The organism is Variovorax sp. VRV01, from assembly GCF_014852545.1.
Classification (GTDB): domain Bacteria; phylum Pseudomonadota; class Gammaproteobacteria; order Burkholderiales; family Burkholderiaceae_C; genus Variovorax; species Variovorax beijingensis_A.
Genome location: NZ_JACVBS010000001.1, coordinates 503,086 through 613,633 on the forward strand (window position 1 = coordinate 503,086; position 110,548 = coordinate 613,633).

At 68.1% G+C, this 110,548-nt stretch carries 109 protein-coding genes and 1 tRNA gene (2 of these 110 running past the window's edge); 67 read left to right on the top strand and 43 right to left on the bottom strand.

Annotation, left to right across the window (positions count from 1 at the left end; all coding sequences use genetic code 11):
* The 3 genes from IB278_RS02455 to gpmA form a co-directional block, all read right to left on the bottom strand.
* Positions 1 to 727 carry the 5' portion of a HesA/MoeB/ThiF family protein gene (locus IB278_RS02455; RefSeq protein WP_145745661.1) on the bottom strand. Its footprint begins 32 nt before the window's first position, so only the first 727 of its 759 coding nucleotides appear in the window; its start codon is at positions 725 to 727; the stop codon falls past the left edge of the window.
* 37 nt (positions 728 to 764) lie between these two features.
* A complete protein-coding gene (locus IB278_RS02460) occupies positions 765 to 2,207 on the bottom strand; it encodes a S41 family peptidase (RefSeq protein ID WP_145745729.1) in 1,443 nt (480 codons plus the stop codon).
* Between the two features lie 104 nt (positions 2,208 to 2,311).
* Positions 2,312 to 3,055, bottom strand: coding sequence for a 2,3-diphosphoglycerate-dependent phosphoglycerate mutase (gpmA, locus tag IB278_RS02465; protein ID WP_145745660.1), 744 nt, complete (start codon positions 3,053 to 3,055; stop codon positions 2,312 to 2,314).
* Positions 3,056 to 3,160: 105 nt separating this feature from the next.
* Here gpmA and IB278_RS02470 point away from each other — a divergent pair, with 105 nt between their 5' ends.
* The 6 genes from IB278_RS02470 (at position 3,161) to nadA (ending at position 7,770) form a co-directional block, all read left to right on the top strand.
* Complete coding sequence (locus tag IB278_RS02470; protein WP_225612694.1) at positions 3,161 to 3,544, top strand: rhodanese-like domain-containing protein; 384 nt, start codon at positions 3,161 to 3,163, stop codon at positions 3,542 to 3,544.
* Positions 3,545 to 3,710: 166 nt separating this feature from the next.
* The gene (grxC, locus tag IB278_RS02475; RefSeq protein ID WP_145745658.1) at positions 3,711 to 3,971 is read left to right on the top strand and encodes a glutaredoxin 3; all 261 of its coding nucleotides are present in this window, start codon (positions 3,711 to 3,713) and stop codon (positions 3,969 to 3,971) included.
* A 206-nt stretch (positions 3,972 to 4,177) separates the two neighbouring features.
* Positions 4,178 to 4,642 carry a protein-export chaperone SecB gene (gene secB / locus IB278_RS02480; protein WP_015866874.1) on the top strand — a complete coding sequence of 155 codons (465 nt, stop codon included), beginning with the start codon at positions 4,178 to 4,180 and terminating at the stop codon, positions 4,640 to 4,642.
* Positions 4,643 to 4,666: 24 nt separating this feature from the next.
* Complete coding sequence (locus IB278_RS02485) at positions 4,667 to 5,680, top strand: NAD(P)H-dependent glycerol-3-phosphate dehydrogenase (protein WP_192322525.1); 1,014 nt, start codon at positions 4,667 to 4,669, stop codon at positions 5,678 to 5,680.
* Positions 5,681 to 5,759: 79 nt separating this feature from the next.
* Complete coding sequence (gene nadC, locus IB278_RS02490) at positions 5,760 to 6,638, top strand: carboxylating nicotinate-nucleotide diphosphorylase (protein ID WP_192322526.1); 879 nt, start codon at positions 5,760 to 5,762, stop codon at positions 6,636 to 6,638.
* A gap of 7 nt (positions 6,639 to 6,645) precedes the next feature.
* Complete coding sequence (nadA, locus tag IB278_RS02495) at positions 6,646 to 7,770, top strand: quinolinate synthase NadA (RefSeq protein WP_145745655.1); 1,125 nt, start codon at positions 6,646 to 6,648, stop codon at positions 7,768 to 7,770.
* An 87-nt stretch (positions 7,771 to 7,857) separates the two neighbouring features.
* Here the strand turns inward: nadA and IB278_RS02500 are convergent, their stop codons facing one another.
* The 7 genes from IB278_RS02500 to IB278_RS02530 all read right to left on the bottom strand — a co-directional run bounded on the left by IB278_RS02500 (position 7,858) and on the right by IB278_RS02530 (position 13,391).
* On the bottom strand, positions 7,858 to 8,220 hold the full coding sequence (locus IB278_RS02500; protein WP_145745654.1) for a 6-carboxytetrahydropterin synthase: 363 nt from the start codon (positions 8,218 to 8,220) through the stop codon (positions 7,858 to 7,860).
* Between the two features lie 17 nt (positions 8,221 to 8,237).
* On the bottom strand, positions 8,238 to 8,876 hold the full coding sequence (queE, locus tag IB278_RS02505) for a 7-carboxy-7-deazaguanine synthase (RefSeq protein ID WP_192322527.1): 639 nt from the start codon (positions 8,874 to 8,876) through the stop codon (positions 8,238 to 8,240).
* A complete protein-coding gene (gene panC / locus IB278_RS02510) occupies positions 8,873 to 9,712 on the bottom strand; it encodes a pantoate--beta-alanine ligase (RefSeq protein WP_192322528.1) in 840 nt (279 codons plus the stop codon). Before panC ends, queE begins: the two co-directional genes overlap by 4 nt.
* A 16-nt stretch (positions 9,713 to 9,728) precedes the next feature.
* Positions 9,729 to 10,622, bottom strand: coding sequence for a 3-methyl-2-oxobutanoate hydroxymethyltransferase (gene panB, locus IB278_RS02515; protein WP_145745651.1), 894 nt, complete (start codon positions 10,620 to 10,622; stop codon positions 9,729 to 9,731).
* A gap of 70 nt (positions 10,623 to 10,692) precedes the next feature.
* Positions 10,693 to 12,264, bottom strand: a complete 1,572-nt coding sequence (gene nadB, locus IB278_RS02520) for an L-aspartate oxidase (protein ID WP_192322529.1) — start codon at positions 12,262 to 12,264, stop codon at positions 10,693 to 10,695.
* Positions 12,265 to 12,292: 28 nt separating this feature from the next.
* Positions 12,293 to 13,129 carry a segregation and condensation protein A gene (locus IB278_RS02525; RefSeq protein ID WP_015866865.1) on the bottom strand — a complete coding sequence of 279 codons (837 nt, stop codon included), beginning with the start codon at positions 13,127 to 13,129 and terminating at the stop codon, positions 12,293 to 12,295.
* A gap of 55 nt (positions 13,130 to 13,184) precedes the next feature.
* On the bottom strand, positions 13,185 to 13,391 hold the full coding sequence (locus tag IB278_RS02530) for a DUF3460 family protein (RefSeq protein WP_015866864.1): 207 nt from the start codon (positions 13,389 to 13,391) through the stop codon (positions 13,185 to 13,187).
* A gap of 69 nt (positions 13,392 to 13,460) precedes the next feature.
* Between IB278_RS02530 and IB278_RS02535 the strand changes: the two genes are divergently transcribed.
* A complete protein-coding gene (locus IB278_RS02535; protein WP_192322645.1) occupies positions 13,461 to 13,934 on the top strand; it encodes an outer membrane protein assembly factor BamE in 474 nt (157 codons plus the stop codon).
* Here IB278_RS02535 and IB278_RS02540 read toward each other — a convergent pair.
* The 4 genes from IB278_RS02540 to metG all read right to left on the bottom strand — a co-directional run bounded on the left by IB278_RS02540 (position 13,931) and on the right by metG (position 18,828).
* Entirely contained in the window at positions 13,931 to 15,607 is a 1,677-nt protein-coding gene (locus IB278_RS02540; protein ID WP_192322530.1) for a SulP family inorganic anion transporter, read from the bottom strand. The genes IB278_RS02535 and IB278_RS02540 overlap by 4 nt on opposite strands.
* Before the next feature lie 72 nt (positions 15,608 to 15,679).
* Positions 15,680 to 15,904 carry a hypothetical protein gene (locus tag IB278_RS02545; protein ID WP_145745648.1) on the bottom strand — a complete coding sequence of 75 codons (225 nt, stop codon included), beginning with the start codon at positions 15,902 to 15,904 and terminating at the stop codon, positions 15,680 to 15,682.
* Between the two features lie 34 nt (positions 15,905 to 15,938).
* On the bottom strand, positions 15,939 to 16,694 hold the full coding sequence (locus IB278_RS02550) for an enoyl-CoA hydratase/isomerase family protein (RefSeq protein WP_145745647.1): 756 nt from the start codon (positions 16,692 to 16,694) through the stop codon (positions 15,939 to 15,941).
* A gap of 43 nt (positions 16,695 to 16,737) precedes the next feature.
* Positions 16,738 to 18,828, bottom strand: coding sequence for a methionine--tRNA ligase (gene metG / locus IB278_RS02555; RefSeq protein WP_145745645.1), 2,091 nt, complete (start codon positions 18,826 to 18,828; stop codon positions 16,738 to 16,740).
* Positions 18,829 to 19,087: 259 nt separating this feature from the next.
* Between metG and IB278_RS02560 the strand changes: the two genes are divergently transcribed.
* The 3 genes from IB278_RS02560 to IB278_RS02570 are packed head-to-tail and all read left to right on the top strand — an operon-like array spanning position 19,088 to position 21,595.
* Entirely contained in the window at positions 19,088 to 20,119 is a 1,032-nt protein-coding gene (locus IB278_RS02560; RefSeq protein WP_192322531.1) for an isocitrate/isopropylmalate dehydrogenase family protein, read from the top strand.
* Between the two features lie 28 nt (positions 20,120 to 20,147).
* Entirely contained in the window at positions 20,148 to 20,864 is a 717-nt protein-coding gene (locus tag IB278_RS02565) for a phosphodiester glycosidase family protein (protein WP_145745641.1), read from the top strand.
* A 47-nt stretch (positions 20,865 to 20,911) separates the two neighbouring features.
* Positions 20,912 to 21,595 carry a YceH family protein gene (locus IB278_RS02570; protein ID WP_145745639.1) on the top strand — a complete coding sequence of 228 codons (684 nt, stop codon included), beginning with the start codon at positions 20,912 to 20,914 and terminating at the stop codon, positions 21,593 to 21,595.
* 49 nt (positions 21,596 to 21,644) lie between these two features.
* On the opposite strand, the gene IB278_RS02575 is transcribed toward IB278_RS02570, so the two are convergent.
* A complete protein-coding gene (locus IB278_RS02575; RefSeq protein ID WP_145745637.1) occupies positions 21,645 to 22,838 on the bottom strand; it encodes a patatin-like phospholipase family protein in 1,194 nt (397 codons plus the stop codon).
* Between the two features lie 102 nt (positions 22,839 to 22,940).
* Here IB278_RS02575 and apbC point away from each other — a divergent pair, with 102 nt between their 5' ends.
* The 21 genes from apbC (at position 22,941) to IB278_RS02680 (ending at position 47,449) form a co-directional block, all read left to right on the top strand.
* Positions 22,941 to 24,032 (top strand): iron-sulfur cluster carrier protein ApbC, encoded by a 1,092-nt coding sequence (gene apbC, locus IB278_RS02580; protein WP_145745635.1) that lies wholly within the window; start codon positions 22,941 to 22,943, stop codon positions 24,030 to 24,032.
* 14 nt (positions 24,033 to 24,046) lie between these two features.
* Positions 24,047 to 24,991: a LysR substrate-binding domain-containing protein gene (locus tag IB278_RS02585; RefSeq protein ID WP_145745633.1), complete on the top strand. Its 945-nt coding sequence runs from the start codon at positions 24,047 to 24,049 to the stop codon at positions 24,989 to 24,991.
* Between the two features lie 238 nt (positions 24,992 to 25,229).
* Positions 25,230 to 26,975, top strand: coding sequence for an NAD(P)H-dependent oxidoreductase subunit E (locus IB278_RS02590; protein ID WP_192322646.1), 1,746 nt, complete (start codon positions 25,230 to 25,232; stop codon positions 26,973 to 26,975).
* Positions 26,972 to 29,845 carry a formate dehydrogenase subunit alpha gene (gene fdhF / locus IB278_RS02595; protein WP_192322532.1) on the top strand — a complete coding sequence of 958 codons (2,874 nt, stop codon included), beginning with the start codon at positions 26,972 to 26,974 and terminating at the stop codon, positions 29,843 to 29,845. The genes IB278_RS02590 and fdhF overlap by 4 nt, the downstream gene beginning before the upstream one ends.
* 85 nt (positions 29,846 to 29,930) lie before the next feature.
* Complete coding sequence (locus tag IB278_RS02600) at positions 29,931 to 30,278, top strand: winged helix-turn-helix domain-containing protein (RefSeq protein WP_015866846.1); 348 nt, start codon at positions 29,931 to 29,933, stop codon at positions 30,276 to 30,278.
* A 111-nt stretch (positions 30,279 to 30,389) separates the two neighbouring features.
* The gene (gene modB / locus IB278_RS02605; RefSeq protein ID WP_145745628.1) at positions 30,390 to 31,073 is read left to right on the top strand and encodes a molybdate ABC transporter permease subunit; all 684 of its coding nucleotides are present in this window, start codon (positions 30,390 to 30,392) and stop codon (positions 31,071 to 31,073) included.
* Positions 31,074 to 31,113: 40 nt separating this feature from the next.
* Complete coding sequence (gene modA, locus IB278_RS02610) at positions 31,114 to 31,866, top strand: molybdate ABC transporter substrate-binding protein (RefSeq protein ID WP_192322533.1); 753 nt, start codon at positions 31,114 to 31,116, stop codon at positions 31,864 to 31,866.
* Positions 31,863 to 32,660: an ABC transporter ATP-binding protein gene (locus tag IB278_RS02615; protein ID WP_192322534.1), complete on the top strand. Its 798-nt coding sequence runs from the start codon at positions 31,863 to 31,865 to the stop codon at positions 32,658 to 32,660. The genes modA and IB278_RS02615 overlap by 4 nt, the downstream gene beginning before the upstream one ends.
* A 7-nt stretch (positions 32,661 to 32,667) precedes the next feature.
* On the top strand, positions 32,668 to 33,237 hold the full coding sequence (locus IB278_RS02620) for a DUF3305 domain-containing protein (RefSeq protein WP_062365734.1): 570 nt from the start codon (positions 32,668 to 32,670) through the stop codon (positions 33,235 to 33,237).
* Positions 33,230 to 33,886: a DUF3306 domain-containing protein gene (locus IB278_RS02625; RefSeq protein ID WP_192322535.1), complete on the top strand. Its 657-nt coding sequence runs from the start codon at positions 33,230 to 33,232 to the stop codon at positions 33,884 to 33,886. The genes IB278_RS02620 and IB278_RS02625 overlap by 8 nt, the downstream gene beginning before the upstream one ends.
* Complete coding sequence (locus IB278_RS02630; protein ID WP_225612657.1) at positions 33,810 to 35,948, top strand: 4Fe-4S dicluster domain-containing protein; 2,139 nt, start codon at positions 33,810 to 33,812, stop codon at positions 35,946 to 35,948. The genes IB278_RS02625 and IB278_RS02630 overlap by 77 nt, the downstream gene beginning before the upstream one ends.
* Complete coding sequence (locus tag IB278_RS02635) at positions 35,945 to 36,562, top strand: molecular chaperone (RefSeq protein WP_145745620.1); 618 nt, start codon at positions 35,945 to 35,947, stop codon at positions 36,560 to 36,562. Before IB278_RS02630 ends, IB278_RS02635 begins: the two co-directional genes overlap by 4 nt.
* 109 nt (positions 36,563 to 36,671) lie before the next feature.
* A complete protein-coding gene (locus IB278_RS02640) occupies positions 36,672 to 36,905 on the top strand; it encodes a formate dehydrogenase (RefSeq protein ID WP_145745618.1) in 234 nt (77 codons plus the stop codon).
* A 15-nt stretch (positions 36,906 to 36,920) separates the two neighbouring features.
* Positions 36,921 to 39,911 carry a formate dehydrogenase subunit alpha gene (locus IB278_RS02645; RefSeq protein WP_145745616.1) on the top strand — a complete coding sequence of 997 codons (2,991 nt, stop codon included), beginning with the start codon at positions 36,921 to 36,923 and terminating at the stop codon, positions 39,909 to 39,911.
* A gap of 9 nt (positions 39,912 to 39,920) precedes the next feature.
* A complete protein-coding gene (gene fdh3B, locus IB278_RS02650; RefSeq protein WP_015866837.1) occupies positions 39,921 to 40,544 on the top strand; it encodes a formate dehydrogenase FDH3 subunit beta in 624 nt (207 codons plus the stop codon).
* The gene (locus IB278_RS02655; RefSeq protein ID WP_192322536.1) at positions 40,541 to 40,795 is read left to right on the top strand and encodes a hypothetical protein; all 255 of its coding nucleotides are present in this window, start codon (positions 40,541 to 40,543) and stop codon (positions 40,793 to 40,795) included. Before fdh3B ends, IB278_RS02655 begins: the two co-directional genes overlap by 4 nt.
* Before the next feature lie 11 nt (positions 40,796 to 40,806).
* On the top strand, positions 40,807 to 42,012 hold the full coding sequence (locus IB278_RS02660; RefSeq protein WP_192322537.1) for a formate dehydrogenase subunit gamma: 1,206 nt from the start codon (positions 40,807 to 40,809) through the stop codon (positions 42,010 to 42,012).
* On the top strand, positions 42,009 to 42,422 hold the full coding sequence (locus tag IB278_RS02665) for a hypothetical protein (protein WP_192322538.1): 414 nt from the start codon (positions 42,009 to 42,011) through the stop codon (positions 42,420 to 42,422). The genes IB278_RS02660 and IB278_RS02665 overlap by 4 nt, the downstream gene beginning before the upstream one ends.
* Positions 42,419 to 43,291, top strand: coding sequence for a formate dehydrogenase accessory sulfurtransferase FdhD (locus IB278_RS02670; protein ID WP_192322539.1), 873 nt, complete (start codon positions 42,419 to 42,421; stop codon positions 43,289 to 43,291). The genes IB278_RS02665 and IB278_RS02670 overlap by 4 nt, the downstream gene beginning before the upstream one ends.
* 70 nt (positions 43,292 to 43,361) lie before the next feature.
* A complete protein-coding gene (locus tag IB278_RS02675; RefSeq protein ID WP_192322540.1) occupies positions 43,362 to 45,878 on the top strand; it encodes an ABC transporter permease in 2,517 nt (838 codons plus the stop codon).
* A gap of 89 nt (positions 45,879 to 45,967) precedes the next feature.
* Positions 45,968 to 47,449: an AAA family ATPase gene (locus IB278_RS02680; RefSeq protein ID WP_192322541.1), complete on the top strand. Its 1,482-nt coding sequence runs from the start codon at positions 45,968 to 45,970 to the stop codon at positions 47,447 to 47,449.
* On the opposite strand, the gene IB278_RS02685 is transcribed toward IB278_RS02680, so the two are convergent.
* A complete protein-coding gene (locus IB278_RS02685; RefSeq protein ID WP_192322542.1) occupies positions 47,421 to 48,317 on the bottom strand; it encodes a LysR family transcriptional regulator in 897 nt (298 codons plus the stop codon). The two genes, IB278_RS02680 and IB278_RS02685, sit on opposite strands and share 29 nt — an antisense overlap.
* 109 nt (positions 48,318 to 48,426) lie before the next feature.
* Between IB278_RS02685 and IB278_RS02690 the strand changes: the two genes are divergently transcribed.
* Together IB278_RS02690 and IB278_RS02695 are read left to right on the top strand one after the other, a co-directional pair.
* Positions 48,427 to 49,947, top strand: coding sequence for an MFS transporter (locus IB278_RS02690; RefSeq protein ID WP_192322543.1), 1,521 nt, complete (start codon positions 48,427 to 48,429; stop codon positions 49,945 to 49,947).
* Between the two features lie 66 nt (positions 49,948 to 50,013).
* Positions 50,014 to 50,238 (top strand): SlyX family protein, encoded by a 225-nt coding sequence (locus IB278_RS02695; RefSeq protein ID WP_145745598.1) that lies wholly within the window; start codon positions 50,014 to 50,016, stop codon positions 50,236 to 50,238.
* Between the two features lie 315 nt (positions 50,239 to 50,553).
* Here the strand turns inward: IB278_RS02695 and trhA are convergent, their stop codons facing one another.
* From trhA to cyoA, 8 genes are read right to left on the bottom strand one after another with little or no spacing between them, the layout of a single operon-like run.
* The gene (gene trhA / locus IB278_RS02700) at positions 50,554 to 51,216 is read right to left on the bottom strand and encodes a PAQR family membrane homeostasis protein TrhA (RefSeq protein WP_145745596.1); all 663 of its coding nucleotides are present in this window, start codon (positions 51,214 to 51,216) and stop codon (positions 50,554 to 50,556) included.
* 1 nt (position 51,217) lies between these two features.
* Entirely contained in the window at positions 51,218 to 51,766 is a 549-nt protein-coding gene (locus IB278_RS02705; protein ID WP_145745595.1) for a response regulator transcription factor, read from the bottom strand.
* Positions 51,763 to 53,169 carry an ATP-binding protein gene (locus IB278_RS02710; RefSeq protein WP_192322544.1) on the bottom strand — a complete coding sequence of 469 codons (1,407 nt, stop codon included), beginning with the start codon at positions 53,167 to 53,169 and terminating at the stop codon, positions 51,763 to 51,765. Before IB278_RS02710 ends, IB278_RS02705 begins: the two co-directional genes overlap by 4 nt.
* Complete coding sequence (locus tag IB278_RS02715) at positions 53,153 to 54,010, bottom strand: SURF1 family protein (protein ID WP_192322545.1); 858 nt, start codon at positions 54,008 to 54,010, stop codon at positions 53,153 to 53,155. The genes IB278_RS02710 and IB278_RS02715 overlap by 17 nt, the downstream gene beginning before the upstream one ends.
* Positions 54,007 to 54,420, bottom strand: coding sequence for a cytochrome o ubiquinol oxidase subunit IV (cyoD, locus tag IB278_RS02720; protein ID WP_145745590.1), 414 nt, complete (start codon positions 54,418 to 54,420; stop codon positions 54,007 to 54,009). Before cyoD ends, IB278_RS02715 begins: the two co-directional genes overlap by 4 nt.
* Positions 54,417 to 55,082: a cytochrome o ubiquinol oxidase subunit III gene (cyoC, locus tag IB278_RS02725; RefSeq protein ID WP_145745588.1), complete on the bottom strand. Its 666-nt coding sequence runs from the start codon at positions 55,080 to 55,082 to the stop codon at positions 54,417 to 54,419. The genes cyoD and cyoC overlap by 4 nt, the downstream gene beginning before the upstream one ends.
* Positions 55,075 to 57,087, bottom strand: a complete 2,013-nt coding sequence (gene cyoB / locus IB278_RS02730; protein WP_145745586.1) for a cytochrome o ubiquinol oxidase subunit I — start codon at positions 57,085 to 57,087, stop codon at positions 55,075 to 55,077. The genes cyoC and cyoB overlap by 8 nt, the downstream gene beginning before the upstream one ends.
* Positions 57,084 to 58,112, bottom strand: coding sequence for a ubiquinol oxidase subunit II (gene cyoA / locus IB278_RS02735; protein ID WP_145745584.1), 1,029 nt, complete (start codon positions 58,110 to 58,112; stop codon positions 57,084 to 57,086). Before cyoA ends, cyoB begins: the two co-directional genes overlap by 4 nt.
* Positions 58,113 to 58,287: 175 nt before the next feature.
* Between cyoA and IB278_RS02740 the strand changes: the two genes are divergently transcribed.
* Positions 58,288 to 59,628, top strand: a complete 1,341-nt coding sequence (locus IB278_RS02740) for an MFS transporter (protein ID WP_145745582.1) — start codon at positions 58,288 to 58,290, stop codon at positions 59,626 to 59,628.
* Between the two features lie 83 nt (positions 59,629 to 59,711).
* Positions 59,712 to 60,401: an HAD family hydrolase gene (locus tag IB278_RS02745; protein WP_145745580.1), complete on the top strand. Its 690-nt coding sequence runs from the start codon at positions 59,712 to 59,714 to the stop codon at positions 60,399 to 60,401.
* A gap of 6 nt (positions 60,402 to 60,407) precedes the next feature.
* On the opposite strand, the gene IB278_RS02750 is transcribed toward IB278_RS02745, so the two are convergent.
* From IB278_RS02750 to IB278_RS02770, 5 genes are all read right to left on the bottom strand, one after another.
* Complete coding sequence (locus IB278_RS02750) at positions 60,408 to 61,412, bottom strand: isopenicillin N synthase family dioxygenase (RefSeq protein ID WP_225612658.1); 1,005 nt, start codon at positions 61,410 to 61,412, stop codon at positions 60,408 to 60,410.
* 16 nt (positions 61,413 to 61,428) lie between these two features.
* On the bottom strand, positions 61,429 to 62,172 hold the full coding sequence (locus IB278_RS02755; protein WP_145745576.1) for an amino acid ABC transporter ATP-binding protein: 744 nt from the start codon (positions 62,170 to 62,172) through the stop codon (positions 61,429 to 61,431).
* A complete protein-coding gene (locus IB278_RS02760; protein WP_145745574.1) occupies positions 62,169 to 62,891 on the bottom strand; it encodes an amino acid ABC transporter permease in 723 nt (240 codons plus the stop codon). Before IB278_RS02760 ends, IB278_RS02755 begins: the two co-directional genes overlap by 4 nt.
* A gap of 13 nt (positions 62,892 to 62,904) precedes the next feature.
* Positions 62,905 to 63,600, bottom strand: coding sequence for an amino acid ABC transporter permease (locus IB278_RS02765; RefSeq protein WP_145745572.1), 696 nt, complete (start codon positions 63,598 to 63,600; stop codon positions 62,905 to 62,907).
* 90 nt (positions 63,601 to 63,690) lie between these two features.
* A complete protein-coding gene (locus IB278_RS02770; RefSeq protein ID WP_145745570.1) occupies positions 63,691 to 64,518 on the bottom strand; it encodes an ABC transporter substrate-binding protein in 828 nt (275 codons plus the stop codon).
* 186 nt (positions 64,519 to 64,704) lie between these two features.
* On the opposite strand from IB278_RS02770, the gene fabV reads away from it, so the two are divergent.
* From fabV to IB278_RS02785, 3 genes are read left to right on the top strand one after another with little or no spacing between them, the layout of a single operon-like run.
* Positions 64,705 to 65,901 (top strand): enoyl-ACP reductase FabV, encoded by a 1,197-nt coding sequence (gene fabV / locus IB278_RS02775; RefSeq protein WP_145745568.1) that lies wholly within the window; start codon positions 64,705 to 64,707, stop codon positions 65,899 to 65,901.
* Positions 65,902 to 65,927: 26 nt separating this feature from the next.
* Complete coding sequence (locus IB278_RS02780; protein ID WP_192322547.1) at positions 65,928 to 66,350, top strand: group II truncated hemoglobin; 423 nt, start codon at positions 65,928 to 65,930, stop codon at positions 66,348 to 66,350.
* Between the two features lie 33 nt (positions 66,351 to 66,383).
* Positions 66,384 to 67,607, top strand: a complete 1,224-nt coding sequence (locus IB278_RS02785; RefSeq protein ID WP_192322548.1) for an NAD(P)/FAD-dependent oxidoreductase — start codon at positions 66,384 to 66,386, stop codon at positions 67,605 to 67,607.
* 145 nt (positions 67,608 to 67,752) lie between these two features.
* Here the strand turns inward: IB278_RS02785 and IB278_RS02790 are convergent, their stop codons facing one another.
* A complete protein-coding gene (locus IB278_RS02790; RefSeq protein ID WP_145745561.1) occupies positions 67,753 to 68,409 on the bottom strand; it encodes a Smr/MutS family protein in 657 nt (218 codons plus the stop codon).
* On the bottom strand, positions 68,409 to 69,086 hold the full coding sequence (gene radC / locus IB278_RS02795; protein WP_145745559.1) for a RadC family protein: 678 nt from the start codon (positions 69,084 to 69,086) through the stop codon (positions 68,409 to 68,411). The genes IB278_RS02790 and radC overlap by 1 nt, the downstream gene beginning before the upstream one ends.
* 109 nt (positions 69,087 to 69,195) lie before the next feature.
* Between radC and IB278_RS02800 the strand changes: the two genes are divergently transcribed.
* Genes IB278_RS02800 through IB278_RS02810 form a run of 3 tightly spaced genes read left to right on the top strand, consistent with a single transcriptional unit; the run spans position 69,196 to position 71,598 of the window.
* The gene (locus IB278_RS02800) at positions 69,196 to 69,639 is read left to right on the top strand and encodes an FKBP-type peptidyl-prolyl cis-trans isomerase (RefSeq protein WP_145745557.1); all 444 of its coding nucleotides are present in this window, start codon (positions 69,196 to 69,198) and stop codon (positions 69,637 to 69,639) included.
* A 31-nt stretch (positions 69,640 to 69,670) separates the two neighbouring features.
* Positions 69,671 to 70,639: a 4-hydroxy-3-methylbut-2-enyl diphosphate reductase gene (gene ispH / locus IB278_RS02805; RefSeq protein WP_145745555.1), complete on the top strand. Its 969-nt coding sequence runs from the start codon at positions 69,671 to 69,673 to the stop codon at positions 70,637 to 70,639.
* Entirely contained in the window at positions 70,636 to 71,598 is a 963-nt protein-coding gene (locus IB278_RS02810; RefSeq protein WP_145745553.1) for a threonine/serine dehydratase, read from the top strand. The genes ispH and IB278_RS02810 overlap by 4 nt, the downstream gene beginning before the upstream one ends.
* Before the next feature lie 106 nt (positions 71,599 to 71,704).
* On the opposite strand, the gene IB278_RS02815 is transcribed toward IB278_RS02810, so the two are convergent.
* Positions 71,705 to 72,106, bottom strand: coding sequence for a VOC family protein (locus tag IB278_RS02815; protein ID WP_145745552.1), 402 nt, complete (start codon positions 72,104 to 72,106; stop codon positions 71,705 to 71,707).
* A gap of 61 nt (positions 72,107 to 72,167) precedes the next feature.
* Between IB278_RS02815 and serS the strand changes: the two genes are divergently transcribed.
* The 3 genes from serS to shkS all read left to right on the top strand — a co-directional run bounded on the left by serS (position 72,168) and on the right by shkS (position 75,297).
* Positions 72,168 to 73,499, top strand: coding sequence for a serine--tRNA ligase (gene serS, locus IB278_RS02820; protein ID WP_145745549.1), 1,332 nt, complete (start codon positions 72,168 to 72,170; stop codon positions 73,497 to 73,499).
* A gap of 58 nt (positions 73,500 to 73,557) precedes the next feature.
* A tRNA-Ser gene (locus tag IB278_RS02825) sits at positions 73,558 to 73,647 on the top strand.
* Positions 73,648 to 73,881: 234 nt separating this feature from the next.
* The gene (gene shkS, locus IB278_RS02830) at positions 73,882 to 75,297 is read left to right on the top strand and encodes a surface-behavior sensor histidine kinase ShkS (protein WP_145745547.1); all 1,416 of its coding nucleotides are present in this window, start codon (positions 73,882 to 73,884) and stop codon (positions 75,295 to 75,297) included.
* A 173-nt stretch (positions 75,298 to 75,470) separates the two neighbouring features.
* Here the strand turns inward: shkS and IB278_RS02835 are convergent, their stop codons facing one another.
* The 7 genes from IB278_RS02835 to IB278_RS02865 all read right to left on the bottom strand — a co-directional run bounded on the left by IB278_RS02835 (position 75,471) and on the right by IB278_RS02865 (position 81,823).
* Positions 75,471 to 76,073, bottom strand: a complete 603-nt coding sequence (locus tag IB278_RS02835; protein WP_145745545.1) for a LuxR C-terminal-related transcriptional regulator — start codon at positions 76,071 to 76,073, stop codon at positions 75,471 to 75,473.
* Between the two features lie 73 nt (positions 76,074 to 76,146).
* Entirely contained in the window at positions 76,147 to 77,478 is a 1,332-nt protein-coding gene (locus IB278_RS02840) for a tryptophan--tRNA ligase (RefSeq protein WP_192322549.1), read from the bottom strand.
* A 12-nt stretch (positions 77,479 to 77,490) separates the two neighbouring features.
* The gene (locus IB278_RS02845; RefSeq protein WP_192322550.1) at positions 77,491 to 78,162 is read right to left on the bottom strand and encodes a site-2 protease family protein; all 672 of its coding nucleotides are present in this window, start codon (positions 78,160 to 78,162) and stop codon (positions 77,491 to 77,493) included.
* A 43-nt stretch (positions 78,163 to 78,205) separates the two neighbouring features.
* Positions 78,206 to 78,841 (bottom strand): L-threonylcarbamoyladenylate synthase, encoded by a 636-nt coding sequence (locus IB278_RS02850; protein WP_192322551.1) that lies wholly within the window; start codon positions 78,839 to 78,841, stop codon positions 78,206 to 78,208.
* 15 nt (positions 78,842 to 78,856) lie between these two features.
* Complete coding sequence (locus tag IB278_RS02855) at positions 78,857 to 79,834, bottom strand: DMT family transporter (protein ID WP_192322552.1); 978 nt, start codon at positions 79,832 to 79,834, stop codon at positions 78,857 to 78,859.
* Positions 79,831 to 80,688 carry a 3',5'-nucleoside bisphosphate phosphatase gene (locus tag IB278_RS02860; protein ID WP_145745535.1) on the bottom strand — a complete coding sequence of 286 codons (858 nt, stop codon included), beginning with the start codon at positions 80,686 to 80,688 and terminating at the stop codon, positions 79,831 to 79,833. Before IB278_RS02860 ends, IB278_RS02855 begins: the two co-directional genes overlap by 4 nt.
* A 97-nt stretch (positions 80,689 to 80,785) precedes the next feature.
* Positions 80,786 to 81,823: a transporter gene (locus tag IB278_RS02865; RefSeq protein ID WP_192322553.1), complete on the bottom strand. Its 1,038-nt coding sequence runs from the start codon at positions 81,821 to 81,823 to the stop codon at positions 80,786 to 80,788.
* A gap of 152 nt (positions 81,824 to 81,975) precedes the next feature.
* Here IB278_RS02865 and ppk2 point away from each other — a divergent pair, with 152 nt between their 5' ends.
* Both ppk2 and IB278_RS02875 read left to right on the top strand, forming a co-directional pair.
* Positions 81,976 to 82,893, top strand: coding sequence for a polyphosphate kinase 2 (gene ppk2 / locus IB278_RS02870; RefSeq protein ID WP_370878890.1), 918 nt, complete (start codon positions 81,976 to 81,978; stop codon positions 82,891 to 82,893).
* A gap of 45 nt (positions 82,894 to 82,938) precedes the next feature.
* A complete protein-coding gene (locus IB278_RS02875; RefSeq protein WP_192322554.1) occupies positions 82,939 to 84,006 on the top strand; it encodes an alpha/beta hydrolase family esterase in 1,068 nt (355 codons plus the stop codon).
* Here the strand turns inward: IB278_RS02875 and IB278_RS02880 are convergent.
* Positions 84,003 to 84,929 (bottom strand): AraC family transcriptional regulator, encoded by a 927-nt coding sequence (locus tag IB278_RS02880; protein WP_192322555.1) that lies wholly within the window; start codon positions 84,927 to 84,929, stop codon positions 84,003 to 84,005. The two genes, IB278_RS02875 and IB278_RS02880, sit on opposite strands and share 4 nt — an antisense overlap.
* Positions 84,930 to 85,055: 126 nt before the next feature.
* Here IB278_RS02880 and IB278_RS02885 point away from each other — a divergent pair, with 126 nt between their 5' ends.
* The 8 genes from IB278_RS02885 to IB278_RS02920 all read left to right on the top strand — a co-directional run bounded on the left by IB278_RS02885 (position 85,056) and on the right by IB278_RS02920 (position 94,672).
* Positions 85,056 to 85,442: a hypothetical protein gene (locus tag IB278_RS02885; protein WP_192322556.1), complete on the top strand. Its 387-nt coding sequence runs from the start codon at positions 85,056 to 85,058 to the stop codon at positions 85,440 to 85,442.
* Positions 85,443 to 85,506: 64 nt separating this feature from the next.
* Entirely contained in the window at positions 85,507 to 86,967 is a 1,461-nt protein-coding gene (locus IB278_RS02890) for an MFS transporter (protein WP_145745522.1), read from the top strand.
* A gap of 147 nt (positions 86,968 to 87,114) precedes the next feature.
* Positions 87,115 to 88,383, top strand: coding sequence for an urea ABC transporter substrate-binding protein (gene urtA, locus IB278_RS02895; protein WP_145745520.1), 1,269 nt, complete (start codon positions 87,115 to 87,117; stop codon positions 88,381 to 88,383).
* A 183-nt stretch (positions 88,384 to 88,566) separates the two neighbouring features.
* Positions 88,567 to 90,114 (top strand): urea ABC transporter permease subunit UrtB, encoded by a 1,548-nt coding sequence (gene urtB, locus IB278_RS02900; protein WP_192322648.1) that lies wholly within the window; start codon positions 88,567 to 88,569, stop codon positions 90,112 to 90,114.
* Positions 90,111 to 91,334, top strand: coding sequence for an urea ABC transporter permease subunit UrtC (gene urtC, locus IB278_RS02905; protein WP_145745516.1), 1,224 nt, complete (start codon positions 90,111 to 90,113; stop codon positions 91,332 to 91,334). The genes urtB and urtC overlap by 4 nt, the downstream gene beginning before the upstream one ends.
* A gap of 118 nt (positions 91,335 to 91,452) precedes the next feature.
* A complete protein-coding gene (gene urtD / locus IB278_RS02910; protein WP_145745513.1) occupies positions 91,453 to 92,331 on the top strand; it encodes an urea ABC transporter ATP-binding protein UrtD in 879 nt (292 codons plus the stop codon).
* A 264-nt stretch (positions 92,332 to 92,595) separates the two neighbouring features.
* Complete coding sequence (gene urtE, locus IB278_RS02915; RefSeq protein ID WP_021008684.1) at positions 92,596 to 93,288, top strand: urea ABC transporter ATP-binding subunit UrtE; 693 nt, start codon at positions 92,596 to 92,598, stop codon at positions 93,286 to 93,288.
* Positions 93,289 to 93,397: 109 nt separating this feature from the next.
* Positions 93,398 to 94,672 carry an MFS transporter gene (locus tag IB278_RS02920; RefSeq protein WP_192322557.1) on the top strand — a complete coding sequence of 425 codons (1,275 nt, stop codon included), beginning with the start codon at positions 93,398 to 93,400 and terminating at the stop codon, positions 94,670 to 94,672.
* Between the two features lie 14 nt (positions 94,673 to 94,686).
* Here IB278_RS02920 and IB278_RS02925 read toward each other — a convergent pair whose 3' ends face one another.
* The gene (locus IB278_RS02925; protein ID WP_145745507.1) at positions 94,687 to 95,649 is read right to left on the bottom strand and encodes a sugar-binding transcriptional regulator; all 963 of its coding nucleotides are present in this window, start codon (positions 95,647 to 95,649) and stop codon (positions 94,687 to 94,689) included.
* A 151-nt stretch (positions 95,650 to 95,800) separates the two neighbouring features.
* Here IB278_RS02925 and IB278_RS02930 point away from each other — a divergent pair, with 151 nt between their 5' ends.
* The 8 genes from IB278_RS02930 (at position 95,801) to IB278_RS34040 (ending at position 104,793) form a co-directional block, all read left to right on the top strand.
* Positions 95,801 to 97,153: an iron-containing alcohol dehydrogenase gene (locus IB278_RS02930; protein WP_192322558.1), complete on the top strand. Its 1,353-nt coding sequence runs from the start codon at positions 95,801 to 95,803 to the stop codon at positions 97,151 to 97,153.
* A 47-nt stretch (positions 97,154 to 97,200) separates the two neighbouring features.
* Complete coding sequence (locus tag IB278_RS02935; protein WP_192322559.1) at positions 97,201 to 98,529, top strand: extracellular solute-binding protein; 1,329 nt, start codon at positions 97,201 to 97,203, stop codon at positions 98,527 to 98,529.
* Between the two features lie 22 nt (positions 98,530 to 98,551).
* Positions 98,552 to 99,463 (top strand): ABC transporter permease subunit, encoded by a 912-nt coding sequence (locus tag IB278_RS02940; protein ID WP_145745501.1) that lies wholly within the window; start codon positions 98,552 to 98,554, stop codon positions 99,461 to 99,463.
* Between the two features lie 24 nt (positions 99,464 to 99,487).
* Positions 99,488 to 100,408: an ABC transporter permease subunit gene (locus IB278_RS02945; RefSeq protein ID WP_145745499.1), complete on the top strand. Its 921-nt coding sequence runs from the start codon at positions 99,488 to 99,490 to the stop codon at positions 100,406 to 100,408.
* A gap of 18 nt (positions 100,409 to 100,426) precedes the next feature.
* Positions 100,427 to 101,197, top strand: coding sequence for a glycerophosphodiester phosphodiesterase family protein (locus tag IB278_RS02950; RefSeq protein WP_192322560.1), 771 nt, complete (start codon positions 100,427 to 100,429; stop codon positions 101,195 to 101,197).
* Positions 101,194 to 102,735, top strand: coding sequence for an alkaline phosphatase D family protein (locus IB278_RS02955; protein ID WP_145745495.1), 1,542 nt, complete (start codon positions 101,194 to 101,196; stop codon positions 102,733 to 102,735). The genes IB278_RS02950 and IB278_RS02955 overlap by 4 nt, the downstream gene beginning before the upstream one ends.
* A 68-nt stretch (positions 102,736 to 102,803) precedes the next feature.
* Positions 102,804 to 103,814, top strand: coding sequence for an aldo/keto reductase (locus IB278_RS02960; RefSeq protein WP_145745493.1), 1,011 nt, complete (start codon positions 102,804 to 102,806; stop codon positions 103,812 to 103,814).
* A 40-nt stretch (positions 103,815 to 103,854) separates the two neighbouring features.
* On the top strand, positions 103,855 to 104,793 hold the full coding sequence (locus IB278_RS34040; protein ID WP_145745491.1) for a VTT domain-containing protein: 939 nt from the start codon (positions 103,855 to 103,857) through the stop codon (positions 104,791 to 104,793).
* A 31-nt stretch (positions 104,794 to 104,824) separates the two neighbouring features.
* Here IB278_RS34040 and IB278_RS02970 read toward each other — a convergent pair whose 3' ends face one another.
* A complete protein-coding gene (locus IB278_RS02970) occupies positions 104,825 to 105,247 on the bottom strand; it encodes a hypothetical protein (RefSeq protein WP_145745490.1) in 423 nt (140 codons plus the stop codon).
* Between the two features lie 84 nt (positions 105,248 to 105,331).
* Between IB278_RS02970 and IB278_RS02975 the strand changes: the two genes are divergently transcribed.
* The 3 genes from IB278_RS02975 to IB278_RS02985 are packed head-to-tail and all read left to right on the top strand — an operon-like array spanning position 105,332 to position 108,030.
* On the top strand, positions 105,332 to 106,702 hold the full coding sequence (locus tag IB278_RS02975) for a cache domain-containing protein (protein ID WP_192322561.1): 1,371 nt from the start codon (positions 105,332 to 105,334) through the stop codon (positions 106,700 to 106,702).
* Positions 106,699 to 107,343 carry a response regulator transcription factor gene (locus tag IB278_RS02980; protein WP_145745486.1) on the top strand — a complete coding sequence of 215 codons (645 nt, stop codon included), beginning with the start codon at positions 106,699 to 106,701 and terminating at the stop codon, positions 107,341 to 107,343. Before IB278_RS02975 ends, IB278_RS02980 begins: the two co-directional genes overlap by 4 nt.
* A gap of 60 nt (positions 107,344 to 107,403) precedes the next feature.
* Entirely contained in the window at positions 107,404 to 108,030 is a 627-nt protein-coding gene (locus tag IB278_RS02985) for a DUF938 domain-containing protein (protein WP_192322562.1), read from the top strand.
* A gap of 2 nt (positions 108,031 to 108,032) precedes the next feature.
* Here IB278_RS02985 and IB278_RS02990 read toward each other — a convergent pair whose 3' ends face one another.
* A complete protein-coding gene (locus tag IB278_RS02990; protein ID WP_192322563.1) occupies positions 108,033 to 109,598 on the bottom strand; it encodes a serine hydrolase domain-containing protein in 1,566 nt (521 codons plus the stop codon).
* A 333-nt stretch (positions 109,599 to 109,931) separates the two neighbouring features.
* On the opposite strand from IB278_RS02990, the gene IB278_RS02995 reads away from it, so the two are divergent.
* Together IB278_RS02995 and IB278_RS03000 are read left to right on the top strand one after the other, a co-directional pair.
* Positions 109,932 to 110,483, top strand: coding sequence for a type VI secretion system amidase effector protein Tae4 (locus IB278_RS02995; protein WP_145745481.1), 552 nt, complete (start codon positions 109,932 to 109,934; stop codon positions 110,481 to 110,483).
* On the top strand, positions 110,483 to 110,548 hold the beginning of the coding sequence (locus IB278_RS03000) for a hypothetical protein (protein WP_145745479.1). It continues 330 nt past the right edge of the window; only the first 66 of its 396 coding nucleotides appear in the window; it begins with the start codon at positions 110,483 to 110,485; its stop codon lies off the right edge, out of view. Before IB278_RS02995 ends, IB278_RS03000 begins: the two co-directional genes overlap by 1 nt.

Sequence of the window (110,548 nt, forward strand, 5' to 3'; positions counted from 1 at the left end):
AGTGCGGATCGCGCGCGATCTTCAGCGTATCGAAGGCGGTGCGCCGCCCGTCGAACATCAGGAGCTTGCCCGCGAGCGACGGCCCGATGCCTGCGAGCAGCTTGAGCGCTTCGCTGGCCTGCAGCGTGCCGATGGTGCCGACCACCGGGCCGAACACCCCGAGCACCGCGCAGCGCGTTTCCTCGAAGGCCGCATCGGGCGGGAAGATGCAGGCGTAGCAGGGCGAGGCGTCGTCGCGCGTGTCATACACGCTCAACTGGCCGTCGAAGCGGATCGCGGCGCCCGCCACCAGCGGCTTGCCGTGTGCCACGCAGGCCCGGTTGACCGCATGGCGGGTGGCAAAGTTGTCGCAGCAATCGACCACCACGTCCGCTGCCGCGACGAGGCGCGAAAGCAGGGCCTCGTCGGCACGCAGCGCGTGCGTCTCGATCGCGATGTCCGGGTTGATGTCGCGCATGGCCTGGGCCGCCGATTCGACCTTGGGCCGGCCGACGCGCGCATTCGTATGGGCGACCTGGCGCTGCAGGTTGGTGAGGTCGACCTCGTCGTCGTCGACCAGCGTGATCTGGCCGACGCCCGCGGCCGCGAGATAAAGCGCAACCGGCGAGCCCAGCCCGCCGGCACCGATGACAAGAACGCGGCCGGCGCTCACGCGCGCCTGCCCGTCGATGCCGAATTCCTCGAGGAGGATGTGCCGCGAGTAGCGCAGCAGGTCGTGGTCGTCCATGCGCGCGTCGGGCCGCTGCCTCTGGGGCTGCGCGGCTTCAGTTTTCCTTCTTCTCTTCCTTGTTTTCGACAATGACCTGGGTCTTGCTGACCAGCACCGGCTGGCCCTTGAGGCGGTTGAGCGCCTGCACCAGCGGGAAGTCCTTGTCGGTGCCGAACTCGGGCACCTTGCGGTCCTGCGGCGGCTTCTTGGCTTCTTCCTCGAGGCGCTTGCGGGCTTCGTCGCGGGCCTTTTCGCGTTCCGGGTCCTTGGTTTCAGGGCCCTGGCCGCTGGCCAGGTGCTTTTCGAGGTCGGCCTCGCGCATGCGCAGGGCGGCGAAGGGGCTGCCCTCGGCGCTTTCGTCGATCAGCACGTTGGGCACGATGCCCTTGGCCTGGATCGAGGTGCCGCTGGGCGTGTAGTAGCGCGCCGTGGTGATCTTGAGGCCCGTGTCCGGACCGAGCGGGCGCACCGTCTGCACCGAGCCCTTGCCGAAGGTCTGGCTCCCCATGATGGTGGCGCGCTTGTGGTCCTGCAGCGCGCCGGCCACGATCTCGCTCGCGGAGGCCGAGCCTTCGTTCACCAGCACCACAAGCGGCACGGTCTTGAGCGCCGCGGGCAGGTTGCGCAGCGGGTCGCTGCCGGAGCGGCGCTGGTAGAACTCGGGCGCCGCCTTGTAGACGGACTTGCTCTCGGCCAGCTGGCCGTCGGTCGACACCACGGTGACGTTCTCGGGCAGGAAGGCGGCCGAGATGGCGACGGCCGCGTCGAGCAGGCCGCCCGGGTCGTTGCGCAGGTCGAGCACCAGGCCCTTGAGGTTGGGCTCTTCCTTGTAGATGTCCTCGACCTTCTTCACGAAGTCGTCGACCGTGCGTTCCTGGAACTGCGACAGCCGGATCCAGCCGTAGCCGGGCTCCATGACCTTGCCGCGCACTGACTGGGTACGGATTTCCTCGCGCGTGATCGTGACCGGGAAGGTGCGGCTCTCGTCCTTGCGGAAGATGGTCAGCAGCACCTTGGTGTTGGCCTCGCCGCGCATGCGCTTGACGGCTTCGTTGAGCGACAGGCCGCGCACGGCCGTGTCGTCGATCTTGGTGATCAGGTCGTTGGGCTTCAGGCCCGCGCGGAAGGCCGGCGAGCCCTCGATCGGCGACACCACCTTGATGAGTCCGTCTTCCTGGGAAATTTCGATGCCCACGCCGACGAAGCGGCCGGTGGTGCCTTCCCGGAATTCCTTGAAGGACTTCTTGTCGAAGTACTGGGAATGCGGATCGAGTCCGGCCACCATCCCCGAGATGGCGTCGGAAATGAGCTTTTTCTCGTCGACCGGCTCGACATAGTCGCTCTTGACCATGCCGAACACCGCGGCGAGTTGCTGCAATTCTTCGAGCGGGAGCGGCGCAAGCGAACCGCGTGCAACCGTCTGCAACGAGACGGTGGTCAAGACGCCGGCAACGGCGCCGGCGGCAACCCAGCCGGTAATCTTCAGTTTCTGACCCATCATGAGTGATTGTCCTTGTCGGCTGTCGAACCAATATACACAGCTTGGAAGCAAATTGCCTGCCGGGGTTCCACGGGGGAGCGCCGCCGAGGGGCTTTCTTTTTTCAGCCCTTGCCCTGCGAGGCCACCGCTGCGGCGGCCTTTTCGGCGGCTGCGGCGTCGCCGAGGTAGTAGTGCCGCAGCGGCTTGAGCTCGTCGTCGAGTTCGTAGACCAGCGGGATGCCGTTCGGGATGTTCAGGCCGACGATGGCGTCGTCCGAAATGCCGTCGAGGTACTTGACCAGCGCCCGGATCGAATTGCCGTGCGCAGCCACCACCAGGCGGCGCCCGGCGCGGATGGCCGGTGCCATCGATTCGTTCCAGAACGGCAGCACGCGCGCCACCGTGTCCTTCAGGCACTCGGTCAGCGGGATCTGCTCGGGCGCGAGCTTGGCGTAGCGCACGTCGGAGCGTTCGCTGCGCGGGTCGTCGGCTTCCAGGGGCGGCGGCGGGGTGCCGTAGCTGCGGCGCCAGACCAGCACCTGCTCGTCGCCGTACTTCTTGGCGGTTTCAGCCTTGTTGAGGCCCTGCAGGGCGCCGTAGTGGCGCTCGTTCAGGCGCCACGAATGCACCACGGGCAGCCAGGTGCGGTCGAGCTCGTCCAGGGTGTGCCAGAGCGTGCGGGTGGCGCGCTTGAGCACGCTGGTGTAGGCCACGTCGAAGTCGTAGCCCTCGGCCTTGAGCAGCCGGCCGGCCTGCTTGGCCTGTTCGATGCCGGTTTCGGTCAGGTCGACGTCGGTCCAGCCGGTGAAACGGTTTTCGAGATTCCAGGTCGATTCGCCATGGCGGATCAGTACCAGTTTGTGCATGTGGGAAGCCTTTGGCAGCGCTTGGGAAAACCAGCATTCTAAAATCCCGGGTTTGCCATCCAAGGAACCCCCGTGAAATTGATCGAATTCGTCACCGCGAACTGGATGCTGATCCTGATCGCACTCAGCTCGGGTGGCATGCTGGCCTGGCCGCTCGTGCGCGGCGCCGGCGGCGGCACGCTCACGGCCCAGGGGGCGGTGCATCTCATCAACCGCGAACGCGCGGTGCTGGTCGACGTGCGCGAACCCGAAGAGTTCGCCACCGGCCACATGATCGGCGCCAAGAACGTGCCCCTGAACCAGCTCGAGGAAAAACTGACCGGCGCGGTCAAGAACAAGAACGTGCCGCTGCTGCTGGTGTGCGCCACGGGCGCCCGCGCCCAGCGCGCCGTGGCCATGGCCAAGAAACTCGGCTACGAGCAGGCCCAAGCGGTTTCCGGCGGCCTCAAGGCCTGGAAAGAGGCTAACCTGCCGGTTGAAAAAGCCTAGTCATCGGCTCGCCCCCAGTCTTCGCGCACTTCGTGTCGCTTCGCCAACCCCCTACCGGGGGCAACGCCAGCGGCCCGGCGAAGCCGGTTCCGCGGCGTTTCCCCTGAAGGGAGTGCGGCATGGCCGAAGCTGTTGAAATTCTCAAAGTCTTCCCAAGGTACAGCGTATGCAAGCCGTCAAGATGTACACCACCGCCTTCTGCCCGTACTGCGTCCGCGCCAAGCAGATCCTCAAGTCCAAGGGTGTCGAGGAGATCGAAGAGATCCGCATCGACAGCGATCCCGCGGCCCGCAGCACCATGATGGAGATCACCCAGCGCCGCACGGTGCCGCAGATCTTCATCGGCGACACCCATGTGGGCGGCTGCGACGACCTGGTGGCGCTGGACGGCCGCGGTGGCCTGATGCCCCTGCTGCAAGGCGCTTGATGAGGCGCTCCCCCAGTCTTCGCGCACTTCGTGTCGCTTCGCCCACCCCCTCGCCGGGGGCAGCACCTGCGGCCCGGCAAAGCCGGTTCCGCGGTGTTTCACGAATGGGTCCGGGCGCCGGGCGATAATCGTTTACCCATTCATCTGCAGCCCGCTGCGGGAAGCTCTCCCCGGCGGGCATTGTTTTGATCCTCGAAAGTTCAGCCATGGCCGACCAGCAAGCCCAAGATCCCGTTTTCCAGATCCAGCGCGTCTACCTCAAGGACCTGTCGCTCGAACAGCCCAATTCGCCCGCCATCCTGCTCGAGCAGGAGCAGCCCACGGTCGACATCCAGCTCGGCGTGGACGCTCAGCCGGTGGCCGAAGGCATCTTCGAGATCACCGTCTCGGCCACGGTGCAGACCAAGATCCAGGACAAGACCGTGTTCCTGGTCGAAGCCAAGCAGGCCGGCATCTTCGAGATCCGCAACCTGCCCGAAGACCAGATGGGCCCGATCCTCGGCATCGCCTGCCCGCAGATCGTCTATCCGTACCTGCGCGGCAACGTGGCCGACGTGATCCAGCGCGGCGGCTTCCCGCCCGTGCACCTGGCGGAAATCAACTTCCAGGCGATGTACGAGCAGCAGCAGGCGCAGGCCGCCGGCCAGCCCTCGCCGATCGTCACGCAGTAAAGCCGGCGCAGCGCCGCAACGCCGATGAAGATCTGCGTTCATGGCGCCGGTGCCTGGGGCACGGCGCTGGCTGTCAACGCGGCGGGCCGCCACGAGGTCACGCTCTGGGCGCGCGACGCAGCCCAGGCGGCGGCCATCTCCAAGGCGCGCGAAAACGTCCGCTACCTGCCCGGCCTGGCGCTGCCGCCCGCACTCACGGTGCGCGCCGGCGACCTGCACCAGGCCCAGGCGGGCGCCGAGCTCGTCGTCGTGGCCACGCCCATGGCCGCCCTGCGCCAGCAGCTCATCGCCTTGCGCGGCACGACCGCGCCGGTGGCATGGCTGTGCAAGGGCGTCGAGCCGGCGCTCGATGCCTCTTCTCCCGCCTCCTACGGCCTGCTGGCCCACGAAATCTGGGGACAGGTCGCGCCTGAACTGATGGCCGGCGTGCTCAGCGGTCCGAGCTTTGCGCAGGAAGTCGCCGAAGGCCGCCCGACGGCGCTGGTGGCCGCAAGCCCCCATGCCGCGGTGCGCGACGCGCTGGTCGACGCCTTCCACGGACCGGCCCTGCGCGTCTACGCCAACGACGACATCGTGGGCGTCGAGGTCGGCGGCGCCGTCAAGAACGTGCTGGCGATTGCCACCGGCCTCTGCGACGGCCTGGCGCTGGGGCTCAATGCGCGCGCGGCGCTCATCACGCGGGGCCTGGCCGAAATGACGCGCTTCGGACTGGCGCTCGGCGCCCGCGCCGAGACCTTCATGGGCCTTTCGGGCCTTGGCGACCTGGTGCTGACGGCCACCGGCGACCTCTCGCGCAACCGCAAGGTGGGCTTGCTGCTGGCGCAGGGCCAAACGCTCGCGCAGGCCGTGGCTTCGCTGGGCCATGTGGCCGAAGGCGTCTATTGCGCGCGCACCGTGGTGCAGCGCGCGCGTGGCCTGGGCGTGGAAATGCCCATCGCCGAAGGCGTGGTCGCGCTGCTCGACGGCCGGCTGAGCCCGCAGCAGGCGGTGGCTTCGCTGACCGGCCGCGATCCGGTCCCTGAATCCGTCAGGGGCTAAGGGACGCACACCTCGAATCGCATGCCAAGGCCCTGCCGCATGCCATGAATCACCACAAGACTGAAGAGACAAGACAGCCATGAGCCCTCGCTTTGATTTTTCGGCGCCGGCCGTGGCCGCGCTGGCCCAGGCCGACGCCGCCCGGGCCCTGCAGGAAGACGTGGCCGACGGCGACCTGACCGCCTCGCTGGTCGACCCCGGCCGCCGCGCCCATGCCCGCGTGCTGGCGCGCGAGGCGGCCGTGCTCTGCGGCGCGCCCTGGGTCGAAGCCACCGTGCGGCAGCTCGATCCACAGGCTCGCATCCGCTGGCTGTGCGGCGAGGGCGAGCGCTGCGCGGCCGACCAGACCGTGCTCGAGATCGAGGGCACCGCGCGCGCACTGCTCACGGCCGAGCGCACCGCGCTCAACTTTCTTCAGCTCCTGAGCGGGGTCGCCACCAAGACGGCGGCCTACGCCGACGCGGTGCGCGGCACGCGCGCGCGCATCGTCGACACCCGCAAGACCCTGCCGGGCCTGCGCCTGGCGCAGAAGTACGCGGTGCGCACGGGCGGCGGCGTGAACCACCGCATCGGCCTTTACGACGCGGTGCTCATCAAGGAAAACCACATTGCCGCGGCCGGCAGCGTGGCCGCGGCGCTGCGCGCCGTGGCGCCGGTGGCGCAGCGCGCGGCCTTCGTCGAGGTCGAAGTCGAAACGCTGGCGCAGCTGCGCGAGGCGCTCGAGGCGGGCGCGCGCATGGTGCTGCTCGACAACATGGACCTGCCGACCTTGCGCGAGGCCGTCCGCATCAACGGCGAGGCCGGCGACGACCGCAAGACTGTGCTCGAGATCTCCGGCGGCGTGACGCTCGAGGGCCTGCGCACCCTGGCCGACACCGGTGTCGACCGCATATCCATCGGCGCGCTCACCAAGGACGTGAAGGCGATCGATTTCTCCATGCGTTTCCAGGAAGGCTGAGCGCGCCATGGCTGCTCCTTCCTTCGTCATCGACGTCGACTACGAACAACCCGCGGCCGGGGCCGGCGCGGCCTGCGACACGCGCCACGCCTGGGCCCGCGTGCCGCCCGAGCCCTCGCCCGGCGAACGCAGCGCGCTCAAGGAACGCATCCGCCGCCTGCTGCGCGAACGCAATGCCGTGATGGTGTCGCACTTCTACGTGCACCCCGACCTGCAGGACCTGGCCGAGGAAACCGGCGGCATCGTGAGCGATTCGCTCGAGATGGCGCGCTTCGGCCGCGACCATGCGGCGCAGACGCTGGTGGTGTCGGGCGTGCGCTTCATGGGCGAGACCGCCAAGATCCTCTCGCCCGAGAAGCGCGTGCTCATGCCCGATCTGGACGCCAACTGCTCGCTCGACCTGGGCTGTCCGGTCGACGAATTCAGCGCCTTCTGCGACCGGCACCCGGACCGCACCGTGGTGGTCTACGCCAACACCAGCGCGGCCGTGAAGGCGCGCGCCGACTGGCTCGTCACCTCGAGCTGCGCGCTCGACGTGGTGAGCGCGCTGCATGCGCAGGGCCGCAAGATCCTCTGGGGCCCCGACCGCCACCTGGGCGACTACATCCAGCGCCAGACCGGCGCCGACATGGTGAGCTGGAACGGCGCCTGCATCGTGCACGACGAATTCAAGGCGCTGGAGCTCGAGTTGCTCAAGAAGGCGCACCCGGCCGCGAAGGTGCTGGTGCATCCCGAATCGCCGGCCGACGTGATCGCGCTGGCCGATGCGGTGGGTTCCACCTCGGCCATCCTGAACGCGGCGCAGCGCCTGGACGCGAGCGAATTCATCGTCGCCACCGACACCGGCATGCTGCACAAGCTGCGTACGCTGAACCCCGGCAAGACCTTCATCGAGGCGCCCACGGCCGGCAACGGTGGCACTTGCAAGAGTTGCGCGCATTGCCCGTGGATGGCGATGAATGGGTTGGTGGAGCTGGCGAATGCGCTGGAGACGGGTGCGGGCGAGATCCACGTCGATCCGGCGCTGGGGCTGCGCGCGCGCGTGCCGATCGATCGGATGCTGGCGTTCACGGCGGGGCTGAAGAATGGACAGGCGCCCGGCAGCCTGGTTGCGGGCATCGGCGCGGCCTGATTGCGTATATGGGGGCGGGCAGTGCGCTCGATGGAGGCGCCGCTTGCCCCCACCCCGACCCTCCCCCGGAAGGGGAGGGAGTAAAACCTAGAACTCCAGCGTACAGCTGTCCCCCAGCGCCTCGCGCCACACGCGCACCCGCGCGAGCGAGGGACGGAATTCGGGCAGCGCGTCCGCAATGAACAGGCACAGGTTTTCGAGCGTCGGCGGATGCAGTCCCGCCACGTCGTCGAGCAGGTGATGGTCGAGCTGCTCGCGCACGTCGTCGAGCCGGCGGCGCAGCAATCCGAGGTCGACGACCATGCCCGTGACGGGGTCGCGCTGGCCCGCAAGCCAGACTTCGGCATGGTAGGTATGGCCGTGGATACGGCGGCTGCCTTCGGCTTCGATCTCGCGCTTGAGCGTGTGCGCGGCGTCGAAGAAAAAGCGTTGGCTGATGGTGAATCGCATCTGAAGAAATTCCGCGCTCAGCGGATGCCGGTGATCTTGTGGGTCTGCACGCTCAGGCGCCACGCCGGATGGCGCATGCATTCGGTAATGCACAGCTCGGTGTTGGCCGCGCGGTCGGGCCCGTCCATCGGCTGCAGGAAGCGGTGCGTGAACTCGCCGGTGCATGCCATGGTGTCGAGATCGAACCCGGTCTGCGGCCACACCAGCTTGAGTTCCTGTCCGCGCTGCTGCACCCAGGGCGCGCCGGCCTTGGGGCTGATGCAGAGCCAGTCGATGCCCTCGGGTGCGGCGACCGTGCCGTTGCTCTCCACCGCGATGCGAAAGCGCCGCGCGTGCAGCGCGTCGACCAGCGCGGCGTCCACCTGCAGCAGCGGCTCGCCGCCGGTCAGCACGACCAACCGATGCTTGGCGTCGTCGGCCGGCCATTGCGCGGCGACGGTGTCGGCCAGCAGCTCGGCATCCTTGAACTTGCCGCCCAGCGTGCCGTCGGTGCCGACGAAGTCGGTGTCGCAGAAACGGCAGACGGCCGTGGCGCGGTCTTCCTCGCGGCCGGTCCAGAGGTTGCAGCCCGCGAAGCGGCAGAACACGGCCGGCATGCCGGCCTGGCCGCCTTCGCCCTGCAGGGTGTAGAAGATTTCCTTGACGCTGTAGGTCATGACGGTATTGCGTCGATTTCGAGGTTGTCGATCAGCCGCGTGCCGCCCAGCCGCGCCGCGGCCAGCGCCACCAGCGGCTCGCCGGCCGAGGGCGCCTGCAGATCGGAACGGCGCCGCAGCACAAGATAGTCCGGTTGCCAGCCGCGCTGCGCCAGTGCCTGCATTGCCCGCGCTTCGATCGCGGCCAAATCGCGTTCGCCGGCTTGCACGGCTTCGGCCATGGCCTTCAGCGCCTTCGAGAGCTGCACGGCTTCCGCGCGCTCGGCCTCGCTCAGGTAGCCGTTGCGCGACGACAGCGCGAGTCCGTCGTCGGCGCGGAAGGTCTCGCTGCCCACGATCTCGATCGGCAGCGCGAACTGCCGCACCATGTGGCGGATCATCATGAGCTGCTGGTAGTCCTTCTTGCCGAACACCGCCACGCGCGGCTGCACGCACTGGAAGAGCTTGAGCACCACCGTGCACACGCCGACGAAGAAGCCCGGGCGGAAGTGGCCTTCGAGGATGTCGGCCAGCGCCGGGTCCGGGTGCACCTTGCAGGTTTGCGGCTCGGGGTAGAGCGCCTTTTCGTCGGGCGCAAAGAGCACGTCGCAGCCGGCCGTGCGCAGCTTCTCGCAGTCGCTGTCCCAGGTGCGCGGGTAGGTGTCGAAATCCTCGTGCGGCAGGAACTGCAGGCGGTTCACGAAGATGCTCGCCACGGTGACGTCGCCCAGCGGCCTGGCCTGCTGCACGAGGGCCAGGTGGCCGTCGTGCAGGTTGCCCATGGTGGGGACGAAGGCAGGGCGCTTGAAGGCCGCCAGATGGTTGCGCAGTTCGGCGATGGTGTGTGCGATGTACATGGTCTCGGTTCCTTCCTTACCAGGCGTGGAGTTGGTCGTCGGGGAAGCTGCCGTCCTTGACGGCCTGCACGTAGGCTTTGAGGGCGGGCAGCACGCCCGGCGCGTCGGCCATGAAGTTGCGCACGAACTTCGGCATCTTTCCGAGGTTGATGCCCAGCATGTCGTGCAACACCAGCACTTGCCCGGCGGTGCCCTTGCCCGCGCCGATGCCGATGGTGGCGCAGTGCTTCAGCTCATTCGTGAGCTCGGCGGCCAGCGCGGCCGGCACCATCTCGAGCACCAGCATCGTCGCGCCCGCGTCCTGCAGCGCATGGGCCTGCTGCTTGAGGAGCGCGCCGGCATCGCCCTTGCCCTGCACGCGGTAGCCGCCGAGCGCATGCACGGTCTGCGGCGTCAGGCCCAGGTGCGCGCACACCGGAATGCCGCGCTCGACCAGGAAGCGCACCGTCTCGGTGGTCCAGCCGCCGCCTTCGAGCTTGACCATGTGGGCGCCGACTTGCATCAGCACCGTGGCGCTGCGCAAGGCCTGCTCGCGCGATTCCTGGTAGCTGCCGAAGGGCAGGTCGGCAATCAGCCAGGCCGTGCCCTGCACGCGGCGCAGGCCGCGCGAGACGCTGTCGGTGTGGTAGCGCATGGTGTCCAGCGTCACGCCCACGGTGCTCGCCAGGCCCTGGCAGACCATGCCGAGCGAATCGCCGACCAAAAGGCAGTCGATGCCGGCCGCGTCGGCCATGGCCGCAAAGGTGGCGTCGTAGGCGGTGAGCATGGTGATCTTCTCGCCGCGCGCATGCATGTCGGCCAGGCGCGGCAGGCTCACGGGCTTGCGCGAGGCGGGCGTCGAAGCGGGCGGCAGCGTGCCGTAGGGCGAGGCTGGTGTGGTCTCTGGCTGTGGGGTGGTGGTGTTCGACATGGTTGGGTTTCTCCCTGCGGGCGTCGGTGGCCGGGCATCCTTGAGTGAAGAAAAGACGAAACGGGGTGGGTCAGTCGGCCGGCGGCACCAGCACCGTGGGCGCGGTGGGCTCGGCGAGCGAGGGGTAGTCACGGCTGAAATGCAGGCCGCGGCTCTCGTGGCGGGCCTGCGCGCAGCGCACGATCAGCTCGGCCACTTGCACCAGGTTGCGCAGTTCGAGCAGGTCGCGCGTGACGTGGAAGTTCGCATAGAACTCCTGGATTTCGGCTTGCAGCAGCGCGATGCGGTGGCTCGCGCGCTCCAGGCGCTTGTTGGTGCGCACGATGCCGACGTAGTCCCACATGAAGCGGCGCAGTTCGTCCCAGTTGTGCGAGATGACCACGGCCTCGTCGGCATCGGTGACGCGGCTTTCGTCCCAGGCCGGCAGCTCGATGCGCTCGCGCGCCGGTGCCGCGGCAATGGCGCCGGCCGCGGCGCGCGCGAACACCATGCACTCGACCAGCGAATTGCTCGCGAGGCGGTTGGCGCCATGCAGGCCGGTGCAGGCGGTCTCGCCGATGGCATAGAGGCCGGGCAGGTCGGTGCGCCCGGCGAGGTCGCTCAGCACGCCGCCGCAGGTGTAGTGCGCGGCCGGCACCACGGGAATGGGCTCGCGCGTGATGTCGATGCCCAGCTCCAGGCAGCGCGCAAGGATGTTGGGGAAGTGTTCCTGGAGAAACGCCGCCGGCTGGTGCGAGATGTCCAGGTGCACGCAGTCCAGGCCGTGCTTCTTCATCTCGAAGTCGATGGCGCGCGCCACCACGTCGCGCGGCGCGAGTTCGGCACGCTCGTCGTGCTGGGGCATGAAGCGCGTTCCATCGGGCAACTTGAGCAGCCCGCCTTCGCCGCGCACCGCCTCGCTGATCAGGAAGGACTTGGCGTGCGGGTGGTAGAGGCAGGTCGGGTGGAACTGGATGAACTCCATGTTCGACACCCGGCAGCCCGCGCGCCAGGCCGCGGCAATGCCGTCGCCGGTGGCGGTGTCGGGGTTGGTGGTGTAGAGGTACACCTTGCCCGCGCCGCCGGTCGCCAGGATGGTGTGCGGCGCGCGGAAGGCCAGCACTTCATCGGTTTGGCTGTCGAGCGCATAGAGGCCCACGCAGGCGGGGTTCTTCAGGCCCAGCTTGGTGCCGGTGACTAGGTCGACCAGCGTGTGGTGCTCGAAGAGCGAGATGTTGGGCGTGCGGCGCACCTGCTCGATCAGCGTGCGCTGCACGGCCGCGCCGGTGGCGTCGGTCACGTGCACGATGCGGCGCTGGCTGTGACCGCCTTCGCGCGTCAGGTGCAGGCCGCCGCCTTCCTCCGAGAACGGCACGCCGAGTTCGCGCAGCCAGGCGATGGCCTGCGGCGCGCCCTCGACGACCAGGCGCGTGGCCTCGGGGTCGCAGAGGCCGGCACCGGCAATCAGCGTGTCTTCGACATGGGCGTCGAAGCTGTCGCCCGCGGCCAGCACCGCGGCAATGCCGCCCTGCGCCCAGGCGCTGGAGCCGTCGTTGAGCGCGCGCTTGGTCAGCACGGCCACGCGGTGCGTGGGCGCCAGGTGCAGCGCGGCGGAGAGGCCTGCAAGGCCGCTGCCGACGATGAGGACGTCGAAGTCGTGCACGGCGGAATTCTCGGAGTGGGGGATGGGTTCAGGCCGGCGAGTAAGCGAGGCGAACGTAGATCGGCGCGAAGGCTTCCGCCTGCGTGATGTCGATCAGCGTTTCCTTCGCGAGCTCGAGCATCGCGATGAAGGTGACGATCAGCACCGGCGCGCCGCGCGACACGTCGAACAGCTTCTCGAACTCGACGAAGCGCTGCCCCTGCAGGTGGCGCAGCACGATGCTCATGTGCTCGCGCACGTTGAGCTCCTCGCGCGAGATCTTGTGGTGCTGCACGAGCTTGGCGCGCTTCATGATGTCGGCCCAGGCGTCGCGCAGCTCGATCACGTTCACATCGGGAAAGCGCGGCTTGAGCGACTGCTCGATGTAGACCTGCCCCTTCCAGAAGTCGCGCCCGTAGGTCGGCAGCGCGCTGATGGCGGCGGCCTGCAGCTTGGTCTGCTCGTACTCGAGCAGGCGGCGCACGAGTTCGGCGCGCGGGTCTTCGGCCTCTTCGCCGTCGGCCACCTTCTTGGGCGGCAGCAGCATGCGCGACTTGATCTCGATCAGCATCGCGGCCATCAGCAGGTATTCGGCCGCGAGCTCGAGGTTGGTCTGGCGGATCTCGTCGACGTAGCTCAGGTACTGCCGCGTGAGCCCCGCCATCGGGATGTCGAGGATGTTGAAGTTCTGCTTCCTGATCAGGTAGAGCAGCAAATCGAGCGGGCCTTCGAAGGCCTCGAGAAAGACCTGCAGCGCCTCCGGCGGGATGTACAGGTCCTTCGGCATCGCGAACAACGGCTCGCCATAGAGCCTGGCGAGCGCGACCTGGTCGACCACTTCGGGCATGCTGGCCACGAGCGTGTCGCTGTCCTCGTTGTCCTTCATCGGGTGCTTGCTATCATTTCAATAGCTGCGCACGATGGATGCCGGCTGGGCACCATTACTTGGCTTGGGTCTGGTAGACGTAGGGCTGCTGCGGCACGCGGGCTTCGCTGTACTCCTCGAGCAGGCTGCGGTCGAGGTGCTTGTCCCAGAGCAGGGCGCGGCCGGCACGCTGTTCGGCTTCCAGCGTCGGCTTCTTGGCTTTCATCTCCTCGATGAAGTTGGTGATCTCGGAGGTGTAGTGGGGGCGGCGGAAGATGGACATAGACTGGACCTTTGTGGTGCGAATTTTACCGGGGATGGAATGAAGCAGCGAAAACAGTGGCGGATCGGCATGGCGGCGGCACTGCTGGCGGGTGTGATGGGGCTTGCGGGCTGCGACAACCAGCGCATCGCAGAACTGGAGGAAGGCGTCTCCACCGAAGCCGACGTGCGCGCCCGGTTCGGCCAGCCCGAGAACATCTGGGACGCGCCCAGCGGCCGCGTGTTCGAGTACAACCGCCAGCCGCAGGGCCAGAAGAACTACATGATCACCATCGGCGCCGACGGCAAGATGAGTGCGCTGCGCCAGGTGCTCACGCCCGAGAATTTCGCCAAGGTGCAGCCGGGCATGATGATGGAAGACCTGCGCAAGATGCTCGGCAAGCCCGCGAAGATCACGCCCTATGCGCTCAAGCGCGAAACCGAGTGGGAGTGGCGCTGGGTCCAGCCGCCGAATTCGCCCATGGTGTTCACTGCCACCCTCAACGACGACCAGCGCGTGGTGCGCAGCGGCTCTTCGCCCGATCGGAGCACCGAGGCCAACTAGCCTTCCGCCGCGCGCGGCTGGCCGCTCGTCAGCTCGTCGGCAAACCCCGAGCGCACGATCACCTCGAGCGGCTGCGGCTGCAGCGACTCCACCCGCAGCAGCCCGCCGCGCGCCAGCACCGCGCGGTGCAGCTGGCGCAGCGCATCGACGCCCGTGGCGTCCAGGTAGATGAGGTGCGTGGCGTCGAGCACCACCGTCATGCCGCGCGGCGCGCTTTCGGCGGCGTTGACGGCCTCGTCCAGCTTGGCCGCCGCCCCGAAGAACAGCGCCCCATAGAGCCGGTAGGTAAGCACCGGCGGCTGCATCGTGACCAGTTCGACGCTGAAGAGCTCGCTCATGCGCCGGATGAAGAGCGCGCAGGCCAGCACAAGGCCCACCTGCACCGCCACCGTCAGGTCGAACACCACCGTGAGAAAGAAGGTGCCGAGCATCAGCAGCCGGTAGTGGCGGCTGAAGTGGCGCAGCTGCCCCGGCGTGAACTCGCGCCATTCGCCCATGTTCAGGCCCACGAAGACCAGGATGCCCGCCAGCACCGCGAGCGGCACGTGGCGCGCGAGCGGCGCGGCCAGCAGCACCACCACCATCAGCGTGAGTGCATGCACGATGCCCGCGATCGGCGAACTGGCGCCCGAGCGGATGTTGGTCACCGTGCGCGCGATGGTGCCGGTGGCCGGCATGCCGCCGAAGAAAGGCGCCACCACGTTGGCGATGCCCTGAGCCATCAGCTCCTGGTTCGGGTCGTGGCGCGGCTGGCCGCTGACCTGGTCCGACACGCGCGCGCACAGCAGCGACTCGATGGCGCCCAGGATCGCGATGGTCAGCGTCGGCGTGACCAGCTGCTTGACCGTCTCCCACGAAAAGTCGGGCAGCGCAAAGGCCGGCAGGCCTTCGGGAATGCCGCCGAAGCGCGTGCCGATGGTTTCCACCGGCAGGTTGAAGCCCCACGACACCAGCGTGAGCGTGACCAGCGCGACGATCGGCCCCGGCATGCGCGCACCCGCCTGAACCGCGCGCGTGCGCGCCATGCGCCCGGCCAGGCGCTGCACCGCATGGCCCACCTTCGATTCGTCGCTCAGCAGCAGCGGCCAGATCGCGAGGCCGGCCAGGCAGGCCAGCCCGAGCGCGAAGGCATAGGGATTGAAGGTGCCGATCTGCAGCGCCATGGCATGCAGCTGCGAGAACACGTCCGCCGGCATCTTGGCGACCGTGAGCCCGAGCAGGTCCTTGAGCTGCGACAGCAGGATGAGCACCGCGATGCCGTTGGTGAACCCGACCACGATCGACAGCGGCACGAAGCGCACCAGCCGCCCGAGCCCGAACAACCCCGCCGCGAACAGCAGCACGCCGGCGCAGGCGGTGGAAATCAGCAGGTTCGCCACGCCATAGCGTTCGACGATGCCGTAGACGATCACGATGAAGGCGCCGGCCGGCCCGCCGATCTGCACCGCCGAGCCGCCCAGCAGCGAGATCAGCAAGCCCGCGATGATTGCCGTCCAGATGCCGGCCTCGGGCTTGAGCCCGGAGGCGATGGCAAAGGCCATGGCCAGCGGCAGCGCCACGATGCCCACCGTGGCGCCTGCCCCCAGGTCCTTGAAGAAGCGCTCCCGGCTGTAGCTCGCCATGGCGTCCAGCAGGCGCGGGCGGAAGCGGGTGATGTTCAGCGGTGACTGCATGTGGCGCCCATTGTGACCCGCGCGCAGCGTGCGCGGGAAGGCTTGTGGACAGCGCGCCGGGGCGCTGACGGCTCAGTCGCTGTCTGGAATCACCGCGTCGGCGGCCGCGCCCACGGCCTTGCCGGTGATGCGCGCGGTGCCGATGGCGGCATCCGCCGCGAGGCCGACCGCGCCGGCGCCCACGCTCACGGCGGTGCCGGCCACGGTGACCACGGCGCAGCCGCCCAGCAGCAGGGCGCCCACGAGGCTGAGCGCGGCGAACACGAAAGGTCGGAAGCGGGAGCGAGGGCTTTGCATGCGCGGATTTTGCACCGTGCGCCCACGGCCGCGCTCAGCGGCCCTTGAAGACCGGCGTGCGCTTCTCGCGCCAGGCGCGGCCGCCCTCGGCCAGGTCTTCGGATGCGACAGTGCGCTGCACCTCGCGCTGGATCGAGGCGGCGTCGGCCGTGCCGCGCGCGATCTGGTTCAGGTGCTTCTTCATGCCCAAAAGCGCAAGTGGCGCCATCCCGGCGAGCGTGGTGCGCAGGCGCAGAACCTCCGCGTCGAGCGCCGCCGCGTCCTCGGCCAGGTGCGTGAGGAATCCGCATTCGCGCATCGCGCTGCCGTCGAGCTTCTCGGCGGTCAGGAAGAGCCGCTTGGCCGTGTCCAGCCCGAGGCGGGAGACATAGCGCTCCATGCCGCTCTGGTAGTAGTGCAGGCCGAGCCGGACGGCCGGCATGAACATCTCGGCGGCCCGCACGCCCACGCGGAAGTCGCAGGCTAGCACCAGGTCGGTGGCGCCGCCGAAGACGCCGCCGTGCACCGCCGCGATGGTGACGGGACGGCAGTTTTCCAGCGCATCGACCATCTCGCCGAAGCTGCGGCCCTCGGTCTGGCTGCTGGCGGCGACCTCTGAAATGTCGTAGCCGCTGCAAAAATACTTGCCCTCCGAGCGCACGACCAGCACCAGCACGTCCGGCGAGCCATTCACCGCCTCCAGGTGGCTGACGATGGCCGGCAGGTCCTCCGGTGTCAGCTTGTTGGCGGCCTGCGGACGGCGCAGGGTGAGGTAGGCGGCGTGGCCGTCGATCTGGAGCGTGGGAAGCATGGGTGTATTGAAATCAGTCCTGGCGGGTCGCCAAGCTTCTGCGTCAGCGCACGCGCATGCCCGGCGTCGCGCCCGGCCAGGGCTCGAGCACGTGGATGCCGGGGTGGGCCTTTTCGTCGCCATGGCTCGCGGCCAGCACCATGCCTTCGCTGATGCCGAACTTCATCTTGCGCGGCGCCAGGTTGGCGACCAGCACCGTGAGCTTGCCCACGAGCTGCTCCGGCTGGTAGGCCGAGGCGATGCCGCTGAACACGTTGCGGGTCTTGCCTTCGCCCGCATCGAGCGTCAGGCGCAGCAGCTTGGTCGAGCCCTCGACCTTCTCGCAGGCGACGATCTTTGCGATGCGCAGGTCGATCTTGGCGAAGTCGTCGATGGTGATGGCGGGCGCAATGGCCTCGCCGCCCGGCAGTGCTTCCTGCGCCACGGCGGCGGCCGGCGCCGGCTCGGGCGCGTCGAACAGCTTGTCGACCACCTTGGCGTCGGCGCGCTGCATCAGGTGCTTGTACTCGCCGATGGCATGGCCCGCGGGCAGCGATTGCGCCGCATCCGCCCAGGCCAGCGGCGAGATCTTCAGGAAGGCCTCGACATTCGCCGCCAGCGCCGGCAGCACCGGCTTCAGGTACAGCGTGAGTAGGCGGAAGGCCTCGATGCACACGGTGCACACGTCGTGCAGCCGCGCCTCCTGGCCTTCCTTCTTGGCCAGCTCCCAGGGCTTGTTCTGGTCGACGTACTCGTTCACCTTGTCGGCCAGCGCCATCACCTCGCGCAGTGCGCGGGCGTAGTCGCGGCCGTCGTAGAGCGAATGCAGCTGCGGCGCCGCATCGCGCAGCGCGAACAGCAGCGCGTCGCCGTCGGCCGACACCTCGCCCAGCTTGCCGCCGAAGCGCTTGCCGATGAAGCCCGCCGCGCGGCTCGCGATGTTGATGTACTTGCCCACGAGGTCGCTGTTGACGCGCGCGACGAAGTCCTCGGGGTTGAAGTCGATGTCCTCGTTGCGGCCGTTGAGCTTGGCCGCGATGTAGTAGCGCAGCCACTCCGGGTCGAGCCCGATCGACAGGTACCTGAGCGGGTCGATGCCGGTGCCGCGGCTCTTGCTCATCTTCTCGCCGCTGACCGTGAGGTGGCCGTGCACGTACACCGCGTCGGGCGCCTTGCGGCCGCTGAAGTGCAGCATCGCGGGCCAGAACAGGGTGTGGAAGGTGATGATGTCCTTGCCGATGAAGTGCACCTGCTCCAGGTCGGGGTCGGCCATGTACTCGGTGTACGAGATGCCGTCGCCGCCGAGCTCGATGCAGCGCTTGTCGAGCAGGTTCTTGAGCGACGCCAGGTAGCCCACGGGCGCATCGAGCCACACGTAGAAGTACTTGCCCGGCGCATCGGGAATCTCGATGCCGAAGTAGGGCGCGTCGCGGCTGATGTCCCAGTCGCCGAGGCCGCCCTTGCCTTCGTCGTCCTTGTAGAGCCACTCGCGGATCTTGTTCTGCACCTCGGACTGCACGTGGCCGGGCGCGGCGGTCCATTCCTTCAGGTAGGCCTCGCAGCGCGGGTCCGAGAGCTTGAAGAAGAAGTGGTCCGAGCTGCGCAGCTCGGGCTTGGCACCCGACAGCGCCGAGTAGGGATTGATCAGCTCGGTGGGCGCGTACACGGCGCCGCACACCTCGCAGTTGTCGCCGTACTGGTCCTTCGAATGGCAGTTGGGGCACTCGCCCTTGATGAAGCGGTCGGCCAGGAACATGCCCTTTTCGGGGTCGTAGAACTGCTCGACGCTCTTGGTTTCGATGAGGCCGTTGGCGCGCAGGTCGCGGTAGATGTCCTGCGCGAGCTGGTGGTTCTCGGGCGCGTCGGTCGAGTGCCAGTTGTCGAACGAGATGTAGTAGCCGTCGAGGTAGGGCTTGCGGCCCGCGGCGATCTCGGCCACGAAGGCCTGCGGCGTCACGCCGGCCTTGTCGGCCGCGATGGTGATGGCCGCGCCGTGCGCGTCGTCGGCGCAGACGAAGTTGACTTCGGCGCCATTCATTCGCTGGTTCCGCACCCAGATGTCGGCCTGGATGTATTCCATCATGTGGCCGATGTGGAACTTGCCGTTGGCATACGGCAGGGCGGTGGTGACGAAGAGCTTGCGCGGGGCGGACATCGGGGAGGGCGCTTTCGGGGAGTGGCGAACGAACTTGCGGGAACCGGGCATTTTAGGTGGCAGCACCGCGGCATGCCGAATGCCGTCGATCCGGGCGCCTGCATCAGCGGTTTTGCCGCGCCGGGCGGACCCAGTGACCCGCAAGGTGCCGGGGTGTCTCCGGCGCGACGTATGCTCCATGCCGCGCATTTCGCGAACGCCCTCTCTGCTGATAGGGCGAAGAGATATACAAGATGGATATACAGAAAGCGAGTTTCCGATGACCACCCCCATTCCCGCAACCCTGATTCCCGGCGATGGCATCGGCCCCGAAATCGTCGACGCCACCCTGGCCGCGCTCGACGCGCTGAAGGCGCCCTTCGAGTGGGACCGCCAGATTGCCGGCCTCGGCGGCGTCCAGGCCTCGGGCGATCCGCTGCCGCAGGCCACGCTGGACAGCATCCGCCGCACCCGCCTCGCCCTCAAGGGCCCGCTGGAGACGCCCTCGGGCGGCGGCTACCGCTCGTCGAACGTGCGGCTGCGCGAGGAATTCCAGCTCTATGCCAACCTGCGCCCCGCGCGCACCATCATTCCGGGCGGCCGCTTCGACAAGATCGACCTGATGGTCGTGCGCGAGAACCTCGAAGGCCTGTACATCGGCCACGAGCACTATGTGCGCATCGACGGCGACCCGCATGCCGTGGGCATGGCCACCGGCATCAACACGCGCCAGGGCTGCCTGCGCCTGCTCGAATACGCCTTCGAGACCGCCGTGGCCACCGGCCGCAAGAAGGTCACGCTGGTGCACAAGGCCAACATCATGAAGGTGCTGACCGGCCTGTTCCTGGAGACGGGCCTGCGGCTCTACGAAGAAAAGTACAAGGGCAAGTTCGAGCTCGACACCATCATCGTCGACGCCTGCGCGATGAAGCTGGTGCTCAATCCGTGGCAGTTCGACATGCTGGTGACGACCAACCTGTTCGGCGACATCCTGTCCGACCTGGTGGCGGGCCTGGTGGGCGGCTTGGGCATGGCGCCCGGCGCCAACATCGGCGCCGATGCGGCGATCTTCGAGGCCGTGCACGGCTCGGCGCCCGACATCGCCGGCAAGGGCATCGCCAATCCCACGGCACTGCTGCTGGCCGCCGCGCTGATGCTCGAGCACGTCAGGCTGCCCGAGCTGGCCGCGCGCCTGCGCAAGGCCATCGACGACACGCTCAACATCGACAAGGTGCGTACTGGCGACCTCGGCGGCAGCGCTGGCACGGCGGCATTCACCAAGGCACTGGTCAGCCGCATTCAAAACGGCTGAAGCAGGTGCGCCGCGGCTGCGGGGTTCGATGAGAAAGCTGCTGCTACTGCTGGCCCTGTGCGTGGCTGGTGCGGCCGGCCTGGCCTCCGCGGCAGCCGCCGAACCGCGCTATACCGTCGTGAAGATCGATCTGCGCCGGGAACGGCTCGAGCTGTTCCTGCGCGACGACACGGGCGCCCCGTTCAAGCGCCTCGACCGCCTCGAAGCCTGGCTCGCCGCGCGCAACCGGCAACTCGTGTTCGCGATGAACGCCGGCATGTACCACGCCGATTTTTCCCCCGTCGGCCTGCTGGTGCAGGAGGGGCAGGAAGTGGCGCCGCTCAACCTGGCGGCCGGCACGGGCAACTTCTTCCTCAAGCCGAACGGCGTGTTCCTGGTGTCGGGCGAGGGGCGGCCGCGCGTGGTCGAGTCGTCGGAGTACCCGGCGCTGTCCAGGGGCGTCCGGCTGGCGACCCAGTCGGGCCCGCTGCTGCTGCGCCGCGGCGTGGTGCATCCCGCCTTCATCCCGAATTCGGATTCGCGCAAGATCCGCAACGGCGTGGGCGTGTCGGGCCACACGGCGATCTTTGTGATCAGCGAGCAGCCGGTGAATTTCTACGAGTTCGCGCGCTATTTCCGCGACGTGCTGCATGTGCGCGACGCGCTCTACCTCGACGGCACCGTCTCCGCGCTGCATTCGCCCGCGCTCGGACGCAGCGACTTCACCAGGGAGCTGGGACCGATACTCGGCGTGGCGGTGCCGTGAACAAGCGGCCTTTGCCGCCATCGTTTTCATTCAGGATTCCTTCCGCAATGACCCAGGCCCTTCCCATTCTTTCGCTCGTCGAAACCCGCGTGCTCGGCGTGCTGGCCGAGAAGCAGCGCACCGTGCCCGACAGCTATCCGCTGACGCTCAATTCGCTGGTGTCCGGCTGCAACCAGAAGACCAGCCGCAACCCGGTGCTCGAACTGAGCGAGGCCCAGGTGCAGGCCGCCATCGACAGCCTCAAGGGCTACAGCCTGGTGGCCGAAACCAGCGGCGGCCGGGCGTTCCGCTACGAGCACAACATCGACCGCGTGCTGCGCATTCCGTCGCAGTCGGTGATCCTGCTCACCGTGCTGATGCTGCGCGGGCCGCAAACGGCGGGCGAACTGCGCATTGCCTGCGACCGCATGCACAACTTCGCCGACATCTCGTCGGTCGAGGGCTTTCTCGACGAACTGGCGGAGCGTCCGGCCGGCGCGCTGGTGGTCAAGCTCGCGCGCCTGCCGGGTGCGCGCGAAAGCCGCTGGGCGCATCTTTTGAGCGGCGCGCCGGCGGAAGAACTGGCCGGGCCGGGCGCATCGGCCGACGGGGCGCATGCATCGCACGATGCGTCGCTCGGCGAGGTGGCCGCCCTCAAGGCCAACGTGGCGCGGCTCGAGGCCGAACTCGCATCGCTGAAGGCGCTGGTGGGACGGGTGTGCTCGGAGCTCGGGATTTCCGAAGCGGGTTAGCGCCTCGAGGTGTGTTCCCGCCGAGAGCTGCAGTGCACGCTGATCGGCTTCAGACCGCCGCATCCCACCCGAAGAAGCGCAGCACCTCGCCCTGCTGGCGCATCGCGTCGGCCCGCCCGAGCGCCATCAGCTCGCGCGTGTAGCCGGCCTCGAACAGCAGGTAGCTCGCGAGCGCGCCGCCCTTCACATCGGCCGCAACCCTGGAGCCGCCCAGCAGATGGCGCACCGCGCCGGGCAGCGCATCGACATGGCGCGCCGCAATCACGTCCAGGCGCTCCGACGGCGCGATCACCAGCAGGTCGAGCGGGCGCAGCGTGCTCGATGCGCGCGCTTCCTCGGGAATCAGGCCGAGCGTGTGGTTGATGCGCCGCAGCCGCTCGATGTCCACCGCCAGCGCGTCGAGAAAGATGCTCGACAGCGCATGGCCCGCAATCTGCGCCATGGTGGGATAGCCGCTGTAGGTGTTGGGCGCGTCGGCGTCGCGCGGCTCGTGCATGCGGCCCGCGCCGATCACCAGGATGCGCCGGGCGCCGAGGTGGATGGCCGCCGCGATGGGGGCCGACTGGCGCATCGAGCCGTCGCCGAAATATTCGGTATGCCCCTGCATCGGCAGCGCGGTGGCCGGAAACACGAAGGGAATGGCCGAGGAGGCCAGCAGGTGCGCGTGGCTGATGCGGTCGCGCACCGACAGCCGCTGCGAGCGCACCCAGGGCTCCATCGGCACCGCGGCCTCGAAGAAGGTGACGTGCTCGCCCGAGCTGTAGCTCGATGCGGTCACGGCCAGCGCCTGCAGGTGGCCCTGCCGCATGAGCTGCGGCAGGCGCTCGAGCGGCACCATGCGCGCCAGCAGCTCGGCCAGCGGCGCGTTGTCCAGCAGCGAGCGCGGCTTGATGCGCATCCAGTTGGCGGCAAAGCGCCCGAGCCCGAGCAGCATGCGCCAGCGCGTGCCGCTGCCGAGCACCGAGAGCGAGTCGGCGCGGTAGACCTGCCCGGCGTGGAAGTCGCGCCAGACCTGCGCGATGCGCTCGACGGCCCCTTCGAAGTCGTCGGCGCCGCAGGCCAGCGCGGCCGCATTGATCGCGCCGGCCGAGGTGCCCGTGATCACTTCGAAGGGATTGCGCTGGCCGGCAAAGCCCGCCACGCGCCGGATCCCGGCAATGGCCTCGAGCACGCCGACCTGGTAGGCGGCCCGGGCGCCGCCGCCGGTGAGCAGGAGACCGGTGGCGGGGGGTGTCTCTGGCATTGGATTGGTGTCGTTGTCCCCGGTGGGGGAAAGGCGAAGCGTGCGCACCCGGGGGCGAGCCATGAGACCCACTAGACTACCCGCCATTCAGGAGTTAGATCAATGGCACTCACCCCAGAAGGGATCATGGACGCGCTCAAGGCCGTCGCAGACCCCAACACCGGCAAGAATTTCGTGGCGACCCGGTCGCTCAAGAACCTGCAGATATCGGAGGGCGACGTGTCGTTCGACCTCGAGCTCGGCTACCCGGCCAAGAGCCAGCACGCGGCCATGCGCAAGGCGCTGGTGGCAGCGGCAAAGACGGTGCCGGGCGTGAGCAACGTCTCGGTCAACATCACGACCAAGGTCATCAGCCATGCGGTGCAGCGCGGCGTGCAGCTGATGCCCAACGTGAAGAACATCATCGCGGTGGCGTCCGGCAAGGGCGGCGTGGGCAAGAGCACCACGGCGGCCAACCTGGCGCTGGCGCTGGCCGCCGAAGGCGCGGCCGTCGGGCTGCTGGACGCCGACATCTACGGCCCGAGCCAGCCGATGATGCTGGGCATCGAGGGCCGGCCCGAGAGCGAGGACGGCAAGACCATGGAGCCGCTCGAGAACCACGGCGTGCAGGTCATGTCGATCGGCTTCCTGGTCGACCAGGACGAGGCCATGATCTGGCGCGGCCCCATGGCCACCCAGGCGCTGGAGCAGCTGCTGCGCCAGACCAACTGGAAAGACCTCGACTACCTGATCGTCGACATGCCGCCCGGCACCGGCGACATCCAGCTGACCCTTTCGCAGCGGGTGCCGATGACCGGCGCCGTGATCGTCACCACGCCGCAGGACATCGCGCTGCTCGATGCCAAGAAGGGCATCAAGATGTTCGAGAAGGTCGGCGTGCCGATCCTGGGCATCGTGGAGAACATGGCGGTGCACATCTGCTCCAACTGCGGCCACGTCGAGCACATCTTCGGCTCCGAGGGTGGCAAGAAGATGGCTGAGCAGTACCAGATGGAATACCTGGGCGCGCTGCCGCTGGACATCAACATCCGGCTGCAGGCCGACAGCGGCAAGCCGACCGTGGTGGCCGACCCCGACGGCGAAGTGGCCGGCATCTACAAGGCCGTCGCGCGGCAGGTGGCGGTGGGCATTGCCGAGAAGGCCAAGGACTTCTCGGCGAAGTTCCCGACCATCTCCATCAGCAAGAACACCTGATCGGCGGCGCGCCCGTGAATCTTCTCGCGTCGATGCGCTATCTGGTTGCGCTCAGCGAGCACAAGCATTTCGGACGCGCGGCGCAGGCCTGCCACATCACGCAGCCGGCGCTGTCGAACGCGCTGCGCTCGCTCGAAAGCGAATTCGGCGTGGTCATCGTCAAGCGTGCGCGCGTCTACGTGGGGCTCACGCACGAAGGCGAGCGGGTGCTGGCCACGGCCCAGCGCATGCTGCGCGACAACGAGGTGCTGCAGCAGGAGCTGCGCAGCGAAGAGGGCCATCCGCGCGGACGGCTGCGCATGGCGGCGGTGCCCACCGCCATTCCGATGCTGTCGCGCTTTGCCGCGATGCTGCACGAGCTGCACCCGGGCATCGTGCCGGCGGTGCTCTCGATGAGCTCGCAAGACCTGGAAACGGGGCTCGAAAGCCTCTCGGTCGACCTCGCGCTCGGCTATACCGAGCGCATGCATTTGCCTGGCATCAAGCTCACGGCCTGGCCGCAGAGCGTGGAGCACTACTTCCTGCTGCGGCGCGCGGCAAGGCCATCGGCCGACCGGCTGCGCATCGGCCAGCCGATGTCATGGGCCGAGGCCGGCCAGCGGCCGCTGTGCCTGCTCACGCCCGACATGCACAACCGCTCCATCATCGACCAGGCGCTGCGCGACGCCGGCATTGCGCTGGAGCCGGCGATCGAGACCAACTCGGTACTTACCCTTGCATTGGCCGTGCTCGCGGGCACCGTGAGCAGCGTGCTGCCGGGGTCGATGGTGGCGGCCGTGCGCAGCTACCGCGAGCTGGAGGCCTTGCCGCTGGTCGCCCCCGAGGTCAAGACCCCGCTGGGCTTCATGACCCAGACCGGCGTGCGCCCCTCGCGCGCGCTCGATGCCGCCCTGGTGTTCCTGCAGACGCCGGCATGGCGCGAGCAGGTGCGGCTGCACAGCGGCGCCCTCGGCGAATAGCCTCGGTGCGGCGGCCGCCCCGGACGGCCATTTAGTTATTGAATCGATCGATGTGCCGATCGAATTTGACGCGCCCAGGGCCGCCCCACACACTCGGTCAGCCTCAAGCATTGTTGGGGCATTTCCGAGACATCGAAAAAAGGCCCAGGCAGTGAACAACCACCCAGCCACGACCCGCGAGACAACAACAAAGGCGGCCAGCACGCACACCATCGTGCCGCTCGCCACCGCCGACGAGATGCGCGAGCGCATCCGCCGCAAGAGCAAGCTCAAGGGCCGCCAGCCCGAGGAAGCGGCGCTCGTCGAAGTGCGCACGCTGATCGGCGCGCGTCCGGCCGAGGGCCACCGGCGCGACCTGCTCATCGAGCACCTGCACAAGCTCAACGACGCCTTCCGCTGCCTGCACGACCGCCACCTGGTGGCGCTGGCACGGGAAATGAACATTCCCATGGCCGAGGTCTACGAGGTGGCGACCTTCTATCACCACTTCGAAGTGGTGCGCGGCGACGAAGCGGCACCGGGCCTCACGGTCCGCGTGTGCGACGGCCTGGCCTGCGAACTGGCCGGTGCGAAGGACCTGATGGCGCGGCTGCCCGAACTGCTCGGCGTCGAGGGCGGCGACGTGCGCGTGATTGCGGCGCCCTGCATCGGCCGCTGCGAGCAGGCGCCCGCAGTGGCCGTCGACCGGCAGGCCGTGCCGCTTGCGACCACGGCCAAGGTGCTGCAGGCGCTGAAGTCCGACCCCGACGAAGCCACGGTCGCGTATTTCGACGCGGCCGCGTTCGCCGAGAAAAGCATCTCGCCGCTGCCCGGCGCCATCGAACGCATGCCGGCCTTCACCGACTACGCCACCTACCGCGCGCACGGCGGCTACGCGCTCGCATCCGCGCTCGTCAACGGCGAGGAAGACGCCGAAGCCATCATCAAGACCATGGAAGACTCGGGCCTGCGCGGCCTGGGCGGCGCGGGCTTTCCGGCCGGGCGCAAGTGGCGCATCGTGCGCGACCAGCCCGCGCCCCGGCTCATGGCGGTGAACATCGACGAAGGCGAGCCCGGCACCTTCAAGGACCGCACGTATCTCGAGCGCGACCCGCACCGTTTTCTCGAAGGCCTGGTGGTGGCGGCACAGATCGTCGGCATCGAGCAGTGCTACATCTACCTGCGCGACGAATACCACGACTGCCGCGCGCTGCTCGAAACCGAGCTGGCCCGGCTGCAGGCCGATCCGCCCTGCGCGCTGCCGCGCATCGAGCTGCGGCGCGGCGCGGGCGCCTACATCTGCGGCGAAGAGTCGGCCATGATCGAAAGCATCGAGGGCAAGCGCGGCGAACCGCGCATGCGCCCGCCGTACATCGCGCAGGTGGGCCTGTTCGGCCGACCGACGCTGGAGCACAACTTCGAAACCCTTTACTGGGTGCGCGACATCGTCGAAAAAGGTGCGGCCTGGTTCAGCGGCTTCGGCCGCCACGGCCGCAAGGGCCTGCGCAGCTTCAGCGTGAGCGGCCGCGTGAAGCACCCGGGCGTCAAGCTCGCACCCGCGGGCATCACGGTGCAGGAGCTCATCGACGAATACTGCGGCGGCATGCTCGATGGCCACTCGCTGTACGCCTACCTGCCGGGCGGTGCATCGGGAGGCATCCTGCCGGCGCGCATGAACGACATTTCGCTCGACTTCGACACGCTGCAGCCCTACGGCTGCTTCATCGGCTCGGCTGCCGTGATGGTGCTGAGCCAGCACGACCGTGCCCGAGACGCCGCGCTCAACGTGATGCGCTTCTTCGAGCACGAGAGCTGCGGCCAGTGCACGCCCTGCCGCGTCGGCACCGCCAAGGCCGCGGCACTGATGCATGCGCCGGTATGGGACAACGCCACGCTCGAAGACCTGGCACAGGTCATGGGCGACGCTTCTATCTGCGGGCTCGGCCAGGCGGCCCCCAACCCGATCCGCTGCATCCAGCAATATTTCCCGGAGGAGGTGGCATGAACGCCCCGTCCAAGCTCGCGGAGCTGATGCCGCAAACCATCGAATTCACGCTCGACGGCCAAGCCATCCAGGCCTTCGACGGCGAGACCATCTACAAGGCGGCCGAGCGCCACGGCGTCGAGATTCCCCACCTGTGCTTCAAGGACGGCTACCGCGCCGACGGCAACTGCCGCGCCTGCGTGGTCGAGGTGAAGGGCGAGCGCACGCTGGCGCCCAGTTGCTGCCGCAACGTGACGGCCGGCATGGAAGTGAAGGCCACCAGCGAGCGCGCGCTCAAGAGCCAGAAGATGGTGGTCGAGATGCTGCTGTCCGACATGCCCGACGCCGGCTACAAGTGGATCGGCGACGACGCCACCCAGCAGCACGGCGAGCTCAGCGCCTGGGCGAAGAAGCTCGACATCGCGGTGCGGCCCGAACTCAAGGCGCTGCGCCGCGAGCAGCCCAAGGCCGACATCTCGCATCCCGCGATGGCCGTCAACCTCGATGCCTGCATCCAGTGCAACCGCTGCGTGCGCGCTTGCCGCGAAGAGCAGGTCAACGACGTCATCGGCTACGCGCTGCGCGGGGGCGACAGCAAGATCGTGTTCGACCTGGACGACCCGATGGGCGACAGCACCTGCGTGGCCTGCGGCGAATGCGTGCAGGCCTGCCCGACCGGCGCGCTGATGCCCAAGAGCCACATTGGCTCGCAGCAGGTCGACCGCAAGGTCGATTCGGTGTGCCCGTTCTGCGGCGTGGGCTGCCTCGTGACCTACAACGTGAAGGACGAAAAGATCGTCAGCGTCGACGGCCGCGACGGCCCGGCCAACCACAACCGCCTGTGCGTGAAGGGCCGCTTCGGCTTCGACTACGCGCACCATCCGCAGCGCCTGACCAAGCCGCTGATCCGCAAGGCCGGCATGCCGAAGGACTTCGGCGACACGCCGCGGCCGGACGACTGGAGCGAATATTTCCGTGAGGCCACCTGGGAAGAGGCGCTCGCGCTCACCACTGGCAAGCTCTCTCAGCTGCGCGACGGTTACGGACCCAAGTCGCTCGCGGGCTTCGGCTCTGCCAAGGGCAGCAACGAAGAGGCCTATCTGTTCCAGAAGCTCGTGCGCACGGGCTTCGGCAGCAACAACATCGACCACTGCACGCGGCTGTGCCACGCCTCCAGCGTGGCGGCGCTGCTCGAAGGCGTGGGCTCGGGCGCGGTGAGCAACCAGGTCAACGACGTGGAGCATGCGGGGCTGATCTTCGTCATCGGCTCCAACCCCACGGCCAACCACCCGGTGGCCGCCACCTGGATGAAGAACGCCGCCCAGCGCGGCGCCAAGATCGTGCTGGCCGACCCGCGCCGCACCGACATCAGCCGCCATGCCTGGCGCACGCTGCAGTTCAAGGCCGACACCGACGTGGCCATGCTCAATGCGCTGATCCACGCCGTGATCGACGAAGGCCTGGTCGACCAGGAATTCGTGCGCACGCGCGCCAGCAACTACGAGGCGCTGCGCGAGAACGTCAAGGGCTACAGCCCCGAGGCGATGGCGCCCATCTGCGGCGTGCCGGCGGAAACGCTGCGCGAAGTGGCGCGGGCCTTTGCCACCGCCAAGGGCTCGATGATCCTCTGGGGCATGGGCATCAGCCAGCACGTGCACGGCACCGACAACGCGCGCTGCCTCATCGCGCTGGCCACCGTCACCGGCCAGATCGGCAAGCCGGGCTCGGGCCTGCATCCGCTGCGCGGCCAGAACAACGTGCAGGGCGCGAGCGACGCGGGCCTGATCCCGATGATGTTCCCCAACTACCAGCGCGTCGACAACCCGGCGGTGCATGCGTGGTTCGAGAACTTCTGGGGCACGCCGCTGGACGCGACGCCGGGCTACACCGTGGTCGAGATCATGCACAAGGCGCTCGCGCCCGACACCGATCCGCACAAGGTGCGCGGCATGTACATCATGGGCGAGAACCCGGCCATGAGCGACCCGGACCTGAACCATGCGCGCCATGCGCTCGCGAGCCTCGAGCACCTGGTGGTGCAGGACATCTTCATGACCGAGACCGCCTGGCTCGCCGACGTGGTGCTGCCCGCGAGCGCCTGGCCCGAGAAGACCGGCACGGTAAGCAACACCGACCGCATGGTGCAGCTCGGAAAGCGCGCGCTCAACCCGCCGGGCGACGCGCGGCCCGATCTCTGGATCATCCAGCAGATCGCCAGGGGCATGGGCCTGCAGTGGAACTACGAGGGCGAGGAATCGGGCGTGGCCGCGGTCTACGAGGAAATGCGCCAGGCCATGCATGCGGTCATCAGCGGCATCAGCTGGGAGCGGCTGCAGCGCGACTCGAGCGTGACCTACCCCTGCCTGAGCGAGGACGACCCGGGCCAGCCGACCGTGTTCATCGACGACTTCCCCACGGCCGACGGCCGCGTGAAACTGGTGCCCGCCGACATCATTCCGGCCGACGAGCGGCCCGATGCCGAATACCCCTTCGTGCTCATCACGGGACGCCAGCTCGAGCACTGGCACACGGGCAGCATGACGCGGCGCGCCACGGTGCTCGATGCGCTCGAGCCCATGGCCACGGCTTCGATGAACCAGGCCGACCTGCTGAAGCTCGGGCTCGAGGCCGGCGACGTGATCACCGTGCAGTCGCGCCGCGGCGAGGTCGCCATCCACGTGCGGCGCGACGACGGCACGCCCAGCGGCGCGGTGTTCGTTCCCTTCGCCTACTACGAGGCGGCGGCCAACCTGATGACCAATGCCGCGCTCGATCCCATGGGCAAGATCCCGGAGTTCAAGTACTGCGCGGTGCGCATCGCGCGCGGCGGCCAGCCGATGGCCGCCGCCGGCTACGGCACCGGCTCGGGCGTGCTCGCGGCGGTGGACTGAGGGCGGGGCGGAGGCGGAAGCGGGGGCCATGGTTTAACCTTGGCGCCAAGCTCCTCCCGCACCGTTCCTTCGCATCACCACCGGCATGAAAACCAGAGTCCAGTTCCGCCTGCGCATCTACAGGGACGACAGCATCGCCTTCGGCCCCGGCAAGATCGCCGTGCTGGAGGCGGTGGCGGAAACCGGCTCGATCTCGGCCGCGGCGCGCCAGCTGGGCATGTCGTACCGGCGCGCCTGGATGCTGATCGATGAAATGAACAACGCCCTGAGCTCCCCGGCCGTGAACACCGCGGCCGGCGGCTCGCGCGGCGGCGGCACGGCGCTCACTCCGGTGGGCGAGGAAATCGTCAAGCACTACCGTGCCATCGAGAACGCCGCGCGCCTGGCCACGGCGGCCGACGTGCGCGCGCTGACGCGCCTGCTGGCACCCTGAACTGTTCCACGCGCTGTATCCGAAGGGATATCGGCGCCATCCTCCTGCACCTGCCACGGACGCCCCTGCGTGGGGGAAGGTCCGTTCGTGCAACAATTGCGTTGTATCTTCATGAATACGACGAACTCCCTCATCGCCTCGGCCGACTGGTTCCCGCTGGTGCTGTCGCTCAAGGTGGCTGCGGTCGCGACCCTGCTGGCGCTCGTTGCCGGCGTGGCGCTGGGCTGGGTGTTCGCGCGCAAGCGGTTCCCGGGCCGCATGGTGCTCGAGGCGGTGTTCATGCTGCCGCTGGTGCTGCCGCCCACGGTCATCGGCTATGCCATCCTGGTGGCGGCGGGGCGCCACAGTCCGCTCGGCAGCTGGCTGCGCGAGCATTTCGACTACAGCATCATCTTCAGCTGGCATGGCGCCGTGGTGGCGTCGGCCGTGGTGGCGCTGCCGCTGGTGCTGAAGTCGGCGAGCGCCGCTTTCGCGGGCGTGGACCGCTCGCTCGAAGCCGCCGCCAGCACGCTGCGCCAGTCGCCGCTCTCGGTTTTTCTGCGCGTGACGCTGCCGCTGGCCTGGCCCGGCATCCTGGCCGGCACCCTGCTCGCGTTCGCGCGCGCCATGGGCGAATTCGGCGCCTCGCTGATGGTGGCGGGCTCCATTCCGCAGCAGACCCAGACCCTGTCGATGGCCATCTACGACGCGGTGCAGGCCGGCCACGACGACCTCGCGCTGCTGCTGGTGGTGGTGACCTCGCTGCTGTCGGTCACCGTGCTGGTGCTGTCGAACCGCTTCTTCTCGCTGCGCTGAGCGATCCACTCCCCAACCAGGAAAACCAGGAAACCCGTCCATGCGTGCGTTGCGTCTTCTTCTGCCTCTTGTGCTGGCCATGGTGCTGCCGCTGGGCGCGGCGGCCCAGCAGATCACCGTGTCCGCGGCCGCCAGCCTGACGGACGCGTTCAAGGAGCTCGGCCCGAAGTTCGAGGCCGCGACGCCGGGCGCCACGGTGCGCTTCAATTTCGCGGCCTCGGGCGTGCTGCTGCAGCAGATCGGGCAGGGCGCGCCGGTCGACGTGTTCGCAAGCGCCGACCAGGAGACCATGGGCCGCGCCGCCGAACAGAAGCTCATCGATGCGGCCACGCGCCGCAACTTCGCGAGCAACGCCCTGGTGCTGATCGAGCCGGCCAAGGGCGCGGCCGGCGTCAAGTCGCTGCAGGACCTTTCCGGCGCGGGCGTCCGGAGGATTGCCGTCGGCAAGACAGCCACCGTGCCGGTCGGCCGCTACACGCGGCAGGTGCTGGAAGGCGCGGGGCTCTGGAGCGTGCTCGAGCCCAAGTTCGTGCAGGCCGACAGCGTGCGCCAGGTGCTCGACTACGTGGCCCGCGGCGAGGTCGAGGCCGGCTTCGTCTACCGCACCGATGCGGCCGTGATGAGCGAGAAGGTCCGGGTCGCCTTCGCGCCGGCGACCACCATGCCGGTGACCTACCCGGTCGCGGTGGTCGCCGACAGCCGCCAGAAAGCCCTGGCCGGCGATTTCGTGGCCTTTCTTTCCAGCGACGCCGCGCGCGAGGTGCTCGCGCGCCACGGCTTCGGCAAGCCATGATCGACGTCGACCTGAAGCTCACGGTCACCGACGGCACGCGCCGCTTCGACCTGGCAGCGCGCTTTGCGACCGACGTGCCTTTTGCCGCGCTCTACGGCCCTTCGGGCGCGGGCAAGACGCTCACCTTGCAGGCCATCGCGGGACTGCTGCATCCGTCCGCGGGCCATGTGCGGCTCGACGGCCGCACGCTCTACGACTCCGCCCGCGGCATCGACGTGCCCGCGCCGGCGCGGCGCATCGGCTATCTGTTCCAGAACTACGCGTTGTTCCCGCACCTGTCGGTGCGCGAGAACGTGGCGTTCGGCCTGACCGCCTGGCACCGGCGGAGGCTGCCGCCGCGCGAGGCCGAGCGGGTGCAGGCATTGCTCGAAGGCTTTGGCCTGGCGGCGCTTGCCGACAGCCGGCCGCAGAAGCTCTCGGGCGGCCAGCAGCAGCGCGTGGCGCTGGCCCGCGCGCTGGCCTGCCAGCCGCAGGTGCTGCTGCTCGACGAGCCCTTTGCCGCGCTCAACCCCATGCTGCGCAGCGAACTGCGCCGCGAACTCGCGCAGGTCAGCCGTCAATGGGGGATTCCCGTGCTGATGATCACGCACGACATCGAGGACGTGCTGGCGCTGGCCGACGTGGCCTTCGTCTACAGCGACGGCCAGGTGGTGCGCGAGATCGACCTGCACAACGCGCAGAGCCGCGATTTCGCGCTGCGCGAGGCGGGCGGCGTGCCGGTCCCCGAGGCTTCGCCGCTGCATCGAAAGCTGCGCGGCCTGCTGCTGCAGGATGCCGGATGCCCCTCAAGCTGAAAGCGGCATGCGGCGGCGCTACGATCGCCGCATGAATCCTTCCATCGATGTTGCCGTCGTGATGCGCCGCGAGCGCGTCGAGAGCCGCTGGCAGTCCTGGCGCTGGATTCTCGAAAGCGTCGGCCCCGACCAGCCCGGCTTCGGCACCGAGCCGCGCCTGCTCGAGGCGAACGAGAGCGCGCAGCGCTGGCTGCACCCCGGCTTCAAGACCGAGCTGTTCCGCGACGACGTGGAGGGCTACCACCTGAACGCCACCACGCCCGCGCCCTGCTGGTTCGTGCTGTGGCGCATGGAGGAAGAGCCCACGGTGGCCGACGAGCCGATCGCGCGGCCGGTGGTGGTGAGCCTCAGCTACAACGAGGCCGGCCGCTGGCTCGACGCGCAGGAAACGGTGGAGCAGGTGCCCGCGCCCGAGGAGGTGATCGAGTGGATGCGCGGCTTCGTGCAGGCGCATTACGTGATCGAGCCCAAGCGCCGCAAGCGTCCCGAGAGCTTCCGTCCGCTGGTCGACCGCTTCGGCAACGCGGCCAGCGTGTCGACCGAGAAGAAGCGCGGGCGCGGAGCGGGCGATGTCTGAGAATTTCTTCGACCGCTGGTCGCGCCGCAAGAAGGAAGCGCGCGAAGAGCTCTCGCCTCCTCCCGCCGTGCAAGAGGTGGAAGAGGCGGCCGGTGCGCGCGTCGAAACCCCAACGCCTGTGACCGCAGCTGCGAGCCCCGCGGCCGGCCTTCCCGCCGAAGGGCAAGCGGAAATACCCCCGCCCACGCTCGCCGACGCACAGGCGCTCACGCCCGAGTCCGACTTCCGGCCCTTCGTGGCCAGGAACGTCGCGCCCGAGGTGAAAAACACTGCTTTCAGAAAGCTCTTTGCCGATCCGCAGTTCAACGTGATGGACGGCATGGACACTTACGTCGACGACTACTCCCAATCGACGCCGATTCCCGACAGCGTGCTGCGCCAGATGGCCAGCGCCAAGTTCCTCAGGCTGTTCGAGCACGAGGAAGAGTCCGAGGCGCAACAGCAGGAACCCGCTGTCCCCGCGGAAACCCCGCAAGGCGCCGCACCGCCGGACGTGGCACAGTCCCAGCCTCCGGAGGAATTCCTCCCCAGCCAGCAGGTTGCAGATGCGCAGCCCGCAAGCCAGAAGACCGATGACCACAACGCTGATCTGCGACTGCAACCAGACGATGCCGCTCGAGCCGAGGACGCTCGGCGCGGCGCTGGCTGAGCCGCTGCCCCTTCATTCCACCCTGTGCCGCCGCGAGGCGCCGGCTTTCCAGCGCGCCATCCGCTCGGGCGACGACGTGGTGGTGGCCTGCATGCAGGAGCGCCGGCTCTTCACCGAGCTGGCCGAACAGACCGAGGGCGCGACCTCGCCGATCCGCTTCGTGAACATCCGCGAAACCGGCGGCTGGAGCCGCGACGCCAAGAGCGCGAGCCCCAAGATCGCCGCGCTGCTGGCCGTGGCCCGCCTGCCCGAGCCCGATCCGGTTGCGACCGTGAGCTACGCGAGCCAGGGCCGGCTCTTGATCGTCGGCCCGCTCGATGCGGCCGAGAAGGCCGCCGCGCTGGTGGCCGATTCGCTGCAGGTCTCCATCTTCTCCACCGGCCCCGGCACCGCCGGCGGCGCGCAGGAACGCCGCTGGCCCGTGATGGCGGGGCGCATCGCATCGCTCACGGGCTGGCTCGGCGCCTTCTCGCTGCGCTGGACGCGCGACAACCCCATCGACCTCGACCTGTGCACGCGCTGCAATGCGTGCCTCGGCGCCTGCCCCGAGCAGGCGATCGGGCTCGACTACCAGATCGACATGGCGAAGTGCACCTCGCACCGCGACTGCGAAAAAGCCTGCAGCGTAGCCGGCGCCATCCACTTCGGCCGCGCGTCCGAGGCGCTCGATGCCGAGTTCGACCTGGTGCTCGACCTGGGCGCGCGCGCGCTGATCGACTGGCATGCGCCGCCGCAGGGCTATTTCCACCTGGCCGGCGGGCTGGCGCATGCCGAAGGTCTGTCGACCGTGCTGCGCCTGCGCGAGCTGGTGGGTGAATTCGAGAAGCCGAAATTCTTCGACTACAAGCAGAAGCTCTGCGCCCACAGCCGCAACGAAGTGGTGGGCTGCAACGCCTGCGTCGAGGTCTGCTCGGCGCATGCCATCTCGAGCGACAAGGAGCGCCAGCGCATCGTCGTCAATCCGCAGCTCTGCGTGGGCTGCGGCGCCTGCACTACCGTGTGCCCGACCGGTGCGCTGGGCTACACCTACCCGCGCACGCCCGACCAGGGCCGCAAGCTGCGCACGCTGCTCGCCACCTATCTAGGGGCCGGCGGCCGCGACGCCACGGTGCTGCTGCACAGCGAAGAGGGCGGGCAGGCGCTCATCGAACAGCTCGGCCGCGCGGCCCAGCTGGGGCGCGGCAAGCGCGACGGCCTCGCCGGCGTGCCCGCGCACGTGCTGCCGGTGGCGCTCATGCATGTTGCGAGCACCGGCATCGACCTGTGGCTCAGCGCCATCGCCTTCGGCGCCTCGCAGGTGGCGGTGCTCGCCATCGGCGAGGAGGCGCCGCAATACCTCGAAGCGCTGAAGAAGCAGATGGCCGTCGCGCAGGCGCTGCTGACGGGCCTGGGCTACTCCGGCACCCACTTCCACCTGGTCGAGGCCGGCACGCCGGCGGCACTCGATGCGGCCCTGGCGGGCCTGCGCGCCACGCGCCAGCGCGTGCCCGCCGCTGCCGCGCGCTTTGCCGTGGGCGCCGAGAAGCGCGGCACGCTCGAGATGACGCTCGACCACCTGATGGCACAGGCGCCGGCGCTTTCGGCGCCGCCTGCCGATGCCGCTGCAGCGCTTGAAATCGCACTGCCCGCCGGCTCCCCCTTTGGCGCGGTCACGGTCAACAGGGACAGCTGCACGCTGTGCCTGGCCTGCGTGAGCGCCTGCCCCGCGAGCGCGCTGCAGGACAACCAGAATGCGCCGCAGCTGCGCTTCATCGAGAAGAACTGCGTGCAGTGCGGGCTGTGCGCAACCACCTGCCCCGAGAACGCGATTGCGCTCGTGCCGCGCCTGCTCGCCGCCCCCGAGCGCAAGCAGCCCGTGGTGCTCAACGAGGCCAAGCCCTGGGCCTGCATCCGCTGCGGCAAGCCCTTCGGCACGCAGAAGGCCATCGAGGCGATGCTCGGCAGGCTCGCGGGCCACGCCATGTTCCAGGGCGAGGCGCTCGAGCGGCTCAAGATGTGCAGCGACTGCCGGGTGATCGACCTGTACAGCGCGCAAAACGAAATGAAGATCACGCAGCTATGAGCGAATTTCCTCCCATGACCTCGGCGCTCGACGAGGAGATCGCGCGGGCCGAGGTCTACGGCCTGCTCGCGCGCCTCTGGTATGCGGCGCCCGACGCCGAGCTGCTCGGCGCCTTCGGCGTGGCGCCCACCGAGGCGCCCGCGGCCGGCGCCTTCCTCGAGGAGCCCTGGCGGCAGCTGGTCGGCGCGGCGCGCGGCACCGACGCGGCCGCGGTGCATGCCGAGTACGACGCGCTCTTCGGCGGCATGGGCAAGCCCGAGATCTACCTGTTCGGCTCGCACTACCTGAGCGGCTTTCTCAACGACAAGCCGCTGGCGCAGCTGCGCACCGACCTGGCACGGCTCGGGCTCGCGCGCGGCGAGGCCGTGTCCGAAAGCGAAGACCATGTTGCCTGCCTGTTCGAGGTGATGCGCTACCTTATTGCCGGCGACGACGCGGCGGTGGCCAACCTCGCGCAGCAGCAGGCTTTTTTTGCCACCCACCTGCAGTCGTGGCTGCCGACGCTGTGCGATGCGGTGGCCCAACATCCGAAGGCGCATTTCTATGCGTCGCTGGCCGGCTTCACCCGGGCCTTCGCCGAGGTCGAAGTCCAGGGCTTCGACATGCTCGGTTGATCGTTCAAAGGAAGAGCTTGATGGTCGGGAATAAGGGTCTCGACTAGTATCCAGATGTATGCAAATCGGTTCATATCTGGTTTGTCCCCCAGCCACTCCTGGAGATCACATGCAGGACAGCCAAGCGGCCGGCACCCAGCCGGCCTCGCGTCGAGGTTTCTTTCTAGGTGCCGCCGGCGCCGGTGCCGCGGTTGCCGCGGTTTCGGTGCTTCCGAAGATGGTCGACACCCCCGCGGCGGCCGTCGAAGCCGCAGCGCCCGCGGCGAAGCCCGCGCCTGAAAAAGGCGGCGGCTATTCGCTGAGCGAACACGTCAAGCGCTATTACAAGACCGCTTCGGCCTGAAGCGGAAGATCCAAGATGTTGCTGACCAAGAAAACAGCCCCCGCGAACGGTGTCTCGCGGCAAGGGGAGCGCGAGTCGTCCTCCCCTTTCATTCACAGCCTGCGGCGCGGCCTTTCCGGCGCGCTGCCCACCATGGACCGGCGCGCGTTCCTGCGGCGCTCCGGGCTTGGCGTGGGCGTGGGCCTGGCCGCGGGCCAGCTCACGCTGATGCGCAAGGCCGAGGCGGCCGGCGATGCGCGGCCCGCCGCGATCGGCGCCGGCAAGGTCGAGATCAAGCGCACCGTGTGCTCCCACTGCTCGGTCGGCTGCGCCTCCGATGCGGTGGTCGAGAACGGCGTCTGGGTGCGCCAGGAGCCGGTGTTCGATTCGCCGATCAACCTTGGTGCGCATTGCGCCAAGGGTGCCGCACTGCGCGAGCACGGCCATGGCGAATACCGGCTGCGCTATCCGATGAAGCTGGTCAACGGCAAGTACGAACGCATCAGCTGGGACACCGCGCTCGACGAGATCACCGCCAAGCTGAAGGAACTGCGCCAGGCCAGCGGACCCGATTCGGTCTATTGGATCGGTTCGTCCAAGCACAGCAACGAGCAGTCCTACCTGCTGCGCAAGTTCGTGAGCTTCTGGGGCAGCAACAACTGCGACCACCAGGCGCGCATCTGCCACTCGACCACGGTCGCGGGCGTCGCGAACACATGGGGCTACGGCGCCATGACCAATTCGTACAACGACATGCGCGGCGCCAAGGTGGCGATGTACATCGGCTCCAACGCCGCCGAGGCGCATCCGGTCAGCATGCTGCACATGCTCCATGCCAAGGAGCATGGCTGCAAGATGATCGTGGTCGATCCGCGCTTCACGCGCACCGCGGCCAAGGCCGACGAGTACGTGCGCATCCGCTCGGGCTCCGACATCGCCTTCCTGTTCGGCATCCTGCACCACATCTTCAAGAACGGCTGGGAAGACAAGCAGTACATCAACGACCGCGTCTTCGGCATGGACAAGGTGCGCGAGGAAGTGCTGGCCAAGTGGACGCCCGACAAGGTCGAGGAGGCCTGCGGCGTGAAGGAGGCCCAGGTGCTCAAGGTGGCGACCTGGCTCAACGAGAACCGTCCCGGCACCGTCGTGTGGTGCATGGGCCAGACGCAGCACACCATCGGCAACGCGATCGTGCGGGCCTCGTGCATCCTGCAGCTTGCGCTCGGCAACGTGGGCAAGTCGGGCGGCGGCACCAACATCTTCCGCGGCCACGACAACGTGCAGGGCGCCACCGACGTGGGCCCGAACCCCGATTCGCTGCCCGGCTACTACGGCCTGGTCGAAGGCTCGTGGAAGCACTTTGCCGCCACCTGGGGCGTCGACTACGAATGGATCAAGGGCCGCTTCGCATCGCCCGCGATGATGAGCAAGCCCGGCATCACCGTGTCGCGCTGGATCGACGGCGTGCTCGAGAAGAACGAGCTGATCGACCAGGACTCGAACCTGCGCGGCGTGTTCTATTGGGGCCATGCGCCCAACTCGCAGACGCGCGGCCTCGAGATGAAGCGCGCCATGGACAAGCTCGACCTGCTGGTGGTGGTCGACCCCTATCCTTCGGCCACCGCGGCCATGGCGGCGATGCCCGGCAACCCCGACGACCTCAACAAGAACCGCGCCGTCTACCTGCTGCCCGCATGCACGCAGTTCGAGACCAGCGGCTCGGTCACCGCATCGAACCGTTCGATCCAGTGGCGCGAGAAGGTGATCGAGCCACTGTGGGAAAGCCGCAGCGACCACATGATCATGCAGCAGTTCGCCGACCGCCTGGGCTTCGGCAAGGAACTGAGCAAGAACTTCAAGATGCAGAAGGTCAAGGGCATGGACGAGCCCGTGCCCGACGACATCCTGCGCGAGATCAACAAGACCTGCTGGGCCGTGGGCTACACCGGCCAGAGCCCGGAGCGGCTGCAGGCGCACATGCGCAACATGGGCGCTTTCGACGTGCGCACGCTCAAGGTGAAGGCCGGCGTGAAGGACAAGGTCAACGGCTACGACCTCACGGGCGACTACTTCGGCCTGCCGTGGCCTTGCTACGGTACGCCCGAGCTCAAGCACCCGGGCTCGCCCAACCTCTACGACACCTCCAAGCACGTGATGGAGGGCGGCGGCAATTTCCGCGCGAACTTCGGCGTGGAGCGCGACGGCAAGAACCTGCTGGCCGAGGACGGCTCGCACTCGCTGGGCGCCGACATCACCACCGGCTACCCCGAACTCGACCACGTGCTGCTCAAGAAGCTGGGCTGGTGGGACGAGCTCACCGAGGCCGAGAAGCCGAAGGCCGAAGGCAAGAACTGGAAGACCGACAGCTCGGGCGGCATGATCCGCGTGTTCATGAAGAACCACGGCTGCCATCCCTTCGGCAATGCCAAGGCGCGCGCGGTGGTCTGGAACTTTCCCGACGCGATCCCGCAGCACCGCGAGCCGCTCTACGGCAACCGGCCCGACCTCATGGCCAAGTACCCGACGCACGACGACAAGATGGCGTTCTGGCGCCTGCCCACGCTCTACAAGAGCGTGCAGCAGAAGAACATCGCCGACAAGGTGGCCGAGAAGTTCCCGTACGTGATGACATCGGGCCGCCTCGTCGAATACGAGGGCGGCGGCGAGGAAACCCGCTCGAATCCCTGGCTCGCCGAGCTGCAGCAGGAGATGTTCATCGAGATCAATCCCAAGGTCGCGGCCGAGAAGGGCATCCGCAACGGCGAGCGCGCCTGGGTGCACACGCCCACCGGCGCCAAGCTCAACGTGCAGGCCCTGGTGACCGAGCGCGTGGGCCCGGACACGGTCTTCATGCCGTTCCACTTCTCGGGCCATTGGCAGGGCGCCGACATGCTCGGCTACTACCCTGCAGGTGCCGCCCCCGTGGTGCGCGGCGAGGCCATCAACACCGGCACGACCTACGGTTACGACAGCGTGACCATGATGCAAGAGACCAAGACCACGGTCTGCAACGTGGAAAAGGCATAAGGTAAAGCAATGGCACGAATGAAATTTGTCTGTGACGCCGAGCGTTGCATCGAGTGCAACGGCTGCGTCACGGCCTGCAAGAACGAGAACGAGGTGCCCTGGGGCGTGAACCGCCGCCGCGTGGTCACGCTCAACGACGGGGTGCCGGGCGAGAAGTCGATCTCGGTGGCCTGCATGCACTGCTCCGACGCGCCCTGCATGGCCGTGTGCCCGGTGCAGTGCTTCTACCGTACCGAAGAAGGCGTGGTGCTGCACGACAAGGACGTCTGCATCGGCTGCGGCTACTGTTCGTACGCCTGCCCGTTCGGCGCGCCGCAGTTCCCGTCGCAGGGAACCTTCGGCGTGCGCGGCAAGATGGACAAGTGCACCTTCTGCGCCGGCGGCCCCGAGGCCAACGGCTCCGAAGCCGAGTTCGAGAAGTACGGCCGCAACCGGCTCGCCGAAGGCAAGCTTCCGGCCTGCGCCGAGATGTGCTCGACGAAGGCGCTTCTGGCCGGCGACGGCGACGTGGTGGCCGACATCTTCCGCACCCGCGTGGTCCAGCGCGGCAAGGGCGCCGAAGTCTGGGGCTGGGGCACCGCCTACGGCTCGCAGCAGGCCGGTACCCCGCCGGCCGGCGGAGTGCGCAAATGAGGCGGCCGGGCCTCGTCTTCGCGGGCGCTGCGCTGGCCGCAAGTTGCCTCGCGGCCTGCGGCGAGAAGCCGCAGACCAACGCACAGGGCGTCAAGCACGACGCCGTGCCCTGGAGCGGCACGGGTACCCAGGAGAACGCCGGCACGGTGTTCACAGCGCCCGGCTGGAAGGTCGGCGACAAGACCGCCTGGCAGCAGCAGCTCAAGACCCGCGCGCAGAACGGGCAGAACGAATACAACAAAGAGAACTGAACGGAGAGCCCATGAAGCAAGCGCTGACCGCTCTCGTTCTTCTTGCCGCGCTGGGTACGGCCTTCGCGCAGGCGCAGCCGCCGGCCGCCCCTGGAACGACGTCCGCAACCGCCGCGCCGGAACCCGCCGCGGGTGGCATCCGCGGCCAGAACATCTTCGAGGTCAAGCCCGAAGCCAGCGCCGACCCCAACTACGCGAACCAGACCAATGGCGAGCGCATGAAGGTGCAGCCCGGCAACAACGCGCCGATGTGGCGCCAGGTGGGGCAGGGCGTGACCGGCTACAGCAGCCTGCCGAAAAGCCAGGCGCCCGAGGCCGGCAACCTGATCCAGCCTTTCGTGCAGTACCCCGGTTCGCGCCTCACCAATGCCGGCGAAGCCTGGCGCCAGGTGCGCAACGACTGGATCATTCCCTACGGTGCGGCGCTGCTGTTCGTCGTGCTGCTGGCACTGGCCATCTTCTATTTCACGCGCGGCCCCATTCGACTGCACGGCCAGGAGACCGGCCGCAAGATCGAGCGCTTCACCCCGTTCGAGCGCGCCACGCACTGGTCGAACGCCATCGCGTTCGTCACGCTCGCGCTCTCCGGCATCGTGATGGCCTTCGGCAAGTTCTTCCTGATGCCGTGGATGGGGGCCACGCTCTTCGGCTGGATTGCCTACGCGCTCAAGAACGTCCATAACTTCGTCGGGCCGCTGTTCGTGGTGACGACGGTGTTCATGGTGTTCACCTTCATCCGCGACAACCTCCCGCGTGCCAGCGACCTCCAATGGCTCGCGCGCTTCGGCGGCCTGTTCGGCGGCAAGGAAGTGCCGTCGCACCGCTTCAACGCGGGCGAGAAGCTGGTCTTCTGGGGCGGCGTGCTGTTCCTCGGCCTCTTCGTCATCGGCTCGGGGCTTTTCCTGGACAAGCTGCTGCCGGGCTTCGTCTACACGCGCGGCGAGATGCAGGTGGCGCACATGGTCCACGGCATCGCAACCCTGTTGATGATCGCGATGATCATGGGCCACATCTACATCGGCACGCTCGGCATGACAGGCGCCTACAAGGCCATGCGCACCGGCTATGTCGACGAGACCTGGGCCAGGGAACACCACGAACTCTGGTACGACGACATCGCCGCGGGCAAGATCCCGGCGCAGCGCACGCCGCCGGCCGGCTCGGCCGCAGCACCGGCCGCGCGGCCCGTGAGACCCGTTGAAGGAACACCCTCATGAAGCTGCCGTTGAATCTCTCTTGCGCATCGCTGCTGGTGCTCGCGCTGGCCGCGCCCGTTGCATGGGCCAAGCTGCCGCCGCCGCCCGCCACCCCCGAAGCCAAGGCCAAGGCCGCCGAAGCCGCGGCCAAGACCGCCTGGAGCGGCAAGGTCGATGCCTTCAAGCTCTGCCAGGCGCAGGACCGCGTCGCGGCCAAGTACCGCGCCAGCGCCACCGCGGCCGGCAAGCCGGTGCCCGCGGCGCCTGCCACGCCGCCCTGCGCCGACCCCGGCCCCTTCGCCTTCACGCCGCCGGCGGAAGCCAAGCCCATCGAGGCTTCGGGCGCGCATTCGCCGGCCACCACGGCTGCATCGCCGCCGAGCACCGTGCAGCCTGCCGCCACCACCAATCCCACGCCGAAGGCGCAGTGACGACGCCGTTGTCGTTGCCGCTCCCGCGTCTCACCCAGGCCCGCGCCGCGCTGACGCGCGAGGTCGAGGTCGTCGACGAGCATGGCGCGCGCGGCACCGTCTCCATTCCCGCCGAGCGCGACCTCACGGTGTACGTGGACCGGCGCGAACTCGTCACGCTGATGACGCTCGGCGCCCAGCCCGAACTGCTGGTGCTGGGCTATCTGCTGAACCAGCGCCTGATCGAATCGGCCAGTGACGTCGAGTCGGTCACGGTCGACTGGGAGGTCGGCGCCGCCGCCGTCAGGACGCACGCGGGCATCGACCGCATCGAGGAGCGCACCGCCAAGAAGGTGGTGACCACCGGCTGCGGCCAGGGCAGCGTGTTCGGCGACCTGATGGCCGACATCGACAAGCTCCAGCTGCCGCCCACGCGCATGACGCAGGCCCAGCTCTATGCGCTGGTCAACGCGATCCGGCTCCAGGAGAGCACCTACAAGTCGGCCGGTTCGGTGCACGGCTGCGCGCTGTTCACGCTGGAGCCCGGCGGCACCGAGGCCACGATGCACTGCTTCGTGGAAGACGTGGGCCGCCACAACGCCATCGACACCATCGCGGGCTGGTGCGCCATGCAGCCGCCGGGCGCGCTGGCCGGCGACCGCGTCTTCTACACCACCGGCCGGCTCACGAGCGAGATGGTGATCAAGTCGGCGCAGATGGGCGTGCCCATCGTGGTCTCGCGCAGCGGCATCACGCAGATGGGCCACGAGGTGGCCACGCGCGTGGGCCTATGCGCCATCGGCCGCGCGACCAACCGGCACTTCGTCTGCTACGCGGGCATCGACCGGCTGGTGCTGCAGCCGGAACTCGCGCGCCGCAGTCCGGCCTGAGGCCTTCACCCTACTCGCGGTAAGCCCCTGAAAGGCCCCGGCCGCACGCACGTCGGCTATCGTCTCGCCCATGAATGCCTCCTTCCGCCTTGGCTGGCGCACCTTGTGGCGCGACCTGCGCGCCGGCGAACTGCGCCTCTTGATCGTTGCCGTCGTGCTGGCCGTGGCCGCGCTCACGGCGGTCGGCTTCTTTGCCGACCGGCTGAAGGGGGGCCTGCAGCGCGATGCGCGACAGCTGCTCGGCGGCGACGCGGTGGTCGTGAGCGACAACCCCACGCCTGCGACCTTCATCGCGCAGGCCCGCGCATTCGGGCTCGAGGGCTCCGGCACCTACGGCTTCCCGACCATGGCGCGAGCCGACGACGCCCAGGGCGGCGCGAGCAAGCTGGTGGCCCTGAAGGCCGTGACCGCGGGCTATCCGCTGCGCGGCAACCTGCAGACCGCAAGCGCCCCCGATGCGCCCGGCAGCATCACGCGCGACATTCCGCCGGCGGGCGAGGTCTGGGTCGATGCCTCGCTGCTCGATTCGCTCGCGCTCAAGGTGGGGGACGCGCTTCTTCTTGGCGACAGCAGCTTGCGCATCGGCCGCGTGATCACGCTGGAGCCCGACCGCGGAGCGGGCTTCATGAGCTTTGCGCCGCGCGTGATGATCAACCAGGCCGACGTGCCGCGCACCGGCCTCGTGCAGCCTGCGAGCCGCGTCGGCTACCGCTATGCCGTGGCGGGCGAGAACGCGGCCGTCAAGCGCTTTTCCGACTGGGCCGAGGCCACCATCAAGAAGGGCGAGCTGCGCGGCGTGCGGCTCGACTCCTTCGAAGGCGGCCGCCCCGAGATGCGCCAGACGCTGGACCGCGCCGAGAAATTCCTGAGCCTGGTCGCGCTGCTCGCGGCGCTGCTGTCGGCCGTGGCGGTGGCGCTGGCCGCGCGCGGCTTCGCGGCCAGCCACCTGGACGACTGCGCCATGCTGCGCGTGCTGGGCCAGAGCCAGCGCACCATCGCGCTGGCCTATTCGTTCGAGTTTGCCGTCGTCGGCATCGTGGCCAGCAGCCTCGGCGTGGCGATCGGCTTTGGCGTGCACTACGTGTTCGTGGTGCTGCTCGCGGGGCTGGTGGAAGCGGCGCTGCCCGCGGCCACCTTGTGGCCTGTGGCCTTCGGCCTGGGCATGGGGCTCACGCTGCTGTTCGCCTTTGGCCTGCCGCCGGTGCTGCAGCTGGCCAGGGTGCCGCCGCTGCGCGTGATCCGGCGCGACGTCGGCGGGCTCAAGCCCGCGTCGCTCGCGGTGCTGGGCATTGGCGTGGCCGGCTTTGCGGCCCTGCTGATCGCGGCCAGCAGCGACCTGAAGCTGGGCCTGATCGCCGTCGGCGGCTTCGCGGGCGCGGTGGCCGTGTTCGCACTGCTGAGCTGGCTCGCGGTGAAGGTGCTGCGCCGCAGCGTCAATGAGACCACCGCGCCGCGCTGGCTGGTGCTGGCCACGCGCCAGATCTCCGCGCGGCCGGCCTACGCGGTGGTGCAGGTCAGCGCGCTGGCCGTGGGCCTGCTTGCGCTGGTGCTGCTGGTGCTGCTGCGCACCGACCTGGTCGCGAGCTGGCGCAAGGCCACGCCGCCCGATGCGCCGAACCGCTTCGTGATCAACGTCATGCCCGACCAGAGCACGGCGTTCCAGAAGTCGCTGCGCGATGCCGGCGTGAAGAAGTTCGACTGGTACCCGATGATCCGCGGCCGCCTGGTGGCCGTCAACGACAAGCCGGTGTCGCCCGACGACTACCTGGAAGACCGCGCCAAGCGCCTGGTCGACCGCGAGTTCAACCTCAGCAACAGCGTGGAGGCGCCGCCGCACAACAGCATCATGGCCGGCGCATGGAAGCCCGATGCGCCCGGCGAAGTGAGCGTCGAGGAAGGCCTGGCCGAGACGCTCGGCCTCAAGCTCGGCGACGTGCTGCGCTTCGACATCGGCGGCATGCAGAACGATGCGCGCATCACCTCGCTGCGCAAGGTCGACTGGGGCTCGATGCATGCGAACTTCTTCGTGATGTACACCGTGGCCGCGCTGCCCGACGTGCCCGTGACCTACATGGGCGCCTTCCGCGCGCCCGAGACCCGCGGCTTCGACAACGCGCTGGTGCGCAGCTACCCCAACGTGACCAACGTCGACATGAGCGCCACCATCAACCAGGTGCAGCGCGTGCTCGACCAGGTGATCCGTGCGGTCGAGTTCCTGTTCGGCTTCACGCTTGCGGCGGGGCTGGTGGTGCTGTTCGCTGCGGTCACGGCCACGCGCGAGGAGCGCGCGCGCGAGTTCGCCGTGATGCGCGCGGTGGGCGCGCGGGCCAGCCTGCTGCGCCAGGTGCAGCGCGCCGAGCTGGCGGGCGTGGGCCTGCTGGCGGGCTTCCTCGCGAGCATCGTGGCGTCGGCCATCGGCTGGGGCCTGGCGCGCTATGTGTTCGACTTCACCTGGACGGCGTCGCCCATCGTGCCGATCGCGGGCGCGCTCGCGGGCGCCGTGCTCGCGCTGGCGGCGGGCTGGTGGGGCCTGCGCGACGTGCTGCGCAGGCCCGTGGTCGACACGCTGCGGCGCGCGGCGGAATAGATTTTTCTTTCCGCGAGGGGCGGGCGGGGCCGGGGAATGCAATACATTCCCCGGCCCTGCATTCATTCATACGAAGAGAACCCCCTTCCATGCGCTTGGCGTCATTCCAGATCACCAACTTTCGCTCGATCAACGACAGCGGCTCCATCGACACCTCGCAGATCACGGCGATCCTCGGCCGAAACGACAGCGGCAAGTCGAACCTGCTGCGCGCGCTGCACAGCCTGAACCCGGCCGAGGGCGTGGCCGAACTCAGTCCGATCAAGGACTTTCCGCGGCATCGCCGCCTCGAGGAATGCCAGGGCGACACGCCGGTCGTCGCGACGCGCTGGGCCCTCGAAGACAGCGAACGAGCCGAACTGGCGCAGATGCTTCCGCGCGCGGCCAACGTGCGCCACGTCACCGCGGGCCGGGGCTACGGCACGGCGCGCTGGAGCGGCCTCGAAGGACTCGGCGACCTCTCGCTCGACGTGTCCGACATCAAGGGCAAGGTGCGCAAGATCGTGCCCGCGGTGAAGGCCGCGGCCGAGAAGCTCGCCGAGGAGGTGCGCGCGACGCTGGAGCAGGCGGCCGACGCCTTCGACGCCGCGATGATCCTGAGCCCCGACTACATCCGGTGGTCTGCATGTGCGGTGGCGGCACTGCAATCGCTGCGCAAGGCACTGGCTGCCGCAGGCGCCGAGCTCAGCGACAAGCAGGAGCAGATGCTGGCCGAGCTCGAGGACGTGGCCCGCGCCATCGCCAACGACACGCCGGCGCTCGCGAAGGCAAAGCAGTGGGTGCTCGACAAGCTGCCCCGGTTCATCTACGTGGACGAGTACCCGGCGCTGCCCGGCCGGCAGAACATTGCCGAGCACCTCGCACGCAAGGGCTGGGGGCAGGCCGCGCCCGCGCAGCGCAGCTTCGAGAGGCTCTGCAAGGCCGCGGGGCTCGATCCGCAGCAGCTGCAGGACCTGCTGGAGAAGAACGACCAGGCCACGCGCAACCAGCTCGCCAACCGCGCCGGCTCCGTCGTCACCGCCGAGATCCGCCGGCTCTGGAAGGACCGTGAGCTCAAGGTGCGCTTCAATCTGGACGGGCCGTACATGGACACGCTGGTGTCCGACCCGAGCCGCGCCTACGACGTGGAAGTGAACCTCGACGAGCGCAGCCGGGGCTTCCAGTGGTTTTTCTCTTTCTACGTCACCTTCTTCGCGGATACGAAGGGTGCCGGCGATGCCGTCCTGCTGCTGGACGAGCCCGGCCTGCACCTGCATGCGCGCTCGCAGGCCGACCTGCTCGCGCACTTCGAGCAGGATTTCGGCAACCAGATCATCTACACCACGCACTCGCCCTTCATGGTGCCCGTGCACCGGCCCGACGCGGTGCGCACGGCCAGCGCGAGCGAAGCGGCCGGCACCACCGTGAGCAACAAGGCCGAGGGCGACGCGCGCACGCTCTATCCGCTGCAGGCGGCGCTTGCGCTGAGCCGGCTGGCGGGCGAGGCCGCGAAGCCGCAGCCAAAGGAGAGCACGGCGCGCGTCGAGGTGCCATCGCGCGAGGTCAGCGAACCGGCGGCAAGTCTTCCCTGAACATGTGCTCGCTCGCGAAGTCCACGAAGGCCCGCACCTTCGGCGACAGCTGCCGGCTCGACGGCCACAGCGCCGAGAACTGCCCCTGGCGCACCAGGTGCGTTTCGAGCACGCGCCGCAGTTCGCCGCGGCAGAGCGAATCGCGCGCGAGAAAGTCGGGCATGTAGGCCACGCCGAGTCCGGCCACTGCCGCGCCGAGCATGGCTTCCATGTTATTGCACAAGAGGCCGGGCGGCAGCTGCGCGGGCAGGCCCGGCAGGTCCCAGTCCTCGATCCTGCCGCCGGTCACGAACTTGTAGCGCAGGCAGCTGTGCTGCGCGAGATCGGCCGGCACCTGCGGCACGCCGTGGCGCGCCAGGTAGTCCGGAGATGCGACGAGCACGAAGCAGAACGGACCGAGCCGGCGCGCCACGAATTGCGAATCGTCCAGCTCGCCGCTGCGGATCGCCACGTCCACGCCTTCGGCGATCACGTCGACCAGCCGGTCGTTGAAGTCGAGATCGAGTTCGATCTCCGGATAGCGCGCCTTGAAGGCCGGCAGCATCGGCAGGAGGAAGCGGTAGCCGATGGTCGGCAGGCTCACGCGCAGGCGGCCGCGCGGGGCCGCCGCGGCGTCCTGCATCATCGCGCGCGCATCGTCGAGCTCGTCGAGGATGCGGCGGCAGCGCTCGTGGAACATCGCGCCTTCTTCGGTCAGCCGCACATGCCGCGTGGTGCGGTGGAAAAGCCGCAGGCCGAGCTGCTGTTCGAGCCGCGCAACGTTCTTGCCCACGGCCGAGGCCGAGATGCCCAGCAGCCGGCCGGCCTTGGCAAAGCTCAGCAGGTCGGCCGCCCGCACGAAGGATTCGAGTCCGCTGAAACTGTCCATGGATTGGCAACCCTAGGTTGGGAGTGTGAGGATCAAAGGCGCCATTCTCATTCCATTGATTCCTTTCTATCTTCTGTGCCTTCGTTCTCCCTTTGCGTGAAAGCCTTCGATGTCTTCGTCTTTCCACAAGAACTGGCTGCTGGCCGCCGTGTGCCTCGCGGCGCTCGGCATGCCGCTGAGCTTCACCGGCCCGGCGGTGGTGCTGCCCGCGATCCGCGATGCGCTGGGCGGCAGCCCGGTGCAGCTCAACTGGGTGACCAACGCCTTCATGCTGAGCTTCGGCGCCACGCTGATGGCGGCGGGCGCGCTGGCCGACACCTATGGGCGCAAGCGGGTCTTTCTGCTGGGGCTGGCGGTGGTGGCGCTCAGCAGTTCGCTGCTGATGCTCGCGCCCGGCATCGCTGTTTTCGATCTTGCACGTGCGTTGCAGGGGCTGGGGTCGGCCGCGGCCTTCGCGGCGGGCACGGCGGCACTGGCGCAGGTGTTCGACGGTGCGGCGCGCACGCGGGCGTTCAGCCTGATTGGCACTTCGTTCGGCGTGGGGCTGTCGTGTGGCGCCATCCTCTCGGGCTGGCTCGCCGAATCCTTCGGCTGGCGCTCGGTGATGCTGAGCCCCGGCGCGATCAGCCTCATCGCGCTGGGCATCGCGGCGCCGGGCATGCACGAGTCGCGCAATCCGGACGCGATGGGGCTGGACATGCCGGGCACGGTCACGTTCACCGGTGCGCTGAGCCTGCTGACGCTCGGCGTGCTGCAGGCGCCCGACAGCGGCTGGGGCAGCCCGTGGGTGATCGCCGCGCTGGCAGGCGCCGTGCTGATGGGCGCGGCCTTCATTGCCATCGAGCGGCGCGTGGCGCATCCGATGCTCGACCTGTCGCTGTTGCGCTTTCCGCGCTTCGTGGGCGTGCAGTTGCTGGCCGCAGCGCCGGCCTATGGCTTCGTGGTGCTGCTGGTGCTGCTGCCGATCCGCTTCATCGGGCTGGAGGGGCGCAGCGCGCTCGAGGCGGGCAGCTTCATGTTCGCGCTCTCGGGGCCGATCCTCGTGGTGCCGACGCTCGCGGCCTCGCTCGCGCACCGGTTCTCGGCCGGCGCGATCTCGGCCGCGGGCCTGCTGGTGTGCGCGGCGGGGCTGTTCTGGCTCAGCCGCTGCGCGCCGGGCACGCCGCTGCACGCCATCGTGTGGCCGCTGCTGCTGATCGGCGCGGGCATCGGACTGCCCTGGGGCCTGATGGACGGGCTCGCGGTGAGCGTGGTGCCGCGCGAGCGCGCGGGCATGGCGTCGGGCATCTTCAACACCGTGCGGGTGGCGGGCGAGGGGATTGCACTCGCGCTGGTGGGCGCCGGGCTCACGGCACTGGTCGCATGGCAGCTCGGCCGCCTGCCGGCGCATCCCGCCGCGACATCGCAGGCGGCACAGCGGATGACGACGGGCGACTGGTCGCAGGCCCTCGCGCTGTTGCCGGGCGTGGACCGCGCGGCGCTGTTGCAGGCCTACGGCGCGGCCTTCGGCACGCTGCTGTGCGTGCTGGCCGGTGTCACGGTGCTGACGGCGATGGTGGTGTTCGCGTTCCTGCGGGGCGAGACGCACGCCGGGGCTGGGGCGGTGGCTTTGGAGTCCTCGGCCTGTTGAACGGCGGGGTCAGGCGTGGAGCGCGGCGCCACAAAAAAACGGTGGATCTTCCTGTCCAATAGCGGCATGGACTATCCACCGAACGAACTCGCAGAGCGCCTGACCGAACTCGAGATCAAGTCGAGCTATGCCGAAGACCTCTTGGAGCAGCTCAACATGACGATCTACCGCCAACAGCAGCAGATCGACAGCCTGATCCTGCAGGTCGCGCAGCTCAAGCAGCAGAGCCAGAATGCGGGGCAGGACGGGGCGGCGCGCAACTTGCGCGACGAGCTGCCGCCGCATTACTGAGCGCCTTGTTTCGGGGGGCGCTCACGCCGATGGGGTACCTTGCTCCGCGAATGTCCCCCGGGGCTGCGCCCCTCCTCCTTTATTTCGCTGCGCAAGGCATCCCATCGGCGTGAGCGTTATACGGAGCGGTCGTTGATCAGCGATGCACAACGAGCGTGCCCTCGTGCACAGGGCATCGGGTGCTCCCCGCAGCGAAATCAAGGAGGAGGCCGCAGGCCGGGGGACATTCGCGGAGGGGAGTACCCGGTGGCCTGTGCACGCGCCCTGAACAACAGCGCCACGAACAAGAGCGTCGTTCAGCTCACCCCAACAAGATCAACCGTGCGAATGCCAGAGCACCGCAAAGAAGTGGCAGGTGCTGCCCGCCAGCACGAACAGGTGCCACACCGAATGGGCAAAGCGCACCTTGTTGTCGAACAGGAAGACCACCGCACCTGCGGTGTAGAACAGCCCACCGGCCACGAGCCATCCCAGGCCCGCCGGCGACATGCGCTCGTACAGCGGCACCGCCGCCATCAGCGCCATCCAGCCCATCGCCACGTAGAGCCCGGTCGACCACAGCGGATGCTGCAGCCGGTTGAACAGCTTGGCGCCCACGCCCAGCGCCGCCGCGGCGCAGATGCAGCCGAACAGCGTCCAGCCCCAGGGCCCGCGCAGCACGCCGAAGAGAAAGGGCATGTAGCTGCCCGCGATGAACAGATAGATGGCCGCGTGGTCGAGCCGGTTGAACCAGGCCTTGGCCCGGCCCATCGGCAGTGCGTGGTACAGCGTGGAGATCAAATACAGCACGATCGCCGTGCCGGCAAAGAGCGAGGCGCCGACGATGCTCGCGGCCTGGCCCTTCTGGGCAGCGCTGTAGACCAGGATCGGCAGCGAGGCAATGGCCAGCAGCAGGCCAAGGCCGTGGCTCAATGCATTGAAGATTTCTTCGAGCGTGGTCTGGGCGCGGACCGCAGAGATCGGTTTGCTGGAAGTCATGCTATTTCACCTGCTGCTTGCCAAGCTTGCGCGCCAGCGTGCGCCGGTGCATGCCGAGCCGCCGCGCGGTTTCGGAAATGTTGAAGCCGGTCTCGGCCAGCGTCTCGTGGATGCGCTCCCATTCGAGCGTCTTGATCGAGGTCGAGCGGTTGGTCAGCTCCACCTCCGTGGTGCCGGTGGCGCGGCCGAAGGCGGCCTCGATGTCGTCGGTGTTCGACGGCTTGGCCAGGTAGTGGCAGGCGCCGAGCTTGATGGCCTCGACGGCCGTGGCAATGCTGGCAAAGCCCGTGAGCACCACGATCAGCATCTTCGGGTTGTGCCGGTGCAGCATCTGCACGCAGGCCAGGCCCGAGGCCTCGCCGTTGAGCTTCAGGTCGACCACCGCATAGCCGGGCGAACGGGCCTGCAGCAGCGTCTCGACCTCCTCGGCATTGGTGGCGTGCGCGACCGCATAGCCGCGGCGCTCGAACGACTTGCCGAGCGTGCGCGCGAAGGCCGCGTCGTCCTCGACGATCAGCAGCTGGCGTTCGGCTTCGGTGGTTTCCGTCATGGCCTTGCGTTTCGATCGATGATGGTGTCGGCGGCGCCGATGGCCTGGGTCTCTTCTTCCTCGTCTTCCTCTTCGAGCACGACCGCCGCAAGCGGCAGCGTGATGACCACGATGGCGCCGCCCTCGGGCCGGTTGTGCACCGCGACGCGGCCGCCCAGGGTGCGCGCCACGTTCACCACCAGGAACAGCCCGAGCCCGCCGCCCGGGCGGCCCTTGCTCGACTGGTAGGGTTTGCCGAACTCCTTCAGGATGGCCGGCAGGAAGCCCGGGCCGGCATCGGTGACCGTGAGGGTCAGCGCGTCGGCGTCGTGCGCCACCTCGAAGCGCAGCCAGTGCGGCGAGGCTTCCAGCGCATTGTCGAGCACGTTGCAGATCATCTGCTTGAGCGCCGAGTCGGAGACCATGGGCAGGTCCTGGCCAAAGCGGTTCTCGTAGTCGAATTCCTCGACCGGACGCGTGCTGCGCCATTCCTCGACCAGTTCGTCGAGGAAGGTGCGGACGGTGGTTTCTTCCGACGATTCGCCGCGCGCTTCGCCGGCCGACAGCAGAATGCCGCTCACGATGCTCTTGCAGCGCTGGATCTGCAGTTCCATCTCGGCCACCTCGGTCAGCAGTTCGGGGTCGGAACTGAAATGCGGCAGCCGGCGCCAGTCGCCCAGGATCACGGCCAGCGTGGCAAGCGGCGTGCCCAGTTCGTGCGCGGCGCCCGAGGCCAGCAGGCCCATACGCACGATGTGCTCCTCTTCCGATGCGCGCTGGCGCAGGTCGGCCAGCCGCGCGTCGCGTGCACGCAGGTTGCGGCTGATGCGCGTGATGAACACCACCAGCAGCGCCGCGTTGAGCGCAAAGCAGACCAGCATGCCCTGCACGTAGGGACTCCAGAGCCCGCGGTCGTGGTCCAGCGGCAGCGCGAGCGGGCGCGAGAACAGCGCCAGCCCCGCAAAGCAGAGGCAGGTGACGACCACGATGGTCCAGGTCGACCAGGCCTTCAGAAGCACCGCCCCCAGGATGACCTGCAGCAGGTAAAGGAAGACGAAGGGGTTGGTGGCACCGCCGCTCAGGTAGAGCTGCGCCGTGAGCGTGGCCACGTCGACCAGCAGCGCGAGGAAGAGCTCCCCGTTGGTCACGCGGCGCGGGCTGCGCGAGCGCAGCAGGCTCACGCCGTTGAAGAGTGCGAGGCAGGTCAGCACCTGCAGCATGTGCTCCAGCGGCAGCCGGATGCCGAAGCCGTAGTGCACGACCAGGATGGTGGCGACCTGCCCCACCACCGCGAACCAGCGCAGCTCGATCAGCTGCTGCATGTTCTTGTGGCCGGTGGCGTTGTCCAGGCTTGCCACGCCTGCGCGCGGCGGATGCAATTCGCCCGCGACCGCGACCGCGACGGCTTCAGTCGCGGCGGGCATCGGGGCGGGCGGTGGCGTCGGCATGGGCCGTATTTTCGCCTGTGCCGCCGCCGGTCCTGCCAGCGCGCCTGCGCCCCTCGCGCCAGCCGAACCAGGCTGCGCCCAGGACCATCAGCGCAAGGCCGTACCAGGTGATCGCGTAGACGAGGTGGCTGTTCGGGAAGGCGATGACCGTGAGGCCCGCGGCCGGCCAGGCGGGTGCCGCGCCGGGCGGGGAGGGCGCGGCCTCGGCATCGACGAAGTACGGTGCCGCGTCGTGGAGGCCGCGTGCCGCGGCAATGGCCTGCACGTCGCGCGAGAACCAGCGATCGGCGGCCGGCTCGTTCCTGCGCAGGAAGCCGCCTTTGGGCTCGCTGATGCGCAGGAGGCCGGTCACGGTGGTTTCGCCCTGGGGTTCGTTGGCCGCGCGGGCGGTGCGCTCGCGCGCCTCGGGCGGCACGAAGCCGCGGTTGACCAGCACGATGCTGCCGTCGGCGGCCTGCAGCGGCGTCAGCACCCAGAAGCCGGCGCCGAGCCGGGTGCTGGCCTGCACCAGGGTTTCCTTGCCGTGGAGGAAGCGGCCGGCGATGCGCACGCGGCGGTATTCGTCGTCGGCCGCGTTGACCTGCGGCCAGCGCTCGCGTCCGGGCGCTTCGGAGGCCGGGGCATGCACGCGCTGCTCGACGCGGGCAATGAGATCGAGCTTCCAGGCCCTGCGCTCGACCTGCCAGGTGCCGAGCGCGAAGAAGCCCGCAAAGGCCAGGGCCGCGCAGACCGCCAGTGCCACCCGGGCCGCGGCGCCGCGCGGGCGGCCGGCCGGTGTGGCGTCGTGGGTGCTGGGCTCCGGCGGCGGGGGCGTCAAGGCATGTTCTTCATGTCGTGCACCGACATCGGCATCATGTTGGCGTTCATGTGGTACATGACCCAGAGCGATCCGGCCAGCGTGATGACGACGAGCACGATCGTGAAGATCAGCGCCAGCATGTTCCAGCCGCTCTCGGACTTGGCGTCCATGTGCAGGAAGTAGATCATGTGGACCACGATCTGCACCGCGGCAAAGCCCAGGATCACGAGCGAGGTGGTGCCCGGCTTGCCGAGCACGTTGCCCATGACGAGCCAGAACGGAATCGCGGTCAGGATCACGGCCAGCGCGAAGCCGGTCATGTAGCCCTTGAAGGTGCTGTGGCTGACGGGGCCGTCGTCGTGATGGTCGTCGTGCGCATCGTGTGCGCCATGGCCGTGCGCTGCGGTTTCGGTGTGGGCGGTGCTCATGCCATCGATCCCATCAGATAAACAAAGGTGAAGACGCCGATCCACACCACGTCCAGGAAGTGCCAGAACATCGACAGGCACATCAGGCGGCGGCGGTTCGCGGCGCTGAAGCCGTGCTTGGGCAGCTGGATCATCAGCACGATGAGCCAGACGATGCCGAAGGTCACGTGCAGCCCGTGGGTGCCCACCAGCGCGAAGAACGACGACAGGAAGGCGCTGCGCTGCGGGCCCGCGCCTTCGTGGATCAGGTGCGCGAATTCGTAGAGCTCCAGGCCGATGAAGCCCGCGCCCAGCAGGCCCGTGATGGCCAGCCAGGCCAGCGTGCCGCCCATGCGCTTTTTCTGCATTTCGAGCACGGCGAAGCCATAGGTGATGGACGACAGCAGCAGCAGCGAGGTGTTGACCGCCACCAGCGGCAGGTCGAACAGATCGGCGCCCGAAGGGCCGGCCGCGTAGCTTCGGCCCAGCACGCCATACACCGCGAACAGGCAGGCGAAGACGAGGCAGTCGCTCATCAGGTAGAGCCAGAAGCCGAGCAGCGTGCCGTTTTCCGGGTGGTGGTCGTTGCCGACGTGGAACAGCTCGAACACGGGCGGCTTGCCCGTGGCGTCGCTGTGGGCGTGGCCGGCCGCGGGGGAGTGGAGGGCGGTGGTATCAGACATGGGCTGCTGCCAGGAGGCGGGTGCGTTCGTCCTCGGTGCGAACGACCTCTTCCGCGGGGATGTGGTAGTCGCGCTTGTAGTTGAAGGTGTGGATGATCACGGCCGCCAGCATGGCGAAGAAAGCCACGCCCGCCACCAGCCACATCTGCCAGATCAGCGCGAAGCCGCAGGTTCCGGCCAGCGCCGCGATGATGAAGCCGGCGGCCGTGTTCTTGGGCATGTGGATGGGCGTGAAGCCGTCGACCGGGCGGGTGTAGCCGCGGCGCTTCATGTCGGTCCAGGCGTCGTTGTCGTGGATGCGCGGCGTGAACGCGAAGTTGTAGGCCGGCGGGGGCGACGAGGTCGACCATTCGAGCGTGCGGCCGTTCCACGGGTCGCCCGTGGTGTCGCGCAGCGAATCGCGGCGGATGTAGCTCACCACCAGCTGGATCAGGAACGAGGCGATGCCCAGCGCGATCAGCACCGCGCCGAAGGCCGCCACCTGGAACCAGATCTGCAGCGACATGTCCTGGAAGTGGCTCATGCGGCGCGTGACGCCCATCAGGCCAAGCACATACAGCGGCATGAACGCGAACCAGAAGCCCACGATCCAGAACCAGAACGAGCACTTGCCCCAGAACGGATCGAGCTTGTAGCCGAAGGCCTTCGGGAACCAGTAGGTGATGCCCGCCAGCATGCCGAACAGCACGCCGCCGATGATCACGTTGTGGAAGTGGGCGATCAGGAACAGGCTGTTGTGCAGCACGAAGTCGGCCGGGGGCACCGCGAGCAGCACGCCCGTCATGCCGCCGATCACGAAGGTGATCATGAAGCCGATGGTCCACATCATGGGCAGCTCGAAGCGGATGCGGCCGCGGTACATGGTGAAGAGCCAGTTGAAGATCTTCGCGCCCGTGGGGATCGAGATGATCATCGTCGTGATGCCGAAGAACGAGTTCACGCTGGCGCCCGAGCCCATGGTGAAGAAGTGGTGCAGCCACACGAGGTACGACAGGATCGTGATCACCACCGTGGCGTAGACCATCGAGGCGTAGCCGAACAGGCGCTTGCCGCTGAAGGTGGAGACCACTTCCGAGAAGATGCCGAAGGCCGGCAGGATCAGGATGTAGACCTCGGGGTGGCCCCAGATCCAGATCAGGTTCACGTACATCATGGCGTTGCCGCCGAGGTCGTTCGTGAAGAAGTTGGTGCCGACGTAGCGGTCGAGCGACAGCAGCGCGAGCACGGCCGTGAGCACCGGGAAGGCGGCCACGATCAGCACGTTGGTGCACAGGGCCGTCCAGGTGAACACCGGCATCTTCATCATCGTCATGCCGGGCGCGCGCATCTTCACGATGGTGGCCAGCAGGTTGACGCCGGACAACAGGGTGCCGACCCCCGCGATCTGCAATGACCAGATGTAGTAGTCCACCCCCACGTCGGGGCTGAAGAGAATGCCCGACAGCGGCGGGTAGGCGAGCCAGCCGGTCTTGGCGAATTCGCCGACGAACAGCGACGCCATCACGAGGCCGGCGCCGAAGGTGGTCATCCAGAAGCTGAAGTTGTTCAGGAACGGGAAGGCCACGTCGCGTGCGCCGATCTGCAGCGGCACCACGAAGTTCATGAGGCCCGTGACCAGCGGCATCGCCACGAAGAAGATCATGATCACGCCGTGGGCGGTGAAGATCTGGTCGTAGTGGTGCGGCGGCAGGAAGCCGGCGTTGTCGCCGAAGGCGATGGCCTGCTGGGCCCGCATCATGATGGCGTCGGAGAAGCCGCGCAGCAGCATCACCAGGCCGAGGATGATGTACATGATGCCGATCTTCTTGTGGTCGATGCTGGTGATCCAGTCGCGCCACAGCACGCCCCAGACCTTGTAGTAGGTGATGGCGCCCAGCAGTGCGAGGCCGCCGAGGGCGACCGCGATGAAGGTGGCGAGCAGGATCGGCTCGTGGAAGGGAATCGCCTCCCAGGTGAGGCGGCCGAAGATGAGCTTCGTCAGGTCAAGGTTCTCGAACATCGTCATTCTTCGGTGGTGCACATCGCCGTGACGTACTTGCGCGTGGGCGAATTGGTGAGGGTGTCAGCCTGCCAGGCCTTCTTGGTGGCAATGTTGAACGCGCCGGGCTTGCCCAGCCCGCCGTCCGCATCGATGGCCATCATTTCCTTCATGCACATCTTGTTGCGGTCGACGCAGAGGTTGAGGATGGCGTCGTACAGGTCGGGCGCCACCGCGGCGTAGTGCCGCACCGGCTCGCGCTCGCTCGGCGCTTCGAGCTTCTTGTACTGCTCGCGCGTGAGTTCGCCGTCCTTGCCGGCCTTGACCTTCTGCACCCACTGGTCGAAGCCGGTGTTGCTCAGGCCGTGGAACTTGAAGCGCATGCCCGAGAAGCCCGCGCCGCTGTAGTTGGCCGAGAAGCCCTCGAACTCGCCGGGCTTGTTGATGACCGCATGCAGCTTGGTCTCCATGCCCGGCATGGCATAGATCTGGCCGGCCAGCGCGGGAATGAAGAAGGAGTTCATCACCGAGGAGGCGGTGATCTTGAAGGTGATCGGCCGGTCGACCGGCGCGGCCATTTCATTCACCGTGGCAAAGCCCTGCTCGGGGTAGATGAAGAGCCATTTCCAGTCGAGCGCCACCACTTCGACCACCAGCGGCTTGGCCTCGGCGGGAACCGGGCGCTCGGCGTCGAGCCGGCTGAGCGGCCGGTACGGGTCGAGCGTGTGGGTGCTGATCCAGGTGATGGCACCCAGCGCGATGATGATCAGCAGCGGCGCGGCCCAGATCGCGAGCTCGAGCTGGGTGGAATGGTCCCAGTCGGGGCTGTAGTCGGCCTCCTTGTTCGACTGGCGATAGCGCCAGGCAAAGAAGAGGGTCAGCGCGATCACCGGAATGATGATGATCAGCATCAGCACGGTGGAGACGACGATCAGGCGTCCCTGCTGGTTGGCGATGTCGCCGGAAGGGTTCATGAGCACCGTGTTGCAGCCTGCCAGCAAGGCAAGCGGAAGCAACAGGGGCCATCGGCGAAGAGATTTGAGGGTGGGCATGCCGAAAGAAAGAAGTGCGTGGGCTGCGCAAAGACTCCACAATCTACGACCAAAGGCCTTCGCCGCCTATTGGACGTTTTGTCCTATGGCGGGAATCCTCATTCGGTGAGACGCTTGGACCCTGTTCAATGGTCTACCTTGGTCACTGCCGGTGACACCCGAATTAAAAAACGCAATGACGACGACGTCCAGCATCAGTCCGCAAGGCGCACAGCCTGTGCCGAACACGTCCGGAAACGACGCCCGGCAGGGCGACGAACATTCCCACATCGCACCCGGCGAGATCGCCGTGGGCGTGATCATCGGCCGGGCGTCGGAATATTTCGACTTCTTCGTCTACGGCATTGCCTCGGTGCTGGTGTTCCCGGCGGTGTTCTTCCCGTTCGAGGCGCGCCTCGAGGGAACCCTCTACGCCTTCGTGGTTTTTTCCTTCGCATTCCTTGCGCGGCCGTTCGGAACCGTCATTTCGATGGCCATCCAGCGGCGCTTCGGGCGGGAAGCCAAGCTGACCATCGCGCTGTTCGTGCTGGGCACCTCCACCGCGGGCATCGCCTTCCTGCCGGGCTACGCGAGCCTCGGGTTCACGTCGATCGTGCTGCTGTCGGTGTTCCGCTTCGCCCAGGGCCTTGCGCTCGGCGGCTCGTGGGACGGCCTGCCGTCGCTGCTGGCGCTCAATGCGCCGGAGAACCGCCGCGGCTGGTACGCCATGCTGGGCCAGCTGGGCGCGCCGCTCGGCTTTTTCGTGGCGAGCGCGCTGTTCGCCTACCTCTACGCCAACCTGCCGCTCAAGGACTTCCTCGACTGGGGCTGGCGCTACACCTTCTACGTGGCCTTCGCGATCAACGTGGTGGCGCTGTTCGCGCGCCTGCGGCTGGTGGCCACCGAAGAGTATTCCCGCCTGCTCGAAGAGCGCGAACTGCAGCCCACCAGCGTGGTCGAGCTGACCCGCTCGCAGGGCGCCAACCTGCTGATCGGCGCGTTCGCGGCGCTGGCCAGCTACGCGCTGTTCCACCTGATCACCGTGTTCCCGCTGTCGTGGATCACGCTGTACTCCGACCAGTCGATCACCGAGTTCCTGGTGGTGCAGATGGTCGGCGCGGTGTTCTGCGCCGGCGGCATCGTGGCCTCGGGCCTGGTCGCCGACCGCGTGGGACGGCGTTTCACGCTGGGCGGGCTGGCCGCGATGATCGCGGTGTTCAGCGGCTTTGCGCCCACGCTGCTCGACGGCGGCCGCCTCGGGCAGGACATCTTCATCCTGCTGGGCTTCGTGCTGCTGGGCCTGTCGTACGGCCAGGCGGCCGGCGCCGTGACCTCGAACTTCGAGCCCAAGTACCGCTACACCGGCGCCGCGCTCACGGCCGACCTGGCCTGGCTCATCGGCGCCGCCTTCGCGCCGCTGGTGGCGCTGGGGCTGTCGGCGAATTTCGGGCTGGCCTACGTGAGCGTCTATCTGCTGTCCGGTGCCGTCGGCACGCTGGCGGCGCTGGGGCTCAACAGGGCGCTGGTGCGCGACTGAGCGGCGGATCGCGGCCGTTTTCTACAGAAAGGGGCCGCCGGCCCCTTTTTTTGCTTTCCGCCGCGCGGGCTTAGGATCACTCCATGTTCACCGCCGCCATTTTCGACATGGACGGGCTGCTCATCGATTCGGAACGGCCCATCATGGCCGCCTGGATCGAAGCGGCCCGCACGCTCGACATCGAGCTTTCGCACGCCCAGTACCTGCAATGCGTGGGGCTGGCCATGGCCGAGTCGAAGCAGATCCTCGCGGCGCTGCTCGGCGGCGCGGCCGCCTACCAGCATGCGGCGACGCAAGTGACCGCCGCGCTGCAGCTGCAGCGCGCCGAGGGCGACGCCCGGCCGCTCTTTCCCATCAAGCCCGGCGCGGCCGAGTTGCTCGCTGCCTTGCGCGGGCGCGGCACACGCTGCGCGGTCGCCTCGTCGTCCGCGCGCGGCCAGATCGCGGCCTGCCTCGGCAGCCTCGACGTGCTCCATCACTTCGAGGCCTTCGCGGGCGGCGACGAGGTGGCGCGCGCCAAGCCCGACCCGGCGCTCTACCTGCTCGCGGCCGAGCGCCTGGGCGTGGACCCGGCGCACTGCGTGGCCTTCGAGGACAGCGAGAACGGTGCCAAGGCCGCGCTGGCGGCGGGCCTTCGCGTCGTGATCGTGCCGGACCTCAAGCACCCGCCCGCTGCGATCGTCGAGCGGGCATTCCATGTGCTCGACTCGCTGCACGAGGCCATCGCACACGTGCCGCGCTGGTTTCCGATGCCTCTGGAGAAGCTCGCGTAGCCGGGGTCAGAGCACCTCGTCGCGCAGCTGCGGAAACACCTTTGACACCTTGGCGAGCAGGTAGTTGCCATAGCGGCCGTTGAAGGCGTGCACGTTGGCGCGGTCCCAGCGCTCGGCGCTGTCGTCGCGCGCCTCGGCACCTGCAAGGCCTTCGATGCGCTGCACGCGCGCCTCGAAGTTCGGATCGAAGAACAGCGGAAACGAGAGCCGGTCGCGGCCCGAGGTGTTGCGCTTCACGCGGTGCGGCGTCGACCTGTAGAGCCCGCCGGTCATGCGGTCGAGCATGTCGCCGATGTTGCAGACGAAGGAGCCCGGAATCGGCGGCGCATCGATCCAGCCGCCGGGCGTGTGCACGGCGAGGCCGCCCACGTCGTCCTGGTGCAGGATCGTGAGCAGGCCGTAGTCGGTGTGCTCGCCCACGCCCCACTGCACGTCGAGGCCCTCGGGCACGGGCTGCGAAGGGTAGTTGAAGAGGCGGAACAGGATCAGCGGGTCGGCCGTGTAGCGCTCGGCGAAGTACGCCGCCGGCAGGCCCAGGCTCAGCGCGATGCCCTCCATCAGCCGGTGGCCCAGTTGCGCGACGGCCGCCATGTAGGCGAGGATGGTTTCGCGCAAACCCGGCACGTCGGGGAACAGGTTGGGCCCGTGCACCGGTGTCTTCGCCTGTACCAGCGGATGCGAATCGGGCAGCTCGGTGCCGAGGTAGAGGCCTTCCTTCCAGTCGGGCCGGCCCGAGGTCAGCTCGCCGCCGAGCGGGAAGTAGCCGCGCCATGCGCGCCCGCCCAGGGCCATGCGCCACTGCATCTTGGTTTCTTCGGGCAGCGCGAAGAACCGGTGGCTCAGCTCCTCGAGCCGCTGCACCAGCGCCGCATCGACACCGTGGCCCGTGGCATAGAAGAAGCCATGCGCGCGGCAGGCGGCGCCGATCTGCGCGGCCACGCCTTCGCGGCCAGCAGCGCCGGCCACGAGCGGGGCGACGTCGATCACGGGAAGCGTCTGTGTGTCGGTCATGGGCGTGAAAAGCATCTCATGCGCCGCGCGCGAAGGGCGAGCGGATGTCCGAAAGAAACTGCTGCGCGCGCGGGTGCTGCGGCCGGTTGAAGAAGTCGTCGGGTGTCGCGCGTTCGAGCACCTTGCCCTCGTCCATGAAGAGCACGCGGTCGGCCACCTCGCGCGCAAAGCCCATCTCGTGCGTCACGCAGACCATGGTCATGCCGTCGCGCGTGAGATCGCGCATCACGAGCAGCACCTCGCCCACCATCTCGGGGTCGAGCGCGCTGGTGGGTTCGTCGAACAGCATCAGCGGCGGCTGCATGGCGAGGGCGCGCGCGATGGCCACGCGCTGCTGCTGGCCGCCCGAGAGCTCGCTCGGCCATGCGTTCGCCTTGCCGGCCAGGCCCACGCGCTGCAGCAGGGCCATGGCGCGCTCGTTGGCCTCCTTGCGCGACAGTCCGCGCAGCTGCATCGGCGCCATCGTGCAGTTCTGCAGCACCGTGAGATGCGGAAACAGGTTGAACTGCTGGAACACGAAGCCGATGCGCGAGCGGAAGGCATTCACGTCGGTGCCCGGCGCATGGATGTCCTGGCCGTCGATGAGGATGCGGCCCGACTGGATCGGCTCCAGCCGGTTGAAGGTGCGGATCAGCGTCGACTTGCCCGAGCCCGAAGGTCCGCACACCACGACCACTTCGCCCTTGCGGATGGTCTCGCTGATGTCGACCAGGGCGTGGTAGTTGCCGTACCACTTGTTGACGTCTTGCAGTTCGATCATGCGGATACCTTGGGAGCCGAGACGGAGCTGGCGGTGGCCATGCCGCGCCGCGCGAGCCGGCCTTCGAGCCAGTAGGCGAAGCGCGAGAGGCCGAAGCACAGGATGAAATAGGTCAGGCCCAGGATCAGGTAGATCTGCGCGGGCTTGGTGAACACCTGCGTGTTGATCTGCGTGGCGATGAACGAGACCTCGGCCAGCCCGATGATGTAGCCCAGCGAGGTCTCCTTGATGGTCGAGACGAACTGGTTCACCAGCGAAGGCAGCATGCTGCGCAAAGCCTGCGGCAGCACCACCAGGCGCATCGCGCGGCCGTAGTCCAGGCCCAGCGCACGGGCGGTCTCCATCTGGCCGCGCGGCAGGCCCTGGATGCCGGCGCGCACGATCTCGGCCAGGTAGGCCGCATCGAACACCACGAGCGCGATCAGCATGGTGGTGAACTGGTTGGTTTTCACGCCCGTGACGCTGGGCAGGAAGAAGTAGGCCCAGAAGATCACCATCAACAGCGGCAGGCCGCGCACCACGAACACCAGCGCCGTGACCGGCCATCGCACGCAGCGCCACGGGCTCACGCGCGCCAGGCCGAGCACGATGCCCAATGGCAGCGCGAGCACCAGGCCGCAGGAGGCGAGCAGCAGCGTGAGCACCAGCCCGCCGAGCGGCCCGTTCGGGTACTGCCCGATGAGGAAGTAGACCCAGTAGTCGTGGATGATTTCCAGCATCTGGTCGATGGCCCTAGATGGTTCTTACCGGAAAGCGGTGGTGGTACCAGGTGGCCAACCCCGTGATCGCGAGTGATACGGTCAGGTACGCCGCGCTCGCGAACGCGAACGACTCGAAGCTGCGGAAGGTCGCGCTCTCGACCTGCCCGGCCTGGTACATCAGCTCGGCCACGCCGATCACGGTGGCAATCGAGGTGTTCTTCCAGAGGCTCAGCGTCTGCGAGATCAGCGGCGGCACTGTCACGCGCAGCGCCTGTGGCAGCACCACGCGGCGCATGGTGCCCAGGAAGCCGAAGCCCAGCGCGCGTCCCGCCTCGAACTGCACCGCGGGTATCGCGCGGATGCCGCTGCGGATGTCCTCGGCCATGAAGGCGGCCGTGTAGAGCGACAGCGCGACGATGGCGCTGTAGGCCTCGATGTGTCCCGCATAGAGCCACTGCTTGATGCCCTCGGGCAGCAGCTCGGGCGCGCCGAAGTACCAGAAGAGCATGTGCGCGAGCAGCGGGATGTTGCGGATGCTCTCCACGTACGCAAAGCCGAGCCAGCGCAGCGGCGCGAGCGGCGAAAGGCGCAAGAGCGCCACCACCAGCGCGATCGGCAGCGCCAGCACGAGCGAGGCCGCGAGCAGCTGCAGCGACAGCCACAGGCCCGCGACCAGCATGTCGTGGTACATGCCGGTCAAGAGCAGCGAATAGTCGAACAGGGGCATGGGGGGCGACAGTATCACCGCCGTGGACTGTTCAGAAGCTGCGAGCCCCCATCCCGGCCTTCCCCCGGAAGGGGAAGGAGAAATGCCATGTCAGTCGATCTTGTCGCTTTCCAGCTTGAAGTCGCGCGTCTGGAAGCCCGAGGCGGTGTTCGGCCCGTACCACTTGATGAAGATCTTCTGCGCTTCGCCCGACTTCTCGAGTTCGCGCAGCGTCTCGTCCACCACGGCCTTGAGTGCGCTCTCGCCCTTCTTGATGCCGATGGCCAGCGCCTCGGTGCTCAGGTTCTGCTTGAGCACCACGTATTGGGCCTTCTGCGGACCGAGCTTGGCGTAGCTGCGCAGCAGCGCGGCCTCGTCGTCCACGTAGCCCACGCCCTTGCCCTGCTGCAGCGCCTGGAAGGCCTGCTGGCTGGTGTCGAAGGTCACGACCTCGGCGGTGGGCACGGCCTTGCGGATGTTGGGTTCCTGCGTGCCGCCGCGGATGGTCAGCACCTTCTTGCCGGCAAGCTGCGGCACCTCGGTGATGCCGCTGTCCTTCTTCACGATGGCCTTCTGGCCGGTGACGAAGGTGGTCAGCGAGAAGTCGATCTGCGCCTCGCGCTCCTTGTTGTGCGTGAGGCCGGCCGCCACCAGGTCGACGTGGCCCTGCTGCAGCTCGGGAATGCGCGCGGCCACGGCAATCTGCTTGAGCACCGGCTTCACGCCGATCTTCTTGGCGATGGCGTTTACCAGGTCGACTTCGTAGCCGACGATCTGCCGCGTCTTCGGATCGATGAAGGTCGCGGGCTCGTCGGTGCCGAGCACGCCGACCACGAGTTCACCCTTCTTCTTGATGTCTGCGAGCTGGTCCGCATGGGCAGCGATGCCCGTCAGCAGGGTGGAGGCGGCGAGGGCCGCGGCAAGCAGGGTGTGGCGCATGGTTGTTCTCACTCCGGATGAAAAGACGAAAGGCTGGACCCTATCAACAAAACCCGCGATTATTAAATCCTCAATCGACATATGCATATGGCCTTGCACGATCGGCCCTGGCACGGCCTGGGTTAAATTCGCGGCGCGAAATCCTGCCCCCCAGCCCCCGCGGCACCCATCTTCAGCGAGCTTTTCATGATCATCAAACCGCGCGTGCGTGGCTTCATCTGCGTCACGACCCATCCTGCGGGCTGCGAGGCCAACGTCAGGCAGCAGATCGGCTACGTCGAGGCCAAGGGAAGGATCGCGGGCGGGCCGAAGCGGGTGCTGGTCATCGGCGCATCGACCGGCTACGGCCTGGCCGCGCGCATCACGGCGGCCTTCGGCTGCGGCGCCGGCACGCTCGGCGTCTTCTTCGAGCGGCCCGGCAGCGAGAGCAAGCCCGGCTCGCCCGGCTGGTACAACTCGGCCGCCTTCCACCGCGCAGCCGCGCAAGAGGGCCTCTACGCCAGGAGCATCAACGGCGACGGCTTCTCGGACGACGTGAAGCAGAAGGCCATCGATGCGATCCGCGAAGACCTGGGCCAGGTCGACCTCGTCGTCTACAGCCTGGCCGCGCCGCGGCGCACGCATCCGAAGACCGGCGAGGTCTTCAATTCGACGCTCAAGCCCGTCGGCAAGGCCGTGAGCCTGCGCGGCCTCGACACCGACAACGAAGCCGTCAAGGACACCGTGCTCGAGCCCGCCACGCAGAAAGAGATCGACGACACCGTGGCCGTGATGGGCGGCGAAGACTGGCAGATGTGGATCGATGCGCTGCAGGCCGCCGGCGTGCTGGCCGATGGCGCGAAGACCACCGCCTTCACCTACCTGGGCGAGCGGATCACGCACGACATCTACTGGAACGGTTCCATCGGCGCCGCCAAGAAGGACCTCGACCAGAAGGTGCTCGGCATCCGCGCCGGGCTGGCCGCCAAGGGCGGCGATGCGCGCGTCTCGGTGCTGAAGGCGGTCGTCACGCAGGCGAGTTCGGCGATTCCGGTGATGCCGCTGTACCTGTCGCTGCTGTTCAAGGTGATGAAGGCCGAGGGCACGCACGAGGGCTGCATCGAGCAGGTCCACGGGCTTTTTGCCGACAGCCTCTACGGCAGCGCGCCGCACCTCGACGGGGAGGGCCGGCTGCGCGCGGACTACAAGGAACTGTCCCCGCAAGTGCAGGCGCGCGTGATGGCGCTCTGGCCGCAGGTCACGAGCGAGAACGTCCACGAGCTCACCGATCTCGCCGGCTACAAGGCGGAGTTCCTGCGCCTTTTCGGCTTCGGCATCGAAGGCGTGGACTACGAGGCCGACGTGAATCCCGACGTGGGAATTCCGAACCTCGTGCAGGCCTGACAGGCGCACAGCGGGATACTCCCGGCATGCAGATTCACGAAAAGCCTCCCTTCGACACTCCCTTCGAATGGATCGGCGGCGAACCCAGGGTGCAGGCGCTGGTCGATCGCTTCTACGACCTGATGGAGCTCGAGCCGGCCTATGCGCAGCTGCGCGCGGTGCACGGCACCAGCCTCGACAACGCGCGCCAGCGCCTGTTCTGGTTCCTGTGCGGCTGGCTCGGCGGACCGCAGCACTACACCGACCGCTTCGGCCATCCGATGCTGCGCGCACGGCATCTGCCGCAAAGCATCGGCGGCCACAGCATCGGCATCAAGGAGCGCGACCAGTGGCTGGCCTGCATGGACCAGGCCATGGGCGAGACCGGCGTGCCCGAGGGGTTGCGCGCGCGGCTGCGCGATTCGTTCTTCCAGACCGCAGACTGGATGCGCAATCGTGGCGAGCCATAGAACAAACAACGATTCCGAAAGAGGCGCTCTTCAATGAATCCCATCGTCATCATCGGCGGCGGCCACGCCGCGGCCCAGCTTTGCGCGGGCCTGGCCGAAGCCGGGCAGGGCGCACGCGTGCACCTGGTCTGCGAGGAGGCCTGCGAGCCGTACCACCGGCCGCCGCTGTCGAAGGCCTTTCTCAAGAGCGCCGAGGAAACCACGCAGCCGCACAAGGCCGCCGGCTGGTACCGCGAAGCGGGCATCACGCTGCACCTGGGCGATGCGGCCGTGGCCATCGACCGCGAGGCGCACACCGTCACCCTGCGTTCGGGCGCGGTCCTGCCGTGGGAGCGGCTGGTGCTGGCCACCGGCACGCGCGCGCGCCAGATGCCCGACCTGAAACCGGGGCTCGAGAACGTCGCGAGCCTGCGCGCCGCCGACGAAGCGCATCGCCTGCGTTCGCGCCTGGCCGCTGCGCAGCAGGTCACGGTGCTGGGCGGCGGCTTCATCGGCCTCGAGGTGGCGGCCACGGCCAAGGCGCTCGGCAAGGGCGTGCAGGTGATCGAGAGCGCGCCGCGGCTGCTGGGCCGTGCCGTGTCGCCGGAACTCTCGGCCCACGTGCTCGCGACGCATCGCGCGGCGGGCATCGACATCGTGCTCGGCGCACGCACCGGTGCCTTCGAGGTCGAGGGCGAGCGGCTGCTGTCGATCCAGGTCAACGGCGTGAAGCAGCCGGTGGACCTGCTGCTGCTGGGCATTGGCGCCGTGCCAGAGACCGCATTGGCGCAGGCCGCGGGCATCGAATGCGCCGACGGCATCGTGGTCGACGGCCACATGCAGACCAGCGCGGCCGATGTGCTCGCGGTGGGCGATTGCACGCGCTTTCCCGATCGCCGCGCGGGCCGCGCGCTGCGGCTCGAATCGGTGCAGAACGCGAACGACCAGGCGCGCACGGCCGTGGCCACGCTGACCGGCGCGCCGCGCCCGCACGACGTGGTGCCGTGGTTCTGGTCCGACCAGGGCAGCATGCGCCTGCAGATGGTCGGCCTGATGCCGGCCGAGGGCACGCCGGGCCTCACCAGCGTGCGCCGCGCCGGCCCCAAGCCCGATGCGTTCTCGCTGTTCCACTATGTCGACGGGCAGCTGGCATGCGTCGAATCGGTCAACGCGCCGGTCGATCACATGATGAGCCGCAAGCTGCTCGAAGCGGGGCGCAGCCCCGATGCGGCGGCGGTGGCGGATGCCTCGGTTCCGCTGAAGAATCACTTGGCGTAAGCCGGCTGCGTTTCCTGCTCCCACCCCCGCTGGGGGAGGGTAGGGGTGGGGGCACGACGGCGATGGATGAGGCACGGCCCGTGCAAAGGCCGCGAGCCCCCATCCCAGCCTTCCCCCGGGAGGGGAAGGAGCAAGGCAGAAAGCGTCAGCGCCGCGCGGGCGCCAGCAGAACCACCAGCGCGCCGGCCCCGCCTTCGGCCGGCTTGGCTTGCACGAAGGCGATCACCTCGTTCTTCTGGATCAGCCAGCGCTGCGTCTTGGTCTTGAGCACGGGCTGCTTGCCGGGCGAGCCCAGGCCCTTGCCGTGCACCACGCGCACGCAGCGCAGCCCCTGCTTGTAGGCGTTGCGGATGAAGCCGCCGAGTGCCTCGCGCGCCTCGTCGCTGCGCAGGCCGTGCAGGTCGACCTGCGCCTGGATGCTCCAATCGCCCTTGCGCAGACGCGCCGTCACATCGGTGCCGATGCCGGGGCGGCGAAAGCTCATGGCGTCGTCGACGTCGAGCAGGGTCGTCACGTCGAACTCGTCGGAAAGCGACTCGCGCAATACGCGCTGCTCGTCGAGCTGGTGCTGCACCGGAATGGGCGCCGGCGGCTCGGGCGCAAGCGGCACCACGGCCTTGCGGCGCAGCGGCTCGGTCGCACCGATGGCGCGCGCGAACAGGTCCTTTTCGGCGGCGCGCTTGCGCTCGGCCGCGGCCTTGGCGGCTGCGGCCGCCGCTTCACGCTCGCGGGTCTCGGCCAGCGTACGCTGCACCTTTTTCAGGTCGGCCAGGTTCTTGATGGGCGGGGTGCGGGAGGCCATCAGAGCAGCCCTTTCTCGGCCATCGAATAGCTCTGGCCGGCGCTGACGATCACATGGTCGAGCACGCGCACGTCGATCAGCGAGAGCGCGGCCCTGAGCGTCTGGGTGAGCGACTCGTCGGCGCGCGAGGGCTCGATGCTGCCGCTGGGATGGTTGTGCGACAGCACCACGGCCGCGGCCTGGTGGTGCAGCGCACGCGTGACCACTTCGCGCGGGTAGACGCTGGTCTGGGTGAGCGTTCCGCGGAACAGCTCCTCGAGCACGATCAGCCGGTGCTGCGCATCGAGAAACAGCACCGCGAACACCTCGTAGGGTCGCGATCCGATGTGCAGCTGCAGGTACTGCTTGACCGTGCCGGGCGAGTCGAACACCGTGCGCTCCTTCAGGCGCTCGGCCATGGCGCGGCGCGCCAGTTCGAGCACCGCGATGAGCTCGGCGCGCTTGGCGTCGCCGCCCATGCCCTTGATCACCTTCAGGTCCTCGGCGCCGGTCTGCAGCAGGCCCGAAAGGCCGCCGAAGTGGTCGAGCAGCTCCTGCGCGAGCTGGAGCACGTTCTTTCCCGCCACGCCGGTGCGCAGCAGCAGCGCCAGCAGCTCGGCGTCGGCCAGCGCGGCGGCGCCCCGCGCGATGAGCTTTTCGCGCGGGCGGGCGTGGGCGGGGAGATCCTTGAATGCCATCGAAAACCTGGGTGAAACCTTGAAAGAGCGGGCGGAAGCCCCGGCTCCTTAAAATGCAGTCCAGTTTATCGGGACACCCACCTTGTCTTTGCCTACCTCCGCTGCACCCATGTCCCACGTTGTGACTTCCGGCTCGTTCCTGACCCTGCATTACCGGCTGGCCGGTCCGGCGGGCGACATCATCAACACTTTCGCCGACAAGCCCGCGACCCTGTCGCTGGGTACCGGCGAGCTCTCGCCCGCCATGGAGCAGCGGCTCATGGGCCTGGAAGAGGGCACACACGCCATCTTCGAGCTGCCCGCCGGAGAGGCCTTCGGCGAGCGCAATCCCGAGATGCAGCAATGGGTGGCCCGCAAGCTGCTCGCGCAGATGGGCGATCCCGACGAGCAATACGCGGTCGGCGACGTGGTGCAGTTCCCCACGCCCGACGGCGCGGGCAGCTACGCGGGCGCGGTGGTCGAATCGAACGAGACCGCGGTGCGCTTCGACTTCAACCATCCGCTGGCCGGACAGCCCGTGACCTTCGAGGTCCGGCTGATCGGCGTTCTATGAGCGGTCCGGCGGCAAGCGCAGGATGCCTGGCATGAACACGAACATCGAGGAAGTCATCCTTGCCGAGCCGCGCGGCTTCTGCGCCGGCGTGGACCGCGCGATCGAGATCGTCGAGCGCGCCCTTGCCAAGTTCGGCGCACCGATCTACGTGCGCCACGAGATCGTGCACAACACCTACGTGGTGAACGAGCTCAAGGCCAAGGGCGCGATCTTCATCGAGGACCTGGCCGACGTGCCGCCCGGCGCCACGCTGGTGTTCAGCGCGCACGGCGTGAGCAAGGCGGTGCAGCAGGAGGCGCGCGACCGCGGCTTCGACGTCTTCGACGCCACCTGCCCGCTGGTGACCAAGGTGCATGTCGAGGTCGCCAAGCTCGCCAAGGAGGGCTACGAGTTCATCATGATCGGCCACAAGGGGCACCCCGAGGTCGAAGGCACCATGGGCCAGCTCGCGAGCGGCATCCACCTGGTGGAAGACGTGGAAGACGTGGCGAAGGTGGCGCCCGCGCAGACCGAGAAGCTCGCCGTGGTCACGCAGACCACGCTCAGCGTGGACGACGCGGCCGAGATCGCGGCGGCGGTGCGCACCCGCTTTCCGAAGGTGCGCGAGCCCAAGCAGCAGGACATCTGCTATGCCACGCAGAACCGCCAGGACGCGGTCAAGATCCTGAGCCCGCAGGTCGACCTGGTGATCGTGGTCGGCAGCCCCACCAGCTCCAACAGCAACCGGCTGCGCGAACTGGCGCAGCGCCTGGGCACCGAAAGCTACATGGTCGATTCGGCCGACGAACTCAAGCCCGAGTGGTTCGAGGGCAAGGGCCGGGTCGGCCTCACGGCCGGCGCCTCCGCCCCCGAAGTGCTGGTGCGTGAGGTGATCGAGCGCGTGAGGGCGCTCGGCGCGGTGTCGGTCCGCAAGATGGACGGTATCGAGGAAACCATCAAGTTTCCGCTCCCCAAGGGCCTCAAGCTCGACGACATTCCCCCTCCTGGACACATCTCTTGAACAACGAAAACACCCACTGGCGCTCTGAAACGGAGAGCGCCTCCCGCAGGCTGCGCGAACGCGCCGGCGGCTTCCTGCGCCAGACCCCGCTCTGGAAGCTGCCGTCCGCGGCCTTCGGCCTGGCGGTGCCGGGCGTGGAGGTGTGGCTCAAGCTCGAGCACATGCAGGTGAGCGGCAGCTTCAAGGCCCGCGGCATGATGAACCGCCTGCTGGCCAACGACATTCCCGGAAGCGGCGTGATCGTGGCCTCGGGCGGCAACGCGGGCATTGCCACCGCGGCGGCGGCCAAGGCGCTGGGCGTGCGCTGCCAGGTGTTCCTGCCCGGCGTCTCGCCCGAAGCCAAGCGCGCCCGCCTGAGGGCGCTCGGCGCCGAGGTGGTCGTGGTCGGCGAGCTCTATCCCGACGCGCTGGCAGCCTGCCTCGCGCGCCAGAAGGAATCCGGCGCCTTGCTCACGCACGCCTACGACCAGCCCGAAGTCGTGGCCGGCGCGGGCACCCTCGGCCAGGAGATCGAGGCGCAGGGCGGCCTGCCCGATTCCGTGCTCGTGAGCGTGGGCGGCGGCGGCCTCATCGGCGGCCTGGCCGGCTGGTTCGAAAAGCGCGCCCGCGTGGTGGCGCTCGAGCCCGAAAAGGCGCCCACGCTGTACCGCGCCCGCCAGGCCGGCGAGCCGGTCGATGTCGAGGTGGGCGGCATTGCCGCCGATTCGCTCGGCGCGCGCCGCATCGGCGCCATTTCCTGGGACATCACCCGGCAATACGTGCAGGACGCGCTGCTGCTATCCGACGAATCCATCCGCGCCGCACAGCAGTGGCTGTGGAAGGAAATGAAGCTCGCCGTCGAGCCGGCCGCCGCGCTGCCGCTGGCGGCGCTGCAGACCGGCGCCTATGTGCCGCGCGAAGGCGAGAAGGTCTGCCTGATCGTCTGCGGCGCGAACGTCGATCCGGCCACCGTGGCCTGAGGGCGGGGCGGCCGCCGCCGGGCCGCCCCAAGGCGAGCCGCGCCTCCCCCTCGGGGGGTGGCGAATTACACGCAGCGCAGCGAAGTGAAAAGCCGGGGGGCTCTATTCATTTCTCGCAATTGACCATCCACGGCACGCCGAACTTGTCCTTCAGCATGCCGAAGCCCGCGGCCCAGAACTGCGGGCCGAACGGCATCGTGACCTCGCCGCCTTCGGCCAGTGCGTCGAAGAGCTTCTTTCCCTCGTCCACGCTGTTGCCCTGAACCGATAGCGAAAAGCCCTTGTGCCCCTCGAAGGGCATGCCGGGCGGCATGTCGGAAGCCATCAGCTGGTGGCCGCGGGCTTCCAGCGTGGCGTGCATGATCTTGTCCTTGTAGGCGGCCGGCGTTTCGGCCCCCATCGGGCTTTCGCCAAAGCTCATGCTGAAGACAACCTTGCCGCCCAGCGCCTTGGCATAGAAGGCCAGCGCCTCGGCCGCGTTGCCGTTGAATGTCAGATAGGCTTGCATCGCTCATTCCCTTCGGTTGAAGTTGCGGGAGGGCGATGCTACGCCCACCTAAAATCCCCCCATGCTTGACATCACTCTGCTCCGCAAAGACCTGGCCTCCGCTGTGGCCGGCCTCGAAAAACGCAAGAAGAACCAGCCGTACCTCGACGTGTCGGCGTTCACCGCGCTCGAGGCCGAGCGCAAGACGCTGCAAACCCGCACCGAGGAAATCCAGGCCCGGCGCAACACGCTGAACAAGCAGATCGGCCCGCTCAAGGCCAAGGGCGAATCGGTCGATGCGCTGATGGCCGAAGTCAATGCGCTCAAGGCCGAGCAGGAGTCGCAGTCCAGGCGCCTCGAGGAGATCCAGCCCGAGTTGCAGGCGCTGCTGCTGGCCGTGCCCAACCTGCCGCACGCCAGCGTGCCGGTCGGCGAAGACGAGACCGGCAATGTCGAGATGCGCCGCTGGAGCCCGCAGGGCGGCGCCGGGGCGGGCGCCACGCCGCTGCCCTTTGCCGCCAGGGACCACGTCGACCTGGGCGCGCCGCTGGGGCTCGACTTCGAGATGGGCGCCAAGCTCGCGGGCTCGCGCTTCACCGTCATGAAGGGGCCGATCGCCCGGCTGCACCGCGCGCTCGCGCAGTTCATGCTCGACATCCAGACCGAGAAGCACGGCTATGCCGAGTGCTACGTGCCCTACATCGTCAACGCGGCCACGCTCAGCGGCACCGGCCAGCTGCCCAAGTTCGAAGGCGACCTGTTCGCCGCCAAGAAGGGCGGCCAGGAGGGCGAGCCCGCGCCCGACCATTCAGCGCTCTACCTCATCCCCACCAGCGAAGTGCCGCTCACCAACTTCGTGCGCGACGAGGTGGTGGCCGAGGCGCAATTGCCGATCAAGCTCACGGCCCACACGCCGTGCTTCCGCTCCGAAGCCGGCAGCGCGGGCCGTGACACGCGCGGCATGATCCGCCAGCACCAGTTCGACAAGGTCGAGATGGTGCAGATCGTCCACCCCGAGAAGAGCTACGACGCGCTCGAACAGATGACCGGCCACGCCGAAGCCGTGCTGCAGGCGCTGGAACTGCCGTACCGGGTGGTGCTGCTGTGCACCGGCGACATGGGCTTTGGCGCCACCAAGACCTACGACCTGGAGGTGTGGCTGCCCGCGCAGAACACCTACCGCGAGATCAGCTCGGTCTCGAACTGCGAGGCCTTCCAGGCGCGCCGCCTGCAGGCCCGTTTCAAGAACGCGCAGGGCAAGAACGAACTCGTCCACACGCTCAACGGCTCGGGCCTGGCGGTGGGCCGCACATTGGTCGCGGTGCTGGAAAACCACCAGAACGAGGACGGCTCGATCAACGTGCCCGCGGCGCTGCGGCCTTACCTCGGCGGACTGGAACTGTTGCGCGGCTGAACGGGCGGGCTTCAAAAACCCGGTTTAGGTCTGCTATAATCGCAGGCTCGACAGCACCGGAGAGGTGGCAGAGTGGTCGAATGTACCTGACTCGAAATCAGGCGTACTAGCGATAGTACCGAGGGTTCGAATCCCTCCCTCTCCTCCAAGAATGGCCCCGCAAAGGGGCTATTTTTTTTGCCCGTTCCACGGCCCGGTCATCCGCGCCGGCGAAACCGGAGCCTTTCGTTCGCATGGCTTTCGCGTTTTTCGCGGCCGTTGCGCATGGCGCCCAGTCAAGCTTCGAAGCAGCTGTATCGGCCCGTTAAGATCGCCACCACCCCAGGCTCCCGCATGCCGGGATTTTTCCTTGTAGTCGAATGAACAAGAGGCTCCGCGCCACATGGCCAATCCGTCGATCGCGAGCGTGACACCGGTCCCGGCTTCGGCCGACGAAGCTGAATCCTGGGTGCGCGGCGAGCTGATCCGCAGCCTCATGCGCTCCGCGCGCGGGTCGTACATTGTCTCGGCGGCGCTCATGCCGGCGATGGTCGGCCTGAACTGGAGCTACGTGCCGCGGTGGGAACTGCTGACCTGGCTCGCCGCGGGCCTCATTGCCACGGCCTGCCGTGCCTGGGGCGCCAGGGTCTATGCCGTGCGCTACGCCGGCAGGAGCGCGGCGGCGCAGCAGCAGTTCACCGAACGCTATGGCTTCATCTGGAGCACCAGCGCGGTCGTCTGGGGCCTGTCGATCCTGCTGTTCTTCGAGCGCACGCCGCAGGTCAACCAGTTCATGAGCTGGCTCATCGTGGCCGGCGTCGGCACCTTTCCGCTCAACGGGCTGGCGCTGCATCCGCCGCTGCTCAAGCGCTACGTCAACACGCTGTTCACCACGATGCTGGGGGCTGTTCTGATCCGGCTCGTGAGCATCAACCTCGTGGAGCCGCATTTCCAGTACGGCTTCCTGATGCCGATCCTGCCGATCCTGCACTGGTTCTTGCTGCTGCGCGCCGGGCGCCACATTCACGAGACGGCGCGCAACAGCCTGGAGCTGCTGTTCCACAACCACATCCTGATCAAGTCGCTCACGCAGCAGCGGCAGGCCGCGGTGGCGGCCGTGGCCATGAAGAACCGCTTTCTCGCGAGCGCCGCGCACGACATGCGCCAGCCGGTGCTGGCGTTGTCTCTCTATGCCGACTGGCTGCGCAACGAACCCGAACTGGTGCTGGAGCTCGCCCCTAAGATCGTTCGTGCCACGCACGCGGTGAACGCGCTGTTCGATTCGATGTTCGACCTGGCGCGCATCGATTCGGGCCAGGTGCGGCTGCACATCGAGCGCGTGGACGTGGCCGAGCTGCTGCACGACCTCGAACTGCAATACCGCCCGGTGGCCGAGAGCCGGGGGCTCGATTTCCGCGTGCACGTGACCGAGGGCAGCTTCCTGACCGACCCGATCCGGGTGCGCCGCATGCTCGGCAACCTGCTGGCCAACGCGATCAAGTACACCACCGACGGCGGCGTGCTGCTGGCCTCGCGGCAATCGCGCGACGGCCTGCGTGTGGAGGTGTGGGACACCGGTATCGGCATTGCGCCCGAGCACCTGCGCGACGTGTTCCTGGAGTTCTACAAGGTGGCCGACCATGCCGGCACCTCCGACGGCTTCGGCCTGGGCCTGGCCATCGTCGCCCGGCTCTCGCACGTGCTGGGCCACCCCGTCAGCGTGCGCTCCCGCCTGGGCAGCGGCAGCGTGTTCCGCGTCGCCCTGCACGACGCCGACGAAGCCGTGGCCCAAGCCCGCGTCAGCGCCTCCGGCGGCTAGGGCAAGGCCGCCCAAGCAACAAAAAACCGCGCCAGAGCGCGGTTTTCAGCAGCCAACAACCCGCGCATGCCCCTTCCAGAAACACCGTGGAACCGGCTTGGCCGGGCCACTGGTGTTGCCCCCGGTAGGGGGAGGGAGAAGCGACACGAAGTGCGCGAAGCCTGGGGGCGAGCTCAGTTTCCGGAAAGCAGCCCATTGGTCCGCGCGTAGTGCAGCGCCTGCGTGCGGCTCTTCACGCCCAGGCGGCGGAACAGGCGCCACAGGTGCACCTTCACGGTGTGCTCGCTGATCTCGAGGTCGGTGGCGATGTCGCGGTTGCTCATGCCCTTGTCGAGCATCGCGATCAGCTGCGTCTGGCGCTTCGACAGCTTGCTGTTGCTGGCCAGCGCCGGCTCGTCCGCCTCTTCCGAGCCCGCCATCAGCAGGCCGCGCAGTGCGGCGGCCAGTTCGGCCGAGCTGGCCGACTTCTCGATGTACGTGTCGGCGCCGGCTTCGATGCAGGCGTCTTCCATGTCTCCGGCCGGTGCCGCCGAATAGACGGCGATCGGCACGTTGGGATAGACCTGCTTGACAGCGACCACGCCCGAGACGCCATTGGTGTCGGGCAGCTTCAGGTCAAGGCAGAAAAGCGTGGGCTCGCCGCGCTGCTGGACCGCACTCGCGAGCTTGTCGAGGCGCTCGAGCTCGACGATGTTTTCGGCGGGCCGCAGACGCCGCAGCACCATCACGATCGCGTCGCGCATCAGGGGGTGGTCGTCGATGACATAAATGCTCATGTTTTCTTCCTTAGTGATCGCACGGTCTTAACTCTCGTCAATCCTCGGCGGGTGGCCGATGGATATCGTCGGATCAACTTCCGTTGGTAGAGGTTGTTGTCTCCGCCAGTGCTTCCAGCGCCTCGTTCGCGGCGCGCAATTCTTCCGGGCCGGCCGGCTCGAGCTGCTCGGCGAGCGCGGCCAGTGCCGCGCCGCGCTGCTGCTGCAAGGCGGCGATGGCGCGGCCGGCTTCCTGCGGCGAGGCGAATCCGCGGCTCTGCAGCAGGGTGGCGCCGTGGGCGTCGAGCAGCTTGAAATAGAACAGGCCGTCGCGCTCGCGGTACTGCTTGAAACTCGGCCTGGCGACCTTGGCCGCCTTGCGTGCACCGCCCTTGTCGCGGCCTGCCGCAAGGTTGCGCAGCCCCACCGCGTGGCGCAGCTCGGCCATGAAAGGGCGCGAGAGCTTGCGGGCCTTTTCGGCGCCGATGAGCAAGATTCGCTCGATCTCCGCCGGGTCGTTCATCAGCGCTTCGTAGCGTTCGCGCAGCGGCGCCACTTCGAGGTCGATGCGCTCGAACAGCATCTGCTTGGCATCGCCCCAGCCGATGCCGTCGGCGTACGCCTTGCGCAGCGCCTCGGTTTCTTCGGCGCTGGCAAAGGCCTGGTAGATCTGGAACAGCGCCGAACCTTCGGTGTCCTTGGGTTCGCCGGGCGCGCGCGAGTCGGTCACGATGCTGGCGATCTGCTTTTGCAGCTGCGCGCGCGGCGCGAACATGGCAATGGTGTTGCCGTAGCTCTTGCTCATCTTGCGGCCATCGAGGCCGGGCAGGGTGGCCACGGCATCGTCGATCTCGGCTTCGGGCAGCGTGAAGTGCTCGCCGTACTGGTGGTTGAAGCGCTGCGCCATGTCGCGCGCCATTTCGATGTGCTGCACCTGGTCGCGCCCCACGGGCACCTTGTGGGCGTTGAACATCAGGATGTCGGCGCCCATCAGCACCGGGTACATGAAGAGGCCGGCCGTGACGTCGGCGTCGGGGTCTTCGCCCTTGGCGATGTTCTTGTCGAGCTGCGCCTTGTAGGCATGGGCGCGGTTGAGCACGCCCTTGCCGGTCACGCAGGTGAGGAACCAGGTCAGCTCGGGAATCTCGACGATGTCCGACTGGCGGTAGAAGGTGACGCGTTCCGGGTCGAGCCCGCAGGCCAGCCAGCTCGCGGCGATCTCGAGCGTGGAGCGCTGGATCAGCGCCGGCTCCTGCACCTTGATGAGCGCGTGGTAGTCGGCCAGGAAGAAGAAGCTCTCGACGCCCGGCGCGACGCTCTGGCGCACTGAATGGCGGATCGAGCCGACGTAGTTGCCGAGGTGCGGCGTGCCCGACGGCGTGATGCCGGTCAGCACGCGCAGGGGAGCGGAAGGAGACGTAGCCATGGGAGGAGGAACTTAACGCAGCAAAGCCGTGAGCGGTGAGATGAGCAGGTTGATGGCCGCGTAGCCGACGTCCATCAGCGGACGCAGCCAGAAGGTGCTGACGATGCCCGCGAGCACCAGGCCCATCACGATGAAGAAACCGAAGGGCTCGATGCGCGCCAGGAAATTCTGCGCCGGCCCGTTGGGCAGCAGGCCTGCAAGAACGCGGCCGCCGTCGAGCGGAGGCAGCGGAAAGAGATTGAAGGCCCACATCACCAGGTTGACCAGCACGCCGCCCTGCGCCATCTTGATGAAAAAGGTTTCATCGATGCCGGCCGCAACGAGTGCCACGAGCACCAGCGCCCAGATGATGGCTTGCACGAAATTGGACGCAGGCCCTGCCAGAGCCACCCAGATCATGTCGCGCTTCGGATGGCGCAGCCGCCCGAAGTTCACCGGCACCGGCTTGGCATAGCCGAACAGGAAGGCCCCGGAGGTTGCGAAGTACAGCATCAGCGGCATCAGGATGGTCCCGATGGGGTCGATGTGCTTTATGGGGTTGAGCGTGACGCGGCCCATTGACTCGGCCGTGTTGTCGCCGAAATGGCGCGCCACATAGCCATGCGCCGCCTCGTGCACCGTGATCGCGAAGACCACGGGCAAAGCGTAAATAAGTACGGTCTGTATCAGGTTGGAAATATCCACTGCGCGATTGTGTCAGACGGAGTGAAGGCTGCGGTGCCGCTTGTCAGAGGCCAAGCACCGCCAGCGCGCCGCGGCCCTGCCGCACCACCACCGGATCGTCGCCCGTGCCCATGGGCGTGAGGTCGACCACGGTGGTCGGCTGCGAGGGGCAGGCGCCGGCGTCGATGACGGCGCCGATCTGCTTTTCGAAACGCTCGCGGATGGTCTGCGCGTCGTTCAGCGCCTCGGTCTCGCCGGGCGCGATCAGGGTCGTGGCCAGCAGCGGCGCGCCGTGCAGCATCAGCAATTCGAGCAGCACCTTGTGGTCGGGCACGCGCAGGCCGATGGTCTTGCGCTGCGGATGGCTCACGCGCCGCGGCACCTCCTTGGTCGCTTCGAGCAGGAAGGTGTAGGGGCCGGGCGTGGCCGCCTTCAGCAGGCGGTACTGCTTGTTGTCGACGCGCGCGTAGTTGGCCAGCTCGCTCAGGTCGCGGCAGATGAGCGTGAGATGGTGCTTCTCGTCGACCTGGCGGATGCGCCGCAGCTGGTCGACCGCGTCCTTGTCGTCGAGGTGGCAGGCCAGCGCGTAGCTCGAATCGGTGGGCACGGCCACGATCTCTCCGCGCTGCAAAAGCGCGGCGGCCTGCTTGAGAAGCCGCTGCTGCGGGTTCTCGGGGTGGACTTCGAAATACTGGGCCATTAAGAAAACTCCTGATCAGGATTCGGCCGGCTCGATCGGCACGCGGCGCTCGCGCACCGTGAGCCAGGCGCCGGCCGCGCCGCAGACTGCGATCATGGCCATGCCGATGAGCGAGAAGCGGTCCGGCACGTGGGAAAAGACCAGCCAGCCGCCGAGCATCGCAAAGGCGATCTGCGCATAGAGATACGGCGTAAGCGTGGATGCGGGTGCGCGCTGGTAGGCCAGGATGAGGATGAAGTGTCCCACCGTGCCCATGAACCCCATGAGGCACAGCAGCGCCCACCAGTGCCACGAGGGCAGGGCCGTCCATACGAAGGGCAGCGCCAGCGAGGCGATCAGCGCGCCCACCCAGCCGGTATAGAAATGCATCGTGAGCGGATTCTCGGTCTGCGCCAGCTTGCTCGTGAGCACCTGGAACCATGCGTTGGTCAGCACCAGCCCGATCGGCAGCAGCACGGCCCAGCTGAATGCATCGCCGCCCGGGCGCAGGATGACCAGCGTGCCGGCGAAGCCGCCGGCCACCAGCACCCAGCGCAGCGCGGAGACCTGCTCCTTGAGCGTGGTGGCCGCAAGCAGGGTGATGACGAGCGGGGCGATGAGCACGATGGAGGTGAACTCGGCCAGCGGCATGTAGCGCAGGCTCAGGAAGGCCAGCGTGCTCGACACCAGCAGCAGCGCGCCGCGCAGCAACTGGTAGCGCGGGTGCTGCGTGCGCAGCAGGGCCGTGCCGTGCCGCGGCAGCAGCACCGCGGTGGTGGCCACGGCCTGGAAGGCATAGCGGAACCACACGCCCATCAGAATGGGCACGGCGGCGGTGGAGGTCTTGGTGGCGGTATCGAGCGTGGCAAAGCAGGCCACCGCCACCAGCACCATGCCGATGCCCGCGAGGATGCGCTCCGATTCGAGATCGCGCGTCTGCCGCGCCGCGGCGCGGGCGTTCGCCAGTGCCGCCGTTGCCGCGCTGCCGCTGCCGGACCCGGGGCTCTCGCTCACTGCTGGATGCGGTGGCTGAGCAGTTCCCACACCGGCGTGAGCGCACCGGGCAACGGTGGCAGCTTGCCGAGATCGCAATGGCTTTCGTCGGGGCTGTGGAAATCGCTGCCGCGCGAGGCGGCGAAATCGAACTCGAGCGCCTTGTCGGCGTACTCGACGTATTCGGCTGTCGTATGGCTGCCGGTGACGACTTCGATCGCCTGCCCGCCATGCGCCTTGAACTCGAGGAACAGCGCGTATTCCTCGTTCGCGGTGAACTTGTAGCGCCCCGGATGCGCGATGACGGCCATGCCCTTGGCGGCCGTGATCCAGTGCACCGCATCCTTCAGCGAAGCCCAGCGGTGCGGCACATAGCCGGGCTTGCCTTCGGTCAGGTACTTGCGGAACACCTCGGGCGTGTCGCGGCAGTGGCCCTGCTCGACCAGGAAGCGCGCGAAGTGGGTGCGCGAGATCAGCTCGGGATTGCCGACGAACTTGAGCGCGCCGTCGTAGGCGCCGTGGATGCCGACCTTGGCCAGCCCCTCGGACATTTCCTGCGCGCGCTTGCCGCGGCCGCCGCGCGTGTCGTAGAGGCCCTGCGTCATCGCGGCGTCGTCGGGGTCGAAGCCCAGGCCGACGATGTGCACGGTCTCGTTGGCGAAGGTCACCGAGATCTCGGTGCCGGTGAGATAGCGGATGCCGTGGGCACGCGCCGCGGCGGCCGCGCGGTGCTGGCCGCCGACCTCGTCGTGGTCGGTGAGCGCCCAGAGCTCGACGCCGTTGGCGGCGGCGCGCGCGGCCAGTTCTTCGGGCGTCAAGGTGCCGTCGGAAACCACGGAATGGCAGTGCAGATCGGCATTGAGAATGGAGGACACATTGGCATTCTATTGGGTCTGGAACATCGATGCGGGCGCATGGATGCTATTGTGGTTGCTATTAAATAAATAGCATTACTGCGGCGGACGACGCGGCTCAGCGCTTCTTGCGAAAAGCCGCCCAGGCGGCCACCGCGGTGAAGCTCGCGACGATCGCCACCACGATCCAGAACCCGTGCTTGTGCTCGGCCAGCGGAATGCCACCCACGTTCATGCCGAACAGGCCCGCCAGGATGTTGATCGGCAGCGCGAGCACGGTCACCACCGTCAGCACGAACAGGCTGCGGTTGTTGTCCTCGTTCACGTTGGCCGCGATTTCTTCCTGCAGCAGCTTGATGCGCTCCTGCAGCGCCTGCATGTCGCGCAGCACCACCGAGAACTCCTCCGTCGAGCCGCGCAGCTCCTGCGCGTCGGGCTCCGACATCCAGGCCGGCGGCCCCTGCAGCAGGCGGAAGAGCGCGGCGGGTTCGGGCGCCAGCAGGCGCTGCAGCCGTACCAGCAGCCGGCGCAGCACGCCGAGCCGCGCGCGCTTGTGGTCGAGCCGGCCGGCCAGCAGCTCGTCCTCGATGCGGTCGATGCGCGAAGTGACGCCGCGCACGATCTTCACCAGCACGTCGGCCTGCGCGCGCAGCAGGTGCTCGAGCAGTTCGGTGCTCGAGCGCGGCGCATCGCCGGCCTTGACCGCCGTGCGCAGCGCATCGACCGAGCGCAGCGGCTTGGTGCGCGCCGTGACCACCAGCCGCGGCCCCACGCTGATCCAGAGAGTGGAGATGTCCGAGGGCTCGAAGCTGAACTCGAAGTGCACGTCGTTGATGACCGCGATCAGCGAATCGTCGGCGCGCTCGATGCGCGTGGAGGGCAGGCCCTCGCGCAGCGTTTCGTAGAAGGTGTCGGAGAGCTTCGCGTGCCGCACGAGCCAGCGCTCGGCCTGCGCATGGCTCAGGTTGAAGTGCAGCCACGCGTAGGCATTGCTTGCGATTCCGTTGCCGCCCTGCTCACCGAGCCATGCCGCAGCCTGCACCGAGCCGATCGCCCGTACGGGCTCCGACGCATCGGCGTCGAACAGGTAGCCGCAGATCAGTCCGGCTTCGTCGCCGCCATATGAATTGGCGGCCAGGTCATGGAGTGCCGGCAAGGTGCGTTGAATCAGGAAGGACGGAAGGTGTGCCCCGGATGGTGTCCGCCGCATGTGACAACTTCGTGTCGGTGGCCCGCGGAGCGTCACGCAATGGTCATATGCGGCGGGCAGCATGCCCCGTTCCACTCCACACCGCCCTTTTCCCCATGATGCTGACGAGCGCACTTCCAGACCACGAAGACCTGATGCAACGCATCGCCCGCGACTTGATCGACAGCTACGACGAGGAGCTCGAACTGGAGATCGAGGACCGCAACATCGACGGCCTCGACCCCGCCGCGCGCATGGGCGACAAGGCCGCGCGCCAGGCCTACTTCAAGGAACTGTTCCGGCTGCAGGGCGAGCTCGTGAAGCTGCAGGACTGGGTGCAGCACAGCAAGCAGAAGGTGGTCATTCTTTTCGAAGGCCGCGACGCGGCGGGCAAGGGCGGTGTCATCAAGCGCATCACGCAGCGCCTGAATCCGCGCGTGGCCCGCGTGGCCGCGCTGCCGGCGCCCAACGACCGCGAACGCACGCAGTGGTATTTCCAGCGCTACGCCGCGCACCTGCCGGCGGCCGGCGAGATGGTGCTGTTCGACCGCAGCTGGTACAACCGCGCCGGCGTGGAGCGCGTGATGGGCTTTTGCTCAGACGACGAATACGAGGAGTTCTTCCGCACCGTGCCGGAGTTCGAGAAGATGCTGGTGCGCTCGGGCATCAAGCTCATCAAGTACTGGTTCTCCATCACCGACGACGAGCAGCACATGCGCTTCTTGGGCCGCATCCACGATCCGCTCAAGCAATGGAAGCTGAGCCCCATGGACCTCGAGAGCCGCCGCCGCTGGGAGGAATACACCAAGGCGAAGGAGATCATGCTGGAGCGCACCCACATTCCCGAAGCGCCGTGGTGGGTGGTGCAGGCGGTCGACAAGAAGAAGGCGCGGCTGAACTGCATCAGCCACCTGCTGGGCCAGCTGCCCTACCAGGAAGTGCCGCATCCGCCGGTGGAACTGCCCGCGCGCGAGCGCCATGCGGACTACCTGCGCCAGCCGGTGCCGGCCAGCATGATCGTGCCGGAGATCTACTAGGGCCGCCTGTTTGGACGGCCGGCGCTTTGCCCTCACACTGTGCCCATGGCCCGTCGTTCCACCGCTTCCCTGTTCGCCCGCGCATACGAGCGCAACCTGAAGGCACTCACGAAGATCACGCTCGGCAACAGCAAGCGCGTGGCCGGCCAGGTGCAGCGCGCAGCGGCCAAGCGGCTCAAGCCGCCGCCGGGCAAGGGCGACTGGCTCGGCGGCATGGCACTGGGCCCCGGCGGTGCGCGCGGCTACCACCTGTTCCGTCCGGCCGACCTGAAGCTGCAGCCCGGCGAGAAGCTGCCGCTCATGGTCATGCTGCACGGCTGCGGCCAGACCGGGCGCGACTTCGCGGCCAGCACGCGCATGAACGCGCTCGCGGTGCGCCAGCGATTCCTGGTGCTCTACCTGGAGCAGGACAGGCTGGCCCATCCCCAAGGCTGCTGGAACTGGTACGAGCGGCGTTCGGGCAAGGCCGACGCCGAAGCCGCCACCTTGATGGCGGCCATCGACCAGGCCTGCATGCTCTATCCGGTGCACCGCGAGCGCATTGCGCTGGCCGGCCTGTCGGCGGGGGCCAGCATGGCGGCGCTGCTTGCCACGCGCTATCCGCAGCGCTTTCGCGCCGTGGCCATGCATTCGGGCGTGGCGCCGGGCGCGGCGAAATCCTCGGCCACGGCCCTGGGCGCAATGCGCGGGCAGCACACGCCGCCGATGCCGACCACCGCGGTCGGCAAGGCCATGGGCGCGGCCGCCGTGTTCGCGACCCTGCCGCCGATGCTGGTGATCCATGGCGACGCCGATGCCGTGGTGGCGCCGAGCAATGCCGTCAACAGCGCGGCCGTGTGGGCCACGGCCATGGGCGCCAAGCCGGGGCTGACGCGCACGCTGCAGCGCGGCAAGCGGCATGCCATGCGGGTGACCGAGTTTGGGCGCAAGGGCCGCACGCTGGTCGTGCTGTGCGAGATCGCGGGACTCGGGCATGCATGGAGCGGCGGCGCCTCCGCGACGCTTTTCAGCGATCCGGGCGGGCCCGATGCCACGCGCATGGTGTGGGCCTTTGCGGCGGCGCAGTTCAAGCGCGCGGCCAGCATCAAGGCAGGCCTTCCTGCGGGCGCCTAGGCGGCAACGCTCTCGCGCGCCGCCGCACGCCATGCGCCGGGGGCCATGCCCATCCGGCGCTTGAAGGCCTTGCTGAACGCGGCTTCTGATTCATAGCCCACCGCGCCCGCGATCGCGCCGACGGCCGCATGGCCCTGGCCGAGCATGTTGCCGGCCTTGAACATGCGCCAGTGCGTCAGGTATTCGAGCGGCGCCTGGCCGACCTTCTCGCGAAAGCGCTGCGCAAATGCCGAGCGCGACAGGCTGGCCGCCGATGCCAGCGTCTCCACCGTCCAGTCGCGCGCCATGTCCTTATGCATGGCGCGCAGCGCAGGGCCGATGCGCGCGTCGGCCAGTGCGCCGAGCCAGCCCGTCTGCGCCTGGCCTTGTGCCGCGGCGTGCGCGCGCACCGCCTGCACGAACACGATGTCGGCCAGCCGGCTCACGAGCAGGCCCGAGCCCAGGCCCGGCTCGCCCGTTTCCATCGCAAGCAGCTGCAGGGTGCCTTGCAGCGCGATGGCGCGCGCCTGCTCCATCTTGACGTGCAGCAGCACGGGCAGCAGATCGAGCAGAGGCCGGGCCGCGCGCTGGTCGAAATGGAACCAGCCGCAGATCACCGATGCGGCGGTGCCGGTGCCGCCCAGATCGACCACGCCGCCGATGCGGTCGCGCACTACCGAGGCGCAGCTGACCGTGGGGGTGTCCGGATGGTCGCGCAGCACATAGGGCGTGCCGTGCGCGAGCACATAGCAGTCGCCTGCGGCCAGGGCCACGGGCTGCGCCACGCCCGGCACTTCGAGCAGGCAGCTTCCGCGCACCACCAGGCCGAAGCGGGCGCTCTCTCCGCCAGCCAGGCTCACGCCCCAGGGCGCGCGCGCCTCGAGCCGCGCATAGAGCGCGCTGCGTACGCGCATGGCGGCGAACACGTCATCGAGCGGATCCAACGGAGCTCCTGTGGCAGTGGACGAATGGACAAGATTATCGGCTTCGCAGGCATTCACTGTCCACTCCTGGGGCTGGAAACTGCAGCCTCGCTCTTCCGCTTCCCCAAGCCAGCAAGGATTCCGATCATGACCACCGACAGCTCTTTTGCCGAACTCGCCGATCGCTACGTCGCGGCCTGGAACGAAACCGATGCCGCAGCGCGCCGCGCCGCCATCGCCCGGCTGTGGGTGCCCGAAGGCGAGCACTACGTGCGCACGCTGCAGGTGAAGGGCTACGAGGCACTGGAGCAGCGCGTCACCGGCTCGCACGAAAAAAACGTGCGCGATGGCGGCTTCCGCTTCGTGGCCGCGGGCGATGCGCAGTTCCTGCATGGCGCGGTGATGTTCCATTGGCACATGGTTCCGGCCGCCGGCGGGCCCATTGCCGCGCTCGGCCTGGAGTTTCTCCTGCTCGCCGAGGACGGCCGCATCGCCGTGGACTACCAGTTCATCCTGCCGACGCCCACTGCCTGAAGCCCGGCGATGACCTCCGAGGTCATTGCCGCGGCGCCGCTCCCTCCCAACACTCGAACCCATCATGTCGCAGTCATCCAACATCGCTGCCCCGGCAGCATCGTTTTCCTCCGCCGCAAGCCGCGGCGCCGGCACCCTCGGCCTCTGGGTCATGCTCAGCGGCACCTTCCTGGTGGTGCTCGACTTCTTCATCGTCAACGTGGCACTGCCTTCGATGCAGCGCGAGCTGCGCGCCTCCGCGGGCACCCTGCAGATGGTGGTGGCCGGCTACGGCCTGGCCACGGCCGCGGGCCTGATCACCGGCGGGCGGCTCGGCGACCTGTTCGGCCGGCGCCGCATGTTCATGCTGGGCCTGCTGCTGTTCACGCTGGCGTCGGCCGCCTGCGGCCTCGCGCCCAACGCCGAGCTGCTGGTGGCGGCCCGCGTGCTGCAGGGCCTGGCCGGTGCACTGCTGCAGCCGCAGGTGCTGGCGATGATCGGCCTGGCCTACACCGGTGAAAGCCGCGCGCGCGCCTTTGCGGCCTACGGGCTCACGCTGGGCCTCGGGGCCACGCTCGGGCAGCTGGTGGGCGGGTTGCTGATCCATGCCGATCCGGGCGGACTCGGCTGGCGCAGCTGCTTCCTCATCAACGTTCCGATCGGCCTGCTGGCGCTGGTGCTCGCACCGCGCGCCATTCCGCCGCTTGCCAACGGCGGCAACAGCCGGCTCGACCTGGCCGGCATGCTGCTGGTGGCGGCCGGCTCCGTGGCCGTGGTGCTGCCGCTGGTCGAAGGCCGCGAGCAGGGCTGGCCGCTGTGGAGCTGGATGTGCCTGGCCGCCTCGCTGCCCCTGCTCGCTGCATTCGCTTTCCAGCAGCGTCGGCTGGCCGCGAACGGCGGTGCGCCACTGGTGGCGCCCGTGCTGCTGGCGAACAGGCGCTTCGTCATGGGCCTTTTCACCACGCTGGCCTTCTATGTCGGCAATGCCTCGCTCTACTTCGTGCTGGCGCTGTACCTGCAGCAAGGCCTGGTGCTCGACCCGCTGAGTTCGGGCCTCGTCTTCACGTCGCTGGCGGTCGGCTTCTTTGCAACCTCGATGGCCGGCGCGCGCCTGGCACGCCGCTTCGGCGGCCAGCCGCCGATCGCGCTCGGCGCTTTGGTGCTGGCCGTGGGCCATGCATTGCAGTTCGTCAATGTGGCAGGATGGGCCGGACACGCGCACGTGGTCGCATGGATGGTGCCGCTGCTGCTGGTGCAGGGCGCAGGGCTCGGCATGGTGATGGCGCCACTGGTGTCCACCGTGCTGGCCGGCCTGCCGCCGCAGCATGCCGGCGTGGCGTCGGGCGTGCTGTCGATGGTGCAGCAGGCGAGCAATGCGCTGGGCGTGGCGCTGATCGGCATCCTGTTCTACGGGCGGCTGGGCGGTGCGCCGGATGCTGCGGGCTATGCGAGCGCGTTCGGCGTGGCGCTGGTGTACCTGATGGCGTCGGCCCTGCTGGTGGCGGTGCTGCAGCGGCGGGGCAGCCGGCCGCAGCCGAAGGCGTGAAAGCGCGGCGGCCACCATTGCCGCCTTGAGTACCTCCGTGTACGCCACCCGGCGTATTTCTCGCGGGCGGGCGAATCCGCAGACTCCCCTCCATCGTCCGGCCCGTACCGGCGACCAGGTTTCAACCACCCCGGAGCAGGAGTCCACATGCAACGTCGTTTCACACTCAAGGCGCTCACCGCCGCCGTCGCCCTGGCCAGCATTTCCGCTGCGCCGGCCTTTGCCGCCGACACCATCAAGGTCGGCGTGCTGCACTCGCTGTCGGGCACGATGGCCATCTCGGAAACCGTGTTGAAAGACACGGTGCTGATGGCCATCGACGACATCAACAAGAAGGGCGGCGTGCTGGGCAAGCAGCTCGAGCCCGTGGTGGTCGACCCGGCTTCCAACTGGCCGCTGTTCGCTGAAAAGACCAAGCAGCTGCTGGGCCAGGACAAGGTTTCGGTGATCTTCGGCTGCTGGACCTCGGTGTCGCGCAAGTCGGTGCTGCCGGTGGTCGAGGAAATGAACGGCCTCCTGTTCTACCCCGTGCAGTACGAAGGCGAAGAGCTCTCGAAGAACGTGTTCTACACCGGCGCCGCGCCCAACCAGCAAGCCATTCCGGCCGTCGACTACCTGATGAGCAAGGAAGGCGGCGGTGCCAAGCGCTGGGTGCTGCTGGGCACCGACTACGTCTACCCCCGCACCACCAACAAGATCCTGCGCGCCTACCTCAAGAGCAAGGGCGTGAAGGACACCGACATCGACGAGAAGTACACGCCCTTCGGCCACAGCGACTACCAGACCATCGTGGCGGACATCAAGAAGTTCTCCTCGGGCGGCAAGACGGCGGTGGTCTCGACCATCAACGGCGACTCGAACGTGCCCTTCTACAAGGAACTCGGCAACGCCGGCCTCAAGGCCAAGGACGTGCCGGTGGTGGCCTTCTCGGTCGGCGAGGAAGAACTGCGCGGTGTCGACACCAAGCCGCTGGTGGGCCACCTGGCCGCGTGGAACTACTTCATGTCGATCAAGAACCCGACCAACACGGCGTTCATCAAGCAGTGGAGCGAGTACGCCAAGGCCAAGAACATCGCCGGCCACAAGGACAAGCCACTCACCAACGACCCGATGGAAGCCACCTGGATCGGCATCCACATGTGGAAGCAGGCGGTCGAGAAGGCCAAGTCGACCGACACCGACAAGGTGATCGCCGCCATGGCCGGCCAGACCTTCACGGCCCCCTCGGGCATCGTCTCGAAGATGGACGAGAAGAACCACCACCTGCACAAGAGCGTGTTCATCGGCGAGATCAAGGCCGACGGCCAGTTCAGCGTGGTGTGGAAGACGCCGGGCCCGGTCAAGGCCAAGCCGTGGAGCCCGTACATCGAAGGCAACGACAAGAAGCCGGATCAGCCGGCTGGCAAGTCGCTGTAAGCGTGTTTCTCCCTCCCCTTTCGGGGGAGGGCAGGGGTGGAGGCTGGCGGCGGTCGCCACGGGCACTGTGCCTGGACAAGCGCCGCGTGCCCCCACCCCGACCCTCCCCCGGAAGGGGAGGGAGCCAATTCAACTTCCGGTTTCATGATGCTTCGACGATCCCTTCACTGCGCACTCGCCGCCATGCTGCTCATGGCATCGGCCGTCCACGCGCTGACCGCCGACGAAGCCCGCGCCATCGCCTCGGGCGAATCCGAAGCGCGCATCACCGCGCTCAACAAGGCCGTGCTCACGGCCGACGACAAGACCGCCGCCTTCATCCAGGCCATGTCCGAGGACGCGGTCAAGTACACCGAAGACAAGGTCTTCGTGATCAAGGACGACAAGGGCTACGACCCCGTGACCGGCGCCGAGCTGCAGGTGCCCGACACGGCCGAGGACGTGGTCAACAACAACCTCATGCGCGGCGCGCTCGATGCCGCGCAGGCCGCGCTCAAGCTCACGAGCAAGGACGACGCGGTGCGCGCCGAAGCCGCGCAGGCGCTCTTCAAGGAGCCCGACGAATCGCGCATTCCGATGGTCGAGAAGGCGCTGGCCGCCGAGACCAATCCCGGCATCAAGGCGCAGCTGCAGCTGGTGCGCGCCGCCAGCATGCTCACCAGCGCCGACAAGGCCCGGCGCCTTGCCGCGGCCAGGGAACTCGGCGCCAACACGAGCCCCGACACCAAGCTGCTGCTCAACCAGCGCCTGGCCGACGAGACCGAGGCCGACGTCAAGGCCGCCATCGTCGCCTCCATTGCCAGCATCGATGGTGCGCTGGTCTGGGGCGACCGCATCAACGCGGTGTTCAGCGGCATCAGCCTGGGCTCGGTGCTGCTGCTGGCCGCGCTGGGCCTGGCCATCACCTACGGGCTGATGGGCGTCATCAACATGGCGCACGGCGAGCTGATGATGATCGGCGCCTACGCCACCTACGTGATGCAGGGCATCTTCCAGCGCTACATGCCCGAGGCGGCCTTCGGCTGGTACCTGGTCGCCGCGATTCCCGTGTCCTTCCTCGCATCGGCGCTCGTGGGCGCGGTGCTCGAACGCGGCGTGATCCGCTTCCTCTACGGCCGGCCGCTCGAGACGCTGCTGGCCACCTGGGGCATCAGCCTGATGCTGCAGCAGCTCGTGCGCTCGCTGTTCGGTGCGCAGAACGTCGGCGTCGAGAACCCCGGCTGGATGAGCGGCGGCTTCACCATGCTGAGCAACGTCACGCTGCCGTGGAACCGCATCTGCATCATCATCTTTGCCGTGCTGGTGCTGCTCGCGATGGGCTGGCTGATCGGCCGCACGCGGCTGGGCCTGTTCGTGCGTGGCGTCACGCAGAACCGTCCGATCGCCTCCTGCATGGGCGTGAACACCGCGCGCATCGACACCTACGCCTTCGCGCTCGGCTCCGGCATCGCGGGCCTTGCGGGCTGCGCGCTGAGCCAGATCGGCAACGTCGGCCCGGACCTCGGCCAGAGCTACATCGTCGACAGCTTCATGGTGGTCGTGATGGGCGGCGTGGGCCAGCTCGCGGGCACCGTGTACGCGGCGCTCGGGCTGGGCATTCTCAACAAGTTCATCGAAGGCTGGGCGGGCGCGGTGCTCGCGAAGATCGCAGTGCTCGTTTTCATCATCATCTTCATTCAAAAGAGACCTCAAGGCATCTTCGCGATGAAGGGCCGGAGCGCAGAAGCATGAGCAAGGTTGTGTTGCCAACCAAAGGTCCGCTGCTGAGCGGCAAGGGCTGGACGGCCTTCTTCGTCGCGCTGATCGTGGTCTGCGCCGTGGCGCCGGTGCTCAACATGTGGGTGCCCGCCGGCAGCCCGCTGCACATGAGCGACTATGCGGTGGCGCTGGTCGGCAAGATCATGTGCTACGCGATCTGCGCGCTGGCCATGGACCTGATCTGGGGCTACACCGGCATCCTCTCGCTGGGCCACGGCCTGTTCTTTGCGCTCGGCGGCTACATGATGGGCATGTACCTCATGCGCCAGATCGGCCGCGACGGCAACTACAAGAGCGACCTGCCGGACTTCATGGTGTTCCTCGACTGGAAGACACTGCCCTGGCACTGGACCTTCAGCGACAGCTTCATCGCCACGCTGATATTGATCGTCGTGGTGCCGGGCCTGATCGCCTTCGTGTTCGGCTTCTTCGCCTTCCGATCGCGCATCAAGGGCGTGTACTTCTCGATCATCACGCAGGCCATGACCTTTGCCGCGATGCTGCTGTTCTTCCGCAACGAGACCGGCTTCGGTGGCAACAACGGTTTTACCGACTTCAAGCGCATCCTGGGCATTCCGATCGCCACGCAGGAAATGCGCATGACGCTCTTCGCGCTCACCGGCCTCACGCTGCTGGGCTTCTTCCTGTTCGCGAAGTGGCTCATCGCCAGCAAGTTCGGCCGCGTGCTGCAGGCCATCCGCGACGCGGAGACGCGCGTGATGTTCTCGGGCTACAACCCGCTGCCCTACAAGCTCACGATCTGGGTGATCTCGGCCGTGATGTGCGGCGTGGCCGGTGCGCTGTACGTGCCGCAGGTCGGCATCATCAATCCCGGCGAGATGAGCGCGGCCAACTCCATCGAGATTGCGATCTGGGCCGCGGTGGGCGGACGCGCCACGCTGATCGGGCCGATCATCGGCGCCTTCATCGTCAACGGCGCGAAGAGCTGGCTCACGGTGGCCTACCCCGAGTACTGGCTGTACTTCCTCGGCGCGTTGTTCATTGCTGTCACGCTGTTCCTGCCGAACGGCATCGTGGGCCTGGTGCGCAAGTGGCTGTCGAGGGAGAAGGTGCCGGCCGGCGTGAGCGCCGGCCGCGAAGAGGCGCAGCGCGCCATGGCCGCCGCCCAAGGCGTGGAGCCGGAGGCGCTGCACGCGCCGCTGGTGGCCGAAGTGAAGGGAGCGCGCGCATGAGCCGCCGCCCGGCCGCTCCAAAGGGGGCTCGCACCGCAGTGCGGAGCACGGAGGTTACCCAATGCCGCCGGGCCACTCCCAAGGCGAATACCGCAGCGCGAAGCGCGGAGGTTTCTGAATGACTCCCGACCTGATGGAAGCCGGCGCCGAGCGCGCCGCCCGCGCCAAGGGCGTGCACTACGCGGGCGGCAGCACCGAATCCGGCGGGCGTTCCGCGGACTTCGGCCGCATTGCAACGCCGGGCGAAGTGGACGTGACGCACGGCCGCATCCTCTACCTGGAGGACGTGAGCGTGAGCTTCGACGGCTTCAAGGCCATCAACAAGCTGTCGCTCGACATTGCGCCGGGCGAGCTGCGCTGCATCATCGGCCCGAACGGCGCAGGCAAGACGACGATGATGGACATCATCACCGGCAAGACGCGGCCCGACGAGGGCACGGTGTTCTTCGGCAGCACCATCGACCTGCTGCGCCATCGCGAGGCCGACATCGCCCAGCTGGGCATCGGGCGCAAGTTCCAGAAGCCGACGGTGTTCGAGCATCTCACGGTGTTCGAGAACCTCGAGCTCGCGCTCAAGACCAACAAGGGTGTGCGCGCCTCGATGCTGTTCAGGCTCGACTCGGCGCAGAGCGACCGGCTGGCCGAAGTGCTGCAGACCATTCACCTGGCCGACAGCGTGTCGCGCCTGGCCGGCAACCTGAGCCATGGCCAGAAGCAGTGGCTGGAGATCGGCATGCTGCTGATGCAGGACCCGAAGCTGCTTCTGCTCGACGAGCCCGTGGCCGGCATGACCGACGAGGAAACGGCGCGCACCGCCGAGCTGTTCCTCACGCTCAAGGGCAAGCACTCGCTGATGGTGGTGGAGCACGACATGAGCTTCATCCGCACCATTTCCGAGATCGTCACCGTGCTGTGCGACGGCTCCGTGCTGGCGCAGGGTACGCTGGACGAAGTGCAGGCCGATGAGCGCGTGATCGAGGTTTATCTTGGGCGTTGAGGCCATTGCCGTGGCCAGGACCGACGGCATCAACGTCACAGCCAGCGCCCGGCATGCGGCGCGGTGCGGGCGGCCCCTCTGTGCCGCCGAGGAGCGCAGTGTTTCGCGGATCAGGGCTCGCAGCTGTTTGAGCGAAGCGAGTTCTGCGAGACCCCGCGAAACGCGAGCACCGCAGGGGAGCCCGAAGGGCCGGCACAGTGGGGCCGCCCGCGCCGTGCCGCGTGCCGGGCGCCTCCAACAAGGACAAAGGAAGGCATCCACAAAATGCTGACAGTCAAGAACATCCACCAGTACTACGGCGGCTCCCATATCCTCAGAGACGTGAGCTTCGAGGCCACGCTAGGCAAGGTCACGGTATTGCTGGGCCGCAACGGCGTAGGCAAGACCACACTGCTCAAGTCGCTGATGGGCCTGGTCCCCATCAAGAGCGGCAGCATCGAGCTCGAAGGCAAGCCGATCCACAAGGCCACCCCTTATGAAAGGGCAAGGGCCGGCATCGGCTTCGTCCCGCAGGGCCGCGAAATCTTCGCCAGGCTCACGGTCGAAGAAAACCTGCGCATGGGCCTGGCCTACAAGAGCGGCAGCACGCCCATCCCGTCGGAACTGTTCGACCTGTTCCCCGTGCTCAAGCAGATGATCAACCGAAGAGGCGGCGACCTTTCCGGCGGGCAACAGCAACAGCTTGCCATTGCGCGCGCGCTGGCGCCCAAGCCCAAGCTGCTGATCCTCGACGAGCCCACCGAAGGCATCCAGCCCAGCATCATCAAGGACATCGGCCGCGTCATCCGCATGCTGGCCGACCGCGGCGACATGGCCATCGTGCTGTGCGAGCAGTACTACGACTTCGCGCAGGAACTGGCCGACGACTACCTCGTGATGGAGCGCGGGGAGGTCATCGCGCGCGGCCTCGGCAAGGACATGGAAGCGCAGGGCGTGCGCCAGCTCGTGGCAATCTGAGGCCCTGCAGTACCGGGCCTTCGGCAAATCCGTATCGGCAGAAATTCAGGGTTTACCCTAAAATCAGGCCTCTGCCCGCTGCCGCCGGGCACCTCCCAGGAGCCTGGCCTTGAACGCCTCCCCACCCGCGCCGGACAGCGCGGACACCGACATTTCCGTTGTTTCCCCCTCCGCACGGCCCGTGAATTTCCTGCGCGCCGTGCTCGCGCTCGGCGTCGGCGGCTTCGCCATCGGCACCGGCGAGTTCGTGATCATGGGCCTCTTGCCCGAAGTGGCGAAGGACATCGACGTCAGCATCCCCCAGGCCGGCCACGTCATCAGCGCCTATGCGCTCGGCGTCGTCATCGGTGCGCCGGTGCTCGCGGTGCTCGCGGCCGGCTGGCGCCGCCGCGCGCTGCTGATCGCGCTCATGGCCGTGTTCGCCGCCGGCAATTTCGCGAGCGCGATGGCGCCGGGCTACATGTCGCTCAACCTGCTGCGCTTTGCGACCGGGCTGCCGCACGGCACCTACTTCGGCGTGGCCGCGCTGGTGGCCGCCACGCTCGCACCGCCCGGGCGCCGCGCACGCGCCGTGGGCCTCGTGATGCTGGGGCTCACCGGCGCCACGCTGGTGGGCGTGCCGATCGCGGCCTGGCTCGGCCAGCTGTTCGGCTGGCGCGCGGCCTTCGTGTTCGTCGGCCTCATCGCGCTGGCGGCGGTGGCGCTGCTGCGCCGCGACATCCCCGACCTGGCGCCGCCCGCGGGTGCCAGCCCCTGGCGCGAGCTCGGCGCGCTCAGGCGCAAGCAGGTGTGGTTCACGCTCGGCATCGGCGCCATCGGCTTCGGCGGCATGTTCTCGGTGTTCAGCTACATCAAGCCCACGCTCATCGAAGTGGCCGGCCTGCCGCTGGGCGGCGTGCCTTTCGTGCTCGCGCTGTTCGGGCTGGGCATGGTCACCGGCAACCTCGTCGGCTCGCGCCTGGCGGACAAGTCGCTGATGCGCACCATCGGCGGCCTGCTCGTCTATGCGGCGCTGGTGCTCGCGATGTTCTCGTTCGCGGCGCACCACGTGGTCACCGCGGCCATCAACGTGTTTCTCATCGGCACCACCGTGGCCATCGGCCCCGCGCTGCAGATCCGCCTGATGGACGTGGCCGGCGACGCGCAGACGCTCGCCGCCGCGCTCAACCACTCGGCCTTCAACATGGCCAATGCGCTGGGCGCCTGGCTCGGCGGCGTGGCCATTGCGGCCGGGCTGGGCTGGACCTCGACGGGGTGGGTCGGTGCGCTGCTCGCGCTCGCGGGGATGGGGGTGTTCGCCTGGGCGCTGATGAGCGCACGGGCGAGCGAAAGAGCCCACGCGCGGCCGCAAGACGAGGTGGCCTGCGAGGGCTCCGCCGGCTAGCCGGTCCTTCTTCTTCAGGCCTGCGCGGCCAGCGCCTGGTAGAGCTTCAGCGCCGTGCGCGCCGTCTGCTCGTCGCAGATCAGCACCGACAGCAGCCTGGCCTGCAGCACCGCGGCAATGATCGGTGCCTTGTTCTCGCCGCCCGAAGCAACGATCACCGTCGGAATGCGCGCCAGCTCCTCGAGCGAAGGCGCCACCACGCGCAGGTTCAGCGCATGCTTCACCGGCTTGCCGTGGCGGTCGAGGAACTGCCCGATGATGTCGCCCACCGCCTTGGCCTGCCGCAGCTCGGCCACCGGCACGTCCTTTGGCAGGCCGTAGCGCACCAGCAGCGAGCGCGTGCTCAGGTCGCCCACGCTCAGCAGCGCGACGTCGTTGGCCGCGATCTGGCCGAACGCTTCCTTGAAGACATCCTGCGAAACGATGGTGTCGCGCGACTTGGCGCTGCCTGCGTACAGGGGCGCGGCCAGGTAGCTGCATTGCGCGCCCAGCCGGGCGGCCAGTGCGCTGGCCGTTTCGAAGGTGTTGATCTCCAGGCCGCGCGTCAGGCCGCCCATCATCGAGTTGACGTGCACCTCGGGCCATTGGCCGGATGCGACGTGGCGGATGGCCTCGCGCAAGGTGGCGCCCCAGCCCACGCCCACGCCGCGCACGCGGTTCGTCTCGATGTGCTTCGATAGATATTCGCCGGCCGTGCGTCCCAGCAGCACGGGGATGAGCTCGGGGCTCTCGGGCGTCGGGATGATCGCTGCCTCGCGCAGGCCGCAGACGCTGCGCAGCTCTTCCTCGAGCCGCAGGCAGCTCTCGTGGCGCGAGTTGATCTTGATGCTGACCAGCCCGCTCTCGCGCGCCTCGCCCAGCAGGCGGTTCACGCGCAGCCGCGTGAGGCCGAGCTTCGTGGCGATGCCGTCCTGCGTCAGGCCCTCCATGTAGTAGAGCCAGGCCACGCGCACCGCCACCTGATCTTCCTCAGCCATCCGAATTCTCCGTGGTTGTCGTCGTTGATTCTGCGGCCGCGATGGTGGCACGAGTGCGGTGGACTACGGGTAGTCACGTGGTTGAAACAAATGTCTTTCAAACTATACACTTGTTCATCGACCGGAAAACGGCGTCCAGATTGCAGGAGACATGAGCGATTCGACATCCCCGCTGAGGGCCGCGCTGCGCGATGCGGCGGTCACCAAAGAAGTCGCCATCGAGCACGCCGCGGTGCGCTTGCTGCCCGGGGTGCTGCAGCGCTGCGCGCCGGGCCGGCGCTGGATGCTGGTGGCCGACGAGAACACCTGGGACGTGGTGGGCGCTTCGGCGCAGGCCCTGCTCGAATCGCAGGGCGTGCCCTGCGCGGCGCCGCTGGTCTTTCCTGCGAAGCCTCGCCTGAAGCCGCGCGTGCAGCGCTCGGCGGCCATCGCACAGCAGCTTTCCGCGCAGGCGGCCACGCCTCTCGCGGTGGGCTCGGGCGTGGTCAGCGACCTGGTCAAGCATGCGGCCTCGCTCGCCGGCAAACCCTACGCGTGCCTTGCAACCGCCGCCTCCATGGATGGCTACGCGGCCTCGGGCGCCGCGCTGCTCGGCGAAGACGGCTTCAAGCGCACGCTCGCATGCCCGCCGCCCGTGGCGGTGCTGGCCGACCTCGACGTGCTGCGCGCCGCGCCGCCGCGCATGACGGCCTGGGGCTACGGCGACCTGGCCGGCAAGGCGGTGGCCGGCGCCGACTGGCTGCTGGCCGACGCGCTCGGCGTGGAGCCCATCAACCCGCGTCCCTATGCCCTGGTGCAGGACCATCTCGGCGATTGGCTCGGCGCGCCGCAGCGCCTGGCCGTGCATGAACCGCAGGCACTGGCCGGCTTGCTGGCCGGCCTGCTGGTCAGCGGCTTCGCCATGCAGGCCCATGGCAACTCGCGTCCGGCGAGCGGCAGCGACCACCAGTTCTCGCACCTGTGGGAAATGGAGAACCTGCAGGTCGATGGCGAGCCCGCGGCGCATGGCGCCTGCGTGGGCGTCGGGTGCGTGGCCATGCTGGCGATGTACGAATGGCTCCTTGCGCAGCCCGAGGCCGCCATCGCGGCCGCCGCATCGCAGGCGCGCGACGGCCGGGACGAGGCCGCGCTGTCGCGCGAGATCGAGGCCGCCTTCGGCAACGAGGAATTCATGGCCGCCGCGCGCGGCGAAATGGATGCGAAGGCCGCGTCCGGCAGCCGCCGCGCACGCCTCGAACAGCTGGTGCGCGCCTGGCCCGCGCTGCGCGCGCAGCTGAAGCGCCAGCTGATCGGCGCGCGCGACATGCAGCAGCGCCTGGCCACCGTCGGTGGGGCGAGCCATCCCGGCGAGCTCGGCATCGGCGCCGCCAGGTTTGCCGCCGACCACCGCCGCGCACGCCTCATCCGGCGCCGCTACACGCTGCTCGACTTGCTCGACGACCTGGGCTGGCTCGACCGCGCGATCGCCGAGCAGTTCGCTCCCGGCGGCTTCTGGGCCGCATGAGCGCAAAGCAGATACCGACATCGACACACACCCTACAGGAGAACGCGATGAAGATCCAACGACGCAGCACGCTGGCCATGCTGGCCCTTTCCTCCACGCTCTGGCTGGCCGGCGCCATGCCGGCCGCCGCGCAGCCGGTGCAGGTTCAGTGGTGGCATGCCATGGGCGGGGCGCTGGGCGAGCGTGTCGAAGAGCTGGTGAAGAACTTCAACAGCTCGCAGAACAAGTACGCGGTCACCGCCGTCTACAAGGGCAACTACGACGAGGTCATCAACGGCACCATCGCCGCCTACCGCGCCAAGCGCGCACCGGCGCTCGTGCAGATCTACGAGCGCGGCTTCATGACCATGCTGCTGTCGGACGCCACGATGCCGGTGCAGGACCTGCTCGACCAGCGCGGCTACAAGGTCGACTGGGCCGATTTCGTGAAGCCGGTGGCCGGCTTCTACAGCTACAAGGGCAAGCTGATGACGATGCCCTTCAATTCGTCCTCGCCCATCCTCTGGTACAACAAGGCGCACTTCGAGAAAGCCGGTTTCGCCAAGCCGGCCGAGACCTGGCAGGAGCTGGAGAAGCAGCTCTATGCCATCAAGCAGAAGGGCATCTCGGCCTGCGGCTCGGTGCTCGCAGGCGACTACCACTGGAGCCTGCTCGAGAACTACAGCGCCATCAACGACCTGCCCTACGCCACCAAGGCCAACGGCTACCAGGGGCTGGACACCGAGTTCGTCTACAACAAGACCTCGGTCGTCTCGCAGGTCGCGCGCATCAAGAAATGGATCGACGACGACGTGATGCAGATCGCCGGCCAGGGCCTGAGCCCCGAGCAGCTCTTCACCTCGGGCAAGTGCTCCACCTACTTTGCCTCGACCGCCGCGCACAGCGGCATCGAGCGCGAATCCAAGATCGACTGGAGCGCCACCTACCTGCCGTGGGAAGAGGGCAAGCAGCCGAAGAACAGCACCATCGGCGGCGCCTCGCTGTGGGTCATGAAGGGCCAGAAGCCGGCCGAGTACGAGGCCGTGGCGGCCTTCCTCGACTACATTGCCAAGCCCGAGACGCAGTTCTGGTGGGTCAAGGCCACGGGCTACGTGCCGCTGACCAACAAGGCCTACGAACTGGCCAGGTCGCAGGGCTACTACAAGGAGCACCCGACGCGCGAGATCGCGATCCTGCAGCTCACGCGCGGCACGCCCACGGCCAACTCCACCGGCTTTCACTTCGGCAACTTCACGCAGACCATGATGGCGCAGCGCGACGAGTTCCAGAACGTGGTGGCCGGCAAGAAGACGCCGCAGGCGGCCATGGACGATGCCGTCAAGCGCGGCAACGAGATCCTGCGGCAGTACGAGAAGCTCAACAAGGGCCGCTACTGAAGCGCGGCGGCGGGCGGCAACCATGGCGGCAGCAGCAATCGAAGCGGGCCTGAAGCGTGCGCACTTCAAGGACGTGCGCCTGCCCGTGCTGCTTTTGCTGCCGCAGCTCGCGATCCTGCTGTTCTTCTTTTTCATTCCGTCGTTCCGCGCGCTCGGGCAGGCTTTCTTCCTGTCCGATCCGTTCGGCAACACGGTGCACTTCGTCGGCTTCGACAACTTTGCGCAGCTGCTGCAAAGCGCCACCTACCACGAGTCGGTCCGGGTCACGGTGGTGTTCACCATCCTGCAGAACCTGCTGACCCTCGCGGTGGCGCTGGTGCTGGCCTTCGCGAGCGACCGGGTGATCCGCGGCCGCGGCATCTACAAGGCGATCATCCTGCTGCCCTATGCCATTGCGCCGGTCATCGCGGGCATTCTCTGGGCCTTTCTCTTCAACCCCGCGGTGGGTCCGCTCGCGCAGCTGCTGCATGCGATCGGCCTGGCCTGGGACCCGAACCGCGTGGGCTCGGACGCGATGATCCTGGTCATCCTGGCCGCCTCGTGGAAGCATGTGTGCTACGACTACATCTTTCTGCTGGCCGGCCTGCTGGCGGTGCCTTCCTCGCTGCTGGAGGCGGCGGCGGTCGACGGCGCGGGGCCGCTTCGGCGCTTCTTCACCATCGGGCTGCCGCTGCTCATGCCCACGATGTTCTTCCTGGCCGTGATGAACTTCGTCTACGGCTTCTTCGAGATCTTTGCCATCGTCGATGCGGTCACGCAGGGCGGCCCGGCGGGTGCGACCAACGTGCTGGTGTTCAAGGTGTACGTCGACGGCTTCATCAACCTGGACCTCGGCTCGTCGGCGGCGCAGTCGGTCATCCTGATGGTCTTCGCGCTGCTGATGACCTTGCTGCAGTTCCGCTATGTGGAGCGGCGCGTGAGCTACGACGTATGACGCACCGGCCCGAGGATCCATCGCATGGTTGAACGCGCCCCCGTTCTCGACGGCATCTGCCACGCCATCCTGCTGGTGGGCGTGGCCTTTGTCTGCGTGCCGCTCTACCTGGCCTTCGTCGCAGGCTCGCTCACCATTGCCGAGGTGCAGCAGGTGCCGCTGCCGTGGCTGCCCGGCGACCAGTTCGTGCAGAACCTGCGCACCGCGTGGACGCAGGCCAACTTCGGCCGGCTGTTCTTCAATTCGTTCATCGTGGCGGCGGGCATCACCGTGGGCAAGATCGCGGTATCGCTGCTGTCGGCCTTTGCCATCACGTACTTTCGCTTCCGCTTTCGCATGACGGCGTTCTGGCTCATCTTCGTGTCGCTGATGCTGCCGATCGAAGTGCGCATCTCGCCCACCTACGAGTCAGTGGCGAATGCGGCGCTGCCGCTGCAGTGGGTGGTGGAGGCGCTGCACCTTTCGTCGGCGTGGAATGCCGTGACCGGCCACACCATCGATATCCAGCTGCAGTGGAACATGGTCGACACCTACCCGGGCCTCATCCTGCCGCTGATCGCCTCGGCCTCGGCCACCTTCCTGTTCCGCCAGTTCTTTCTCACGGTGCCCGACGAGCTGTGCGAGGCGGCGCGGATCGATGGCGCCTCGCCGATGCACTTCTTCTGGACCATCCTGCTGCCGCTGTCGCGCTCCAACATCGCGGCGCTGGCGATCATTCTTTTCCTGTACGGCTGGAACCAGTATCTCTGGCCGCTGCTCTTCACCACCGACAAGGACATGGCCACCGCGGTGATCGGCCTCAAGCACCTGATTCCGCGCGCCGATTCGCAGCCGGCCTGGAACGTGGCCATGAGCGCCGCGCTCCTCACGATGCTGCCGCCCATCGTCGTGGTGGTGGCGCTGCAGCGCTCGTTCGTCAAGGGGCTGGTGGACAGCAGCAAATAAGCAAAGGATATTGCAGCCATGATCATCGTGGGACACCGCGGCGCGCGGAACCTCTGGCCCGAGAACAGCATGAGCGGTTTTCGCCGCCTCATTGCACTGGGTGCGGATGCGGTCGAGTTCGACGTGCAGGAAACGCGCGACGGTCAGGCTGTGGTCATCCACGATCCGCTGCTCGACCGCACCACCGAGGGCACGGGCGCGGTGCGCGACCACGACGCCGCCCGGGTGCTGGCGATGCGCCTGCGCAAGGGACAGGGCGCGCCGGGGGAACAGCGAGGCGGCGAAGCCGGCGAATGCGTGCCCTCGCTGGCCGAAGTACTCAAGCTCTTCGCGCCCACCCGCATGGAACTGCACGTCGAGATCAAGACCGACGCCGCCGGCGAGCTGCCGCCCGGCGCCATCGCGCGCACCGTGCAGGCGCTGCACGATGCTGGCGTGGCCGAACGCAGCATCCTGACCTGCTTCGTGCCCGAGGTGCTGGCGCAGGTGCTCGCCCACTGGCCGCGCGGGCGCGTGCTGGCCTCGCTCGACCATCGCTCGGCCGAAATGCTGGGCGGCATCACGCGGGCGCTGGCGCGCTACGCGGCGCTGCCGGGCTGCATCGTCGCGGTCGAGAAGAAGCTGCTGGCTGCCACCTGGCCGCAGTGCCTGGCCGCGCTCGGCAGCGAGCGGCTGGGTGCCTGGGTCGTCAACGAGCCCGATGAAATTGCACAATGGCTCACCATGCCCCTGCGCCAGATCACCACCGACCGACCCGACCTGGCGCTGGCCGCGCGCGCAAGAACATGAGGGTCTCGCGCCGCCGCCTGCTGCTCGGCGGAGTGGCCGCCGCCTCGCTCGGCCAGCCTTTCCTCCGTCTGAATGCGCAGCAGGCCTCGCGCGAGTTTCCGTTCACGCTGGGCGTGGCATCCGGCAGCCCCAGGCCCGATGGCATGGTGCTGTGGACCCGGCTCGCGCCCGATCCGCTGCTGGGCGGCGGCATGGGCGAGGCCCCGGTCGACGTGCAGTGGGAAGTGGCACACGACGAGGGCTTCTCGCGCCTCGCCGCAAGGGGCAGGGCGACGGCCACCGCGGCGCTCGCGCATTCGGTGCACGTCGAAGTGCAGGGCCTCGCGCCCGGTCGTCCTTATTGGTACCGCTTCACGGCCCTTGGCGCGCGAAGCCCCGCCGGCCGCACCCGCACCGCGCCGGCCGAGGGCGATGCCGCATTGCAGCCGCTGCGCTTCGCCTTCGCGTCATGCCAGCAGTACGAGCAGGGCTACTACGCGGCCTACCGCGACATGGCCATGCAGCCTTTCGACTTCGTCGTGCACCTGGGCGACTACATCTACGAAAGCTCCTGGGGCTCGCGCCACGTGCGCCACCACCAGGGCGGCATTCCCACGCAGCTCGGCGAGTTCCGCGACCGCTATGCGCTCTACAAGAGCGACCCGCACCTGCAGGCCGCGCACGCCGCGTTTCCCTGGCTCGTGACCTGGGACGATCACGAGGTGGCCAACGACTACACGGACGACGTCTCGCCGCGCAGCATCGATCCCGCGCAGTTCCTTGCGATCCGCGCCGCGGCCTACCAGGCGTGGTACGAGCACATGCCCGTGCCCGCCAGCATGCGGCCGGCCGGCGCCGCGGCCACCATCTACGGCCGCCATCGCTTCGGCCGCATGCTCGACGTGTTCCTGCTCGACGGGCGGCAGTACCGCTCGCACCACGCCTGCCTCGCGGGCCGCAGCGCCTCGCCGTTGGCCGACTGCGCCGACCGGCTGGCACCGGAGCGCAGCTTCCTCGGCGCGAGGCAGGAGGCCTGGCTCGCGAACGAGCTCGCCGCGCCGCCCGCCCGCTGGACCGTGATCGCGCAGCCCACGCTGCTGGCCGAGGCCGACCGCAAGCGCGGCCCCGAGCACGGCTACTGGATGGACGGCTGGGACGGCTATGCCGCGTCGCGCGCGCGCCTGCTCGACGGCCTGGCCGCGAACAAGGCGCGCGGCGGCGATGCGCTGGTCATCAGCGGCGACGTGCACGCCTTCTGGGCCGCCGACCTGCGCCGCGAGCCGCAGGGCCCGGCGGTGGCCACCGAATTCGTCGGCGGCGCCATCACATCCGAAGGGCCCAGCGCCGCCAACGTGGCCCACATGCTCGCCAAGAACGACCACCTGCGCTACGGCCGGGGCGACAAGCGCGGCTATGCGCAGATGGCACTCGATGCGCGCGGCTGCACGGTCGAGTTCCGCGCCGTGGACGACGAGAAGGCCGAGGACGCCGCCGTCGCGCCGATGGCGCGCTTCGCGGTGGAGCGCGGCGCACCCGGCGTGCATCTCGAAAGCACCTGAGCGCTGCAGCCTTGCGCTGCCGTGACTATGATGGCCGTCGCCCTTCAATCGCCTGGAGCGACACCCTCATGAGCATTCCGACCACCCGACTCGGCCGCACCGGCCTCACCGTCTCGCGCCTTGCGCTCGGCACCATGACCTTCGGCCTGCAGACCGACGAGGCCGTGTCCCACCGCATCCTCGACAGGGCCGCCGAAGGCGGCATCAACTTTCTCGACACCGCCGACGTGTACCCGCTTGGCGGCACCGTCGAAACCACGGGCCGCACCGAGGAAATCATCGGCCGCTGGCTGCAGAAGCAGGGCGCCGCGGGCCGCCGCCGCTTCGTGGTCGCCACCAAGGCGGTCGGCAAGGTCGGCCCCAACAGCTGGGACCAGGGTGCCTCGCGCAAGCACCTGCTCGACGCCATCGATGCCTCGCTCAAGCGGCTGCAGACCGACCATGTCGACCTGTACCAGCTGCACAGCGACGACCGCGAGACGCCGCTCGAAGAGAGCCTGGAGGCGCTCGACGTCATCGTCAAGTCAGGCCGCGCGCGCTACATCGGCGTGTCCAACTTCCTGGCCTACCGGCTGGCCCGCGCGCTCGGCAAGGCCGAGCTGCAAAAGCTCACGCGCTATGTGTCGGTGCAGCCGCGCTACAGCCTGCTGTTCCGCGAGATCGAACGCGAGCTGCTGCCGCTCGCGGGCGAAGAGGGCCTGGGCGTGATTCCCTACAACCCGCTGGCCGGCGGCCTGCTCACCGGCAAGTACAAGCCCGGTGCCGCGCCCGAGCAGAACACCCGTTTCACGCTCGGCACCGCCGGCGGCATGTACCAGGACCGCTACTGGAACCAGCGCAGCTTCAACACCGTGACCGAGCTGCACAAGCTGGCTGACGAAGCCGGCGTGCCGCTGGCCACGCTGGCGGTGGCCTGGGTCATGGCCAATCCGCTCATCACCGCGCCGCTGCTCGGCGCCAGCCGCCCCGAGCAGCTCGACGCCACGCTGGCCGCGGCCGACTACAAGCTGGACCCGGCGCTGAAGCAGAAGCTCGACGAGCTCACGGCCGAATACCGCAAGGGCGACGCGCCCAGGTAGGCAGCCAAGGAGTGAACACCCCCCAACTCGCGCTGCCGCCATGGCACAGCTGATGTCGCTGCTGGTGCAGAACGCGATCGCGATCGTCTTCGCGGCGAGCTTTGCCGCGCGCCTCGGGTTGCCGGTGCCCGCGGCCGCGGTGCTGGTGGTGTCGGGGGCGCTGCTGGCGGCCGGCAATGTCTCGGTGGCTGGCGTGGTGCTGGCCGCGGTGCTGGCCAATGTGCTGGGCGACGGCGCCTGGTTCTATGCCGGGCGCCGCTTCGGCTACCGCTTCATGCGGCTGCTGTGCCGCATCTCGCTGTCGCCCGATTCATGCGTGCGGCGCGGCGAATCGCTGATCGGCCGGTGGGGCGGCCTCTCGCTGGTGGCCGCCAAGTTCGTGCCGGGCGTGTCGGTGGTGGCGCCGCCGATGGCCGGTGCGCTGGGCATGTCGGTGTGGCGCTTCATCGGCTTCGACATCGGCGCCGCGCTGGTCTGGACCGGCGTCTTCCTCGGGCTGGGCTGGGTTTTTCGCGACCAGATCCAGGAGGTGCTGGCCATGCTGGCCCAGGCCGGCGGCATCGCCACCCTGGCGCTGGTGGTGGTGCTGGCCGTGATGCTGGCGGTGCGCTACTGGCGCCGGCGCGCGTTCATGCGGCTCACCGGCATGCCGCGTATCAGCGTGGACGAACTGCACGAGCTGCTGGCCAGCGAGGCGCCGCCGCTGGTGATCGACGTGCGCGGTGAGGCCGGCGTGCAGGTCGATCCGCGCCGCATTCCCGGGGCGCTGCCATACACGCTCAAGGCGCTGCAGCAGCGGCATCCGGAACTGCCGCTGGTCGGCGGGCGCGACGTGGTCCTCTACTGCAACTGCCCCAATGAGGTGTCGGCCGCCCTGGCCGCACGCGTGCTGCTGGCGCGCGGTGCGCGGCGCGCGCTGCCGCTGACGGGCGGGCTCGATGCCTGGGTGGCCTCGGGCCGGCCGACGAGCCTGCACTGAGGCCTTCAGCGACGACCAGGAAACGGGGGGCTCAGTCCAGCCGGACCATCGGGCAGGACAGGACCATTCGGTCATCGCGGGGCGAATGGTGCCAGCCGGGCAGGGCGCGTTTCCGGTAGGCCTCGAGCGACGGGTAGCCCTGCACGTTCCAGCCATAGGTGCTGATCTGCTCCGCCTCGATCACCTCGTAGCGGCACTGCCGGCTGCGCGCCGAGAGGCGAAAGACGATGCGTCCATGGTCCGCGGCAAGGTCTTTCTCCAGCACGCGGTAGCGCCTGGGCTTGCAGATGCTGAAGCTCGAATTCCATTCGATGGTTTGGGTTCGAACGTACAGCCCGCCCGAACATGCGCGGCCCGTTCCGCCGAACACCGCCGTGAACGGTGCGCCGGCAATGGCGGTGCCGGTGCCGGCCAAGGCAAGAAAGGCCAGTACGGCCACCCAGCGGTTGTGCATGCGATCTGCTCCCGTGTGTTGCGTCCCCCGTGCCCTTGCGATCTTAAGGTTCGCGGCCCCGCCCGGTGGTAGTCTTGCCTCCCGATGAACCTCCGCACCAAGATCGTCGCACTGGCCGTTGCACCGCTGCTGGTTGCACTGGTGCTGGTGGCCCTGGCGGTGCGCCACCAGGAGCATGACCTGGCGCAGCGCGAGCGCGCGCTGATCGAGAAAAGCTACATGGCCCAGCGGCGCAGCGAACTGCGCAGCTACGTCGACCTTGCCGTGAGCACCGTGCGGCCGCTGTACGACGCCGGCCAGGACGACGAGGAAACCCGCAGCGAGGCCCTGCGCCGCCTGGCCGCGCTCGACTACGGCGACGACGGCTACTTCTTCGTCTACGACATGCAGGGCCGCTCGCTCATGCATTCGCGCCAGCCCGATCTGGTGGGCCAGAACCTCTGGGACATGCGCGACTCCCGCGGGCGCTTCACCATCCAGGACCTGATCGCGGGCGCGCGTGCGGGCGGCGGCTATGTCGAATACGAATGGCGCAAACCCTCCAGCGAGCAGATGGCGCCCAAGCTCGGCTACGTGACGGCGCTGCCGCGCTGGAACTGGATGGTCGGCACCGGCCTGTACCTGGACGACATCGAGGCCACCATGCAGGCGCTCGACCGCCAGATGAGCGCCAACGTCACCACCACGCTGCTCTGGATTGCCGGCATCGCGGCGCTGTGCCTGGGCGTGGTGAGCGCCACCGGGTTGCTGCTCAATCTCAGCGAGCACCGCACGGCCGAGGCCAAGATGCGGCTGCTGGCGCGGCGCGTGGTGCAGTCGCAGGAAGAAGAGCGCGGCCACCTCGCGCGCGAGCTGCACGACGGCACCAGCCAGACGCTGGTGTCGGCCAAGCTGCTGATCGAATCCGCGGTGGACGCGCTCGACCGCGAGCGCCAGCCCGCGCCGCCCGCACTGAGCAAGGCGCTGCAAAGGCTCAACGATTCGCTGATCGAGGTGCGCCGCATCTCGCACCGCCTGCGGCCGGCCCTGCTCGACACGCTCGGCCTGCCGGCCGCGCTCGAGCGCCTGGGCGACGAATTCGCCGAAGACGGCGCCATCGATGCGTCGATCATGATCGAGGGCGAGGCCTTCGAGCTCTCGCAGGAAGCCAAGACCGCGCTCTTTCGCGTCACGCAGGAGGCGCTCACCAATGTGCGCAAGCATGCCCAGGCGCACCGCGTGCACATTGCGCTGGGCTTTTCCGACGAGGACGGCGTGCGGCTTGCGATCGGCGACGACGGCATCGGCTTCGACGTGCAGGCGATGCAGCTCGATGCGCGGCGCGGCATCGGCCTGCGCAACATGCGCGAGCGCATGGAGTCGATCGGCGGGCGCCTGGACGTGCAGTCGGGCGAAGGCGGAACAACCATCGTGGCCGAAGTGCCGGCGCGCAGCGCGAGGCCTGAACCGGCATGAAGAACGACGCCGCCCCGGTCCGCCTTTTCCTGGTCGACGACCATCCGCTGGTGCGCGACGGCCTGCGCGCGCGGCTCGGCGCCGTGGCCGGCCTGGAGATCGTCGGCGAGGCCGGCAGCGCGGCCGAGGCGCTGGCGCTCATCGAAACGCTCCAGCCCGACCTGCTGCTGATGGATGTGGGCATGAAGGACATGAACGGCATCGACCTGGCCGCGCTGGTGCTGCAGCGCCATCAGCCCGCGCCGCACGTGGTGATGCTCAGCATGTACGACAACCCCGAGTATGTGCAGAAGGCCCTGCAGGTGGGCGCGCGCGGCTATGTGCTGAAGGACGCGCCCGCGGCCGAGATCGTCGCCGCCATCGAGGCGGTGTCGGCCGGGGGCACCTTCCTGAGTCCGGCCGTGTCGAAGAAGCTGTTTCGCAACCAGGCGCCCAGGCCGCTGCTCACGCCGCGCGAGAGCGAGATCCTCACTGCGCTGGGCCGCGGCGAATCGAGCAAGCAGATCGCGCGCGACCTCGGCCTGAGCGTTCGCACGGTCGAGGCCCACCGGCAGAGCATCAAAAGGCGGCTCGGCATCGAGGGGCAGGCCGAACTCATCAAGTATGCGGTGGAGCATGCGCGGGAGTTCGGGCAGGGCTGAGTTGCGCTGCCTTGCCAAAACTCCTGTCCCGATCAACACACCTGTCCAGGCCCGATTCGCATGCCCGACCTTCCCCACAGCCCCGCCGCCGACCGCAACAAGCAGCCCATCCTCGAGGTGCTGACCGGCATCCTCGGCGAGCGCGGCAGCGCGCTCGAGATCGCATCCGGCACCGGCCAGCATGCCGCCTGGTTCGCCGCCGCAATGCCCGGGTGGACCTGGCAGCCCACCGACGCAGACGCGCGCATGCTCCCTGCGCTCGCAAGCCGCGTCGCGCAGGCCGCGCTGCCCAATCTCCGTGCGCCGCTGCTGCTCGACGTGATGGCGCCTCGATGGCCGTCGAAAGGCGCCGAGTTTGCTCGAGGAGAAGAAGAAAAGTTCGATGCGATCTATTGCGCCAACATGCTGCACATCGCGCCCTGGGCCGCGTGCGCCGTGTTGATGCAAGGCGCTGCGCGGCATCTGCTTGCCGATGGATTGCTGATCACCTACGGCCCCTACTTCGAAGAGGAAGGCACACCGGCGCCGAGCAACCTGGCGTTCGACGAAGACCTGCGCGCGCGCAATCCCGAATGGGGCATACGGCGCCTGGAGCAGGTGGTGGCCGAGGCGAACCGCCAAGGGCTTGCGCTGCGCGAGCGGCACGCGATGCCCGCGAACAACCTGCTGCTGGTCTTCGGCTTCTAGGCTCAGCGCACGCGGGGCACCGCGGTGGTCAGCAGTGCCAGCGCCTTGTTCAGCGTCGAGCCCGCGAAGCGCTCTCCCTTCGAATGCCCGATCCGCACCACGACGAGATCGTGCGATGGAATCACCAGCACGAACTGGCCGCCGGCGCCGAGCATGTAGTAGGCCGACGCCGGCACCGCCAGCGAGTTCATTCCGTTGATCCAGAAGAAGCCGCCGTAGATCGGGCGCTTGTCCGCGGCCCAGGCGGGTGCCACGCTGCTCACGAAGTTGACGAAGCCCTCGGGAAGAATGCGCTCGCCGTTCCACACGCCGTCCTGCAGATAGAGATTGCCGAGGCGCGCCCAGTCGCGTGCCGACATGAAGTCGTAGCCCTGCGTGAGAAAGTTGCCGTAGGGGTCGGTCTCGATCACCATCGAGCGGATGCCGATCTTGTCGAAGAGCGCGCGCTGCGGAAACGAAAGATATTCCTCGCCGCGCTTTTCCACCGCGAGGCGGACCAGGTAGTTGGCCAGCACGGGATCGGTGTTGCGGTAGCGGCCCACGGCGCCGGGCGGCCATTGCTGCGGCCGGGTGGCGGCGTAGTTGAAGGCGTTGATGCGGCCCGTGTAGTAGTAGACGTGATCGGGGTAGGTGCCGTTGGGGTCGAAGTCCGGATCGTCCGGCGCCTTGATGCGCAGGCCGCTCGACATCTGCAGGATGTCGGAGATCTTGATCTGCTGGCGCGCATCGCCGGCGCCTTGCCATTCGGGAATGGGCGCCGGCTGGTCGAGCTTGTACACGCCCTGCTTGATGAGCACTCCCATCATCGTCGCCACGACGCTCTTGCCCATCGACCACGATTCGAGCGGCGTGGCCGGCCCGATGCCGTTCATGTAGCGCTCGGCGACGATGCGGCCCTTGTGCGTGACCACGAAGGCCGATGTGTAGGCCTCCGGCACGCCGAACGCGGCATCGACGGCCTGGTTCACCTTGGCCGTGTCGACTTCGGCCGGCGGCGGGTCGCCCGGCAGCACGTCGCCCATCGGCCATGGCTGGGTCGCGGGATCGGGCAGCGCGCTCCTGACTTCGACGGGCGTGAAGAGAACGTCGTCCCGGCCGGCCGGCAGCGTGACGCAGCCCTGCGAACCGAAGTGGCGCGCCACCAGCGTCGGGCCGTTGGGAATCGAGATGCGAACCTCTTTCTTCACGCGGTCGACCACGGGCTTGCCGACGTTCTTGCGCTGCTCGTACGGCCCCACGAAATAGCCCAGGCTTTCGGCGGCGACCTCGGGGTCGATGCCGGTGATGAACACGGCGGAGCACATCGTCTTGGCATAGCCGGAGGTGTGGTGCTCCAGCACGTTGCCGGGCGGCGGCACGTAGGGCGTGTTGAGTTCGAGGGCGCGTGCACGGGCAATGAGCGCCTCGCGTTCCGGCAACTGCGCCGTGGTGGTGGGCGGCGCGGACGTCAATGGAACGCCGATCCCTCCGCCACCTCCACCCCCGCCGCCACCGCAGGACGCCAACGCGGTTGCCAGGCCGACGGCCGCGGCGGTTGTGGCGAGGAAACGGCGGATCGAGCAGCTCATGGGCGGTCCTTGGGGTGCGCGGTTTGCGGGGTGCAGACGGCAGCGCCGGCGGCATTCTGGGGGAAGACCCTGCAGCCGCCTAGCTCTTTTCGAGCGAGGCACAAGCCGTGTAGCTCCAAGGTTCTCACCCTTTGATCCGACGGCCGAGGAGTTCCAGCATCGTGCTTGCCTGCAGAACGCGGCAATAGTTCACGGTCAGAGGAAAGAGCCTGTTTGGACGTAGCCTTTTTGGTGGCTGGCGGCATAAGCTTGAGCCGATAAGATGCAGCGGACTCGCGGTAGTCGATAGTCAGTTCGCTGCACCGGGCTAGATAAGCACAGGAAGGAAAAAAGATGCCGCTCCCAGAAATGGCAAAGCCGATATCGTTCGCGGCGATATGGAAAAACTACCCGAGTGATGACCCTTGCGTGAACCCTCGCACGGGAAAGAAGGCGTATGACGACCAATGCGCGATACGGGTCGGCATTGCGTTGGAAAAGTCGGGTGTCAGTTTCAAGACATTTCCCGGCCCACGTTGCGAATTTGGCCCTTCCGGAAACGGAATGGTGCTCCGCGCGACCGAATTGGCCAACTGGCTGATGCGTCGCCCATTCGCTGGCTGTCCAGATGCCGAAACACACCAGGGAAAAAGCTTCGACAAGAGTCTTTCCGGTCGCACAGGCATCATATATTTCGAGGACTACTGGTTGCGTACCGCTGAGGCAAAGTTTCCCACTGGAGATCACATCGACCTGTGGGATCGGAATCGACTGACGCCGTCGTGGACGACGTTCCTTCGCTTCTCCCTTGGCATTGATACCTTTCGATCACCGTGGAGCAGCAACGGATACCTCTACTCTGATCTGCACGCGTCGCGTCGCGTGGTCTTCTGGCCGATCAGCTGATGAAGCGTCCGATCTTCACTCTGTGCGGGGCTTTGCTCGGCGTCGCCTTGTTTCTGGGCCTGCCA

What these genes read in the sequence shown, in the direction of transcription:
- IB278_RS02995 (WP_145745481.1), top strand. Translation starts at nt 109,932, where the DNA reads ATGCCGCTCCCAGAAATGGCAAAGCCGATATCGTTCGCGGCGATATGG.
- urtB (WP_192322648.1), top strand. Translation starts at nt 88,567, where the DNA reads ATGCTGCTCATGGCATCGGCCGTCCACGCGCTGACCGCCGACGAAGCC.
- urtA (WP_145745520.1), top strand. Translation starts at nt 87,115, where the DNA reads ATGCAACGTCGTTTCACACTCAAGGCGCTCACCGCCGCCGTCGCCCTG.
- IB278_RS02925 (WP_145745507.1), bottom strand. Translation starts at nt 95,649, where the DNA reads ATGGCTGAGGAAGATCAGGTGGCGGTGCGCGTGGCCTGGCTCTACTAC.
- IB278_RS02710 (WP_192322544.1), bottom strand. Translation starts at nt 53,169, where the DNA reads ATGCCCGCCGCGACTGAAGCCGTCGCGGTCGCGGTCGCGGGCGAATTG.
- cyoB (WP_145745586.1), bottom strand. Translation starts at nt 57,087, where the DNA reads ATGACGATGTTCGAGAACCTTGACCTGACGAAGCTCATCTTCGGCCGC.
- IB278_RS02530 (WP_015866864.1), bottom strand. Translation starts at nt 13,391, where the DNA reads ATGTCCATCTTCCGCCGCCCCCACTACACCTCCGAGATCACCAACTTC.
- IB278_RS34040 (WP_145745491.1), top strand. Translation starts at nt 103,855, where the DNA reads ATGGCACAGCTGATGTCGCTGCTGGTGCAGAACGCGATCGCGATCGTC.
- modA (WP_192322533.1), top strand. Translation starts at nt 31,114, where the DNA reads ATGCGTGCGTTGCGTCTTCTTCTGCCTCTTGTGCTGGCCATGGTGCTG.
- IB278_RS02980 (WP_145745486.1), top strand. Translation starts at nt 106,699, where the DNA reads ATGAAGAACGACGCCGCCCCGGTCCGCCTTTTCCTGGTCGACGACCAT.
- IB278_RS02470 (WP_225612694.1), top strand. Translation starts at nt 3,161, where the DNA reads ATGCTGATCCTGATCGCACTCAGCTCGGGTGGCATGCTGGCCTGGCCG.
- IB278_RS02560 (WP_192322531.1), top strand. Translation starts at nt 19,088, where the DNA reads ATGACCACCCCCATTCCCGCAACCCTGATTCCCGGCGATGGCATCGGC.
- IB278_RS02645 (WP_145745616.1), top strand. Translation starts at nt 36,921, where the DNA reads ATGTTGCTGACCAAGAAAACAGCCCCCGCGAACGGTGTCTCGCGGCAA.
- IB278_RS02665 (WP_192322538.1), top strand. Translation starts at nt 42,009, where the DNA reads ATGAAGCTGCCGTTGAATCTCTCTTGCGCATCGCTGCTGGTGCTCGCG.
- IB278_RS02565 (WP_145745641.1), top strand. Translation starts at nt 20,148, where the DNA reads ATGAGAAAGCTGCTGCTACTGCTGGCCCTGTGCGTGGCTGGTGCGGCC.
- IB278_RS02960 (WP_145745493.1), top strand. Translation starts at nt 102,804, where the DNA reads ATGAGCATTCCGACCACCCGACTCGGCCGCACCGGCCTCACCGTCTCG.
- fdh3B (WP_015866837.1), top strand. Translation starts at nt 39,921, where the DNA reads ATGGCACGAATGAAATTTGTCTGTGACGCCGAGCGTTGCATCGAGTGC.
- IB278_RS02985 (WP_192322562.1), top strand. Translation starts at nt 107,404, where the DNA reads ATGCCCGACCTTCCCCACAGCCCCGCCGCCGACCGCAACAAGCAGCCC.
- queE (WP_192322527.1), bottom strand. Translation starts at nt 8,876, where the DNA reads ATGACCTACAGCGTCAAGGAAATCTTCTACACCCTGCAGGGCGAAGGC.
- IB278_RS02485 (WP_192322525.1), top strand. Translation starts at nt 4,667, where the DNA reads ATGAAGATCTGCGTTCATGGCGCCGGTGCCTGGGGCACGGCGCTGGCT.
- IB278_RS02705 (WP_145745595.1), bottom strand. Translation starts at nt 51,766, where the DNA reads ATGACGGAAACCACCGAAGCCGAACGCCAGCTGCTGATCGTCGAGGAC.
- ppk2 (WP_370878890.1), top strand. Translation starts at nt 81,976, where the DNA reads ATGCTGACGAGCGCACTTCCAGACCACGAAGACCTGATGCAACGCATC.
- IB278_RS02990 (WP_192322563.1), bottom strand. Translation starts at nt 109,598, where the DNA reads ATGAGCTGCTCGATCCGCCGTTTCCTCGCCACAACCGCCGCGGCCGTC.
- IB278_RS02685 (WP_192322542.1), bottom strand. Translation starts at nt 48,317, where the DNA reads ATGGACAGTTTCAGCGGACTCGAATCCTTCGTGCGGGCGGCCGACCTG.
- IB278_RS02745 (WP_145745580.1), top strand. Translation starts at nt 59,712, where the DNA reads ATGTTCACCGCCGCCATTTTCGACATGGACGGGCTGCTCATCGATTCG.
- IB278_RS02945 (WP_145745499.1), top strand. Translation starts at nt 99,488, where the DNA reads ATGGTTGAACGCGCCCCCGTTCTCGACGGCATCTGCCACGCCATCCTG.
- IB278_RS02955 (WP_145745495.1), top strand. Translation starts at nt 101,194, where the DNA reads ATGAGGGTCTCGCGCCGCCGCCTGCTGCTCGGCGGAGTGGCCGCCGCC.
- IB278_RS02800 (WP_145745557.1), top strand. Translation starts at nt 69,196, where the DNA reads ATGTCCCACGTTGTGACTTCCGGCTCGTTCCTGACCCTGCATTACCGG.
- ispH (WP_145745555.1), top strand. Translation starts at nt 69,671, where the DNA reads ATGAACACGAACATCGAGGAAGTCATCCTTGCCGAGCCGCGCGGCTTC.
- IB278_RS02655 (WP_192322536.1), top strand. Translation starts at nt 40,541, where the DNA reads ATGAGGCGGCCGGGCCTCGTCTTCGCGGGCGCTGCGCTGGCCGCAAGT.
- radC (WP_145745559.1), bottom strand. Translation starts at nt 69,086, where the DNA reads ATGGCATTCAAGGATCTCCCCGCCCACGCCCGCCCGCGCGAAAAGCTC.
- IB278_RS02740 (WP_145745582.1), top strand. Translation starts at nt 58,288, where the DNA reads ATGACGACGACGTCCAGCATCAGTCCGCAAGGCGCACAGCCTGTGCCG.
- IB278_RS02840 (WP_192322549.1), bottom strand. Translation starts at nt 77,478, where the DNA reads ATGGCTACGTCTCCTTCCGCTCCCCTGCGCGTGCTGACCGGCATCACG.
- IB278_RS02575 (WP_145745637.1), bottom strand. Translation starts at nt 22,838, where the DNA reads ATGCCAGAGACACCCCCCGCCACCGGTCTCCTGCTCACCGGCGGCGGC.
- panB (WP_145745651.1), bottom strand. Translation starts at nt 10,622, where the DNA reads ATGTCGAACACCACCACCCCACAGCCAGAGACCACACCAGCCTCGCCC.
- IB278_RS02850 (WP_192322551.1), bottom strand. Translation starts at nt 78,841, where the DNA reads ATGGCCCAGTATTTCGAAGTCCACCCCGAGAACCCGCAGCAGCGGCTT.
- metG (WP_145745645.1), bottom strand. Translation starts at nt 18,828, where the DNA reads ATGTCCGCCCCGCGCAAGCTCTTCGTCACCACCGCCCTGCCGTATGCC.
- IB278_RS02755 (WP_145745576.1), bottom strand. Translation starts at nt 62,172, where the DNA reads ATGATCGAACTGCAAGACGTCAACAAGTGGTACGGCAACTACCACGCC.
- panC (WP_192322528.1), bottom strand. Translation starts at nt 9,712, where the DNA reads ATGTACATCGCACACACCATCGCCGAACTGCGCAACCATCTGGCGGCC.
- IB278_RS02975 (WP_192322561.1), top strand. Translation starts at nt 105,332, where the DNA reads ATGAACCTCCGCACCAAGATCGTCGCACTGGCCGTTGCACCGCTGCTG.
- fabV (WP_145745568.1), top strand. Translation starts at nt 64,705, where the DNA reads ATGATCATCAAACCGCGCGTGCGTGGCTTCATCTGCGTCACGACCCAT.
- IB278_RS02695 (WP_145745598.1), top strand. Translation starts at nt 50,014, where the DNA reads ATGGACTATCCACCGAACGAACTCGCAGAGCGCCTGACCGAACTCGAG.
- IB278_RS02550 (WP_145745647.1), bottom strand. Translation starts at nt 16,694, where the DNA reads ATGCTTCCCACGCTCCAGATCGACGGCCACGCCGCCTACCTCACCCTG.
- IB278_RS02460 (WP_145745729.1), bottom strand. Translation starts at nt 2,207, where the DNA reads ATGGGTCAGAAACTGAAGATTACCGGCTGGGTTGCCGCCGGCGCCGTT.
- shkS (WP_145745547.1), top strand. Translation starts at nt 73,882, where the DNA reads ATGGCCAATCCGTCGATCGCGAGCGTGACACCGGTCCCGGCTTCGGCC.
- nadC (WP_192322526.1), top strand. Translation starts at nt 5,760, where the DNA reads ATGAGCCCTCGCTTTGATTTTTCGGCGCCGGCCGTGGCCGCGCTGGCC.
- IB278_RS02815 (WP_145745552.1), bottom strand. Translation starts at nt 72,106, where the DNA reads ATGCAAGCCTATCTGACATTCAACGGCAACGCGGCCGAGGCGCTGGCC.
- IB278_RS02615 (WP_192322534.1), top strand. Translation starts at nt 31,863, where the DNA reads ATGATCGACGTCGACCTGAAGCTCACGGTCACCGACGGCACGCGCCGC.
- IB278_RS02680 (WP_192322541.1), top strand. Translation starts at nt 45,968, where the DNA reads ATGCGCTTGGCGTCATTCCAGATCACCAACTTTCGCTCGATCAACGAC.
- IB278_RS02890 (WP_145745522.1), top strand. Translation starts at nt 85,507, where the DNA reads ATGTCGCAGTCATCCAACATCGCTGCCCCGGCAGCATCGTTTTCCTCC.
- IB278_RS02885 (WP_192322556.1), top strand. Translation starts at nt 85,056, where the DNA reads ATGACCACCGACAGCTCTTTTGCCGAACTCGCCGATCGCTACGTCGCG.
- IB278_RS02835 (WP_145745545.1), bottom strand. Translation starts at nt 76,073, where the DNA reads ATGAGCATTTATGTCATCGACGACCACCCCCTGATGCGCGACGCGATC.
- IB278_RS02760 (WP_145745574.1), bottom strand. Translation starts at nt 62,891, where the DNA reads ATGCTGGAAATCATCCACGACTACTGGGTCTACTTCCTCATCGGGCAG.
- IB278_RS02540 (WP_192322530.1), bottom strand. Translation starts at nt 15,607, where the DNA reads ATGCAGTCACCGCTGAACATCACCCGCTTCCGCCCGCGCCTGCTGGAC.
- IB278_RS02600 (WP_015866846.1), top strand. Translation starts at nt 29,931, where the DNA reads ATGAAAACCAGAGTCCAGTTCCGCCTGCGCATCTACAGGGACGACAGC.
- IB278_RS02780 (WP_192322547.1), top strand. Translation starts at nt 65,928, where the DNA reads ATGCAGATTCACGAAAAGCCTCCCTTCGACACTCCCTTCGAATGGATC.
- IB278_RS02765 (WP_145745572.1), bottom strand. Translation starts at nt 63,600, where the DNA reads ATGCCCCTGTTCGACTATTCGCTGCTCTTGACCGGCATGTACCACGAC.
- trhA (WP_145745596.1), bottom strand. Translation starts at nt 51,216, where the DNA reads ATGACTTCCAGCAAACCGATCTCTGCGGTCCGCGCCCAGACCACGCTC.
- IB278_RS02545 (WP_145745648.1), bottom strand. Translation starts at nt 15,904, where the DNA reads ATGCAAAGCCCTCGCTCCCGCTTCCGACCTTTCGTGTTCGCCGCGCTC.
- IB278_RS02790 (WP_145745561.1), bottom strand. Translation starts at nt 68,409, where the DNA reads ATGGCCTCCCGCACCCCGCCCATCAAGAACCTGGCCGACCTGAAAAAG.
- IB278_RS02570 (WP_145745639.1), top strand. Translation starts at nt 20,912, where the DNA reads ATGACCCAGGCCCTTCCCATTCTTTCGCTCGTCGAAACCCGCGTGCTC.
- IB278_RS02660 (WP_192322537.1), top strand. Translation starts at nt 40,807, where the DNA reads ATGAAGCAAGCGCTGACCGCTCTCGTTCTTCTTGCCGCGCTGGGTACG.
- grxC (WP_145745658.1), top strand. Translation starts at nt 3,711, where the DNA reads ATGCAAGCCGTCAAGATGTACACCACCGCCTTCTGCCCGTACTGCGTC.
- IB278_RS02675 (WP_192322540.1), top strand. Translation starts at nt 43,362, where the DNA reads ATGAATGCCTCCTTCCGCCTTGGCTGGCGCACCTTGTGGCGCGACCTG.
- cyoD (WP_145745590.1), bottom strand. Translation starts at nt 54,420, where the DNA reads ATGAGCACCGCCCACACCGAAACCGCAGCGCACGGCCATGGCGCACAC.
- cyoC (WP_145745588.1), bottom strand. Translation starts at nt 55,082, where the DNA reads ATGTCTGATACCACCGCCCTCCACTCCCCCGCGGCCGGCCACGCCCAC.
- IB278_RS02950 (WP_192322560.1), top strand. Translation starts at nt 100,427, where the DNA reads ATGATCATCGTGGGACACCGCGGCGCGCGGAACCTCTGGCCCGAGAAC.
- IB278_RS02935 (WP_192322559.1), top strand. Translation starts at nt 97,201, where the DNA reads ATGAAGATCCAACGACGCAGCACGCTGGCCATGCTGGCCCTTTCCTCC.
- fdhF (WP_192322532.1), top strand. Translation starts at nt 26,972, where the DNA reads ATGAACGCCCCGTCCAAGCTCGCGGAGCTGATGCCGCAAACCATCGAA.
- IB278_RS02525 (WP_015866865.1), bottom strand. Translation starts at nt 13,129, where the DNA reads ATGAAGGACAACGAGGACAGCGACACGCTCGTGGCCAGCATGCCCGAA.
- IB278_RS02785 (WP_192322548.1), top strand. Translation starts at nt 66,384, where the DNA reads ATGAATCCCATCGTCATCATCGGCGGCGGCCACGCCGCGGCCCAGCTT.
- serS (WP_145745549.1), top strand. Translation starts at nt 72,168, where the DNA reads ATGCTTGACATCACTCTGCTCCGCAAAGACCTGGCCTCCGCTGTGGCC.
- urtD (WP_145745513.1), top strand. Translation starts at nt 91,453, where the DNA reads ATGACTCCCGACCTGATGGAAGCCGGCGCCGAGCGCGCCGCCCGCGCC.
- IB278_RS02640 (WP_145745618.1), top strand. Translation starts at nt 36,672, where the DNA reads ATGCAGGACAGCCAAGCGGCCGGCACCCAGCCGGCCTCGCGTCGAGGT.
- nadA (WP_145745655.1), top strand. Translation starts at nt 6,646, where the DNA reads ATGGCTGCTCCTTCCTTCGTCATCGACGTCGACTACGAACAACCCGCG.
- apbC (WP_145745635.1), top strand. Translation starts at nt 22,941, where the DNA reads ATGGCACTCACCCCAGAAGGGATCATGGACGCGCTCAAGGCCGTCGCA.
- IB278_RS02690 (WP_192322543.1), top strand. Translation starts at nt 48,427, where the DNA reads ATGTCTTCGTCTTTCCACAAGAACTGGCTGCTGGCCGCCGTGTGCCTC.
- IB278_RS02625 (WP_192322535.1), top strand. Translation starts at nt 33,230, where the DNA reads ATGTCTGAGAATTTCTTCGACCGCTGGTCGCGCCGCAAGAAGGAAGCG.
- urtE (WP_021008684.1), top strand. Translation starts at nt 92,596, where the DNA reads ATGCTGACAGTCAAGAACATCCACCAGTACTACGGCGGCTCCCATATC.
- IB278_RS02940 (WP_145745501.1), top strand. Translation starts at nt 98,552, where the DNA reads ATGGCGGCAGCAGCAATCGAAGCGGGCCTGAAGCGTGCGCACTTCAAG.
- cyoA (WP_145745584.1), bottom strand. Translation starts at nt 58,112, where the DNA reads ATGCCCACCCTCAAATCTCTTCGCCGATGGCCCCTGTTGCTTCCGCTT.
- IB278_RS02970 (WP_145745490.1), bottom strand. Translation starts at nt 105,247, where the DNA reads ATGCACAACCGCTGGGTGGCCGTACTGGCCTTTCTTGCCTTGGCCGGC.
- IB278_RS02770 (WP_145745570.1), bottom strand. Translation starts at nt 64,518, where the DNA reads ATGCGCCACACCCTGCTTGCCGCGGCCCTCGCCGCCTCCACCCTGCTG.
- gpmA (WP_145745660.1), bottom strand. Translation starts at nt 3,055, where the DNA reads ATGCACAAACTGGTACTGATCCGCCATGGCGAATCGACCTGGAATCTC.
- modB (WP_145745628.1), top strand. Translation starts at nt 30,390, where the DNA reads ATGAATACGACGAACTCCCTCATCGCCTCGGCCGACTGGTTCCCGCTG.
- urtC (WP_145745516.1), top strand. Translation starts at nt 90,111, where the DNA reads ATGAGCAAGGTTGTGTTGCCAACCAAAGGTCCGCTGCTGAGCGGCAAG.
- secB (WP_015866874.1), top strand. Translation starts at nt 4,178, where the DNA reads ATGGCCGACCAGCAAGCCCAAGATCCCGTTTTCCAGATCCAGCGCGTC.
- IB278_RS02630 (WP_225612657.1), top strand. Translation starts at nt 33,810, where the DNA reads ATGACCACAACGCTGATCTGCGACTGCAACCAGACGATGCCGCTCGAG.
- IB278_RS02750 (WP_225612658.1), bottom strand. Translation starts at nt 61,412, where the DNA reads ATGACCGACACACAGACGCTTCCCGTGATCGACGTCGCCCCGCTCGTG.
- IB278_RS02930 (WP_192322558.1), top strand. Translation starts at nt 95,801, where the DNA reads ATGAGCGATTCGACATCCCCGCTGAGGGCCGCGCTGCGCGATGCGGCG.
- IB278_RS02875 (WP_192322554.1), top strand. Translation starts at nt 82,939, where the DNA reads ATGGCCCGTCGTTCCACCGCTTCCCTGTTCGCCCGCGCATACGAGCGC.
- IB278_RS02590 (WP_192322646.1), top strand. Translation starts at nt 25,230, where the DNA reads ATGCGCGAGCGCATCCGCCGCAAGAGCAAGCTCAAGGGCCGCCAGCCC.
- IB278_RS02535 (WP_192322645.1), top strand. Translation starts at nt 13,461, where the DNA reads ATGGCGGCGGCACTGCTGGCGGGTGTGATGGGGCTTGCGGGCTGCGAC.
- IB278_RS02635 (WP_145745620.1), top strand. Translation starts at nt 35,945, where the DNA reads ATGAGCGAATTTCCTCCCATGACCTCGGCGCTCGACGAGGAGATCGCG.
- IB278_RS02620 (WP_062365734.1), top strand. Translation starts at nt 32,668, where the DNA reads ATGCGGCGGCGCTACGATCGCCGCATGAATCCTTCCATCGATGTTGCC.
- IB278_RS02500 (WP_145745654.1), bottom strand. Translation starts at nt 8,220, where the DNA reads ATGCGATTCACCATCAGCCAACGCTTTTTCTTCGACGCCGCGCACACG.